This window comes from Stenotrophomonas maltophilia (genome assembly GCF_004920835.1).
Classification (GTDB): Bacteria; Pseudomonadota; Gammaproteobacteria; order Xanthomonadales; family Xanthomonadaceae; genus Stenotrophomonas; species Stenotrophomonas maltophilia_AQ.
Genome location: NZ_QFHO01000018.1, coordinates 1 through 89,783 on the forward strand (window position 1 = coordinate 1; position 89,783 = coordinate 89,783).

Below are 89,783 nucleotides of genomic sequence, written 5' to 3' on the forward strand. Positions count from 1 at the left end.
AGATGGGTATAGGGGACAGTGGGCGCTGTCCTGCGCACACGGCAAGGCCCGGGTTGGGCGTCCTGCCCAACCCGCCCGAGGCATGCCTCGGGCCCATGCGGCTCACGCCCCCGCAACCGGACCCACCCCGCCTTCGACAGTTTTCCTCGATCTGTTGGATCTGACCCCAGAATTTCATTCGATATCTGACAGATGTGTCGACCAAGGTCGACACCTACCAACAGCCGCCGGAATCTATCGAAGGCGGGGCACTGTGGGGTTGCGGGGTGTGAGCGGCATGGATGCCGCGACCAAGCCCCCACGGACGGGTTTACGGCGTCCCCGCAAGCCCACAGTGCCCCGCCATCCCACGGAATGCACGCTGTTGCTGTTGCTTCGGCTGTTGCCGTTGCCTCTGCGGGTGCAGGGCGCAGCCCTGCCGAACACCCTCAAATGTCTGTAGGAGCCAGCCCGTACTGCTCGGCGAAGCGCTTGCTGAAACTGGCGGCAGACCGGTAGCCCGCGCGTGCGGCCACGGTCTTCAGCGGCAGATCCGTCGTGTACAGCAACGTCATTCCATGTGCCAGCCGCGCCTCGGTCAACAACTGCCGCAGGCTGGTGCGCTCGGCTGCCAGCCGACGGCGCAGGGTCGCGCCGCTCAGCGCGAACTGCTCTTCCACATCGCGTGATTGCCAGTCGCGGGCCGGTTCGGCGGCGATGCGGTCGCGGATCTGTTCACCCAGGCTCGGTACCTGCGGCAGCAGCAGGTTGCCATGGCCCTGCCGGCACAGGGTCAGTACCAGCGAGGCCAGGGCCAGCCGTGCGTCGCTGTAACGGCCGTCCTGCAGCGATTGCCGCCACTGTCGCAGCACCGCGCCATGCTCGGTCAATGGCAACCGCCCCATCATCGGGCCGGGGCTGGGCAGCGCTTCGCTCCACAGCGTGCGCGCCGCGGCCAGTACTTCGGCACACAGCGGTACGATGGCACTGAGGTAGCGGCCGGTCCCCGGGTCGGGCGTGTTGACTACATCGATGCGGCAGCGCTGGGTGATCAGCAGGATGTCGCCGGGCACGAAATCCAGCGACTGATGCGCGGTGCGTACCTGCTTGCGGCCTTCCAGCAGGATTGCGAACTGCGGCTGTGGAATTTCCACCGAACTGGCGCCGTGTTCGCGGCGCGCAGTGATGCAGGCATAGCCTTCGGCGCGCTCGCAGCCGGCCAGGCTGGCCATCTCTGCCAGCAGGGCGACGGCCGGTGGCAGCATCGTGGTCATGACACGTGGGCTCCCAGCAGTCTGCCGACACCGGCAGCGGCGGCCATCGCCAGCGCGCCCCAGAACATTACCCGGATCGCACCGCGTGCAGGCGAAGCACCGCCGGCCCGGGCGGCCATTGCGCCGGTCAGGCACAGGCCGAGCAGGGTGCTGGCCGTGGTCATCATCGCTACCTTGTCGGCCGGTGCCAGCAGCGCGGTCAGCACCGGCAGCGCGGCGCCGCAGGTGAAGGCACCGGCCGAGGCCATCGCCGCCTGCAGCGGGCGTGCGCGCAGTTCTTCGGTGATGCCCAGCTCGTCGCGTGCGTGGGCGCCCAGCGCATCGTGGGCGGTGAGCTGTTCGGCCACCTGCCGCGCCAGTGCCGGCTCCAGGCCGCGGTGGCGGTAGATCGCGGCCAGCTCTTCCAGTTCGCTGTGCGGATCTTCGTGCAGTTCGCGCTTTTCCATCGCCAGGTCGGCGTCTTCGGTGTCGGCCTGGGTCTGTACCGACACATACTCGCCGGCGGCCATCGACATCGCGCCGGCCACGGTGCCAGCCACGCCGGTGGCCAGGATGGTCGCGGCGGAGGCGCCGCTGGCGGCCACGCCGACCACCAGGCCGGCGACCGAGACGATGCCATCGTTGGCGCCCAGTACGGCGGCCCGCAGCCAGCCGACGCGATCGGCACGGTGCAGCTCGGGATGTCGTGAATGGCGGCTCATGGCCCTGAGTGTACGAGGGTCAAGAGGGTGTCGGTAGGATGCTGAAACCCGTCACCGTCGCATGACGCGACGAAGTGCCACGCTATAGTGCGCCCTTGCGATGCAAGGCCCTCAGCCCCACATCCCCTGCCACTGTCCAGCGAGTCCTCCCCTTGTCGAGCCCCAGCCACGTCGCCGATACGCCCATTACCGACCGCTCGCAGCTGGTGGCGGAGATCGCCTCCGGCGAGAAGCCCCGCGCGCAGTGGCGCATCGGTACCGAGCACGAGAAGTTCGGGTTCTGCCTGGATGACCTGCGTCCGCCGACCTTCGAAGGCGAGCGCGGCATCGAAGCGCTGCTCAATGGCCTGGTGCGGTTCGGCTGGGCACCCGTGCAGGAGAACGGCAACACCATCGCCCTGCTGCGCGATGGCGCCTCGGTGACGCTGGAACCGGCCGGCCAGCTGGAATTGTCCGGTGCGGCGCTGGAAACCATCCATCAGACCTGCGTGGAAACCGGCACCCACCTCAATGAAGTGGCGCAGGTGGCCGGTGAACTGCAGCTGGGTTTCCTCGGCATGGGCTTCCAGCCGAAGTGGACGCGCGATGAAATGCCGTGGATGCCCAAGGGCCGCTACAAGATCATGCGCTCGTACATGCCCAAGGTCGGTTCGCTCGGCCTGGACATGATGACCCGCACCTGCACCGTGCAGGTGAACCTGGATTACGCCAGCGAAGCGGACATGGTGAAGAAGTTCCGCGTGTCGTTGGCGCTGCAGCCGATCGCCACCGCACTGTTCGCCGACTCACCGTTCACCGAAGGCAAGCCGAACGGCTACCTCAGCTACCGCTCGCACATCTGGACCGATACCGATGCCGATCGTACCGGCATGCTCGACTTCGTGTTCGAGGACGGCTTCGGTTACGAGCGCTATGTCGACTACCTGCTCGATGTGCCGATGTATTTCTCCTACCGCGATGGCATCTACCACGATGCCAGCGGGCAGAGCTTCCGCGACTTCATGCAGGGCAAGCTGCCGGTGCTGCCAGGCCAGCTGCCGACGCTGCGCGACTGGTCGGACCACACCACGACCGCGTTCCCGGAAGTGCGCCTGAAGAAGTACCTGGAAATGCGCGGCGCCGATGGTGGCCCGTGGAGCCGCCTGTGTGCGCTGCCGGCATTCTGGGTGGGCCTGCTGTACGACGACACGGCGCTGGATGCGGCGTGGGATCTGGTGCGTGACTTCAGCCTGGCCGAGCGCCATGCGCTGCGTGATGGCGTGCCCAAGCACGCGATGGGCCTGCCCTTCCGCGGTGGCACCGTGCGCGACCTCGCCCGCGAGGCGTTGAAGATTTCGGTGGACGGGCTCAAGCGCCGTGCGGCGCGCAATGCCGATGGCCAGGATGAAAGCAAGTTCCTGGACGTGCTGCAGGAAATCGTCGAGTCCGGCCTGACCCCGGCCGAGCGCAAGCTGGCGCTGTTCCATGGCCGTTGGCACGGCGACGTCGATCCGGTGTTCCGCGAGTTCGCGTATTGATCGCCTTGCGGGGTTGCCGGCCAGCGGCCGGCACTACCAAAAGAAAAACCCCGGCATTGCCGGGGTTTTTCTTTTTCACACCTGCCTTGGATCAGGCGGCGTTCTTCATCGTCGCCATGTCGATCACGAAGCGATAGCGCACATCGTTCTTCGCCATGCGCTCCCAGGCTTCATTGACGTTCTTGATGTCGATCATCTCGACATCGCTGACGATGCCGTGCTCGGCACAGAAGTCCATCATTTCCTGGGTCTCGGCCATGCCGCCGATCGCAGAACCGGTCAGGTGCTTGCGGCCGAAGATCACGCTGCCACCGGTCAGCGGCGGGTCCAGTTCGGTCAGCACGCCGACCAGGCACATGGTGGCCTCGCGCTTGAGCAGGCCCATGTACGGATTGGTGTCATGGCCGACCGGAATGGTGTTGAGCAGGAAGTCGAAGCTGCCCGCGTGCGCCTTCATCTGCGCGGCATCGCGCGAGACCAGCACTTCATCGGCGCCCAGGCGCTTGGCGTCGGCACCCTTTTCCGGCGTGGTGGTGATCATCACCACGTGCGCGCCGAGCGCCTTGGCGAACTTCACGCCCATGTGGCCGAGGCCACCGAGGCCGATCACGCCGACCTTCTGGCCCGGGCCGACCTTCCAGTGGCGCAGCGGCGACCAGGTGGTGATGCCGGCGCACAGCAGCGGCGCGGCCGCCTTCAGGTCCAGCGTTTCGGACACCTTCACCACGAAGCGCTGTTCGACCACCACGTGGTCGGAATAGCCGCCGTAGGTGGGCGCGCCGCTTTCGCGTTCACGGCCGTTGTAGGTCCAGGTCGCGCCTTCGGCGCAGTACTGCTCCAGATCGTGCTCGCAGGCATCGCAGTGGCGGCAGGAATCGACCATGCAGCCCACGCCGGCATGGTCGCCGACCTTGAAGCGGGTGACGTTGCTGCCGACCTCGGTCACGCGGCCGATGATCTCGTGGCCCGGCACCATCGGGTAGATCGAGCCACCCCAGTCGTCGCGGGCCTGGTGCAGGTCGGAGTGGCAGATGCCGCTGTAGAGGATCTCGATACGCACATCGTCCGGGCCGACCGCGCGGCGTTCGAACTCGTACGGGATCAGTGGGTCGGTATGTGAATGGGCGGCGTAACCACGGGCGAGGGACATGGGGAATCCTTGGCAGGGTTTGTCGAAAGGCGTTTTACAATACGCCCCGTACCCAGCGGCAAGAAGCACGGATATCGGCATGATTCATCAAGTGAAACTGCACAATCATGGCCACTGACAATCTCTCCCACCTGGCTGCGTTCGCCGCAGTCGCCCGCCACCGCAGCTTCCGCCGTGCCGGCGCCGAGCTGGCGCTGTCGACCTCGGCGGTGAGCTATGCAATCCGCGCGCTGGAAGAACGGTTGGGGGTGGGCCTGTTCCATCGCACCACCCGCAGCGTGGCCCTGACCGAGGCCGGGCAGCGGCTGCTGGAGCGCCTGCAGCCGGCCTTGGGGCAGGTGCACGATGCGTTGGAGGAGATGAATCAGTTCCGTGCTGTCCCGGCTGGCCTGCTGCGCATCAACGCCACCCGCGCGGCGGTGTCGACCCAGCTGGGGCCGCGGTTGGCGCGCTTCCTGCGCGCCCATCCCGACGTGCGGGTGGAGCTGACCGAGAACGACGGCCTGGTCGACATCGTGGCCGAGGGCTACGACGCGGGCGTGCGCCTGCACGAGTTCGTGCCCGAGGACATGGTGGCAGTGCCTATGGGGCCACCGCTGCGCGGGCTGATTGTCGGCTCGCCGGACTATCTGCGGCGTCACCCGGCGCCACAGCATCCGCGCGATCTCGCTGCACACGAATGCATCCGCTTCCGCTTCGCCAGCGGGCATCTGTACAAGTGGCAGTTCGAGCGCGGTGGGCAGGCGCTGGAGATCGACGTGCCCGGACGGCTCACGCTGGGCGAGCAGGGCACCGTGGTTGGCGCGGTGCTCGATGGAATCGGCCTGGCTTACGTGCTGGAAGACACCGCGCGGCCCTACATCGAATCGGGCCAGATGGTGGCGGTGCTGGAAGACTGGAGCGAGCCGTTCGCCGGCTTCGCGCTGTACTACCCGAAGCAGCGGCAGATGCCCGGTGCGCTGCGCGCGTTCGTGGATATGTTGCGGGAGTGAATGCTGGTCTGCTCCAGTAGATCCACGCCATGCGTGGATGGTGCCACGCTACGGCGCCTGCAACACCGGCGCCAACAACGCCATGCACTCGCGCAGATGCACCTCTACCGGCGCATCCTCGGCCACCACACCGATCACGCGTTCGCGTAGTGGCTCGGCCACGGCCATCGCCAGGATCAGCCGTGCCATGCACGCGGCATCTCCCTCGCGCAGCAGCCCACGCTGCTGCTGCCGTGCCAGCCAGTCGGCCAGCAGCGCCCGGCAGCGCTCGATGCCGTTGTCCAGGTAGGCCTGCAGCAGCGCTTCCTTGCCGGGAAAGTCCGTCGCCAGCAGACGGAACACCTGCACCGCCTGCGGCGAAAGCGCCTGTGCACACACTGCCTGCAGGATGACCTGCAGCAACGGCACGACCTCTTGGGCATTGCGCGCATCGCGCTGCAGCTGCGGCGCGAAGCCGTCGGTCCACTCGCGCACCGCCAATCCGACCAGTTCCTCGCGGTTGCTGGCGTGGCGGTACACGGTCTTCTTCGCCACCCCGGCATGCGCCGCCACCGCTTCGATGGTGGTGGCCTCGTAACCCTGTGCCAGCAACAGCTCCAGCGTGGCCTGCAGCACGGCGTGGCGGACTTCGGCTTCCGGCCGCGCAGGACGGCCGCGGCGGCGGGTCGGCGTTGAGGGCTCGGGCAGGGTGGTGCTGTTCATTGCGCCCATCTTACCTCATCCGGGTAATTGCGAAACGACGAACGTTTCCGTATTGTCGGGCATCCGAACCCCGTAGGAGACCTTCATGGATACCGCTGTGAACGCACGCGCCTGGCTGGATCACCACGATCTGCTCGACCCGGCACCGATGCATCTGGAAACCGGGATCCAGCGCCGGGAAGATGGCACCTTGCTGGTGGCGGTGCGCACTGACCTGCACGGTTGCAAGGGCCGCATGCTGGACTGGTGGTTTACCTTCTTCGAGACCACCCAGCACATCCGCTGGTGGCATCCAGTCGATCATGTCGAACATCGCGGCTGGGATGAGGCCTGGCAGCGCGGACGCAGCTACCACGGCGCCAGCATCCATGCCGTGGAATCGCTCGCCGACATCCCGCCGGTGGCGGCGCGTTTGAAGTTCCATGACCCGAGCACGCTGCTCGCACCCGAGCACCTGCGGGCGGCGCAGGAAGCAGGAGATGTGTCGGCGGTGATCGCCGCGCGCATCGGTTTTGGTGATCACGTGCGTCTGGATGCGCACGGTGATCCCTGCGACGGGCAGATGTTGCATGTGGCACGCGATACCCCGTTCGGCTGCGTGCTGCGTAGCCGTTTCGTGCTCGGCCTGGACAGCACCGATCCGCAACGCGATGCCAGCGATGCGGTAGGCCTGGGCCTGCTCAAGCACTGCTACACGGAGTTCAGTTTTCTTTCCCGCCTGCTGCCGTCGCTGTACTACGGCGAGCGTGCCAACGGCGAGGCAGTGCCGTTGCCGTGGTGAACCACGCGCTGGTCATTCGAGCAACGCGTCGTAGCCTTCGCCACTGAACTGGATCAGGCAGAAACCGTGGCCGAAAGGATCGGCCAGCACGGCGATGCGACCCCAGCGATGTTCGCGCAGCGGCTGCTCGAGTGTTGCCCCGGCCGCAACCGCACGTGCCAACGCCGCTTCGATGTCATTCACCACCCAGTCCAGGTGCAGCGGCGTCCAATGGCGCTCGTAATCGCGCACGTCGCCGTCCTCGGTGGCGGCGCTGCCGGCCTCGTTCTGCAGCAGGTACAGCGGCGTTGGTCCGCCGAGCAGTTCCACGGCGCCCGGGCCGAGGCGGCGGCCGATCTGCAGGCCGAAGGCTTCGGTGTAGAAGGCCTCAGCCACCGCAAGATCGGGAACGTCGAGATTGACGATGAATGATGCGGTGGGCGTATCCATGGGCGTATCCAGTGAATCCGGGCGGGCAGTGTACGCCCGCTGTGCGATGCGGCGCACCGGCGCTGTGCGGGTGCGGCCGCATCCACGCATGGCGGGGATCTACTGTGCGCGCGGGTAATCGAGATAGCCAGCTTCGCCGCCGCCGTAATAGGTGCCGCGATCGGGTATGGCGAGTGCAACATCGCGTTGCAGGCGCTCGACCAGATCTGGATTGGCGATGAACGGCTGGCCGAACGCGGCCAGGTCGATGGTGCCGGCCTCGACCAGTTGCAGGGCGCGCTCGCGGGTCATGCCACCGGCCAGGATCACGGTGCCACCGTAGGCCTGCTTGAACTGCTGCAGGAACGCTTCGCCCAGCACCGACTGCCCTGCCTGCAGGTTGTCGTTGAGATGCACATAGGCCAGCCCGCGCTTGCCCAGTTCCTCGGCCAGATACAGATAGGTGGCCTCGTTGTCGGGGTAGTACGGCATGTCGAAGGTGAGGTTGTTCGGCGCCAGGCGCACGCCGATGCGGTGGGCGCCGATGCGCTGGGCCATCGCGTCGACGGTCTCCAGGATCAATCGCGTGCGGTTGGGCAGCGAGCCGCCGTAGCGGTCCTCGCGTTCGTTGATGAGTGGGTTGAGGAACTGTTCGAACAGGTAGCCGTTGGCCGCATGCAGCTCGATGCCATCGAAGCCGGCGGCGATGGCGTTGTCGGCGCCCCGTGCGAAGTCGGCAATGATGGCCGGGATCTCTTCAGTGGCCAGTGCACGTGCCGGAGTGGGATCAGCATGGCCTCGGCTGCCATCGTCCAGATACACGAATGAGGTGTTCTTCGGCGCGCTGGCCACCGTGCGCGTACCCGCGCTTACCGGTTGGCCGCCATTGGGCTGCAGCGAGGAATGCGACATGCGGCCCACATGCCAGAGCTGGGCGAAGATCGTGCCTTGGGCGGCATGCACCGCCTCGGTGACCAGCTTCCAGCCGGCCACCTGTTCGGCTGACCAGATGCCCGGCACGTCGATGTAGCCCTGGCCTTGCGGCGAGACCGGCGTGCCTTCGCTGATGATCAGGCCGGCGCTGGCGCGCTGCCGGTAGTACTGCGCGGTGAGCGCGTTGGCGATCGAGCCGGGATTGCGGGCGCGGGTCATCGGCGCCATCGCGATGCGGTTGCGCAGGGCGGCTCCAGCGAGGTCGTAGGGGTGGAAGAGGGCGGCGGTCATGTCGGTCATCTCGGTGCGGGGGAGAGGCGCCACAGGCGCGATGCACACAGGATGGAGTTGACATGCGGGCGCATAAAGCGCTTCGATCTCCCTTGGTGCGGGACTATTTGTCCCCAATGGGGGTGTAAGAGATGCTGCCGCTGGAATCCTTGAATGGCCTGGTGACGTTCGTCACTACCGCACGCTCGGGCAGCTTCACCGAGGCCGCCGATGCATTGGGCATCTCGCGCTCGGCCGTGGGCAAGGCCATCGCCCGGCTGGAAACACGGTTGGGGGTGCGCCTGTTCCACCGCACTACGCGGCGCATCGCACTGACCACCGATGGCGAGGCGTACTACGCGTCGTGTGCGGCGGCGCTGGAAGAGATCTCCGCGGCCGAGGCCTGCCTGGGTTCGGCCGGCCTGCCCAGCGGGCGGCTGCGCATCGACATGCCGTCCTCGTTCGGGCGGCTGGTGGTTCTGCCGGTGCTGCTGCGGTTGTGCCGGCAGTACCCGGACCTGCAGTTGACGTTGACCTTCACCGATCACTTTGTAGATCCGGTCGAAGAGGGCATCGACCTGCTGATCCGGTTTGGTGGGCTGCACCATGCCGAGCATCTGGTCGCGCGCCGGCTGGGTCGCCAGCGCCTGGTCACGTGTGCATCGCCGGCGTACCTGCAGGCACATGGCGTGCCGCGCACGGTGGAGGAACTGGCGCAGCACCGCAGCATCGTCGGCTTCCGCCATGGCCAGCCGGTCTGGTGGCGGATCGGCAGCGAGGAGGACGAGGGAACGTTCATTCCCAGTGCGCCGTATCAACTCAATGACGGCGACGCGGTGATCGAAGCGGCCATCGCCGGGCTCGGTATCTGCCAGATGCCGGTTTCACTGGTGCGTCGCCACCTGGAATCCGGCGCACTGCAATCGGTGCTGGACGAGCACATGCAGCGGCACATCGACATCCATGCGCTGTGGCCACCGACGCGCCACCTGCGGCCCAAGGTGCGCTATGTGGTGGATGAGCTGACCCGGTTGGCGGGTGAGGGATTGTTCGATTGAGCGGGGCCCGGAAACCGGGCCCCGCCTGTGGAACCGCTGCGCCTGGCCTACTTGAAGTTGTAGCGCAGGCTGGCCATGTAGCGACGGCCCAGTGAATCCAGCACATACGGGAACGGCCCGATGTCGTCGCCTACGTTGATCACCGACAACGTCACGCGAGCGGCATCGGTGATGCGGTAGGTGACGTTGGCGTCCCAGGTGGTCCAGCTGTCTCGATAGAAGTACTGACGACTTTCCGGGGTATCGGTCATGGTGTATTGGGCGCGGCTGGTGTAGTTGGAGGCCACGCCGTAGTTCCAGTTGCCGATGCGGTGCTGTGCGGTCCAGCGGAACTGGCGCTTGGGCTCGTTGAAGCTGCCCGCCTGTTCGACGAACGGCACGTCCCGGTTCGCGGCCTGGCCACGGTTCTTCGGCATGTAGCCGTAGAAGTCCAGGTCCAGTACGCCGAAGCGCGACAGGTCCCAACGGTAGCCGACTTCGGCGGTCCAGCCACGGAACATCAGCACCGGGCCGTTGCCATACTCGGTCTTGATGCTGGTAGCCACGCCGGTGTTCGGATCACGCGTCACCAGGCCGCAGAAGCGGTTGGCATTGGGCACGTTGGCGGCATTGAAGTCGGCGTTGTCGAAGCAACCGGTGATGATGTCGTTGGCGCTCAGCGAGGTGATCACGTTGTTGATCTTGATGTCATACCAGTCGGCGGCGACGCGCAGGCCCGGGATCCATTCCGGCGCGAACACGATGCCGGCCGTCCACGACTTCGCCGTTTCGTTCTGCAGGCGGGTGCTGCCGTTGGTCGAGCCCAGCGTATTGGTCGGTTGCTGGCGGAAGGTATTCGGATCGGCGCCCGGGTAAGCGGCGAAGAATGCCTGGCAGTTGCGGCGACGCACCGCCGGATTGGAGCCGCCGCTGATATTGTCCAGCGAGCACACTTCCGGGATGTTGTAGTAGGCCGGCTGCTGGGTGGTGTAGAGCTCGGCGATGGAGGGCGCGCGCAGTGACTGGGTCTTGTTGCCGCGCAGCTGCAGGCCAGCGATCGGTTCGTACTGGATGCCGTAGGTGAACGCATTGAACGCGCCGGCTACGGAGTTGTCGACGCGGCGGAACTTGGCGGTCAGGTCCAGGCGATGCAGGCCCGGGAGGTCCCAGTCGGGATTGAACAGTGGCGCCAGCACTTCGGCGAACACTTCGTTGGTGTGGTACTTGCCCTCGGCCGCCTGGGTCGGCACCGAACGGCCCTGGCCCAGGCGCTGGTACTCGCTGGGGGTGAAGGAGCCTTCTTCGCGGCGGTGTTCGAAGCCGGCCGCCGCGGACAGCTCGCCGCCGGGAAGATCGAACAGGCCGCCGGATACCGATGCATTGATGACGGTCTGGCGGGTCTGCGCCTTGGCTACGGTACGGGTGGAGACATAGTCAAGGGCTTCGCGTGATGCCTGGTTTTCGCCGAACAGGTTCAGCGGGCGGCAGTTCGCATCGGCCGTGGTGCCCGGGCTCGTGGCATCGCAGATGATGCGGCCGCTGGCATCGGTGGTCACGTTGATTGCATTGATGAAGTTCTGCTGGATCAGGCCGGTGCCGAGGTAGTCGAAGTCACCACGGCCGTGGGTGACGCTGGCTTCCCAGTTGAAGTTGCGTTTCCCAACCTCGAACGCACCACTCAGGCCAAGCACCGCACGGGTCAGGCGGGTTTCGGTGCTGGCGTTGTTCATCGACAGGTCGCGCGAAGAACGCGACAGGCGGAACGAGGTGATGCCGTTGTCGGCGAGGATCTTGCGGGTTTCCGCACTGAGGAACGGATTGCTGGCACTGAAGGTCAGCGCGCCGCTGGCGGTACCGCCGCCGTCCAGGCGCGCATTGCCGAAGGACACCGCGTTGTAGACGTTCTGGTCCAGGGTTTCGCGGGCGGTCGCTTCGTATCGCGAAAGCTCGAAGAAGCCGCGCACGTTGTCGGTGAAGTCGAAGCTGCCGGTGGAGAACACCGAGCGTCGTTCGAGGTCGGCGATCAACGGCACCGTCTCGAACAGGTTCAGGCCGTCACCGCCGGAGGCATTGCCGCCCGCGTAGCTGGTGCCGGGGTTGAACTCGACCAGCTTGCCCTCGTTGTTGAACTGCCACAGTTTGTCTTTGTTCGGGCCGAAGCCAAGGATGTCACCCAGGCCGTTGCGCGTGTAGCTGCCGGTGGCCGGCATCACCAGGCCACCGAAGGTCATGCTGGCAATGCGCCGGTTGCGGATCCAGACCTGGTCGGGGATGCCATCGCGCGGCCCGGTGTTGAACGGAATGCTGCCGTCGATGCGGCCATCATTGGTCGGACGGCGCAGGGGCTGGGAAGTGGCATTGGCCACCGTGGGATTGGCCTGCAGGCTGTAGCCCTGGCGGTAGAAATCACGTTGCAGCGCGTTCACACCGTCGGCGTTGTCCAGCTCGGCGGCCACCACGATGTGGCCGCGCCCATCAGCGAAGTCGGTACCGAAGATGGCCGACCAGGAGTAGCGCTCGTTGTCGTTCTTGCTGGTTCTACCGTAGCCCAGCTCGACTTCGGCGCCATCGAACTTGTCGCGCAGGATGATGTTGTTGACGCCGGAGATCGCATCCGAGCCATAGGTGGGGGCGCCGCCCACGCTCAGGCTTTCAATGCGTTGCACCATGACGCTGGGGATGGCGTTCATGTCGACCTGGATGCCAGAGCCGCCGCCAGCACCAAAGATGGTGGGCGGGGTGGAGGTCACGAAGCGGCGCCCGTTGACCAGGGTCAGCAGGCGATTACTGCCCAGGCCGAATTTGCTGGCGAAGTTGACGCCGGCACCGAAGCCGGCCTGGTCGCCCCGCGAACTGACGCCCGCGCTGACGCCGGGAATCCGGGTTACCGCATCGATGAGGTTGGTATCGCCATAGTTCTCGATCGATTCGCGGCTGACTACCGCGGCCGGTTCCAGCGTGTCGAAGCCTGCGCGGTAGATGCGAGAACCGGTGACCGTGATCCGGTCCAGTTGTACGGGGGTCTTGGTGCTGCTGGCGGGCTCGGCCTTCTCTTCCTGCGTGGCGGCCTGCTGTGCCATGGCCGGTGCGGCGGCCACCAGCACCAATGCCGAACCCAGCGCGACAGACAAGCGACTGCGGGCGAACAACGGTCGGTACATGATTTCTCCCTGGTCACGCCAATGTGACTCAGGGATAAACGCAGAGGCGAACACGGCACCCTACGTCATGAAAAAGTAACAATTGAATCTATTTATTATTCATTCATATTTACGGACCGGTCTATCCCTGGAGCATGCTCCGCCAGCACGATATGGCCTCATTCGTTCGCGCGTGTATACTATCCCCCAGTATAGTTCCGAGCGAGTTCGCCATGCCGCACTCCCCCGAAGAGAAGAAGAAGGTCCTGGCCCGCGTGCGCCGCATCCGCGGCCAGTGCGATGCGCTGGACCGCGCACTGGAAGCCGGCGCCGATTGCGGGCCGGTGCTGCAGCAGATCGCCGCCATCCGTGGTGCGGTCAACGGCCTGATGTCCGAGGTGATGGAGGCCCATCTGCGCGAGGAGTTCGGCCAACCTGCGGCCTCCGATGAACAGCGCGCCGAACGCGTGCGCGACATGAGCGCATTGATCCGTTCGTACCTGAAGTAAGCGATGGCGCATCACCGCGCCGTGCATCCCGTTTTCCCTATGTCTGGAGAGTCCACCATGAAGTCCCGTGCCGCCGTCGCCTTTGGTCCCGGCCAGCCGCTGCAGATCGTCGAGATCGACGTCGCCCCTCCGAAGGCAGGCGAAGTGCTGGTCAGGATCACCCACACCGGTGTCTGCCACACCGATGCGTTCACCCTGTCCGGCGATGATCCGGAAGGCCTGTTCCCGGTGGTGCTGGGCCATGAGGGCGCTGGCATCGTGGTGGAAGTGGGCGAGGGCGTGACCAGCGTCAAGCCCGGCGACCACGTGATTCCGCTGTATACCGCCGAGTGCGGCGAGTGCCTGTTCTGCAAGAGCGGCAAGACCAACCTGTGCGTGTCGGTGCGTGCCACCCAGGGCAAGGGCGTGATGCCCGATGGCACCAGCCGCTTCAGCTACAACGGCGAGCCGCTGTACCACTACATGGGCTGCTCGACCTTCAGCGAGTACACCGTGGTGGCCGAAGTTTCGCTGGCCAGGATCAATCCGGAAGCGAACCCGGAACACGTGTGCCTGCTCGGTTGCGGCGTCACCACCGGCATCGGCGCGGTGCACAACACCGCCAAGGTGCAGGAAGGCGACAGCGTGGCGGTGTTCGGCCTCGGTGGCATCGGCCTTGCAGTGATCCAGGGCGCGCGCCAGGCCAAGGCCGGCCGCATCATCGCGGTGGACACCAACCCGTCCAAGTTCGAGCTGGCCCGCGAATTCGGTGCCACCGACTGCATCAACCCGAAAGACTTCGACAAGCCGATCCAGCAGGTCATCGTTGAAATGACCACCTGGGGCGTGGACCACAGCTTCGAGTGCATCGGCAACGTCAACGTGATGCGCGCGGCGCTGGAATGCGCGCATCGTGGCTGGGGCCAGAGCGTGGTGATCGGTGTGGCCGGTTCGGGCCAGGAGATCTCCACCCGTCCGTTCCAGCTGGTGACCGGCCGCAAGTGGATGGGTACTGCTTTCGGTGGTGTGAAGGGCCGCAGCCAGCTGCCGGGCATGGTGGAAGACGCGATGAAGGGAGATATCGAACTGGCCCCGTTCGTCACCCATACCATGGACCTGGACAAGATCAACGAAGCCTTCGACCTGATGCATGAAGGCAAGTCGATCCGTTCGGTGGTCCACTACTGAGCCGCGTCATGGGCTGGCTGGATGCCCTGCACCGGCCGCGTGCGGAAGACCCGCGCGCGGCCCTGGTGGCCCCGATCGAGCAGGCGTTGCGTGCGCTGGGCTGGGTAGTGGGGGAGGTGTGGCCACCGCGTGTGGTGACCTCGGCCTTCGGCAGCGACGATGGCATGCCGTTCGAGCAGTGGCTTGCGCAGGTATTCCTGCCACGCCTTTACGAGGCGCGCGCGGCCGGGCAGTGGCCGCCGCGCAGCGATGTGGCCGCGGCTGCCTATCGCAATCTTGATGGCCAGCCTGGCGTCGAATCGTTGCTGCGCCTGCTGGCGCAGCTGGATGAACTGATCAACAAAGGCATCCACGCCGCGCGTGGATAAGCCGACCCAGGTCGGCATCTACCAGAAGCACGCGTGCGCTCACGCGCCGCGCAGGAGAGCACCATGGAACGCATTGAACACCGCGCCTGTTTCGGCGGCTGGCAGGACGTCTACCGCCATCATTCGGCCACGCTGGGCTGCGACATGCAGTTCGCCGTGTACCTGCCGCCGCAGGCGGAGACTCGCAAGCTGCCGGTGCTGTACTGGCTGAGCGGGCTGACCTGCACCGAGCAGAATTTCATCACCAAGGCCGGTGCGCAGCGCTATGCGGCCGAGCACGGCGTGATCATCGTCGCGCCTGATACCAGCCCGCGCGGCGATGACGTGGCCGACGCCGAAGGCTATGACATCGGCAAGGGGGCGGGGTTCTACCTCAACGCCAGCCGTGCGCCGTGGGCGAAGCACTACCGCATGCACGACTACGTGGCACAGGAGCTTCCGGCGCTGATCGAAGCCAACTTCGCGGTGACCGATGCACGTGCGATCAGTGGCCATTCGATGGGCGGCCACGGTGCGCTGGTGATCGCGCTGCGCAACCCGGGGCGCTACCGCAGCGTGTCGGCGTTCTCGCCGATCGTCGCGCCCAGCCACGTGCCGTGGGGGCAGAAGGCGTTCCATGCCTACCTGGGGGACAACCCGGCCGACTGGGCGCAGTGGGATGCCTGCGAGCTGATCGCAGTGGCCAGCGAGCGCCTGCCGCTGCTGGTCGACCAGGGTGAGGCGGACGAATTCCTTCAGACCCAGCTGCAACCGCAGCGCCTGCAGCAGGCCTGTGATGCCGCCGGCCATCCGCTGACCCTGCGCCTGCAGCCGGGCTACGACCACAGCTACTACTTCATCGCCAGTTTCATCGGCGAGCACATCGCCCACCACGCCCGCGCCCTGCACGGCTGACGGCTTTCCGGTAGTGCCGGCCGCTGGCCGGCAACCTGCAGCCCTGTGATTCCCTGGGACTGCCGGCCAGCGGCCGGCACTACCATGGCGGTGCACGTGGAGTGTCGTCTTGCCGCAGTGGATCACGCCGCTGTGGCGCGGGCAGGACTATCGTGCGTCCATACGGCCTTGCGGATCGGGGGATGCATGCCGGTAGTGCTGGCGCTGCTGTATGTGCTGTGCCATGGCCTGGTGGTGGCCCTGTGGCCGGAAGGGGCGGGTGCCGGCTCGTTCGTGTTCCTGACCGGCGCGCCCCTGTTGGCGGCTGCCGCCTGCCTGTGGCGGGCCCGTCGCGACCGCGCAGCACTGGGCTGGCGTGCAACCGCACTGGCGCTGCTGCTGTGGGCCGGTGGCATGGCCATCAACATGTTCGACGCACTGGGTGCTGGCCGTGCCGACATCACCCCGCAGGCCAGCCTGTTCCTGTACGTGCTGTATGGCGTGCCGATGGTGTTCATCCTGGCCCGTGCACGACGCGAGCGGCTGAGCATCAGCCTGATCGATGCAGCGATGGCGGCACTGCTGGGCGTACTGTTCTTCGTACATACGCAGTCGTTCGCCGACCGGGTCGAGATCGATCCTTTGGCGCTGGTCAGCATGCAGCGCATGTTCGATATCCAGAACCTGTGCATCGCCGGCTTCGCGGTGGTGCGCTGGCTGGCCGGCGACGTGCCCGAGCGGCGCAGCTTCTTCCGCGCGCTGGCGTTGTATGCGCTGGCCTACCTGCTGGTGGCCTATTACATCAACCATTACACCTCGGAAGATTCCTTCGGTGCCTACAACGACCTGCTGATCGACCTGCCGTTCCTGCTGCTGGCGTTGCTGGCGCTGAGCCGGGCACCGCTGCCGGGCGCCGTGCCTCACCCGCGGCTGGCGCGCACGGTGCAGGCGGCTGGCCCGATGATCCTGCCGCTGCTGCTGCTGGTGGTCGGCACGCTGGTGGTCGATCACGCGCGGCCGTTGGCAGTCAGCGGGTTCGTGGTGGCGACGCTGGGCTTCGGCCTGCGCAGCATCCTGCTGCAGACCGACTTGATGGAGCGGCAGGCGGGCCTGGACCAGCTGGCGCGGCAGGATGGCCTCACCGGCGTGGCCAACCGCCGCGAGTTCGATGCACTGCTGCTGGCCGAGTGGAACCGTGCGCGGCGTAGTGGCAGCGAGCTGGGCCTGCTGCTGGTGGACATCGATCACTTCAAGGCGTTCAACGACCAGCACGGCCATCCCGCCGGGGATCGCTGCCTGCAGGCCGTGGCCGCGGTGTTGAAGGCCATTGCCGGTCGCGGCGGCGACAGTGTTGCCCGTTATGGCGGTGAAGAGTTCGCGGTGATCGTGCCGGCAAGCCCGCTGTCCGGTGTGCTGGCACTGGCCGAACGCCTGCGCGAGGCGGTGGAAGTGCTTCCGTTGCCGGAGGGACGGGTCAGCATCAGCGTTGGTGTGGGCTACCTGCATCCGCCGGCGCTGGCCAGCGCTGATCAGCTGCTGGCCGATGCTGACGCCGGCCTGTATGCCGCCAAGCGTGCCGGCCGCAACCGGGTGGTCCTGCATGCGCATGTGCTTGATGACGAAGGCAGCGCACATGGCACGATCGACTGCTGAATGCCGTGGATCCGCATCCCTGCGCTGGGTCAGCGTTGCCGCTGCCAGCCGGCCGGGTCGAGCAGCCTCAGCCCGACCGGTGACAACGAGCGTTGCCGCAACGGCAGGTTTGCCGTCTGCACGGCCAGCGCACAGCGCGCCAGTTGCTGGCGCAACGGTGCCAGCGTGTCATCTTCGCGCGGGCGTGCATGCCGCCACTGGGCGATGCGCAGCAGGCAGACCAGCAGGTCCAGTTCGCTGGCCGCGATGAACGGTGAGCCGGCGGGCAACAGGTCGATCGGGGCGGTGGGCGTGGCCAGCAGCGGCAGCAGGCCGACGAACGCGTCGCAGCCTTCGGGATCAATACCGAGGCTGCTCAGCTGGGCGAGTCCATCGGCCTGTTGATCAGGATCGTGCAGCTGGCGTATCGCCGCCAGCAGTGCCTGTTCGCCACGGCCGAACTGGCGGCCGAAGGCGCGGTAGTTGACGCGGGTGGGAAACAACGGGGAACGGGAGGCCATGGTTGCTAGGGCTGTGGGTCGCGGGTTTCCACCAGCACGGGACAGGGCGCGTGGTCGATGGTCCATTGCCCGATCGAGGGTTCGAACAGGCGTTCCAGGCGGGACAGATGGCGGTGGCCGATCACGATCAGGTCGCATTTCAGGCGCCGGGCCTGGTCGCTGATCACTTCGCCGGGGTCACCTGAAGGAATCTGGGCGATGGCATCGACGCCGCGTTCGCGCAGCTCGGCCAGTGCCTCGGCAAGTATCGCTTCGGCCCTCGAGCGCTGGCGCGCGGCTTCGGGGTACTCGACGCGGTCGGCGTCGCTGGCGTCGGCGGCCAGCGCGTACTCGGGGTCGAGCACGCACAGCAGGTGCAGGCGGCTGCGGGGGCCGGCAATGGCGGCGGCCAGGTCCAGCACGCGTGCGTGCTGGGGGCCACCGTCGAGGGCGACCAGCAGGGTAGTGAACATGGATGTCTCCTTTGCAGGCCAGGGATGGTCGCCGATGTCACCGCGCGCACCCATGCCGTGCGCGGCAGTCAATGAATGCATCAAACGCACTTCATGCCAGTGGCGATTGTCGTAGAGTCATCTGGTTTACTGGAGACTGTCATGCCCCTGCCGGACCTGAACCTGTTGTTGGCACTGGACGTGCTGATCGACGAATGCAGCGTGGCCGCCGCCGCGCGGCGGATGAACCTGAGCGCGCCGGCGATGAGCCGTACCCTGGGCCGGATCCGGACCGCGCTTGGCGACCCGGTATTGGTGCGCGCCGGCCGTGGGCTGGCTCCCACCCCGCGGGCACTGGAACTGCGCGAGCAGGTCCGTGATGTCATCGAGCAGGCGCACCGCGTGTTCAATGCCGGCCGTGAAGTGGACATGGCAACCCTGGAGCGGACCTTCAGCGTGCGCGCCAACGACGTGTTCATCGGCAGCTATGGAGGGCGGCTGCGCGAGGTGTTCCGCCAGCAGGCACCTGGCTGCATGCTGCGCTTCGTACCCGAGGGCGATACCGATGACGATGCGATGGTGCAGGGGCGGATCGACCTGTACATCAGCACCGCCGGCAAGCACAGCCCGGAAACCAAGGTGCAGCACCTGTTCACCACCTCGCTGCTGGGTGCGGCGCGCGCCGACCATCCCTTGTTCGATGGTGATATCAGTGCCGAACGTTTCGCCGCCTGCGACCACATCGCGGTGTCCCGGCGCGGCTTGGCGCACGGACCGATCGACGAGGAACTGGCAGCGCTGGGCCTGCAGCGGCGGGTGGCGGTGGTGATTCCCACCTTCCATGGCGCGATCTTCGCCGCTGCCGATTCGGATCTTGTGCTGCCGCAGATGCCGAGCGTGATGCTCGATCGCATCGCCCATATGGGCCTGCCGCTGCGCATGTTCCCGTTGCCAGTACCGGTGCGCACCGTGGCGCTGGTGCAGGCCTGGCACCCGCGGATGGACAACGATCCCGCCCACCAGTGGCTGCGGCGGGCGATCAAGAGCATGTGCGATTCGGTCGAGGCGGCTCGCCACTGATCGGCGGAAGGCGTGCGCCGGACGCACGCCTGGGATGCCGGTCACGCCATTTTTCGCAAGGTAACGGCTCCCTAGACTGCGCTCCCCGGAGTTTCACTGAGCGCATTCCAATGACCCCCAACATGCCGTGTACTGCACGGATCGGTGCCCGGCGATGAGTACGCCGGCCGCTGCTGTTCCGGCCACCGCAGCGCCCCGTCCCGCCGCCGCCCCCGGACTCGACCGCCGCGTCCTGGTCGGCTTGTGTGGCGTGCTGCTGGCGGTGCTGGTGTCGGGCTTCAACGAGAACATCACCAAGGTCGCCCTGGCCGACATCCGCGGTGCGATGGGTTTCAGCGTCGATGACGGCAGCTGGATTGTTGCCCTGTACAGCGCGATGTCGGTCAGCGCGATGGCCTTCGCTCCGTGGTGCGCCGCCACCTTCTCGCTGCGCCGTTTCGCGCTGGCGATGATCGGTGGCTTCATGGTGCTGGGTGTGCTGTGCCCGCTTGCCCCGAACCTGCAGACTTTCCTGCTGCTGCGCGCGCTGCAGGGTCTGTGCGGTGGCGCGCTGCCGCCGCTGCTGATGAGCGTGGCGCTGCGCTTCCTGCCGCCGGGCATCAAGTTGTATGGCCTGGCCGGCTATGCGCTGACGGCGACGTTCGGCCCCAGCATGGGCACGCCGCTGGCCGCGTTCTGGGTCGAGCAGGTGGGCTGGCACTGGGCGTTCTGGCAGATCGTGCCGTACTGCCTGGCCGCCATGGCGATGGTCAGCTGGGGCCTGCCACAGGACCCGCTGCGGCTGGAGCGCTTCGCCCAGTTCGACGGCGTGGGCCTGGCGCTGGGCCTGCCGGCGCTGGTGCTGCTGGTGCTGGGCCTGGTGCAGGGCCCGCGCCTGAACTGGTTCGACTCGCCGATGATCACCCTGATGATCGGTGGCGGTGCCGGCTTGATGGTGCTGTTCATGATCAATGAATGGTTCCATCCGCTGCCATTCTTCAAGCTGCAGCTGCTGGCCAACCGCAACCTCAGCTACTCGCTGGTGACGCTGGGTGGCGTGCTGTTCGTGCTGCTGGCGGTAATCTCGATCCCGTCCGGCTTCCTGGCCAGCGTGCAGGGCTACCGGCCGTTGCAGACCGCGCCGATGCTGCTGTGGGTGGCGTTGCCACAGGCGATCGCGCTGCCGCTGGTGGCGGCGTTGTTGAACGTTCGCGCGGTGGATTGCCGCTGGGTGCAGGCCACGGGCCTGGCGATGCTGGCGCTGGCGTGCTGGTTGGGCTCGCATCTGGATGTGGCCTGGATCCGCGACAACTTCCTGTGGGTGCAGCTGCTGCAGGTATTTGCCCAGCCGATGGCGGTACTGCCGCTGCTGATGCTGGCGACCAACGGCCTGCCACCGCAGGACGGCCCGTTTGCCTCGGCGTGGTTCAACACGGTCAAGGGCTTCGCTGCAGTGCTCGCCAGCGGCGTGCTTGATGCCGTCGCCCAGGGCCGCCGTCATTTCCATTCCACCGTGCTGGTCGACCGCCTTGGCGAGCAACCGTGGCTGGCCGAGGGCCCGCAGCTGGGCGCGCGCCTGCATGCACAGGTACAGGCGCTGACCTCGGCCGACCTGTACTGGGTGGTCGCGCTGGTCGCGCTGGCCTTCATTCCCCTCATTGCCTGGATGCCCACCCGCATCCATCCGCCACGTGCCGTGGCCTGAACCTTTCGCAGGAACCCCCTCATGACGATCAATAGAACCACTCTCCACACCGGCCTGGGCCTGGGCGTGCTGGCCCTGGCCATCGGCGCCTGGCTGCTGCTGCGCGATGGCAGCCACCAGGCCACCAACAACGCGTACGTGGTGGCTGATTACACGTTGGTCGCGCCGAAGATTCCTGGCTTTGTCAGTGCCGTGGAGGTGGAGGACAACCAGTCGGTGAAGGCCGGCGACGTGCTTGCCCGCATTGACGACCGCGACTACCAGGTAGCACTGCAGGCGGCCCGTGCCGACCTGGCCAATGCCCGTGCACAGCTTGCCAATGCGCAGGCCGCGCTGGCCCAGCAGGACTCGCTGATCGAACAGGCCAGGGCCAGCGTCGATGTCAGCCGTTCCGAATTGACCTTGGCCAGTGCCGACCAGCAGCGTTACCGCGAACTGGCCCGTGACGGCGCCGGTACCGTACAGAACGCACAGCAGGCGCAATCGAAGCAGGCCGTGGCCAGTGCGCATCTGCAGCAGGGCCAGGCCGCGCTGTCGACCGCACGCCAGCGCACCGACATCCTCAGCGCGGGCGTGCAGGCCGCGCAGGCTGCGGTGCAACGCGCAGAAGCGGCGCAGGCGCGCGCCGAACTGGATCTGTCGCACACCGTGCTGCGTGCACCGATCGATGGCGTGGTCGGTCGTCGCGCAGTGCGCGTGGGTGCCTACCTGACCCCGGGTACGCCGGTGGCTGCGGTGGTGCCGCTGAAGCGCGCCTTCGTGGTCGCCAACTTCCAGGAAACGCAGATGACCCGCATGCAGGCCGGCCAGCAGGTCGAACTGAAGGTGGACGTGTTCCCGGGCAAGCCGCTGCGCGGGCACATCGACAGCATCGCACCGGCGACCGGCGTCACCTTCGCCGCGGTAGCGCCGGAAAACGCCACCGGCAACTTCACCAAGGTGGTGCAGCGTATTCCGGTGAAGATCGTGCTGGAGCCGGGTCAGCCGCTGCTGGAGCAGCTGCGTGCCGGCATGTCGGTGGAAGCCAGCGTTGACCTGGGGAGCGGCACGCGTGCGCAGAGTGCGCAGCGCGAACAGGGCCACAAAGGCGAGGAGGGTGCATGAGCGCGGTCACCGTGTTCCGCACCTTCGTTGCGGCCAGCGTGTGCACGGTCCTGGCTGCCTGCACGATGGGGCCGGACTTCGTGCGCCCGCAGGCGGAACTGCCCAGCGACTGGCAGGGTGAGGCCGTCGCCGGCAACGCCATCGACCAGGACGCGGCCTGGTGGGCCGGCTTCGATGATCCACTGCTGGGCCAGCTGGCCAGCCAGGTGCTGGCGGCCAACCTGGACCTGCAGCTGGCGGCCAACCGCGTGCAGCAGAGCCGCGCCGCACGCGGCATCACTGCCGCTGATCGCCTGCCCAGCGTCAGCGCGAGCGCCAGTGGCGTGCGCGCACGCAACAGCGAAGTGGGCCTGAATGATCCATCCGGTAATGGCGGCCGTGATGACTATGGGCTGTTCCAGACCGGTATCGGCCTGAGCTGGGAACTGGACCTGTGGGGGCGCGTGCGCCGACAGGTGGAAGCGGCCGATGCACGCGTGCAGATGGCGGAGGAGGATGCACACGCGGTGCGCATTGCGCTGCTGGCGGAAACCGCGCGTGACTACCTGCAGCTGCGTGCGACACGGCAGCTGCTGGCGATCACCGAGGACAACCTCAGCATCGCCCTCGACATGAAGCGCCTGACCGAGGCACGCCAGCAGCAGGGCGTTGCCAGCACGCTGCAGGTGTCCAGCGCGTCCGCGCAGGTGGCATCGCTGCAGGCACGCATCGCGCCGCTGCGGCATCGTGAATCGCAGTTGCGCAATGCGCTGGCGTTCCTGCTGGCCCAGCCGCCGCAGGCGCTGGACGCGCAGCTGCAGGATGCACGCCGTGACTGGCCAGCGTTGCCGACCGTAGCGGTGGGGCTGCCCAGTGAACTGGCCGAGCGTCGCCCGGACATCCGTCGTGCCGAAGCGGCACTGCATGCGGCAACGGCCGGCATCGGCGTGGCCAAGGCCAGTTTCCTGCCGCGCATCACCTTGAATGGCGACGCTGGCTTCCAGGCCAAACAGCTGGATGATCTGGACGGCTGGAACGCGCACCGCTTCAGCATCGGGCCGTCGATCAGCGTGCCGATCTTCCAGGGCGGCCGGTTGAAGGCCAACTTGGCGCTGAGCAAGCTGCAGCAGCAACAGTCGTCGCTGCAGTTCCGCCGCACCGTGCTGCAGGCCTGGCATGAAGTGGACGACGCCATTGATGGCTACAGTGCCGAGCAGCAGCGCACGGTGCAGCTGCACGTGGCGGTGGATGAGAGCGAGACCGCACTGGGTACGGCGCGCCGGCAGTACCAGGCCGGTGTGGTCGACATGCTGGATGTGCTGACCACCCAGCGCATTGCGCTGGACAACCAGGCCGCGCTGGCCAAAAGCCAGGCCACCGCCGCGATCGCGCGGGTGGAGCTGTACCGCGCGCTGGGCGGTGGCTGGTAGGGAAATGGAAACGCCGGGCCATGCCCGGCGGTTCGTCGGTAGTTGCCAACCTTGGTTGGCAGCTTTTTTCAGAAGCGCCAACCAAGGTTGGCATCTACCAGAGCATGGCCTCAACGCACGTCGCGCAGCTCCCAGTGGCTGCCGGCGAGCAGGCGCAGGCGCTGCTTGAACACGTCACTGTCGATGCGGGTGGTGGCGACCAGGTTGATGCGCAGGTCCTTCTGCTCGCCGGTCACGGTGGCCTCCGGATCGGTCACGCCCCACTGCGGTTCCACCGCATCCGGGTCGGGCTGCTTGGCTTTCCAGCGCTCGAACAGCGTGCCGCTGCGCAGGGCATCCTGCAGTTCTTCGGCGAAGCCGGCCGCACCCTGCGAATGGAAGGACAGGTCGGGGTCGTTACCGCGGGCCTTGGACGGGTCGGGCAGGCTGATGTGGTACTGCGCAGGCATGGAGTTCTCCTTGAAGTGTGGAAAGGCTGGCACAGTCGCGGTGGAATCGATGTGCAGATACCAGCCTGCGTTGGCCCTCATTCAAACCGATGCGGCCCATCGGCGAAGCCCACGGTGACCGCGCCCTTGCCGACGTTGACCATGCCGGTCAGGCTCATCACCGATTCGTACACGGTCACGCCATGGGTGGCGCAGATTTCCTTCAGCTGCGCGTAGCCGGGCAGGGTGCGCAGCTCGTCCAGCTCACCGCCGTAGCTGACGCACACCGTGGGTGTCATCAGCCCGGCGCGCACGCGCTGGCCGACCACCGCGAACAGCTTCTGCACGGCGTTGTCGAAGCCCTTGATCTTGGCCACCGGCCCGGTCTCGCCGCGGTAGCCATGCAGCACCGGCTTGATGTCCAGCGCGCTGCCCAGTGCGGCGCTGAGCAGGCCGACACTACGGTCGCCCTTGTGCCGCGCACGCGCGCGCATGTAGTACAGGTCACGGGTGACCATGTAGCCGTGTACGTTGCCAGCCAGTTCCTCCAGCCGCTCGCGGATCTGCTGCACGCTGGCGTTGCTGTCGCGCAGGCGCACCGCTTCCACCGCCGTCACCGCCTGGGCGGCGAACAGGTTCTGGGTGTCGAGCACACGCAGCGCGAACGGCGAGTTGTAGCCGGCCGCCTGACGCACCGGCTTGTAGTCGTTGAGGATGGCGAAACTGGCCTGCAGCGCGTTGTCGTGGATCGGGCTACGGGTCTTGGTGATGGTCATGCAGAACACGTGGTCGTAATCGATCACCAGCTGCTGCAGGAACAGGTCGCGGATCTGGTTGACGCTGAAGGGAATGGTCTCCGCTTCAGCACCGTGCTCGGCCACATGCGCATGCAGGAAGCTCAGCGTAGCCTGCTCATCGCGGTGATCGGCCAGCACCGCTTCGCCGATCCGTACGGTGATCGGCAGCAGCACGATGTTGTGTTCGGCAATGAAGGCCTGCGGCAGGTCGCAGGCCGAGTCGACGACGATTCCGATGCGCATCCGCGGCTCCCCCTCCAGGGCGGTTGTAGGTTCGGAAACGTGAAATCTATCTCAAATCCCAGCCAGGCGCGCGAGGGAAACGCGCCACGCCCTGTTCAGCGACTGCGCTGCACCGCCACCGGCAGGCTGGCCAGGCGCTGCCATTCGGGCTGCTGCAGCAGGCCAGGATCGGCCAGAACCGCGGCCATCAGCGGGTGGGCGTCGTTGCCCCAGAACAGTTCCCCGTCGATGGCCAGGGTCGGCACACCGAACACGCCGGCGCTGATCGCGGCCTCGGTATTGCGCCGCAACTGCTCCTTGACCGCCGGTTCGGCGATGGCCGTGGCGACATCATCGATGCCCAGCCGGGTGCCGGGCTCGCGCAGCGCCTCGGCGCTGTCGGCGGCATTGCCGTCGCGCCAGATCCAGTCGAACAGCACGTCCACCGCCTGCGCGCTGGCGCCGGCGGCCAGGCACAGGCGCAGGGCGGACAACGGGTTGAACGGATGACCCGGCGGGAAGCGCAGCGGCGTGCCCTCGGCCTGCGCGGTCCACAGCAGCTGGCGGTAGATGAAGCGCCGCTTGGCCGGAATCTCCGCAGGTCCGAGGTTGCCCAGGTGGTGCAGCACCGCACCGAAGGCGATCGGCACGGTCTGGATCTGCGCGAACTGCGGCAGCTGCTTCAGCTTCTGCCAATGCAGGTAGGAATAGGGCGAGATGAAATCGAAATACCAGCGCAGTGTGGCCATCGGTGTGTCCTCGTGTGCGGTCAGGGCTGCGCGTTGCGCTGCAGGTAGCGGTCGCGCAGTTCGGTCTGCCGTGAGCGCATCGGCATTGCACGACCACCCAGCCAGACCTGCTCTGCATAGTGCGCCACGTCCAGTGGGTCGCCTTCCCACAGCACCAGGTCGGCACGCTTGCCGGGTTCGATGCTGCCAATCTGGTCGGCCACGCCGAACGCCTGCGCCGGTACCCGGGTCAGGCCGGCCAGGCCATCGGCCCAGGGCAGGCCATTGGCCACCGCATTGCCGGCCAGCTGGCGCATCTTGCGTGCGTTGTGGCTGGCGTCGCCGCGCTGCACGAAGGAGACCGCTACGCCGGCACGCTGCAGGCGCGCAGCGTTTTCCAGGGTGGCACCGATCTGGTCGAAGCTGGCGGGCAGATTGGACAGTACGTCGACGAACACCGGCACGTGCGCAGCGGCCAGTTCCGGGGCCACCTGCCAGGCTTCGCTGGCGCCGGAGATGGCGATCTTCACTTTCTCGCGGGCGGCCCAGCGCAGCAGCTGGCGGATGTCGGCGGCACGGTCCACTTCCACCACGATGCGGCCCTGGCCGGCCAGGTAACGGCTGAGCGTGCGGCGCCCGGCGGGGGTCAGCAATGCATGCGGCGAGTCCGCAGCCACTTGGCCACGCGCCTCGTCGATCATCTGCTGCAGCAGCATCCACTGTGCGGCGCGCGAATGACCGGTCAGTTCTGAGGCCGCTGCGCCGATGCGCAGGAACAGCGCGCGCGGACCGATCGGGTCGATGCTGCCATCCAGCCGCATCACGCCGCCCTGGCCCGCCACGAAGCCACCGCCGGTGGCTGCCCCCAACGCAGTGAAGCCGATGCCTTCCAGCCGCGTGACCGGAATCAGCACTGAGGCCGGGTTGTAGGCGAGGGTGACGTCGAATTCCGGCCGCAGCGGTTGCTCGCCGATCTTCAGCGAACTGTCCACCGTGCTCGATTCACCGGAAACTTCTTCGATGCCGGTCTCGGTGATGCCGCCGAACAGTGCAGGCGTCAGTGGGCGGCCATTGGCCTCGACCACGGTGGCGCCGGCCGGTGCCGACAGGCCGTTGCCCACCGCGCGGATGACGCCACCCTGCACCAGCACATCGGCATTCTGCAGGCTGCCGCGCGCGCTGGCGGTATGCACCGTCGCGTTGCGCACCAACAGGTCCTGCGCCGAGGCTGCGGTTGTCATCAACAACAGCGCAACCAAGGTAGCGCCGGGCCATGCCCGGCGGCGCTTGTTCAACACGCCCATCAGCGCACCTCCTGGCCAAGCTGGAAATCGGAACGCGGCGTTGCTCGCGGCGCGTTGCGGTCGTACAGGCGTCGGCCATCGACGAAGACCTGCTCGGCCAGTGCGTACGAACTGAAGGGATTTCCATTCCACACCACCACGTCGGCCATCTTGCCGGCCTCCAGGCTGCCGGTCTGGCCTTCGATGCCCAGCGCCTTGGCGGCGTTGGCGGTCATCCAGGTGATGGCACGTTCGGGCGTGATCTCCGGCATGCGTGCGCGTCGCGCGGAGGCCATCACCTTGGCGGCTTCCTGGTTCAGGCGCTGGATGCCCTCGGGTGAATCGGAGTGGACGATGGCGCAGCTGTTTTTCGGGCGGTCGACCAGCGCGATGTTCTCCGGGATACCGTCGAAGGCTTCCATCTTGAAGCCCCACCAGTCGGCCCACAGCGCACCGCAGACGCCGTCGGCAGCCAGCCGGTCGGCCAGCTTGTAGGCCTCCACGCCGTGGTGGAACGCAGCGACCTTGAAACCGAACTCCTTGGCCAGGTCGAGCATGGTGGCCATCTCGTCGGCGCGGTAGCAGTGGATGTGCACGCGGATGTCGCCTTCGATGGCGCCGGCCAGCGTGTCCAGCTTGAGATCGCGCTTGCCGCCGGCATCACCGGCACTGTCGCCCTTGTCACTGCCGAACCAGCCCTTGCGCTTGGCCGGCTTGGGTTTGTTCTTGGCGATGTAGTCGGCCGCATCGATGAAGGCCGCGCGGTAGCCGGCCACGTTGCCCATCCGCGTGGCCGGGGTCACGCCCTTGCCTTCGCCGTAGACCCGTTTCGGGTTCTCGCCGCAGGCCATCTTCAACCCCCACGGCGCACCGGGGAATTTCATGGCCTGGTAGGTGATGGCCGGGACGTTCTTCAGGGTCACGCCACGGCCACCCACCAGGTTCGCCGAACCCGGCAGCACCTGCATGCTGGTCACGCCACCGGCCAGGGCCGTGGCGAAGCCGGGGTCCTGCGGCCACACCGAGTGTTCGGCCCAGACGTTGGCGGTGACCGGTGCGGTCATCTCGTTGCCGTCGCTGTGCGCGCCAACCCCCGGGCTGGGGTACACGCCCAGATGCGAGTGCACGTCGATCAGGCCCGGGGTCACCCACTTGCCCTGCGCGTCGATGCGGGTGATGCCGGGGTCGGCCTGCAGCTGGCGGCCGACCGCGACGATGCGGCCATCGCGCAGCAGTACGTCGGCGTTGTCCAGGCGCTGGCCGGTGCCGGTCAGCACGGTGGCGTTCTGGATCAGCACTGGCGCATCGGGATGGGCCTGGTAGGTGCTGGGGTAGGGATCGGCGACGAAGCGCGAGGCGCCCACTGCCGGTGCCGTGCTCAATGAAAGCAGCGCCAATGCCACCCCGACGCGCAACAACGTCGATGCCATGTAGTTCCCCTCGCGGCGTAGTCCAAGCCGCCGACGCTAGCCGGGCGGCGGCGTGTTTGCCAAGTGACCTTCTTCACATGGTGGCATGCGGCTGCTCGACGGCATCGCCCGGCTGGCCGAAAATAGCCGGTCCCCCGCCGTACCGGACCGTCCATGAAGAGCAAGCAGGAAATCGTCGACAACTGGCTGCCGCGCTATACCGGCGTACCGCTGGACCAGTTCGGCCAGCACATCCTGCTGACCAACTTCGGCGGCTACCTGCATACGTTCTCGGAGCTGACCGGTGCGCCGGTCATCGGCCTGGACCGGCCGATGGCCAGTGCCACCATCGATGGCATCACCATGATCAACTTCGGCATGGGCAGCCCCAACGCCGCGATCATCATGGACCTGCTGTCGGCGGTGATGCCCAAGGCAGTGTTGTTCCTGGGCAAGTGCGGCGGCCTCAAGCGCAAGAACCAGCTGGGCGACCTGGTGCTGCCGATCGCGGCGATCCGCGGCGAGGGCACTTCGGGCGACTACCTGCCGCCGGAAGTACCGGCGCTGCCGGCCTTCGCGCTGCAGCGTGCGGTTTCGACCATGATCCGCGACCTCGGCCACGATTACTGGACCGGCACCGTCTACACCACCAACCGCCGGGTCTGGGAGCACGACGAGGCCTTCAAGGAGCGGCTGCGGGCAATGCGCTGCATGGCCATCGACATGGAAACGGCCACCGTGTTCGCCGCCGGCTTCGCCAACCACATCCCCAGCGGCGCGCTGCTGCTGGTTTCGGACCAGCCGATGATCCCGGACGGGGTCAAGACCGAGGCCTCCGATGCCAAGGTCAGCTCCCAGTTCGTGGAAAACCATATCCAGATCGGCATCGAGGCGCTTAAGCTTATCCGGCGCAACGGCAAGTCGGTCCGCCACCTGCGCTTCGACGAATGATGATGAAGGCCGGGCGCGGGGCGTCCGGGCCTGGGAGTAGGTAATGGACGTTGCCGCGCAAGTGGTGGAATTCTGGAAGGAGGCGGGCCCTGCGAAGTGGTTCGCCCGCGACGACGCGTTCGACGCGCAGTTCCGCCAGTTGTTTCTGGATGAGCATTTCGCAGCGGCGTCGCGCGCGCGCGAACATTGGCTGGGCAGTGCCGAAGGGGCGCTGGCCCTGATGCTGCTGCTGGACCAGTTTCCGCGCAACTGCTTCCGTGGTACCGCGCATTCCTATGCGACCGACGGCCTGGCGCGGCACTACGCCACGCGTGCCATCGAGGAAGGCCTGGATCTGCAGCTGGTGCCCAAGCTGCGCGCCTTCATCTACCTGCCGTTCGAACATTCCGAGGATCCGCTGGACCAGGACCGCTCGGTGGCGATGTTCGACGTGCTGGGTGACAAGGAATACCTGCAGTACGCCGAACTGCACCGCGACATCATCCGCCGCTTCGGCCGCTTCCCGCACCGCAACGCGGTGGTTGGCCGCATTCCGACGCCGGAAGAACTGGACTACCTCGCCGAAGGCGGGTTTGCCGGATAAGAAAAAGGGGACGGAGGGGATCAAGTCGTTTGAGGCACAAACGACTTGATCCCCTCCGTCCCCTTTTTCAGTGCCGATCAGTACTTCGGCACGCCGTTGTCCACGTCTTCCGACCAAGCGTTGATGCCGCCGGTGACGTTGAACACCTTGGTGAAGCCCAGCGCGCGGAACTGCTCGGCCGCCTGTGCGCTGCGGCCGCCGTGGTGGCACATGAAGGCCAGGGCGGTGTCCTTGGGCAGAGCTTCCAGTTCGGCGCGGCCGTTGCCGTCGAAGCTCTTGAACGGCACGCCGACCGCTGCGATGGCGCGCTCATCGGCCGGGCGCACGTCCACCAGGGTGATGTTGCCGGCACGCACCAGGTCGTCGGCATCACGCACGCTGATTTCCTGCACCGGCTTGGGCGCGTTCGGGTTGTCGATCGCCAGGCCCTTGCCGCGGATGTCGTCCACCCAGTCGATGGTGATGCCGTTGGCGCGACGGGCGCTGGCCAGGTCGAACTGCACGCGCAGGCCGTTGGATTCGGCGGCGATCGCGCCTTCGTCGTGCGGGGCCAGCTGGAAGTTCGGCTGGAAGCCGGCGTCGATGCTCAGCTGCAGGGCGGCGCCCGGGGCGTCGGCCAGCGCGCCCTTGAGCATTTCCACGGCGGCCGGGGTGACGGTGATGTTCGGCGGGGTGCGGTCCGGCGCGGCCAGGCCGAGCACGCTGCTCAGCTCGCCGCTGGCGGCCATCTGCAGCACGATGTCGCTGCCGCCGACCAGTTCGCCGTCGATGTACAGCTGCGGGATGGTCGGCCAGTCGCCATAGGCCTTGATGCCTTCACGGATTTCCTGGTCGGCCAGCACGTTGACATGGGCGAACTCGATGCCCAGGTCCTGCAGGGCGCCCACGGCCTTGGCCGAGAAACCACACTGCGGCATCGACGGCTGGCCCTTCATGAACAGCACGACGCGGTTGTCGTTGAGAATGGTTTCGATGCGCGAACGCAGGGCGGGATCGAGGGACATGGACGTCTGGGTTCCGGGAATTCGAATCGTCAATTCTAACCCCCATGGCATCATGGGGGATGAGCAGCGAAGGAACATTGCATCGCATCCCGGCCCGCCCCTGGCGCTGGCTGCCCTGGCTGGTGGCGTCGCAGATGGTCGTGATCCTGGCCTGGGTGCTGGCCGGCTGGCAGTGGGGACTGCCGCTGCTGGTGGCCAGCCATGCGTTGTTCATGGTGCCGGTGTTCCTGCCCAACAGCTGTTTCTATGCGCCCGTGCTGGCCCGGTTACCGAAGGCCGGAAACACGGTGTGGCTGACCATCGATGACGGCCCCAGCCAGGAAACTGGTGCCGTGCTCGACCTGCTGGACCGCCACCAGGCGCGTGCGACCTTCTTTCTGGTGGGCGCGCGCGCGCTGGCGCAGCCGGAACTGGTGCAGGAGATCCTGCGCCGCGGGCATGACCTGGGAAACCACAGCCTCAGCCACCCGCAGGCCCGCTTCTGGCGGCTTGGCCCGGCCGCGATGCATGCCGAGATCGAGGGCTGCCAGCACGCATTGCAGGCGCTGAGTGGCCAGCCGGTGCGCTGGTACCGCTCGGTGGTGGGCATGACCAACCCGTTCGTGGCGCCGGTGCTGCAGCGGTTGGGACTGGTCCGGGTGGGCTGGAGCGCGCGCGGCTACGACGGGGTCGACTGCACGCCGGACGGCGTGCTGGCACGGCTGCTGCCTGACCTGCGCCCGGGTGCCATCGTGTTGCTGCATGAAGGTGCGGCGCACGGCCACAACCTGGAGATCATCGAGCGCGTGCTGCAGGCGCTCGATGAGCGTGGGTTGAAGGCCGAACTGCCGCCCGGATAACCGGTAGCGCCGGGCCACGCCCGGCGAGCGCAGCGGCATGGATGGAATCCGCCGGGCATGGCGCGGCGCTAGCGGATGCGGTGCGCCACCAGCAGCCAGCTGTTGAAGGGGGTACGCCCGTGCAGCGGCCGGGGGGCCGTCACCTGCAATCCGGCTTCGGTCAGCGTCGCCTGCAGCACCTTTGGATCGGGGTAGTGGCACGGTCGCGTGCCCATCCAGCCAACCAGCCAGGCCAACCGGTCGGCCACCCGGGTGGTGCGGTCGCGGCCATCGCCGGTGGCCAGCGGCGTCCGCAGCAGCAGGCGGCAACCGGGGGCCACCCGCGCACTGGCCGCGCGCAGCAGCGCCTGTTGCGGACCCGCGTCCAGGTACTGCAGCACATCCAGCAGCAATACGTGCCCGGCCCGTGCCGGCAGCGGCGCCTGCAGATCCAGACAATCGAAGTGCACATCGTGCAGATCGACGGCAGCGCGCCGGGCGCGCGTGATCTTGGCGGCATCCACGTCTACGCCCAGGTAGCGTTGGGTACCGCCACGCTGGCGCAGCACGTGGGCCAACAGGCCCAGTCCGCAGCCCAGGTCCAGTAGCGGCTGCCCGTCGTCAGGCAGGTGCTGCAACACGCCGTCGTACAGGGGGTCGCTGCCGAGTTTGCTGCGGGCGTAGTAGTAGTCGCGGCGGTTGCCCCAGGCCTGCGCTGGACGGAATGCCTCGGCGATCAAGCGAGACTGCGCGCTCGTCAGAGGAGTGCAGGGCAGCGGCGTGCCAGTCCGTGGCATGCCGTCCATCGCTTCAGTCCGTGCCGCCAAGCAGGTGCGCGGCCACCGGCAGTGCCCGCTCGCTCCACAGCGCATACATCCGCGCCGAGGGGTGCAGGCCGTCCTCGGCGATCATCGCCGGATCGGTGCCGCGGTCGCGGCTGATGTCGGTGATATCGACGAAGGCCACGCCCAGCCGGGTGCTGATCACCTCAGCGGCCGCATTGAACTCGTCGGTCTCGATCTCGACCGCGGCCAGGTCACGGCCACTGCCAGCACCGAACGGGGTGGTGCCCCAATCCGGGAAGGACAGCACCAGCACACGTTCGGCGCGGCCGGCAGCAAAGCCGATTGCCCGCTGCAGCAGCGCCTGGAACTGCAGGCGGTACTCGTCCAGCGGTCGGCCGCGGTACTGGTTGTTGACGCCGATCAGCAGGCTGACGAAATCGAACGGGCCCTGCGGCGCGGCTGCGTCGATGCCGGCGTCGAGCTCATCGGTGGTCCAGCCGGTGGTGGCGATGGTCTGTGGCTCGGCCAGGTCCACGCCCTGCGCGCGCAGGGCGGCGGCCAGCTGGTGCGGCCAGCGGCCTTCGACCGCCACCGCTTCACCGATCGTGTACGAATCGCCCAGCGCAAGGTAGGACAGCGCCACGGCTCAGGCCACCGAGCGGCGTGGCTTCAGCGGCACGACCTTGGTCGCGTCCTCGGCACGGCGGGCCAGCACGCGGTCGATGCGGGCGAACACATCGCGCATCACCGAGGCTTCCGGCAGCAGGGTCACGCGGAAATGATGGCGGTAGGGCACGTTGAAGCTGGAGCCCGGCACCACCAGCACGCCTTCGTTGTTCATCAGGTCCAGCGCGAAATCATGGTCGTCGAAGCCCTTGGCTGCGGCACCGACCACGGCCGGGAACGCGTACAGCGCACCGGCCGGCGCGACCAGCGACAGGTGCTCGCTGGCTTCGCAGGCCTCGATCACCGCGCGGCGGGTTTCATACAGGCGGCCACCCGGGGTGCACAGTCCGGAGATGGTATCCGGGCCATTCACCGCAGCATCGATGGCGTACTGGCCCGGCACGTTGGCGCACAGGCGCAGCGCGCCCAGCAGGTCCAGTGCGGCGCGGAAGTCACCCAGGCGCGCATCGTCGCCGCTGAGGTGGGCCCAGCCCACGCGCCAGCCGCAGGCGCGGTGCACCTTGCTAAGGCCACTGAAGGTCAGGCACGGGTGGTCGCCGGCCAGCGGCGCGACCGGCTGGAACACCGCGTCGTCGTACAGGATCTGGTCGTAGATCTCGTCGACCAGCAGCAGCAGGTTGTGGCGGCGCGCGATCTCGACCACGCGTTCCAGCAGCTCGCGCGGGTAGCTGGCGCCGCTGGGATTGTTCGGGTTGATCAGCACGATGGCGCGGGTGCGCGAGGACACCAGCGTCTCGATTTCGCTCGGGTCCGGCTGGAAGCCGTTCTCCGGCGCACAGCGGTAATACACCGGGCGGCCGTCATTGAGGATGGTCGAGGCCGACCACAGCGGATAGTCCGGCGAGGGCACCAGCACTTCGTCGCCCGGGTTGAGCAACGCCCGCAGCGACAGGTCGATCAGCTCGCTGACGCCGTTACCGACGAAGACGCGATCCGGGTGTGCATCGGGCGCACCGCGACGGGCGTAGGCCGCGGCAATGGCTTCACGCGCTTCCGGCAGGCCCTGCTGGTGGGTATAGGGATCGGTGCGGCCCATGTCATCGGCGATCGCGCGCTGCAGGTGTTCCGGTGCACGGAAGCCGAACGCACCGGGGTTGCCGATGTTGAGCTTGATCAGCTTGCGGCCCTGCGCCTCCAGCTCCCGCGCTCGCCGTGCCAGTTCTCCGCGGATTTCGTAGCGCACTTCGGAGAGGCGCTCGCGGATGACCAGGGGCTTGGGCGAGGGGGTGGACATGGGCGGTGGGCCGTCGAATGGCATGGGGCTTCCATGGTAGCGGAATTGCTGCAGCGCATGGCAAGGCCCCAGGGCTTGCCGTTGTTGGGCTGGCGGGGCACTGGCGCAGGTAGAATGGCGGCGATGACCCAGACACTCGATTTCACCGCCCTGCAGACCATCGGCTGGCCCTGGCCAGGCCCGGCGCAGCAGGCCGACTGGCAGGCTGTGATGGCCGCCCACCCGCAGGCCCGCCCGGCGCGGGTGATCGAACAGCATCGAACGCACTATGTCGTGGCCGATGGCCCGGATGCGGCGATCAAGGCCGAATCGCTGCCGGAATGGCAGCGCCCGCGCTTCCCCAGCCACGAACGGCCGGCGGTGGGCGACTGGGTGTTGCTGGATGGCATCCGCATCGTTGCCCTGCTGCCGCGGCGTACCGCGATCAAGCGTGGCGCGGCCGGCGAGCATTACCACCAGCAAGTGATCGCGGCCAACATCGATACGGTGTTCATCGTCTGTGGCCTGGATGCCGACTTCAATCCGCGCCGCATCGAGCGCTACCTGCTGCTGGTCGGCGGTGGCGGTGCCGAGCCGGTGGTGGTGCTGACCAAGGCCGACCAGACCGAATACAGCGAGGATGCGCTGGCGGTGCTGGAAGAGCTGGAGATGCAGGGCATCGCCCTGCATGCGATCAACGGCCTGGATGCCGACAGCGTGGCGGTGCTGGAACCGTGGCTGGGCCCGGGCCGCACCGTGGTGCTGGTGGGATCATCCGGTGCCGGCAAGTCGACGCTGACCAACACCCTGCTGGGCGAGCAGCGGATGAAGACCAATGCGGTGCGCGCCAATGACTCGCGTGGCCGCCATACCACCACCCATCGCGCGCTGATGCCGCTGCCGATGGGCGCCTGTCTGATCGACACCCCCGGCATGCGCGAACTGAAGCCAACCGGTGAAGAGACGCTGGCCGAAGGCGGTTTCGCCGATATCGAAGCGTTGGCGGCGCAGTGCCGCTTCAACGACTGCATGCATCAGCAGGAACCGGGTTGTGCGGTGCGTGCGGCGATCGACGCGGGCGAGATTGAAGAAAGCCGGCTGCTGAACTACTTCAAGCTGAAGGAAGAAGTGGCCGCCGCCGCGGCCAAGCTGGCCGTTCGCCAGGCCGAGACCGCGCAGGAGCGGGGTGGCAGGAAGGGCAAGGGGCAGCAGTTCCGCCCGGCCGGCAAGCCGCGTAGGCGTTGATCGGTACTGCGGGGTCGGATCCCATCGCGCGGCAATGGGCTCTGACCCCTGCAATGAAACCCGCCTCTGCCTGCTTCGGGTGGATGCCAACTGCCCGCTCCTGGTAGGTGCCAACGTTGGTTGGCACGAATCTGTCCGAAGCCCGCCTTCGGCGGATGCCAACCAAGGTTGGCACCTACCAAAGCAAGGGCAGGGCGCTATAGTCCGCGCATGGAACCGACCGCGACGCTGGACCGTGACGTGGCCCACCATGCAGCGCTCGATGCGCGCCTGGTCGAGGCCGTGGGAGGCATCCGCCTGCTGGGCCTGACCAGCTGGCCGGCAACGCTGCAGGCACCGTTCCTGGACAGCGTGGCGCGTGGCCAGCCGGTGCTGCCGAAGGTGGATTACCCTCGGCTCAACTTCAGCGAAGAGCGCCGCGCGCTGGCCGCGATTGCCGCCGACTGCGATGACAGCCATCCGCTGGGTCACTACGTGCGGCAGTCGGCGCAGAGCTGGGACCTGGCCGCACAGCTTCTGGAAGGGTTGGGCACGGCTGCGGTCGATACCTGCTCGGTGCAGCTGTTCGGCGCCCCCGAGCAGCCGCTGCCGGGCAATGGCCCAAGCACGCGCGAAGCGGCGCGTCACTTCATCCAGATTGCTGCCGAACTCGATCACGAACTGCTGGCGCCGGAAGAGCAGGTGCCGGTTTCGGCCATTGCCCTGCAGCTGCAGCTGCAGAACGATCTGGACGCGTTCTTCGAGTCGCGCATCATCCAGGTGCAGCTCGATCCGGAGCTGGTGTCCAAGGCCGCCGCCGGCCCGACCCGCATCCGCCTGCGCACCAGTGCGCGCTTCAGCGCCTACGACCGCGCGCAGTTGTTCCACCACGAAGCGCTGGTGCATTCGCTGACCGCCTTGAACGGCCGTGAGCAGCCTGTGCTGCCGAGCCTGGCACTGTCCTCGCCACGGGTGACCGCCACCCAGGAAGGGCTGGCGACGTTCGCTGAACAGATCACCGGCAGCATCGACATCGAGCGCCTCAAGCGCATCAGCCTGCGTACCGAGGCAATCGCGATGGCGCGCGAAGGTGCGGACTTCATCGAGGTGTTCCGCTACTTCTGCGATGCCGGGCAGAACCCGGAAGAGAGCTTCGCCTCGGCGCAGCGGGTGTTCCGCGGTGTGCCGCCGAGTGGCGGCCTGGCCTTCACCAAGGACACGGTGTACCTGCGCGGGCTGGTGTCGGTGCATACCTTCTTCCGCCACATGCTGGCCGAGGATCGCCTGCAGGTCTGCCGATGGCTGTTCGCCGGCAAGATGAGCCTGACCGATGCGATTGCGTTCGCGCCGTTGTTCGAGTCCGGTGTATTGAAGCCGCCGCGTTGGCTGCCGCACTGGGTGAGTCGCGCCAACGGCCTGGCCGGCATGCTGGCGTTCTCGCTGTTCGCCAACCGGATACGGATGGACCAGCTGGCGCCGGAATGAAATGCGTTGGCGACTTGTGGCGTCTTGATTGATATCGGAGAGAGCGGGGGGCTTGCGCTGGCCAGGACACGCCGCAAGTACGTCCCTGTAGGCTCGGCCACGGCATCCATGCCGTGGACGGTCCTGGCCAGCGCAAGCCCCCCGCTCCAGACGATTTCCCGCGAGACGGCCAGCAATCCACCAGAGGGATTGCGTTTGAAAAGCTTGAAAAGCAAAGAGCCGGGCATTGCCCGGCTCTTTGCTTTTGCATTTGCTTTCAATTGTCTCCGCGCCGGCGCGGGGAACTGTCCAGCGTGGGTAGGCAGGCCCATGCAGGACCGTGAGGCGCATGGATGCGCCGATCGAGCCCCCATGGATGGGTTTACGGCGTGTCCTGCATGGGCCTGCCTACCCACGCCATGCAGGAACAATCAACGCGCCGCAGCGCCTGCTTCTGACTTAGAACTCCGCCGCCACCGTCATGAACAGCTGCCGCGGTGCGCTCGCATGAATCGCATAACGCGTGCCCTTGGGATCGGTCGGTGCGAACGAGCTCAGCTGGCCGGCATAGCGCTTGTTGGTCAGGTTGGTCGCGTTCAACGACACCCGCACGTTGCGCAGGCCCATGCCCGGGCCGAAGTCGTAGCCCGCACCGGCGTCGAAGGTGGTCACGCCCGGCACCGACTGGTCGTTGGTGTAGGTGTAGTAACGCTTGCCTGTGTACTTGGCACGCAGGCTGGCAAAGAAGCCATCGCGGTTCCAGCTGATTTCACTGGAGGCCATGCGCTGTGGCGTATCCACGGTGATCTTGCCGGCCACCGGCACCACCGCGCCGCCGGACAGGTAGTCGTCCTCGTAGGTGGTCTTGTTCCAGGACAGCGCGTTGTACCACTGCAGGCCGTCGATCGGCTTGAGTATGAAGGTCAGCTCCGCGCCGTGGCTCTTTACCGAACCGACGTTGATGAAACGGGTCACGCACTCCGGGCGCGTGCCGACTTCGATGCTTGAGCACGGGTTCAGCGACAGCAGGCGGTTGTCGAACTTCACGTTGTAGGCCGCGATCGACGCCTGGTACTTCTCACCGAAAGTACGGAAACCGGCTTCCAGGCTCTTCGACTTCTCCGGCTCCAGGCCGGCGCTGGCCGCGAACGATTCCGGCGACACCTGCAGCGGGCCGCCGCTGCCACCGCCGACGAAGGCAGCGATGTTCTCGGCATACGAGGCGAACAGCTCGTTGTTGGCGTTGAGCTTGAAGCCCAGGCCCAGCTGCGGCAGCACCGATTCCTTGGCAGTCAGCGTGCCCGAGGCGATGCTGGTTTCCACCCCCGGGTTGGCGGTGGCGCGCATGCGGGTGTTCGGGCTCTTGATGCCGACGTCCACGGTCAGGCGCTGGTCGAGGAAGCGCATGCGGTCCTGCACGTAGAACTGGCGCGTGCGGATGTCGAAGTCCTGGTTGAACAGCAGGCGGTCCGGGTTTTTCAGGTACAGGTCGTCCAGGAACGGACCGCTGATGTAGTAGAAGTTGCGCGAGACGTTATGGTCGTTCTGCTCGTACCACAGGCCGGCTTCCAGCTCGTGGATGCCCACCGTCCACGACAGCGCGGCAGTCAGGCCGTCGCGGTTGATCGTGTAGTTGGTGCTGCGGATCGAGATCGGCAGCATCTTGTCGGTTCCCGGGTAGGACGGCTGGCCCGGTGCCCACCAGTGGCCCTGGCCACGGTTGTCATGGTGGTAGGCCAGCAGCTTGAGGCGGCCCTGCTCACCGAGGCGCAGGTCGGCATCGACCGAATAGAGGTTGTCGTCGCGCAGTGCGCGGCTCTGGTAGTACGCATCGTCGATGCTGTTGACGCCACCACTGAACTTGCACTTGCTGCGGTCCAGCGTGCCCGGTGCGCAGTATGCGGCGGCGACGGCGCGCTCCCAGTCCGGCGCGTAGATGTTCCAGTCATAGCCCAAGCCGCGCGCCAGCATGTCCTTGGACAGGTAGGCGTAGTTGGCCTGGCTGGCGCGCGAGGTCGCGACGAACGCACCGAAACGATGGTCGCCCACGTTCCACACCGCCTTGGCATTGAACTGGCGGGTGGTCTGGTTCTGGTACGGCGCGGCCCACATGTCCTGGTCCTGGTGTACGCCGGAGACGTAGGCCGAGAAGCCGTTGATGTCGCCGGTGTCCACGCGCAGGTAGCCGCGGCGCTGGCTGTTGTCGCCAACGGTGACGCTGGCGCGGCCACCGAATTCGGTCGACGGGTCCATCGAGAAGTACTGGATGGTGCCACCCAGGTTGCTGGTCGAGGCCACGCCCAGCGAACCGATGCCCTGCGACAGCTCTGCGCCGGCCAGGTTCTCGGCGATGATCGCGCGGGCAATGCTCAGGCCGTTGTAGTTGCCGTAGCTGTTGTCACCCAGCGGGATGCCGTCCAGCGTGTAGCCGAGGCGACTCTTGTCGAAGCCGCGCAGGCTGATGGTCTGCGACTCCTCGTTGGCACCGAAGGCATCGTTGGACTGCACCGACACGCCTGGCAGGCGGTCGAGGATCTTCTGGCCGCTGGTGCCCGGCGGCAGCACCTGCTTGTCCACCGTGGTGATGCGCTGCACCTGGCGGGTCTCGCCCTGGCCGATCACGGAGACAGTATCCAGCGTCTGCGCGCTCAGCGCGGCATCGGTGCTGGCGCCGGTATCGGCGGCGGTGGCGGCATGGGCGCTGGCGGCGGAGAGCGCGATCGCCACGGCGATCGTCAGGTGTCGGGTCTGCATGGTGGTCCGTTGCATTGGGGGTGGTCACCGGCACGGATGCGCGGTGCATGGCCACTATGCGAACGGAACATGAAACCTTCTTTACGGAAAACCAACGAACGGTGCAGGGTGGTGTGCAACCTGCAACATTCCTGTCACGGCGGCGGTGCATCTGCCGGTTTGAGGATCACCTGCGCGACGCACGCGTGATGCAATCCGGGAAAAAGGTAGCTCACCCATCGATCCGGGGATGGGTAGCTCAACGTCAATGCCTGTTCCGGGGCGTGGCCTGAAGGAGGAAGCACGCGCGCTGGCGCGACCTGGCGCTGGACGATCTGCTGACGCGTCACGCATGCGCCCCCGACATCCAGGCGCACGGAGTGCACGTGCTGGCGATCGGCCTGCAGCAGGACCATGCCGCCGGTGATCTGGAGCGGTGGGGACAGGGCCACCGGTGGCAGCGTGATGCCCGGCAATGCATAAGGTGTTTCGATGATGGCCACTGTCGCTGGCAGCATGGCGCGAAGGTCTTCCAGACGCGCCGCGCGGGGCAACGGTTTGCCCCAGCTGCGGGTCAGTTCGAGCAGACGATCTGCCTGCACGTCGTCAGCCATCGGCAGCTGGTCGGGTGCGGCCGCCGCACACAGTGCAGGCAGCAGGATCGCAAGGTTTCCCCACCACAGACGCTGCATGGGTGAACTTCCGGTTCACGGATGCTGCCGGTATAGCACGCACCGGGTACAGGCAAGAAAAAAGGGGCCGGATGCCCCCCCCCCGCAAGCGAAGGTTCTCCGGCCCCGCGCACTCCGTGGGGGAGGCGGTCCACGTACTGCGTGGACGAGGGCTTACCCCATGTACAGGCCACCGTTGACCGGATAATCGGCGCCGGTCACGTACGAGGCTTCATCCGAGGCCAGCCACGCACACAGGCCGGCCACTTCTTCCGGACGGCCCAGGCGGCGCACTGGCACCGAGGCGGCCAGCCGGTCCAGCACATCTGGCGGGAAACTGCTGATGGCCTGGCTGGCGATGTAACCCGGCGACAAGGTGTTGACGGTGACCCCGCGCGAGGCCACTTCCGCGGCCAGCGCACGGCTGAAGCCATGCATCGCGGCCTTGGCGGTGGCGTAGTTCACCTGGCCGATCTGGCCCTTGTGGGCGCTGACCGAACCGATGTTGATGATGCGGCCCCAGCCCCGCGTGGCCATGCCGTCGACCACCTGCTTGGTCAGGTTGAACAGCGAGTTGAGGTTGGAGGCGATCACCGCATTCCAGTCCTCCACCGTCATCTGCCGGAACAGCAGGTCGCGGCTGCCACCGGAGTTGTTGACCAGCACGTCCACTTCACCGACTTCGGCGCGCACCTTGGCGAACGCGGCGCTGGTCGAGGCCCAGTCGGTAGCGTTGCCTTCGGAGGCGATGAAGTCGAAGCCCTGTTCGCGCTGCTCGCGCAGCCAGTTGGCCTTGCGCGGCGAGTTCGGCGCGCAACCGGCAACCACGGTGTGGCCGCTGCGGGCCAGGCTCTGGCAGATGGCAGTACCGACACTGCCCATGCCGCTGGTGACGTAAGCGATTCGAAGCGTCATTGCAGAAGGCTCCTTGGTAAGAGGTCAGGCGGCGAGCGGGTACAGGCCGAACAGCAGGCTGCCGACCATCAGCAGCATCGAGATGGCGATGGCCCACTTCAGGGTGAACTTCTGGTGGTCGGCGAATTCGACTTTGGCCAGGCCTACCAGCAGGTAGGTGGACGGCACCAGCGGGCTGAGCAGGTGCACCGGCTGGCCGGCCAGCGAGGCGCGCGCCATTTCCACCGGGGTGATGCCGTAGTTGCCGGCGGCCTCGGACAGGATCGGCAGCACGCCGAAGTAGAACGCGTCGTTGGACATGAAGAACGTGAACGGCATCGATGCCACGGCGGTGATCACCGCCAGGTACGGGCCCCACGATTCCGGAATGACGGCCAGGAAGCTGTGCGACATCGCTTCGACCATGCCGGTGTTGTTGAGGATGCCGGTGAAGATGCCTGCGGCGAAGATCAGCGACACCACCGACAGCACGTTGCCGGCATGGTTGACTACGCGGCGGCGCTGCTCGGCCAGGTTCGGGTAGTTGATCACCAGGGCGATGGCGAAACCGACCATGAACAGGACCGGCATCGGCAGGATGCCGATGATCAGCGCGGTCATCAGCGCTACGGTCAGGGCCAGGTTCACCCACAGCAGCTTCGGACGCTTGATGTCCTCGGCGTCTTCCACAGTCGGCAGCGCATTGCTGTCGTCGGACACGCTGTTGTCCATCCAGCTGCCACCCTTGGGCAGGGTCACCACACCCAGCCGGCGGCGTTCCTTCAGGCCCAGGTACCAGGCCAGCAGCAGCACGCCGGCGCAGGCGATCACCATCGACGGGATCAGCGGCACGAACACATCGGCCGGGTCCACGTGCAGTGCAGTGGCCGCGCGTGCGGTCGGGCCGCCCCACGGCGTCAGGTTCATCACCCCGCCGGCAAGGATGGTCACGCAGGTCATGTTCAGCGCGTTCATGCCCAGCCGCTGGTACAGCGGCAGCATTGCCGAGACGGTGATCATGTAGGTGGTGGAGCCATCACCATCGAGCGAGATCAGCATCGCCAGCACGGCGGTGCCAAGCACGATCTTCATCGGATCGCCCTTGACGAAGCGCAGGATGATCCGCACCAGCGGATCGAACAGGCCCGCATCGATCATCACGCCGAAGTAGAGGATGGCGAACATCAGCATCACGCCGGTCGGCGCGATCTTCTTGATGCCCTCCAGCATCATCTCGTCGAGGCCGGCGCCGAAGCCACCGATCAGCGCGAACAGGATGGGGATGGTGATCAGGGCGACGAGCGGCGACAGGCGTTTGCTCATGATCAAGTACATGAACGTAATGACCATGCCAAAGCCGAGGATGCTCAGCATCATCTGCGGACTCCTTGCGAAAACAGGACGTGGGGGAGTGGAAGGGGCCCGGGCGGCATGCCCGGGATTGCGGGCTTAGAAGTCGTACTGCAGGCGGCCGGTGACCGCGCGCGTGCGGTCCACCGTGACCCCGGCCAGGCGGTCGCGGTTGCGGCTTTCGATGACGTTGAGCATGAAGCGCAGGTTGTCGCGCAGGTACCAGTTGCCACCCAGCGTCCAGGCTTCGGTGCTGCCACGGCGCAGGTCCGGCGCACCGTCCAGGTGCTGCGCGCCCCACATCTGGTCGTAGCGCAATGCCAGTTCGAAGGCACCGGACTTGTGGCGGATATCCTTCACCCGCGCGAAGCGGCCGGTCTTGCGGTCGTAGGCGCGGCTCTCGCCGGTGACAAACCAGCTGAGCATACCGTAGGCGGCCATCACGTCACCGCGCTGGGCACCGTCATCGAAGGTGGCGCCGCTGAATTCGCCCTGCCAGGACAGCGGGCCGCGCACCTGCGCGTATTCCAGCGACCACTTGTTGACGTCGGTATCGCGGCCGGCGGAGAAGTTGACCAGGGTCAGGCGGCTTTCATCGGACAGATGGCCGGCCGGGCGCGGGCGGATGCTCAGGCCTGGAGTGCCGTTGGCGCCGGGGTTGTCGTACGCCTCGCGGGCCAGCGACAGGCCCAGGTGCAGCACGTCGCCCTCGCTGGGCGCGGGGGCCCAGGTGACGCGGCCACCGGCGGCGCGGCCCTTCACCTGCCAGGCGTCGATGCTTTCCAGGCTGTAGATGCTGGCCGCCCAGGTGAAGTCACCCGGATTGGCCTGCCACGACGCACCCAGACGGTACAGCGGGGCCAGCGTGGTGCCGGCGTTGCCGCGCTCCAGGAAGCTGCCATAGTTGGAACCGGTGCGGTCGTCCAGCGAGAAATACTGCTTGAACTGGCCCACGGTGAGGCGGCCGGCATCACCGAAGCTGCGGCTCAGGTAGACGTCTTTGGCCTCGACACGGTCGCCGGAGAAATCGGCTTCCAGCTTGTAGTCGACCACGAAGAACTTGCCGGAAACGTCAACCCAGGCGCGGCGGATCTCGGTGTCGTCCTTGTTCGGCGTACCGCGGTTGTCGTTGTCGAAGGTGGCGAAGTCCAGGTGCAGGCGGCCGCCCAGGCTGGCGGTGACCGGACGGTCGTCTTCGGCGGCAAAGGCCGGCGCCGACAGGGCAGCCATAGCCATCATGGCGGCAGGACGCCGCCAGGCAAACGTGAATTCCACAAACCCTCCCAGGTGCACGCCAGGCGCGCGGCAATCGTGGGCACCGGACGGTGCGCGGCCGCAGTCTGGGTCGGGCAAGCTGTCATCGTCCTGTCAGCGATTTGTGCGGTGCAGCGAGGATCGTTGCCGCTGCGCTCGCCGGGCCATGCCCGGCGGACGCCATCCCGCTCCACGCGGTAGCATTCGTTTCCCCTCCCACTCCCGTGCCCATGCGCCTGCTGCTGGTCGAAGACAATCAGGATCTGGCCGATGCCATCATCCGCCGCATGCGCCGCAGTGGGCACGCCGTGGACTGGCAGGCCGATGGCCTGGCCGCCGCCAGCGTGCTGCGCTACCAGAGTTTTGATCTGGTGGTGCTGGATATCGGCCTGCCGAAACTGGATGGGCTGCGGGTGCTCGCAGGCATGCGCGAGCGTGGTGACAGCACACCGGTGCTGATGCTGACCGCACGCGATGGCATCGAAGATCGCGTGCAGGCGCTGGATGTCGGTGCCGACGATTACCTGGGCAAGCCATTCGATTTCCGCGAGTTCGAAGCGCGCTGCCGCGTGCTGCTGCGCCGCGCGCGTGGCCAGGCCAGTGAGGTGGTGCAGATCGGGGGGTTCCAATTCGACAATGCCGCGCACCGCGTCAGTCTCGACGGCGAACCGATCGAACTGCCCAACCGCGAGTACCGGTTGCTGGAGATTCTGGTCGGCCGCCTCGGCCAGGTGGTCGGCAAGGACGAAATCGGCAATGGCCTGTTCGGCTTCGATGACGAGGCCGGTCCGAATGCGATCGAGCTGTACATCGGTCGCCTGAGAAAAAAACTGGCCGCTGCGCCGTTGCGCATCACTACGGTGCGCGGTGTCGGCTACCTGCTGGAAGCCAGTGATACCCATGCCGACGCCGATGGCTGACGCACGTGCTGCGACTGCGGCGCCGGGTTCGTTGCGGCGCACCCTGCTGCTCTACCTCGGCGTGCTGCTGGCGGTGTTCGCGGTGGCCCTGCTCTTCGCCGCACGCGATTACGGCCAGCGCGCCGCCAACCGATCCTATGATCACCTGCTGGTGTCCTCGGCGCTGTCCATCGCCGATTCGGTGGCCCTGGTCGACGGCCAATGGCAGGTCGACCTGCCTTATGCGGCGCTGGACCTGCTGGCGATGGCGCCGGAGGATCGCGTGTTCTATCGGGTCGCCGACAGCCGCGGCAACCTGATCACCGGCTATGGCGACCTGCCGGAGCCGCCGCGCCGGCCCGGCACGCAACCGCAGTTGTTCGATGCCGCCTACAGCGGCGAGACCGTGCGCTTCGTGGTGGTCGGCCGCAGTTTCGCGGCCGCCTCGGCGCAGGGCGAGGTGCAGGTCCAGGTCGGCCAGACCCGGCGCGCCCGCGAAGCGGTGGCGCAGGACCTGGTCAATCGAGCGTTGCTGGCGATCGGTGTGCTGTCCGGCCTGCTGCTGGCGCTGGTGGCCTTTGGCGTGCACCGCGCGTTCCGGCCGCTGGTGCGGGTGGAACGCGAGCTGTCGCGCCGCGAGCCGTCCGACCTGAAACCGCTGGATGCGCGCGTGCCGCGTGAGATGGACCAGATGGTGGCCGCCTTGAACCGCTTCATGGAGCGCCTGTCCAGCAGCAATGAAACCCTGCGTGCGTTCATGGCCGAGGCCGCGCACCAGATGCGCACGCCCTTGGCCGCGCTGCGTGCGCAGGCGCAGCTGGCGCTGGACGACGACGACCCGGAAGACATGCGCCGCAGCCTGCAGGCGATCGAGCGCAACGCCACCCATATGAGCCGGTTGCTCAACCAGCTGCTCAGCGATGCCAGCGTGATCCATCGTTCGCACCTGCAGCGCTTTGCAACGGTGGACCTGGCCGAGACCGTGCACCAGGCCCTGCATGAAGCGCTGCCGCAGGCCGGCCCGGCGCCGCGCGTGCAACTGGCGATGACCGCCGAGCCGGTGCAGGTGCATGGCGATGCACTGCTGCTGCGCGAGGCGATCAAGAACCTGGTCGACAACGCCCTGAAGTACGGTGGCGATGGCCCCTTGCAGATCGCACTGACCGTGGAAGGTGGGCAGGCGGTGCTGACCATTGCCGACCACGGTACCGGGATTGCCGCAGCAGACGCAGAGCGCGTCTTTGAACGTTTTGCCCGTGGCGAAGGTGCGCCGTCCGGCGGTGCTGGCCTCGGCCTCGCCATCGTCAAGCGCGTGGTCGACAGCCACGGCGGCCGCATCGATCTCAGCAACCGTCCGCAGGGCGGCTTGATCGCTACCATCCGCCTGCCCCGGAGCAGTTCATGATCCGCCTGTTCGCCGCTGCCGTTGCCCTGCTGCTGGCCGTGCCGGTGCTGGCCGCGCCGGGCGACGTGCGCCGCTTCCCTGCGCAGGGAAAGGCGGCTGCGCAGCTGCGCATCCACGGCACCACCGACATCGAAGTGTTCGCGGTGGTCATCGCCGACTACCAGCGCCTGCATCCCGGCACCGAAGTGGTGTACGAGGACATCATCACCCAGGACCTGTACGCGCGTTACCTGCATGACCGCGCCGGACCTGCATCGCCGGACCTGCTGATCTCCAGCGGCATGGATCTGCAGACCAAGCTCGTCAACGACGGCCATGCACTGCCGCACCGTTCGGCGCAGACCGCTGCGCTGCCGGCCTGGGCGCAGTGGCGCAACGAGGCGTTCGGGATCAGCTACGAGCCGGTGGTCATGGTCTACAACACCCGAGCGCTGCCTGCAGCGAAGGTGCCGCACACCCGGCGTCAGCTGCTGGACCGGCTGCGCGCGGAGGGCGCGCCGCTGCGCGGAAAGGTCGGCACCTATGACATCGAGCGCAGCAGTGTCGGTTACCTGCTGGCGACCCAGGACGCGCAGCGTGGCAGCATCGCCGGTGCATTGCTGGGTGCGCTCGGTGACAACGACGTGGTGCGCGAAGAGCGCACCGGCGTGCTGCTGGACCAGCTGGCCAGCGGTCAGCTGTCGCTGGTCTACAACGTGCTCGGCTCCTACGCGCAGGCACGCGTCGATGCCGGCGCGCCGCTGGCCATCGTCGAACCCGAGGACTACACGCTGGTGGTGCTGCGCACCGCAGTGATTCCGCGCACGGGTCCGCACCCGGAAGAAGCGCGGCGCTTCCTCGATTACCTGCTGTCGCCACGCGGCCAGCAGGTGCTGTCGCGCGAGGCGCGGCTGATGCCGATCGTCACCGGCAGTGCACGCGGCGCGAATGCACCCGGCCGCAGCCGCCGCCCGATCCAGCTGGGTCCCGGCCTGCTGGTGTACCTGGACGCGCTCAAGCGGCGCCAGTTCCTCGATGCGTGGCGCAGCAGCGTGGAGCCGGCGGGGCGCTGATGCCCTGATGGCGCCGGGCCATGCCCAGCGGAGGCCGTTGGCTGCCCGTACAATGGCGGCATGAGCGAATACACCATCCTGATCGCCGATGACCACCCGCTGCTGCGTTCGGCGGTGGTGCAGTCATTGCGGCAGAACCTGCCGCTGGTGCAGGTGCGCGAGGTTGCCAGCGCTGAAGCGCTGGCTGAGGCACTCGACGCGCACCCGGATGTGGACCTGGTGCTGCTCGACCTGACCATGCCCGGCGCACACGGTTTTTCCGCGCTGCTGCACGTGCGCGGCTCGCATCCGGACATACCGGTGGTCATCCTCTCGTCCAACGACCACCCGCGTGTGATCCGCCGCGCGCAGCAGTTCGGTGCCGCCGGTTTCATCCCGAAGTCGGCGCCGGCCGAGACCATCGGCGAGGCGGTGCAGGCCGTGCTTGATGGGGGCCTGTGGTTCCCGGCGATGGCCGCCGAGCGTTCGGAGGCCGATGCGCTGCTGGCCAGCCGCCTGGCGCAGCTGACCCCGCAGCAGTTCCGCGTGCTGCTGTGCCTGGCCGATGGCCTGCTCAACAAGCAGATTGCTTACACGCTGGGTCTGGCGGAAAACACGGTGAAGGTGCATGTCACCGCGATCCTGAAGAAGCTCGAATGCCACAGCCGCACGCAGGCCGCAGTGCTGGTGAAGGCGCTGGAGCCTGAGGGCGACGCCGGCACCGGGTTGTAGTTTCCAACCAACGGCGCAGCCCCTCGTGGGTGGTGCCTGGTTGGTCACCGAGAGCCGGATTGCTGAGGGCTGGCCGGGTGGGTGGGTAGTGCGGGGACGCCGTAAACCCATCCATGGGGGCTTGGCCGCGGCATCCATGCCGCGGACACCCCGCACTACCCACCCACCCGGCCGCTGACAGTTCATGGTGTTCTCCCACCCACGGAGAAGAAAAAGAAGATCAAAAGCGGGTCGCGCGCTGCGCTTTCTCGTGTAGAGCGGAGCCGATGCTCGGCTTCGCGGACCCGCCCAAAGCAGCCGAGCGTGGGCTCGGCTCTACAAAAAAAAGCGGCCCACCCACGGCTTTTGCTTTCCACGACCAACCAGACACCATCCACGAGGGGCTGCGCCGTTGGCTGGAATCACCCGCGATGCCGCACCAGCAACTGACTCATCAGCGCCCGCAGCGCCGGCGGCTTCACCGGCTTGGCCATCATTCCCCAGCCACGTTCGGCGGCCATCTCACGCAATCCCGCATCGCGTTCGGCGGTGACCAGCACCACCGGCGGACGGGCCTGCCACAGCTCTGCCAATGTCTCGTACAGCACCGGTCCATGGTGGTCGCCCATGCGTACATCCAGCAGCACCAGCTCCGGCACTGTTCCGGCGGTGGCCAGCTGCAGCGCGGCCTGCGGGCCGTCGGCCAGCACCACCTCGCAGCCCCAGCGCTCCAGCAACGCGCGGCTGGCTGCACACACGTGCGGGTCGTCGTCGATCACCCACACCCGGCACCCGCGCAGGGGATTGTCCGCAGCAGGCTCCTGCACCAGCACCGGAGGTGGTGCAGTGGCTGGAATCGCGCTGGCCTCGCCGAATGGCACGCCCACCGCGAACACGCTGCCCTGGCCCAGCTGCGAGCGCAGCCGGATCGGATGGCCGAGCAGGCGGCCGATACGGTCGACGATCGCCAGGCCGAGGCCGGCACCGCGTTGCTGGCCATCATGCAGGCGGCGGAATTCCTCGAAGATCTCGCCCTGCAACGCGTCCGGAATACCAGGACCCTGGTCGTGCACTTCGATCCACAGCAGCCCTTCGCGGCGTCGGCAGCCCAGCAGCACGCGGCCGCGCTCGCTGTAGCGCAGTGCATTGGACAGGAAATTCTGCAGGATGCGGCGCAGCAGTGCCTCATCGCTGACCACTACGGCATTGGTATCGATCCAGTCGACCACCAGCCCACGCGACTGTGCGGCGATGCCGAATTCGCGTGCGAGCGTCTGCAGCAGCGGCCCGAGCCGGAAGGCCTGTACACGGGTCGGCAGGCTGCCCGATTCCAGCCGGGCGATATCCAGCAGGCTGTTGAGGATCGCATCCTGCGCGGCCAGTGCAGCGTCGATGTGGTCGCTGGTCTGCTGCTGCACCGGGTCACTCAGCTTGCCGCGCAGCACCGAAACGAACATGCGCGCGGCATTGAGCGGTTGCAGCAGGTCGTGCACGGCCGAGGCGACGAAGCGGGTCTTGTAGCGGTTGGCCTGTTCGGCCTCGCGGCGTGCTTCGTCCAGGTCACGGGTGCGCTCGGCAATCCGATGTTCCAGTGCATCGGCCAGCGAGCGCAGTTCGCGCGCGGCATTCTTGTAGCTGGTGATGTCGGCGTAGCTGGTGACGAAGCCGCCGTCAGGCAGCGGATTGCCGCGGATTTCCAGCACCGTGCCGTCATCCTTCTCGCTCTCGCGCATGTGCGGGCGGCCACTGCGCAGGTGGTTCAGGCGGCGCTCGATGGCCTCGTCGACCGGGCCGGGACCGAGCAGGCCACGGCGGGCGTTGAAGCGGAACAGCTCTTCGATCGGCCGGCCCACGCGTACCAGGTCCAGCGGGAAGCGGAACAGTTCCAGATAGCGCGAATTCCAGGCAACCAGGCGCAACTCGCGATCGATCACCACCACGCCCTGCGGCAGGTGTTCGAGGCTGCGGCTGAGTCCGCTGTCGGCGTCGGTGGCCGCCTGCAGCAGGCCATCCTGTGCGGTGCGCAGTTCCTGTGCGTGCTGCTTGAGCAGGGTTTCCAGTTCGCGGCGGCTGCGCAGTCGATGCTTGGCCAGGCGCCGCCGCTGCTGCACGAACAGCACCAGGAAGCCCAGTGCCAGCCACGCTGCGCCACCGGTCAGGGCCGCGGCTCGCCCGGCTGCAGTGGCGGCACTGGCATCGTGCAGCAGGTGCAGGTTCCAGTTCTCGGCTGGCAGCGGCAGGCTCTGCCACAGCATCGGCTGCGGCAGTACAGGATCCAGCAGGCGCACCATGCGGCCACCGTCGGCCAGCACGTCTTCAGTGCGTGCGCGCAGTGGCTGCAGGGCACGGTCGGCGTACTGGCGCGCATCCAGCATCTCGCGGCGCTCATCGGCGCCCAGCGGGCGCAGCAGCCTGTAGCGCCAGCTGTCACGGTTGGCCAGGAACACCACGTCGTGGTCGTCACTGGCCAGCACCACGTCCGGGCTGCTCAGCCATTCCTGTTCCAGTGCGGACAGCTCGACCTTGATCACCACTACGCCCAGTCGCTTGCCGTCTTCCTCGATGGCCTGCGACAGGTAGTAGCCGGGCACGCCGGTGGTCATGCCGATCCCGTAGAAGCGGCCACGGCCCTGGGCCAGTGCCTGGCGGTAGTAGGGGCGGTAGCTGTAGTTCTCGCCGACGTTGGTGGTCGGCTGGTCCCAGTTGCTCGCCGCCACGGCCACGCCATCGTGACCGACCAGAGTCAGGGTGGAAGCGCGGGTGACTTCATTGGCACGTTGCAGCTTGAGGTTCAGCCGCTGCCGTTCGGTGGGCGAGGGTGGCACGCGTAGTGCGTGCAGAAGATCCGGATCGAGCGCCAGCACCTGCGGCAACGTGCCGAATCGGTCGATACGCTGCTGCAGCCCCTGGCCGTAAAGCTGAAGCTGGCGTTGCACCTGGCTGCTCTCGTCGCCGAGGGCGCGTCGCCAGGCGTAGTGGCCGGCGGCGACGGCGCACAGCACGGTGCCGCCGACCATGACCAGCAGGGTGAGCAACAGCATCCGGTGGCGGCTGAGCCAGTACATGGCGGCAGTCTACGCAGGGCCGGCGGGCGTGACGTGCACGCCCGCCGGGGTCTGACGTGGAAGGGGTCAGAAGTGCATCTGCGCGCGCAGTTCGAAGATCTCCGGCGTGCTGTGCACGCCACGACGGCTGGCGTCGACCTTCACGTAGTTGGCCTGGAACTTGAAATGGCTGGTCAGGTACCAGTTCGCGCCCAGGGTCAGGTCGTGCTGGCGGCCGCCGAGGATGCTGCCGTCGTCGAGGTCGAGGCGGCTGTAGCGGGCCACCAGTTCCACCGCGCCGTAGTCGTGGGCCGGCTTGATGTTGGCCACCGCACCGGCGTTGTACGGGCGCGATTCGCCGGTCAGCACCCAGCTGGCCATCGCGTACTGGCCGCTGCCGGTGTAGTCGGGCTTGCCGTCATTGCGGGTGACCGTGGCGCGCAGGGCTTCGGCCTGCAGCGAGAATGGGCCGCGGATCCAGATGCCTTCCAGGCCGGTGCGCCGGATCTGGTCGGCGGTGACCAGCGCGCCGGAATCGACGAAGCGGATATCGGTCAGGCCGGCTTCCGGGCGGGCACGCAGGCGTGCGCTGGCTTCGTGGTGGACGTCGCGGCCATCGCTGTAACCACGCGGATTTTCCTGCGAATAGGCCAGGCCCAGGTGGATTACGTCACCAGGTGCCTTCACCGGGGTCCACACCGCACGCACCGCCTGGGTGGTGCCGGGGTTGTCACCCTGCAGGTCCTTGCCGCCATAGGCGCCGGCCTGCAACAGGTACTGCGGGCGTTCCAGCACCCATTCCACGCCGGTACGACGGCCTGCGTAGAAGGCCTGCACGGGCAGCGCGGTTTCCAGGAAGCTGCCGGCGCGCGAGGAGGTATTCGCATCCAGGCCGACCGGGGTCTTCATGTAGCCGAAGCGGAAGCGGCCGATGTCGCGGCCGAAGAAGGCCTTGCTCTCGAAGCGCACGAATACGTCCAGCCAGGTGTCGGCCTGGAAGTCGTAGTAGACCATCGCGTCGTAGACGCCCTTCTTCTTCAGCGTTGCACCGAATTCCTTGCGGCGCACGGCATCGTCATCCTCAAGGCCGCTGCCCGAGGAGAAATCGTTGTAGTCGTAGGCGATGTTGGCGGTGGCCGCCAGCTCGGTGCCGTCGCCGAAGGCGTACTTGGTCGGCCAGTTGTCGAAATCGGCAGCCGAAGCGAAGGCGGGAAGGGCGGCCAGCGACAAGGCCAGCAAGGTGGGAATCGGGCGCATGTTGTGTGCGGCTCTCTCAGATTGCGTGTGGACAGGACAACAACGGCCGCAAGGGCCGGAACTTTCGCAATGACGCGCCCGGCCGTTCAGCTCGGGCCACCGGCCTCCCCGTGATCGGGCGGTGCGGCGCCAGTGTAGGCACCGCTGCCACCTGAACCGGGGGGCTAGTACCAATAGGTTATCTGCGCCGGCGTGCCCGGCGCGTACAAAGGCGTCCATTGGTCGCACCCCCTGCGCGTGCAGCACAGGGCCTGCGAGCAGTTTCCACGGTAACGGTTCCCGTGCAGTGCTGGGGCCGTACGTGCCTGAAAACGCCCCTTCCGGAGTCCGCCATGCACATCCCGACCGCAGCCCCGGCGCCTGCAAAGCCGTTGCCGATCTATCGCCAGCTGTACTTCCAGGTGATCGTGGCGATCGTCCTGGGCGCCATCCTCGGCCACTACGAACCGCTGGTTGGCGAGAAGATGAAGCCGCTCGGCGATGCCTTCATCAATCTGGTGAAGATGATCATCGCGCCGGTGATCTTCCTGACCATCGTCACCGGCATCGCCAGCATGACCCACCTGCGCACGGTGGGCCGCGTATTCGCCAAGGCGATGGCGTACTTCCTGTTCTTCTCCACGCTGGCGCTGATCGTCGGCATGATCGTGGCGCATGTGGTGCAGCCGGGCGCCGGCATGAACATCAACCCGGCCGAGCTCGACCAGACCGCGGTGCACAGCTACGTCGAGAAGTCGCACGACCTGACCCTGGTCGGCTTCCTGATGGACATCATTCCGAAGACGCTGGTGAGCGCCTTCGTCGATGGCAACATCCTGCAGGTGCTGTTCATCGCGGTGCTGTTTGGCATCGCCCTGGCATCGGTGGGCGAGAAAGGCAAGCCGATCCTGAGCTTCCTGGAGGCGCTGGTCGCCCCGGTGTTCAAGCTGGTGCACATCCTGATGAAGGCCGCGCCGATCGGTGCCTTCGGTGCGATTGCCTTCACCATTGGCAAGTACGGCGTCGGTTCGCTGGTCAACCTGGCCTGGCTGGTCGGCTCGTTCTACCTCACCGCGTTCCTGTTCGTAGCGGTGATCCTGGGCGTGGTCTGCCGCCTGTGCGGGTTCTCGGTGTTCAAGCTGGCGCGCTACCTGAAGGCCGAACTGCTGCTGGTGCTGGGCACGTCCTCGTCGGAGTCGGCGCTGCCGTCGCTGATGGAGAAGATGGAACGCGCCGGCTGCAGCAAGTCGGTGGTCGGCCTGGTGGTTCCCACCGGCTACTCGTTCAACCTGGACGGCACCAACATCTACATGACCCTGGCCGCGCTGTTCATCGCCCAGGCCACCAATACCGAACTGACCCTGGGCCACCAGATCGCCCTGCTGCTGGTCGCCATGCTCAGCTCCAAGGGCGCAGCAGGTGTCACCGGTGCCGGCTTCATCACCCTGGCCGCTACGCTGGCGGTGGTGCCGGAAGTGCCGGTGGCCGGCATGGCACTGATCCTCGGCGTGGACCGCTTCATGAGCGAGTGCCGCTCGCTGACCAACTTCATCGGCAACGCCGTGGCCACCGTGGTGGTCTCGCGCTGGGAAGGCGCGCTGGACCGCAACCGCCTGCGGCTGGCGCTGGACGGCCGCGAGAGCGAGCTGCCGCCGCCGATCGACGCGGTGCCCGAGGCACTGCCGGCCAAGGGCTGATCCAGGTGTGTGGTACTGCGGGGCCGATCACGACAGTGGTACGGCCCCGCAGCGTTTCAAGGCGTCCCATGGCTGTCATGGCCAGCGCCGAAGCTGTCCCTTCAGGCCGTCGCATACGCCCCGGAATTGTGCGGTCGCAGCATGACTGCGACAGGGTAGCGACAGGTCCGAGCGCTCCAACGGGGGTATGATCCCCTGTCCCTTCTGCCCATTCATGTAACCCACATCGATGTCCAACGAAGATTTCAAACAGGCCGCCCTCGATTACCACCGGATGTCCCCGCCGGGCAAGATCAAGGTTTCCGCTACCAAGCCCATGCTGACCCAGCGCGACCTGTCGCTGGCGTATTCGCCGGGCGTGGCATATGCCTGTGAAGCGATCAAGGCCGACCCGCAGCAGGCCAGCGAGCTGACCGCGCGCGGCAACCTGGTGGCGGTGATCTCCAACGGCACCGCGGTGCTGGGCCTGGGCAACATCGGCGCACTGGCCGGCAAGCCGGTGATGGAAGGCAAGGGCGTGCTGTTCCAGAAGTTCGCCGGCATCGATGTGTTCGACATCGAAGTGGATGAAACCGACCCGGACAAGCTGGTCGACATCATCGCCTCGCTGGAACCGACCTTCGGCGGCATCAACCTGGAAGACATCAAGGCACCGGAGTGCTTCATCGTCGAGCGCAAGCTGCGCGAGCGCATGAAGATCCCGGTGTTCCATGACGACCAGCACGGCACGGCGATCATCGTCGGTGCGGCGGTGCTCAACGCCATGGCGATCACCGGCAAGAAGATCGAGGAAGTGAAGCTGGCGACCACGGGCATGGGCGCGGCCGGCATTTCCTGTGTGAACATGCTGGTACAGCTGGGCCTGAAGCCGGAAAACATCCTGGCCTTCGACCGCGAGGGCGTGATCCACACCGGCCGTACCGATCTGGACCCGGAAAAGCAGCGTTATGCGCGCGACACCGACAAGCGCACCCTGGCCGAGATCGTCGCCGGTGCGGACATCTTCCTGGGCCTGTCGGCGCCGGGCATCCTGACCGCCGACATGGTCAAGACGATGGCGCCGGATCCGGTGATCTTCGCGCTGGCCAACCCGACCCCGGAAATCATGCCGGAACTGGCGCGCGCGGCGCGCCCGGACGCGATCATCGGTACCGGCCGTTCGGACTACCCGAACCAGGTCAACAACGTGCTGTGCTTCCCGTACCTGTTCCGTGGTGCGCTGGACGTGGGCGCGACCGCGATCAACGAGGAAATGAAGATCGCCTGCGTGCGCGCGATCGCCGCGCTGGCGCGTCGTGCGGCCACCGACATGGGTTCGGCCTATGGCGGCGAGACCCCGAGCTTCGGCCGCGAATACCTGATTCCGCGCCCGTTCGACCGCCGCCTGCTGGTGGAGCTGTCGGCTGCGGTGGCCCAGGCTGCGATGGATTCGGGCGTGGCCGCCCGTCCGATCGCCGACATGGGCGCCTACCGCGACAAGCTGGCCCAGTTCGTCTACCGCACCAGCCTGATGATGAAGCCGGTCTACGACCGCGCACGCAGTGACAAGCAGCGCGTGGTCTACGCCGAAGGCGAAGAGGAGGTGGTGCTGCAGGCGGTGCAGAACGTGGTCGATGACGGCCTGGCGCATCCGATCCTGATCGGTCGCCCGGAAGTGATCGAGTCGCGCATCGAGCGTCTGGGCCTGCGCTTGAAGATCGGCGAGAACATTGAAGTCACCAACATCAATGACGACCCGCGCTTCAACGAGTACTGGCAGTACTACCACGGCCTGACCGGCCGTCGTGGCGTGACCGTGGCCGCGGCGAAGAACCTGATGCGTTCGCGTCCGACCCTGATCGCGGCGGTGATGGTGGCCCGTGGTGAGGCCGACGCGATGCTGACCGGCATCGTCGGCCGTTTCCACAAGAAGCTGGGTTACGTGCGCAGCGTGCTGCCGCTGGAGCCGAAGGTCACCTCGACCTCGGCGATGACTGGCGTGATCAACCAGCAGGGCGTGTTCTTCTTCGTCGATACGCACGTGCAGGAAGACCCGACTGCCGAGCAGCTGTGCGAAGCGACCCTGCAGGCCGCCTACCGCATGAAGCTGTTCGGCGTGGAACCGAAGGTGGCGCTGCTGTCGCACTCCAACTTCGGCAGCCACGACTCGAAGGATGCGCTGAAGATGCGCCAGGTGCGCGAGCTGCTGCTCAAGCGCAACCCGCGTCTGAACGTGGATGGCGAGATGCAGGGCGACACCGCATGGGATGAAGCGCTGCGCCAGAAACTGCTGCCGGGTTCGACCCTGCAGGGCCGTGCCAACCTGTTCGTGTTGCCGAACCTGGAAGCGGCCAACATCGCCTACAACCTGGTGCGCGTGTTCACCGACGGCGTGGCGATCGGCCCGATCCTGATGGGCGTGAACAAGCCGGTGCACATCCTGACCACCAGCGCGACCTCGCGCCGGATCCTGAACATGACCGCGATTGCCGCGGTCGATGCGCAGATCCGCAAGCAGCTCGAAGCGGAAAAGAAGGCGTAAGCCTTCTTTCCGATTCCGGCTGCAGAAGCGCGCCCCCCGGGGCGCGTTTCTGTTTCAGCAAAGCGGAAACGGGTAGTGCCGGCCGCTGGCCGGCAACCCCAATGAAGTCCAGGTACGACGACAGCCGGCCAGCGGCCGGCTCTACCGCCCGCCGGCCTGTGCCACACGCGCTACGCAACCCGGTCATTACCCTGCAACGCCACTACGGTCCAATACGCCCACGTGGCCCGGCCGCGGGAAGGGACCGGACCGGCCTTCCTGCCCTGGGCCCGACCAACTTTCCATTGGCGAGGGTGCCATGCGCAATCGAGTGACGCGTCGTTATTTCCGGCAGCTGTTCGCGCTGTACGCCGGCTTCGTGCAGTCGCGCTGAGGCGTTGGCCGGCCACGATGTAGCGACCACGAGGGTTGTGAGATCGGGTAGCGCCGGGCCATGCCTGGCGAGCGCGCAGCGCGGCGCTCTGCATTCCGCCGGGCATGGCCCGGCGCTATCCGTCAGCGCTTGCCGCGGCGTGTTGGCGGCGGCGGCGCATCCGAGCGCGGCTTGGCGTACTGCGCCCATAGTGCCGGCAACAGCTTGCCGGTCTGCTTCTGCCACAGCGCAGGCGTGTAGCGGCCATCGCGCAGGGCTTTGTCCAGCGCCAGCACCAGGCCCGGATGCTCGGCCTCGGCCCACTTCAGGAAGGCGCCGGTGACCCGGTAGCCGCTGTCGAAGTTTTGCCCCTTTTCGACCTTGCCGGGCAGCGTCCAGCCGGCGGCCGCGTTGTCCATGCCGTAGCGATCACGCGCATAGTCGGCAATGCCTTCCACCAGCCAGCCCGGCACCCGCGCATCACCGTAGCCGGGATAGCCCTGCACGATGTGCATCGCTTCGTGGGTGACCAGGTCAATGTCGTTGGGATGCTGTGCCAGCCAGCCCGGATTGATGGTGATGGTCGCCGCCTGGTCCTTGTCGCCGACGAAGGCGATGCCGGTGTAGGCAGGATCGATCACGATGCGGACCATCGATGGCGCCGCCGGACGGAAGTCCGCGCGCTCACGCAGGTAGGCGAAGTAGAACGTGTCGATCAGGCGCTTGCGCTGCGGCGCGGCCAGGGCGCCACGGGCGTCCTGGTAGTTCAGCGTCACGCCATCGCGGGTCAGCTGCGTATCGAACGCCTGGGTCTGGCCGAAGCTGGAGAAGGACAGGGCAACAAGGGCCAGGGGCAGCAGACGGTAGCGCATAGGGCTCATTGTACGGTGCTGGCTGCCAACAGTTCGATCTCTGCCAGCGGCAGTCGGCCCGGTGCCAGCAGGCGCAGGCGGTACTCGCTGTAGCGGCCAGGCTTGGCGATGCGGAACGGACGGGTCTGGCGGGCGGATTCGAAGTCTTCGCCGCTGCGCTGGTCCAGCACGGCCCAGCTGCCATTGCCGTTGCGTGCCTCCAGCGCCCATTCGCCGCCACGGATGCTGCCGTCGCCACTGGTCAACGTGTACATCGTCGGGGTGCCGTCGGTCAGGCCGGTCAGCGCGATGGTTGCGCCACCGCCCAGGCCCACCGTGGTGGTGGCATCGTCATCAACCAGCGCGGGCAGGGCACGGCCATCGGCCAACGTCGCCTTGGCGCCGCTGCCGAGCAGGTCGTGCAGCAGCTGCGGGCGCTGGCCGCGTGCGGTCAGCGAGCGCGGCACGTCATCCACGCCGCTGCCCCAGCGCGACGGCTGTGGTCCCATCACGAAGTCCAGCGTCGCACCCTTGGCGATCACGTCGTGCGGCACCCAGGTCTTCGTCCACGGCGTGCCGTTGATCTTCAGCGACTGCACATAGACGTTCTCGCGCGAGTTGTTGGCCGCGTTCACGGTCAGCACCGCGCCGCCCTGCAGCTCCACCCGTGCGTGCTGGAATGCAGGCGAGCCGATCACGTACTCCGGCGCGCCCATGCGCAGCGGGTACAGGCCCAGCGAGGCCAGCACATACCATGCCGAAGTCTCGCCGTTGTCCTCGTCTCCCGGATAGCCCTGACCGATCTCGCTGCCGACATACAGCCGCGACAGGATCTCGCGCACATGCTGCTGGGTCTTCCACGGCTGCCCGGCATACAGGTACATCCATGGAATGTGGTGCGCCGGCTGGTTGCTGTGCGCGTACATGCCCATGCGCACGTCGCGCGCTTCGGTCATCTCGTGGATGGTGCCACCGTAGGAGCCGGCCAGTGCCGGATCGGCGGTTTCCGGGGTGGCGAAGAACGCATCGAGCTTGGCGGCCAGCCTGTCGCGGCCACCGTACAGCGCCGCCAGGCCTTCGCCATCGTGCGCGGCGGTGAAGGCGAACGTCCAGCCATTGGATTCGGTGTAATCGTGGCCCCACACCCGCGGGTCGTAGTGCTTGGGGTCCACCCGCCAGCGGCCATCGGCCCTGCGGCCCTGGAAGAAGCCCACGGCCGGGTCGAACATCGTCGCGTAGCTGGCGGCGCGATGACGGAAGTAGTCGGCCTCGGTGCCGTAGCGCTCGCGTGCGACGGGCGTGGTCGCGCGCTTGGCCAGCGTCTCGGCCATGTTGGCGATGCCGAAATCGTTGAGGGCACCTTCCATCGTCCACGACATGCCTTCGTGCACGTCGGCGCTGGCGTAGCCACGGAAGGTCGAGCGCTCCATGCCCTTGCGCCCGACATGACGGTCCGGCGGTACCACCGTCGCGTTCTTCAGCGCGGCGGCGTAGGCCTCGGCCGGGTCAAAGCCACCGATGCCCTTCAGCCATGCATCGGCGAAGGCCACATCGGAGCTGGTGCCGACCATCAGGTCGGCGTAGCCCGGCGACGACCAGCGTGCGATCCAGCCGCCGGCACGGTACTGCTCGATGAAACCCTGCACCAGCTGCCCGGCATCCTCCGGAGTAAACAGCGCATAGGCCGGCCAGGTGGTGCGGAAGGTGTCCCAGAAGCCGTTGTTGACGAACACCTTGCCATCGCGCACGGCGGCAAAGCTGCGGGTCGCGCTGCCGTCGGTATTGTCGTCGCTGGCGCTGGCCTGGTTGGCGTAGCGCCAGTCCGGCGCCGCCGCGCTGCCCACGTTCTCGTGGCCGGAGTTGGGGTACAGGTAGAGCCGGTACAGGCTGGAATACAGCGTGGTCTTCTGGTCGTCGCTGGCATCGCCGATATCGAAGCGGGCCAGGCGTGCGTCCCATGCGTCCTGGGCGCGCCCGGCCACGCTTTCCAGCGTGTCGGTTGTGGCGATTTCCAGCGCGAGGTTGTGCCGCGCCTGTTCCACCGACATCAACGAGGTGGCGATGCGCATGGTCACCCGACGCTCGCTACCGGTGTCGAACGTGATGTAGCCCGTGGGGCGGCCGGTATCGAGACGGCCGCTGCTGCGCCAGGGCTTGTCGAAGCTCGCTACCACGTACATGCGGCTGGCGCCGTTGGACAGGCCGCTGCGTGTATCGGTGTAGCCGGACAGCGTCTGCGTCGCAGCGTCCAGGGTCAGGCCGCCACGTGCATCGACATTGTCGAACAGCAGGTTGGCATTGCCGTCTGCGGGGAAGTCGAAGCGGAACAATGCGGCATGGTCGGTCGGTGCGATCGAGGCCGCGATGCCATTGTCGAAGCGCACGTCGTAGCGGTACGGGCGTGCACTTTCATGAGCGCGGTCGAACGACAGTGCGCGCTTGCGGCGGTCTGCCTCCGGCACACCACGGCTGGCCGAGGGCATCACCTGGAAGGTCTGGCGGTCGCCCATCCACGGGCTGGGCTGGTGGCTCAACGCAAGCGCCTGCAGCTGCGGCCGGTTCTGCGCGTCGTTCTGCTCGTTCCAGCGGTACAGCCAGTTAAGCGCACCGGCATCGGTCACCGGGGTCCAGAAGTTGAACCCGTGCGGCACAGCGGTGGCCGGGAAATTGTTGCCGCGCGAGAATGTGCCGTTGGCCTGGGTGCCACGGGTGGTCAGTACCCAGTCGGAGACGCGCTGCGGTTGCTGGCGTGGCTGCGCGTCGAGGCGCACATCGTCGATCCAGCCGGAGACCGGTGCACCGTCGGCACTGGCTACTTCCAGTTCGATCGCCACCACGCGGCGGCCCTTCAGCGTGGCCACGTCGCCCAGCCGCACCGCCTTGCGCGCCCACTGCTGCGGATACAGCGTCTTCGAATCGCCCTGCGCGCGCGCACCGATGGCCACGCCATGCTGGTCACGCGCGGCGCTGGCGGAAACGCGGCTGCCGTCGTCCAGCAGCAGGTCCAGCGACACATAGGTCGAGGCCACGGTGTCCTTGCCGACGATCTCCGGCAGTACCAGCCACGACAGGGTGGTATCGGCCTCGATGGTCATGTCCGCCTTGAACAGCTCGCGCCGCGCGCTACCGCCTTCGCTGCTGTAGCGCAGTGCATGCAGGCCGCTGTAGCCGGCGTTGCGCTTGGCGGTGTAGGGCGCGGCGGGGCCGTTGCCGATCGTCACCTGCGGCGCACCTGCTGCCTGCACTGGCGCCGGTTCGCCGGGTTCGAAGGAGGTCTGCAGCCCCTGTGCCAGTGCCGGCATCGCAGTGGTCGCACAGGCCAGGGCCAGGGCGAGCGGAAGCAGGGCGCGGCGCGGATCGGACAGGGTCATGCAAGGGTCTCCCGGAGGGGCAGGCGGCAGGCAGAACCCGCATCGGCGGACACCACGGACAGCATCGCTCCGTCCGCCAGGCTGGCAGTGGTAGAGGCGATGCCGGTCCGGTGGGGGCGGGCCATGCGATCGGGTCGGATTGGGCAGGTCGGGTTACGACCTGGCCCGATCCTGCAACAGCCATCGCGGCCTGACAAGTGCCATTTAGTTCGATCCAAATGCGGAAAATATCGCTGTCGGACGATTTCCAGTGCCAACCAGGCGGATCGATCGGCGAAATCCCTGGGGCGGCGCCCTTCGATGCCCAGCGCAAAGACGCATGGAATGACCGCGGCGTGCGCAAAGACCTGTTGCGGCGCAATGTCGGGGCAGCCCGGATGCTAGAATCGCAGGCCTCGCAACCCGTTCATCGACATCCGCCATGAGCCATACCGCCACCGCGCCCGCCAACGCCGAAAAGCGCTACACCGTGCACCGCAGCGATCTTCCGCTGAGCTGCCCGACGCCGGAAATGGCGCTGTGGAACTCGCATCCGCGCGTGTACCTGCCGATTGAAGACGAGCCCAACGGCGAAGCGAAGTGCGCGTACTGCGGCTCCGTGTTCGTGCTGGCCGACTAAGCAGGCCTTCGATCGATGCGCCGATTGACCGTGGTGCAGTTGCTGCCGGCGCTGCACTCCGGCGGTGTCGAGCGCTCGACCCTTGAAATTGCAGCGGCGCTGGTGGCTGCCGGCCATCGCGCGCTGGTGGTGTCCGCTGGCGGTCGCCTGGTACAGCCGTTGCTCGATAGTGGTGCCGAGCACCTCACCCTCGATATCGGCCGCAAGTCGCTGCTGACCCTGCGTCACCTGCCGACCCTGCGTCGCCTGTTCACCGAGGTCGGGGCGGATATCGTGCATGCCCGTTCGCGGCTGCCGGCCTGGCTGGGTCTGTACGCGATCCGTGCGATGCCCGCCGCACAGCGCCCACATTGGGTGACTACCGTGCACGGCCTGAATTCGCCCAGTCGCTACAGCGCGGTGATGACCAGCGGAGAACGCGTGATCTGCGTGTCCAACACCGTGCGCGACTATGTGCAGCGGCACTATCCGACGGTTCCCGAAGCGAGGCTGAAGGTGATTCCGCGCGGCGTCGATGTCGGCCAGTTCCCGCGCGTGGCGCGTGCCGATCGCCGTCCGCGGCTGGCGCTGGCCGCGGATTACCCGTGGCTGGCGCAGGTTGAAGGGCCGCTGCTGCTGCTGCCAGGGCGGGGTACCCGCTTGAAGGGCCACGCCCACGCGCTGCAGCTGCTGGCTGACGTGCGCGCCACCGGTGTGCCGGCACAGCTGTGGATGCTGGGCACTGATGAACCCGGTCGCGAAGCCTACGTTGCTGATCTGCGCATGCAGGCGGTGGCGCTGGGGATCGCCGATGCGGTGCAGATCAGCACGCCGACCGCGCGCATCGCCCAGGCCTATGCCGCCAGCGACCTGGTGCTGCAGCTGTCGGACAAGCCCGAAGCGTTCGGCCGCACCGTGGTCGAGGCGTTGTCGGTCGGTCGCCCGGTACTGGGCTGGGACCATGGCGGCGTCGGCGAACTACTGCGTCAGCTGCAGCCCAGCGGCGCGGTGCCGCTTGGTGATGCGCGCGCACTGGGTGAACGCGCGCTGGCCCTGCTGGCGCAGCCGCCGTCCTTGCCGACCCGCATCCCGTTTACCCTGCAGGCCATGCAGCGCGATACCCTCCGCCTCTATGCCGACCTCGCCGGCTGATCCTGCCGTCATCGTGCGCGACGACCGCGCCGGGCGCTGGGCGCCCTGGTGGGTGCTGGCGTACGTGGCGATGTGGCCGTTGCCGGGCATCGCCGAAACCGTGCTCGGACTTGGCGCGTTGTATGCTGCCGCGCGCATGGTCATGCGTCGGCTGCAGCGCCGCCCGCACCTGTTGAGCACGGCGGCGTGGGCGCTGACCTCGATCCTGTTCCTCGGCTATTGGCTGCCGCAGGCGTTCTCCGCGTTCGATGCCATCGATCCGGCGGCGTCGTGGACCAAGGCCGCCGCCGGCCTGCGCTATCTGCCCTTCATGTGGCTGGTGGCAATTGCTGTGGCCACGCCGGAACGGCGGCGGCTGACCTTCGGCGGGCTGGCGCTGATCACCGCTGCCTGGACGCTGGATGCGCTGGTGCAGGCCGCCGCCGGTACCAGCCCGTGGTTCTGGTCGCTGGAACACCTGAAGCTGGCCGTGAGCGGCCATGCACTGTGCCCGGCCGACGAGGCCGCGCTGGCCGACCGCCTCAGTGGCGCACTGGGTCCGTGCAACCTGAAGTTCGGGCAGGTGCTGGCCAGCCTGTCGCCGTTCCTGCTGCTGCCAGTAGCGCGCCGCTTCGGCAACCTGGGCTGGGTGCTGGCAGCGGTGGCACTGGGCTGCGTGCTGCTGCTGGCCGGCTCGCGCGCGTCATGGATCACTTTCGCGCTGGTGCTGGCCTACAGCGGCGTGCGCCAGTTCGGTTGGAAGCGGTTGGCGGTGCTGGCCCTGGTCGCTGTTCTCGGAGCAGGAGCGCTGGCCGCCAGCGTGCCGCAGCTGCGCGATCGCATGGCACGCACAGCGATGGCCTGGGACGATGGCGGACAAGGCGTTGATGAAGCGCTGTCGGGTCGCGCCCGGATATGGGAAGCCGCTGCATGCATGATCGAGGCGCATCCGGTCAATGGCGTTGGCGCACGTGGCTTCCGCGATGCCTATCCGGACTGCGTGGCTGAGGAGGGCCCTGCGGTGTGGGGCAATGCTCCGGCCTTGCATGCACACCAGATCGTGCTGGAAATCCTTGCTGAAACCGGCGTGCTCGGCCTGCTACTGTGGTTGGCCGCGGTCGCCCAGGCCTGGCGTGCGTGGCGTTTCGCGCCCGCCGCCGCCCGCGAGCGAGCGCGCCCGGCAATGCTGGCGCTGGCGGTCACGGTGTTTCCGCTCAACACCCACCTCGCGTTCTATTCCGCGTTCTGGGGTGGCCTGACGGTGCTGCTGGCCGCATTGTTCGCCGGCAGCCTGCTGGCACGCGAATCGGATGAATCTCCGCCGAGCCAGTAGTTGCCAACCTTGGTTGGCTCCTCGGGACCGGACTCGGTTCATCGGTGTCAACCAAGGTTGGCGACTACCATGAGCACGCCGGGCATTCCACCGCATCCGGTTATTTGTAGAAATCGCTCCGCCCACCGGGCTGGCGCTTGAAACGGCGGTGGATCCACAGGTACTGGTCGGGCGCCTCGCGCACCATCGCTTCGATGGCCTGGTTGACCCGCGTGGTATCGGCTTCCACGTCTTCGCTGGGGAAATTCTCCAGCGGCGCGCCGATCTTCAGGAAATACTTCCCGCCTTCGCGGCGGTGGAAATACGGGATCACCGCACAGCCGGTCATCCGTGCCAGCTGGTGGGTGGCAGTGATGGTCGACGCGGTGTGGCCGAAGAACGGCACGAACACGGTGTCCTTGCCGCGCATGTCCTGGTCCGGCGCGTACCAGAGGAAGCCGCCCTTCTTCAGGTGGCGCACCGTGGCACGGATGTCTTCGTTGGCGTACATCGCCTTGGCGTAGCGCAGGCGGCCGAACTTCACCGCCCACTCGTACACCGGGTTCTTGTGCTTGCGGTACATGCCCGACAGGTCAACGTAGTCGCACAGCAGGCGGCCACACATCTCCAGGGTCATGAAGTGGCCGGAGACCAGCAGTACGCCGCGACCCTCGGCCTGCATCTGCCGCAGATGTTCCAGACCCTCGATCTGCACCTGCGGGCGGATGCGGTCGATGCTGCCCCACCAGGCGCGGATGCACTCGAACACGCCCACGCCCAGTGCATCGAAGCTGTCGCGGACCAGGCGCTGGCGCCAGGCTTCGTCCCTCTCGGGGAAGCACAGCTGCAGGTTGACCTCGGCGGCGCGGCGACGGCTGCCAAGCAGGCGCCAGCTGATCCAGCCGACGCCACGGCCCAGCGCACGCTGCAGCATCCACGGCAGGCGGGCGATGGCGAAAGCGCCGAACATGACGGCGAACATCGGCCAGTTGCGGGGATCGCGCAGCGACGGGCGGACGGCGGTGGAGGCATCGGACATTCCCCATTCTACCAACCCGGCCGCGTGTCTTTCCCGGGGGGCTCCCGTATCCTTGCCGCATGCGTAAAGACCCTGTCGAATGGATCCTGCGCGGCCTGTATTCAGCCGTGCTCTACATCCTGCTGCCGATCACGGTGTACCACCTGGTCTGGCGGGGTTTCCGGGTCCGTGAATACTTCCGGCGCTGGGACGAACGCTACGCGTCCTACCCGCAGCCCAGCGGACAGCCGCGGGTCTGGCTGCACGCGGTGTCGGTGGGTGAGGTCAACGCCGCCGCCCCGTTGGTGAACGCCCTGCGCCAGCAGCGCCCGGACATCCGCTGGGTCATCACCACCATCACTCCGACAGGCTCGGAGCGCGTGCGCGCGCTGTGGGGCGATGCGCTGGACCATGTCTACCTGCCGTACGACGTGCCGGGCAGCGTCAACCGCTTTCTTGGCCATTTCCAGCCCAGCCTGGCGCTGATCCTGGAAACCGAACTGTGGCCGAACATGCTGTTCGGCTGCCGCGACCGCCGCATCCCGGTCTATATCCTCAATGCCCGCCTGTCGGCGCGTTCGTTGCGAGGCTACCGTTTGCTGGCCGCACTGATCCGCCGCGCGCTGCGCACCGTCACCTGCGTTGCCGCACAGTCGCAGGATGATGCCGAGCGCTTCGTGCAGCTGGGCGCCGTGCCGGAACAGGTGCAGGCGCTGGGCAATCTGAAGTTCGATATCGCTACGCCGGAGGTACAGGGCTTTGTCGAACAGTTCCATGCACGCGTGCCGGCCGGGCGCCCGGTGTGGATCGCGGCCAGTACCCACGACGGCGAAGAACAAGCGGTGGTCGATCTGCATCGACGCCTGCGCCAGCAGCACCCCGGCCTGCTGCTGTTGTGGGCGCCGCGTCACCCCGAGCGTTTCCCCAAAGTGGAAGCCCTGGCCCGCGAACAGGGCTGGAACGTGGCGACCCGTCGCGCGAAGCAGTGGCCCGAGGCCGATACCGATGTGTTCGTCATCGATACCCTGGGCGAGCTGATGCCGTTCTACGCCTGCGCACAGGTTGCGTTCGTCGGTGGGAGCCTGCAGCCGATCGGCGGCCACAACCTGTTGGAACCGGCAGCGATGGGTACGGCGACGGTGACCGGTCCGCACCTGCATAACTTCGCCGAGATCTCGCGACGCATGCGTGAGGCCGGTGCATTGCTGATCGGCGAGGATGTGCAGGCGGTTGGCGATCTGCTGCAGCATCTGCTCGACAGCGTGCAGGCGCGCGAAGAGATGGCGCGTGCCGGGTGCACGTTGGTCAGCAATGGTCGCGGCGCGTTGCAGCGCACGCTGGAGCTGGTTGCGCCGCACCTGCCGCCGCCTCGCCGATAGGCAAGGGGCAGTTTCTCTGCCCGCAGCCGGGCTGTCGTGAACGCCTGCATCAATTCTGCTTAGCGGTTGGATTCCTGTCGCCGCCGGACCGGTTGTGTAGAAGACAGCGTGCGTGCGATCACATCGCGGCATAGACCGCACGGAATCTGATACCGCCCCTTGGCGCGGGCTGCCAGCCTGCGGTCGCCCGCATCTGGGCGGATATCAAGAGGACTTGCGATGGATGGCGGCAGCAGCAGGGATGGCGTCGGCGGACTGCATCCCGGGAAGGAACATCTGGCGGTGGTTGCGTTGACGCTGCTGCTGGGAGGAAACGTGGTGGCGCGGGTCGGCCAGTACACCGCTGCCCAGGCCGGTCCAGCGATCGTGCTCAGTCTGCTTCTGGCCGCATTGGCTGCCGGACTTGTGCTGTGTTGCCTGCAGGTAGTGCGCCAGCAACGGCCAGGCGCGGATGGCCTGCACGGGCTGCTGGTTGCAAGTTGGGGCAGGGGCCTCGCCGGCCTGCTGGGCGCCGTATTGCTGCTGGAGCTGGTGGCGACGGCCGCAGGCGTCGCGCAGTCCGCCGCCCTGCATCTACATGCGGTGCTGGCCAGCCGAGGCATCAGCACGGACAGCTGGCTGCCGGGCCCGTTGCTGGCGGCTGCCGGTGCGCTGTCGTTGGGAATGTTCGCGGTGTTGCCGCCGCGGCGTGCAGCACTGCTGGTCTGCGCGCTGCTGACGGTGAAGATCGGTATTGGTGTGCTGCTGCTGGCGCTGGCGGCGCGGCATGTGCACTACGCTTATTGGATTCCCTGGTTGCCAGAGGCAACCGCGCCCTATCACTTCGGGCTGGGTGGCGTGCTTGCCGCGAGCGTGTCGTTGCTGGGCGTGTTTGCCAGCGTCGGGCTGGCGCTGGGCTTTCCCGGCCTGCGCCTTCGAACGGTATCGCAGCAGTCCAGGGTGCTGGCGGTGATGGTGCTGCTGGCCATGCTGCTGTTGATGCTGCTGGCCGCGCTGCAGGCTGGGCTGGTCGCGTTCCCGGCACTGGACAGCACGCGTCCGTTGTCGGTGGCACTGCAAGGCCATCCGGAACTGCAGTGGCTGCTGCCGCTGCTGCCTTTCGCCGGCATGGCCGGATTGGCGGCGCTGCTACTGGTGCTGGTGTTGCTGGCCGCACATCTGGCAATGGGGATGTGGTCAGTGGCATGGGAAGAGGAACGCGGGCCCAGGAAAACGCTGGCGACCGTGGTCGTCGTTCTGCTCTCGGCCTTGCTGGCGCTATGGGTGCCGATCGGGTGGCTGCCGGTGCTGCCTGGCCCGGTGGCCTTGCTGGTGACGGCAGCGCTGTGCCTGGGAGCGCTGCGCACGCGGCACCGCATCGAGGTGTCGCGCGGCTCGCGATGGTCGGCGACGATGCCGGTGCTTGCGCCCTTGGCGGCGGCACTATGCCTGTTGTCGGCGGTGCTGCAACTGCGCGCATGGCCCGGCTGATGCCGGTAGTTCCGCGTCATGCGTGGATGCGTGTGCATGCGGCGTCCACAAAAAAGCCACCCTCGCGGGTGGCTTCTTCGTTGCCGGCAGGGCGACGACTCAGTTCGTGGTCGTTGCCGGGTTGCCCGCGTCCTGGGTCAGCAGGCGGTTGACGTCCTGCAGCTCGGCCACGTCCAGCGCGCCCAGCGACTGGCTCAGCAGCAAGCGGTTCTGCAGGAAGGTGTAACGGGCCTGTGCATAGTCCAGCTGCGCCGAGAACAGGATGCGCTGGTTCTGGATCACGTCCAGCACGGTACGGGTACCGACTTCCAGGCCGACCTGCGACGCGTCGTACGCGCTCTGCGCCGAAACCACCGCCAGGCGGCGGGCTTCCACTTCGCTGATGCCCTGCACCAGGGTCTGGTAGGCATTGCGGGTGTTGCGGTCCAGGGCACGCTTCTGCTGCTCGTAGCCGTCCTGGGCGATGTCACGCTGGGCCAACGCCTGACGCACGCCGGACTGGGTGGCACCGCCGGAGAAGATCGGCACGCTCAGGGTCAGCCCGATGCTGTTGGTACGAGCGTCCGGCGACAGCGAACCGGCGCCGGTGCTGTCACCCCAGGTCGCGCTCTTGCCCCAGCTGCCGCCCAGCGACAGGGTGGGGTAGTGACCACCACGGGCGGCCTGCACGCCGGCTTCGGCGGCACTTACCTTGAGTTCCTGCGCCTTCAGCGCCGGATTCTGGGTGCTGGCCTGGTGCACCAGCTCGTCGATGTTGCCGCGGTTGGCCGGCACTTCCGGGCGGAAGTCCGCCGGCAGGCCCCGCAGGTTGACCACCGGCTGGCCGGTCAGTTCGGTCAGCGCCTGATAGTTATCGGCCAGGGTGTTCTGCGCAACGATGGTGTTGGCGCGCGCCTGGTCGTACTGGGCGCGTGCTTCGTGCACGTCGGTGATCGGCGCCAGGCCCACTTCCAGGCGCTTGTCGGCGAAGTCGAACTGCTTCTTCGCGGCCGCTTCATTGGTCTGTGCGGCGTTCAGAGATTCGATCGCCACCAGCACGTTGAAGTAGGCCGCCGAGGTGCGCACGATCAGGCTGTCGTTGGCCGAATCGAGGGTGAAGTCCGCTGCCTTGCTCAGTTCGCGCTGCGAACGCAGGTTGTTGATCTGGGTCCAGTTGAACAGCGTCTGGCTGCCGTTGATCGTGTAGTTGCGGCGCTTGCTGGTGACCGTGCCGGAGTTGGCGTCATGGTCGGCTTCGCTGCGCGAGCGGTTCAGTGTGGCCGTGCCGTCGATCTGCGGCAGCAGGGCAGCACGCGCCTGCACGGCGCCTTCCTTGTCGTACAGCCGGGTGGATTCGGCGGCGGACAGCTGCGGGTCACCATTGCGCGCCATTTCATAGACCTGCAGCAGGTCGGCGGCATGGGCGGACAACGGCAGCAGGGCAGTGGCCAGCGCAACAGCGAGGGATCGGCGGATCATTGCGGCTTCCTTGGACTCAGAGGTGGAACTGGGGTGCCGGGGCGGCACCGCGCAGGTAATCGATATCGGTCTCGAACAGGGACTCGCTACTGCCGTCGGCCTTGACCAGCAGGGCCTCCATCGCCGGCGAACGGCCATGGATCACGAACAGGCGACCACCCGGACGCAGCCACGATGCGAACTGTGACGGCACCACGTCGACGGCACCAGTGACACAGATCACGTCAAAGCGGCGTTCGGTCTGCCAGGCCAGGGCGTCGGCCACTTCCACGCGGACGTTGGTGCCCAGGCCGGAAGCATCCAGGCGCGCGCGTGCGGCGGCGGCCAGCTCCGGGTCGATCTCCAGGCTCAGCACGTCGCGCGCCAGCGCGCCAATGCAGGCCGACAGGAAACCGCTGCCGGTGCCGATTTCCAGCACTTCGTCACCCGGCTGCAGGTCCAGTGCCTGCAGGGTACGGCCCTCGATGACCGGCTTCATCATCTTCTGGCCATGGCCGATCGGCAGTTCAACATCGGCGTAGGCCAGCGCCCGGTGCGCGTCGGCGACGAAGGCCTCGCGCGGCAGGCGGGCCAGGACGTCGAGCACCTTGATGTCCAGCACGTCCCAGGGACGGATCTGCTGTTCCACCATCAGTTCGCGGGCGTGGGCGTAATCAATCGTCATGAGGTTCAAATCCAGCGCAGTGGGCCGGCCATTTTACCGGTGCCGGAGGCCGGCGGCGCGCCCAGAGCATCAGCTGCCGGGTAGCCGGGGTCGCAGTGCCGGAAGTCATCGCGACCTCCGGTTCGTTCAGTTTTGGTTATCCGGCCGTCCCGGCCCCTCTTGGCGCGTAGGCGCGCAGGAAGAAGTCGATACTGGCGGTCACGTGGGTGAGAGGGTCGCATTCCACCGGTGACAGTGGCATGCCGCACATCATATGCATGTGCACTTCGCCCTTGACCAGGGTCAGGAACTGCTGGCCGGCCAGGTAATAGTCGGGGATCTCCAGTTCGCCTCGCGCACCGCGCGCGCGCAGGAAGTCGGCCAGGGCCTCGCAGGTGCGCTCCGGACCGGCCTGCCAGAACAGCTCGCGCAAGCGCTCATCGGTTTCCGGCGCCATCATCATGCGCTGGATGGAAATCGCAGCATCGGAGGTGATCAGCTCGAAGAAGGCCAGGCCGATACCGATCAGCTGGTCGCGCAGCGGGCCGTCCGCGTCGGCCACGAACAGCGCGTCAGGCAGCATTTCAATGCATTTTGACTGCACTGCCTCGGAGAACAGGGTCTCCTTGTCGCCGAAGTGGCTGTACACGGTCAGCTTCGAGACGCCGGCCTGAGCGGCGATGGTGTCCATGCTCACACCCGTATAGCCCTGTTCGATGAACAGTGCTTTGGCTGCTTCAAGGATCGCCGCGCGCTTGCCGAGGTCCTTGGGACGCCCGGGTCCGGCGGCCTTGGCAGCGGGCTTGGCCGACGGCTTGCGGGAAGTGGGAGAACTCATCACGACAATACTAGACCAAGCGGTTCGATATTTATACTATACCGACTGGTTCACTAATGTCCGTGTCGCAACAGTATGTTGCCGACGCGTTCCCCCGGATCCCCTTTTCAGGTCTTGTACCTCATGAAGAACATGCGTTGGTTGGGTGTTGGCGTGCTGGCGGTGGTGGTGGCAGCCTGTGGCAGGCAGGCCGCCGAACCGGTGGCGGCCATTCCGGTGCTGGTGGTGCATCCCACCACGCAGGACGGACAGGCGCCGGCGGCCTACCCCGGCGAGGTACGCGCCCGCCAGGAGAGCCCGCTGTCGTTCCGGGTCGGCGGCAACCTGATCAAGCGTCATGTTGACGCCGGGCAGCGCGTGAAGAAGGGCCAGCTGCTGGCCGAGCTGGACGTGGCCGACTACGCCTCGCAGGCAGCCGCCTCGCAGGCGCAGCTGGCGGCGGCGGAAGCCGACCTGGTGCGCGCCCGCGATGACCAGAAGCGCTACGCCAAGCTGGCCGAGGACCAACTTGTCAGCCGCTCGGCGCTGGACCAGCAGACCGCCGCGTTCAAGGCCGCGCAGGGCCAGGCCAATGCCGCCCGCGCCAACCTGGCGGTGGCCCGCAACCAGGCCGAGTACGCGCAGCTGCGCGCGCCGGCCGACGGCGTGATCGCCAGCCGCCAGGCCGAAGCCGGGCAGGTGGTCAGTGCCGGGCAGACGGTGTTCACCCTGGCCGCAGATGGTGGCCGCGAAGTGCTGATCGCGCTGCCGGAAAGCAACATCCGTGATTACAAGGTCGGGCAGCCGGTGCAGGTGGAACTGTGGAACCGCCCGGGCCAGCTGCTGCCGGGCACCCTGCGCGAGATCGCGCCGGCCGCCGACGCGCAGGCGCGCACCTATGCCACGCGGGTCAGCCTGGCGCCGGAAGCCTTGAGCGAAGTCGAACTGGGCCAGAGCGCGCGGGTGTTCGCCGCGGCTGGCCGCAATGGCACCCTGCAGCTGCCGCTCGGCTCGGTGCTGCGCGGCAGTGATGGCAAGGCCAGCGTGTGGGTGGTCAATCCGTCCAATGGTGCGCTGAAGGCCACCCCGGTGACGGTCGGTGCCTATGGTGCGCAGGCGGTGCCGGTGCTGTCCGGCGTGGCCGCGGGTGACTGGGTGGTGGCTGCCGGCGGCCATCTGCTGCGCGAAGGCCAGGTGGTGACGCCGGTCGACCGCCAGAATCGTCCGGTGCTGGCACCGGCGGCCACGCCGGCCGCTGCGCCGGCCGCAGGCAAGGGGCACTGATCCGTGCGCCGCTTCAATCTCTCCGAATGGGCGTTGGGCAATCGCCCGCTGGTGCTGTTTGCGATGCTGGCTTTCGCCGTCATCGGCGCCTGGTCCTACAAGCACTTGGGTCAGTCTGAAGATCCACCCTTCACCTTCAAGGCGATGGTGGTGCGCACAATGTGGCCTGGCGCCACCGCCGAGCAGGTCTCGCGGCAGGTAACCGAGCCGATCGAGAAGGCGCTGATGAACACCGGCGAGTACGAGTTCATCCGCTCGTACTCCCGCCCGGGCGAATCGCAGGTGATCTTCATGGCCCGCGACAGCCTGCGTTCCAAGCAGATTCCCGATCTCTGGTACCAGGTGCGCAAGCGCGTGGGTGACATCAAGGCGACGCTGCCGCGCGAGATCGTCGGGCCGTTCTACAACGATGAGTTCGGCGATACCTTCGGCAACATCTATGCGCTGACCGGCGAAGGCTTCGACTACGCGGTGATGCGCGACTATGCCGACCGCATCCAGCTGGAACTGCAGCGCGTGCCCGACGTCGGCAAGATCGACCTGGTCGGCCTGCAGGACGAGAAGGTCTGGATCGAACTGTCCAACACCAAGCTGGCCACGCTGGGCGTGTCGCTGCAGCAGGTGCAGCAGGCGTTGGCCGACCAGAACGCGGTGACCGCCACCAGCTTCTTCGAGACCCCGACCGATCGCGTGCAGCTGCGCGTGACCGGCCAGTTCGATTCGATCGAAGACATCCGTAAGTTCCCGATCCAGGCCGGCGAGCGGACCTTGCACCTGGGCGACATCGCCGAGGTGAAGCGTGGCTTTGCCGATCCGGCCTCGCCGAAGATGCGCTTCATGGGCCAGGATGCGATCGGCCTGGCGGTGGCGATGAAGGATGGCGGCGACATCCTGAAACTTGGTGCCACCCTGGATGCCGAGTTCGAGCGGCTGCAGAAGACCCTGCCGGCCGGCATGCAGCTGCGCAAGGTGTCCGACCAGCCGCACGCGGTGGAAGAGTCGGTGGGTGAGTTCGTGCAGGTGCTGACCGAAGCGGTGGTGATCGTGCTGCTGGTCAGCTTCTTCTCGCTGGGCCTGCGCACCGGCCTGGTGGTGGGCGTGACCATTCCGCTGGTGCTGGCGATGACCTTCTTCGTCATGCACTACTTCGACATCGGACTGCACAAGATCTCGCTGGGCGCGCTGGTGCTGGCGCTGGGCCTGCTGGTGGACGATGCGATCATCGCGGTGGAGATGATGGCCACCAAGATGGAGCAGGGCTACGATCGCCTGCGTGCGGCCAGTTTTGCCTGGGAATCGACCGCGTTCCCGATGCTGACCGGCACGCTGATCACCGCGGCCGGCTTCCTGCCCATTGCAACGGCGGCCTCAAGCACTGGCGAGTACACCCGTTCGCTGTTCCAGGTGGTGACCATCGCCCTGGTGGTGTCCTGGATCGCAGCGGTGCTGTTCATCCCGTACCTGGGCGACAAGATGCTGCCGGACCTGTTCAATCCGCAGCTGCCCAAGCCGGACAGCCTGGCCGGTCGCTGGCGTGCCAAGCGCCTGCAGTGGGCCGACCGCCATCCGGCGCTCGCGCGCTGGATCGCTCCGAAGGAGCATGCGCACGACCATGACCCGTACCAGCGGCCGTTCTATACCCGCTTCCGGGCTTTCCTGGATACCTGCCTGCGCCATCGCTGGTGGGTGATCGGTGCGACCATCGCGCTGTTCATCGGCTCGCTGATGCTGTTCCGCTTCGTGCCGCAGCAGTTCTTCCCCGATTCCACCCGGCCCGAACTGATGGTGGACATCGAACTGGCCGAAGGCGCATCGCTGGCCGCCACCCAGGCGCAGGCCAGCAAGCTGGAAAAGCTGCTGAAGCAGCGCGAGGGCATCAGCAACTACGTGGCCTACGTCGGCACCGGTTCGCCGCGCTTCTACCTGCCGCTGGACCAGCAGCTGCCGGCGACCAACTTCGCCCAGTTCGTGGTGCTCACCGAAGACGCCAAGGCCCGCGAAGCGACCCGCGACTGGATGCTGAAGGACGTGATCAAGCAGTTCCCGGACGTGCAGATGCGCGTGACCCGGCTTGAGAACGGCCCGCCGGTCGGCTACCCGGTGCAGATGCGTGTATCCGGCGAGCACATCGCACAGGTGCAGGCGATCGCGCGCCAGGTCGAGGCCAAGGTACGGGAGAACCCGCACGTGATGAACGTCAATCTGGACTGGAGCGAGCCGAGCAAAGTGGTGCGGTTGGTGATCGACCAGGACCGAGCACGTGCACTGGGCGTCAGCAGCGCGCAGGTCAGCCAGTTCCTCAGCAGTTCGCTGTCGGGCATGAGCGTCAGCACCTACCGCGAAGGCAACCGCCAGATCGAGATGCTGCTGCGTGGCCCGGACAACGAGCGCGCGCAGCTGGACCTGATCGGCAGCCTGGCGATGCCCACCAGCAGCGGCACGGCGGTGACGCTGTCGCAGGTCGCGCGCCTGGAATACGCCTTCGAGGACGGCATCATCTGGCATCGCAACCGCCTGCCGACGGTGACCGTGCGTGCCGACATCAGCGACGGCATGCAGGCGCTGGACGTGGTGCAGCAGATCGTGCCAACGCTGGACGGCATCCGTGCCGAACTGCCTAGTGGCTACCTGCTGGAAACCGGTGGCTCGGTGGAAGATTCGGCACGTGGGCAGAATTCGATCAAGGCCGGCATGCCGTTGTTCCTGATCGTGGTGGCCACGCTGCTGATGCTGCAGCTGCGCAGCTTCTCGCGCGCGGCGATGGTGCTGGTGACCGCGCCGCTGGGCATCATTGGTGCCACGTTGTTCCTGCTGCTGTTCCGCGCCCCGTTCGGCTTCGTGGCGCTGCTGGGCACGATCGCGCTGGCCGGCATGATCATGCGCAACTCGGTGATCCTGATCGACCAGATCCAGCAGGATATCGACGCCGGGCATGACCGCTGGCATTCGATCATCGATGCGACGGTGCGCCGTTTCCGCCCGATCGTGCTGACTGCATTGGCGGCCGTGCTGGCAATGATTCCGCTCTCGCGCAGTGCGTTCTATGGCTCGATGGCGATTTCGATCATGGGTGGATTGATTGTCGGCACGGTCCTGACGCTGGTGTTCCTGCCGGCGCTGTATGCAGCGTGGTTCCGGGTCAAGCCGGACGAATCCGGGGCGTGACGCCCCGGGTTCTGCGGCCGGGGTCGGATCCCTTTCCCGCTGGGAAAGGGATCCGACCCCATCCACGATGTGCACATCCACGCATGGCGTGGATCTATCGCCGTGGGCCTGGTAGGTGCCAACCTTGGTTGGCACTGCGGCATGTATCCACGCATTGCGTGATCTACTGCAGCTGCAGGCTGTTCCGCAGCAGTGGCAGCAGCCATTCGATGAACACCTGCATGCGTTGCGCACGATGCTGCCGATGCGGCTGCAGCAGGGTCACCGGCAACGATTGCGCCACGTACTGCGGCATCACCTCCACCAGCGCGCCGGAGTGCAGTTCCGCCTGCACGTCGTAACGCGGAATCTGCAGCAGCCCCAGCCCCGCCACGCAACAGGCAATCGACGCCTCGGCGCTGTTCACCCGCACCCAGCCGGGCATCGGCTGCGTACGCAGCTGGCTGCCGTCCTGCCACTCCCACGGTTCCACCCGTGCCGTTGTTGGTGAGGCATAGTTCACTGCGCGGTGCTGCGGCAGATCCGCGGGATGCTGCGGCACTCCGTGCTCACGCAGGTAACTGGGTGCGGCAACGTTGACGAAGTCGAGCTGGCCCAGCGTGCGTGCCACCAGGCTGGAGTCACCCAGGTGGCCAACCCGCAGTACGGCATCGCAACCGTCCTCGATCAGGTTCACCGCGCGATCGGTCATGCCCAGGTCCAGTTCCACCTGCGGGTAGCGCGCAAAGAAATCCGGCAGAGCAGGGGCGAGGATGCGACGGCCGATGCGGCTGGGCACGTCGATCTTCAGCAGGCCCGCCGGCTGCGCATCGTCCTGTCGGAACAGCGATTCGGCGTCTTCAACCTCGGCGATCAGGCGCAGGCAGCGGGCATGGAACACGTCGCCGTCGTGGGTGGTGGACACCCGTCGGGTTGAGCGCTGCAGCAGGCGGGTGCCGAGCCGCTGCTCCAGTTCGGCGATGGCCGCCGATACCGTGGAGCGGGGCAGGCCGAGCTGGTCGGCGGCACGGGTGAAGCTGGCGCACTCCACCACCCGGGTGAAGATGCGGAAGCGATCGATCCGGTCCATTGTTCGCTGGCTCTGGAAAGTTAAGTCAATGTAGCGGGCTTTATCCGGATTTTCTGCACGATATCGTCATCAGGGCAGGTTGCCATCCCGGGCAACCCCTCCCCGAGACCAAGCCATGACTGACCATTCCCTCAAGGGCAAGACCGTGCTGATCGCTGGCGGTGCCAAGAACCTGGGCGGGCTGCTGGCCCGCGACTTTGCCAGCCAGGGTGCCAAGGCCATCGTCATCCACTACAACAGCGCCGCCACCCAGGCTGATGCGGAAGCAACCGTGGCCGCTGTACAGGCCGTCGGCAGCAAGGCCGTGGCCCTGCAGGGCGACCTGACCTCGGCGGCGGCGATGGAACGCTTGTTCGCCGATGCCGTGGCTGCAGTCGGCCGGCCGGACATCGCCATCAACACCGTTGGCAAGGTGCTGAAGAAGCCGATGCTGGAGATCAGCGAAGCCGAGTACGACGAGATGAGCGCGGTCAATGCGAAGACCGCGTTCTTCTTCCTCAAGGAAGCCGGTCGAAACGTCAATGACGGCGGTCGCATCTGCACCCTGGTCACCTCTTTGCTGGGAGCGTTCACGCCGTTCTATTCCAGTTATGCCGGCACCAAGGCGCCGGTGGAGCATTTCACCCGTGCGGCCTCGAAGGAATTCGGTGAGCGCGGTATCTCGGTGACCGCGATCGGCCCCGGTCCGATGGACACGCCGTTCTTCTATCCTGCCGAGAGCGCCGATGCGCAGGCGTACCACAAGACGGCGGCGGCGCTGTCGGCATTCACCCGCACCGGCCTGACCGACATCGCCGACATCGTGCCGTGGATCCGCTTCCTGGTCACCGACGGCTGGTGGATGACTGGCCAGACCATCCTGGTCAATGGCGGTTACACCACCAAGTAGAGACGAATCACCCGCGATTGCGGCGGACCTGAGGCGTCGCGCCATGCTCGACTGCTGTTGCATGAGCCGAGCATGGCTCGGCTCTACAGGTACCGCCGGATGGATCAGGCGAGCTTCGCCAGCACCGCATCCGTGGCGGCGGCGGTACTCACCGCCGTTCCCTTCGCGGCCAGGTCGGCAGTGAACACGCCGTCATCCAGCACCGCATGTACCGCGGCTTCCACCGCAGCGGCTTCTGCTTCCAGGCCCAGCGAATGGCGCAGCAGCATCGCCGCACTGAAGATCGTTGCGTAGGGATTGGCGATGCCCTTACCGGCGATATCCGGCGCCGAACCGTGGATGGGTTCGTAGATGCCGACCGCGCCCGGCTCGCCCAGCGATGCCGACGGCAGCAGGCCCAGCGAGCCGGCCAGCATCGAGGCCTCGTCGGTGAGGATGTCGCCGAACATGTTCTCGGTGACGATCACGTCATACTCGCGCGGCTTGGCCAGCAGGTGCATCGCCATCGAATCGACCAGCTGGTGCTCCAGTTCAACGTCGGGGAATTCCTCGCGGCCGATGCGCGCGGCCACGTCACGCCACAGGCGCGAGGTTTCCAGCACATTGGCCTTGTCCACCGAGGTGACCTTGCCGCGACGCTGCTGCGCCAGGCGGAAGGCACTGCGCAGCACGCGCTCGATTTCCACCACGGTGTAGCGGCACAGATCGCTGGCGCTGTCGGCGTCGCGGGTCTTGTCGCCGAAGTAGATGCCGCCGGTCAGTTCGCGCACGACCACGAAGTCCACCCCCTGCAACAGCTCGGCCTTGATCGGCGAGGCGTGCAGCGCGGCTTCATGGGTTCGCACCGGGCGCAGGTTGGCGTACAGGCCCAGCGCCTTGCGGATCGCCAACAGGCCCTGTTCCGGGCGCACCTTGGCGTTCGGGTCGGACCACTTGGGGCCACCGACCGCACCCAGCAGTACCGCGTTGGCAGCCTGGCAGGCAGCCAGGGTGGAGGCGGGCAGCGGTTCACCATGGCGATCGATGGCAATGCCACCGATATCGTGTTCGCTGAAGGCAAAGGTGTGGTTGAAACGTTCGGCGACGGCCTTCAGGACGGCGACTGCCGCGGCGGCCACTTCCGGGCCGATGCCATCACCGGGCAGGACAACAATCTCAGCGTGCATGCTCACTCTCGTAACGTTCGATTTCAGGGACACGGCCCAACAGATACCCCAACTGGTCGACACCTTCCAGCAGGCAGGTCTGCGAGAAACCATCCAGCGGGAAGGAATAGACGCGACCATCGGGCGTGCGCAGTTCGCGGCTGGCCACGTCGATGGTCAGTTCATCGTCCGGGCGCTGCATCAGCGCCTGCACATCGGCCTCGTCCAGCACGATCGGCAGCAGGCCGTTCTTCAGCGAGTTGCCACGGAAGATGTCGGCGATCTCGCTGCTGACAATGGCACGCAGGCCGAGGTCGGTCAGCGCCCACGGTGCATGCTCGCGCGAGGAACCGCAGCCGAAGTTGCGGCCCGCCAGCAGGATGCTGCGGCCGGCATTGTGCGGTTGGTTGAAGGCGAAGTCCGCCACGGGCGAGCCATCGGCCTGCCAGCGCCAGTCGTTGAACGCATTGCGGCCCAGGCCAGCACGTTCGGTGGTGGACAGGAACCGCGCCGGAATGATCTGGTCGGTGTCGATGTTGGTCTGGCGCAGCACCACGCTGGCCGAGCTCAGGGTGCGGAAGCCGCTCATCAGGCCACCTCCTGGGCGAACAGTTCACGGGCATCGGCAACGTGGCCCTGCACCGCGGCCCAGGCAGCACTCATCGGCGAGGCCAACAGGGTGCGCGAGCCCGGGCCTTGGCGGCCCTCGAAATTGCGGTTGCTGGTGCTGACCGCCAGTTGGCCGGGGGCGACCAGGTCGCCATTCATGGCGATGCACATAGAACAGCCCGGTTCGCGCCATTCGGCACCGGCCGCGCGCACGATCTCATGGATGCCTTCGGCCTCGGCCTGGCGCTTGACGATCTCAGAACCAGGCACCACCAGCATGCGCACGCGCTCGGCGACGCGACGGCCGCGCAGCACCTGTGCCACTTCGCGCATGTCGCTCAGCCGGCCATTGGTGCAGGAGCCCACGAACACCACGTCCACCGGCGTGCCGGCCAGCGTCTGTCCCGCCTGGAAGTGCATGTAATCCAGGCCCTTCTGCGCGGCGGCATCGTTGGCCGCCGGGATCGGCGCATCCACCGCGATGGCGGTGCCGGGATGGGTGCCCCAGGTCAGCGTCGGGCGGATATCGGCGGCGTCGATATGCACCTCGCTGTCGAAGCGCGCGCCTTCGTCGCTGCGCAGTTGCGTCCAGCGTGCGACGGCCGCCTCGAAGTCGGAACCCTTGGGGCCGCGCGGGGTGGCGGCGACGAAATCGAACGTCACCTGGTCCGGCGCGACCATGCCGGCGCGCGCGCCCGCCTCGATCGACATGTTGCACAGGGTCATGCGCTGTTCCATGTCCATCGCTTCGATGGTGCTGCCACGGAACTCGATCACGTGGCCGGTGCCGCCGTTGACGCCGATCACGCCGATGATGTGCAGGACCACGTCCTTGGCGCCGACGCCGGGCGCCAGCGGGCCATCTACGGTGATCGCAAAGGTCTTCGCCTTGCGCTGCAGCAGGCACTGCGTGGCCAGCACGTGGCCGACTTCACTGGTGCCGATGCCGAAGGCCAGCGAACCGAATGCACCGTGGGTGGAGGTATGGCTGTCACCACAGACGATGGTCATGCCCGGCTGGGTGAAACCCTGCTCAGGGGCGATCACATGAACGATGCCGCGATTGTCCGAGGCCATGTCGAACAGTTCGATGCCGTGCTCGGCGCAGTTGCGCGCCAGCGTGGCGACCTGGGCTTCGGAGGCGGCGCTGGCATAGGGCAGCGTGCCGTCGGCACCGGCAGGCAGGGTCGGCGTGGAGTGGTCCATCGTCGCCTTGGTGCGATCCGGTCGCCGCGGAGCCAGGCCGCGCTCGCGCAGCTCGGTGAATGCCTGCGGCGAGGTCACCTCGTGGATCAGGTGCAGGTCGATGTACAGCACGGCGGGCGCGCTGTCGGATTCGGGGACAACCACGTGGGCGTCCCACAGTTTGTCGTACAGGGTGCGGGGTGCGGAAGTCATGCGTGTGCCTGGCAGAAGTACGAAGTTGCGAACATCGGAAAAGATAACGAATGGATCACGTCAGCGGCGACGGGCAAGTACCCGCAACCGCACATAGTCGGCCAGCGGCTGGCCGGCGGCATCGCGCGGCAGCTCGGCCAGCAGGGCGGCAGCGGCCTCGCGCACGGTGGCGCGTGCCTCCGCCGGCAGATCGTCCAGCAGTGGCGCAGCGAACACCCGCAGCCAGCCGGCCACGCCGGTCGGCAGTGCGGTCGGGCGCGGCGTGCACTCGATCAGTTGAACCTGGAAGCCATGCTGGCGCAGGCGGTCGGCATAGGCGTCGGCAGTAGGGAAGTACCACTGGAATGCGCTGGCGCCGTGGCCATGGGCCACGCGTGCGGCCTGCACCGCGGCAATGATCGTGGCCACGTTGCCATGGCCGCCGAACTCGGCAACGAAGCGGCCGCCTGGGCGCAGTGCGCGGCGCACACCTTCCATCACCCGGTCGGGGTTGCTCATCCAATGCAGTGCCGCGTTGCTGAACACCGCATCGAACTCACTGTCGAACGACAGCGCGTGGCCGTCCATCACCTGCGCATCGACGCCGCGTGCACGTGCGGCGATCACCAGCTCCGGCGAAGCATCCACACCGTGGATGCGCGCACCGCTGAGCGCCAACTCAGTGCTGAGCACGCCGTCGCCACAGCCCAGGTCGAGGATGCGTTCACCGGCGCGCGGGTCGAGCAGGCGCGATACCGCGCCGCCGAGCAGCGGCACGAAGCCGGCGTCGATTGCATAATCCTGGGCATTCCAGTGCTGCCCTGCGGGCAGTGCCGTGGTGTCGAAGGCGCTCATGTCGGGTTCCTCAGGCGGTGGCGGGGGCGGCAACGTCGGTGCTGCTGGGGGCGCTGGCCTGGCGCTGGCGCAGCAGGCGGTTGGCCACGTCCAGCCAGGCCAGCGCGGAGGCTTCGATGATGTCCTTGCTGGTGCCGGTGCCGTCGTACTCCACGCCTTCGTGGCGTACGCTCAGGTTGGCTTCGCCGCGCGCATCGGCGCCGATGCCGACGCTGTGCACGTGGTAGCTGTCCAGCATCAGCTGCACGCCAGTGGCCGCCGACAGCGCGCCGAACAGCGCATCGACCGGGCCGTCGCCCTGCGCGGTCTCGGCCACGCGGTTACCGTCCGGGTCGGACAGTTCGACCAGCGCATTGGCGCGGCTGCCGACGTCGCTGATGGTCATCGACGCCAGGCGATAGCCTTGCGTGGTGGAACCGCCCTGCATCAGCGTCTGCAGGTCGGCATCGGTGACCACGCGCTGTTGCTCGCACAGGCCCTTGAACTGCTCGAACACCAGCTTCAGTTCGTCTTCGTCCAGCCAGAAGCCCAGCGCACGCAGGCGCGCTTCGACGGCGGCGCGGCCACTGTGGCGGCCCAGCACCATCTGCGAATCCTCCCAGCCCACGTCTTCCGGACGCATGATTTCGTAGGTGCCGCGGTGGCGCAGCATGCCGTGCTGGTGGATGCCCGATTCGTGGGCGAACGCGTTGGCGCCGACGATGGCCTTGTTGCGCTGTACCGGCATGCCGACCAGGCGCTGCAGCAGCTGCGAGGTGCCGACGATGCGCGGGGTGTTGATCGAACTGTCCTGCTCGTAGAAGGCCTGGCGCACCTTCAGCACCATCGCGATCTCTTCCAGCGAGCAGTTGCCGGCGCGCTCACCGATGCCGTTGACGGTGCATTCGACCTGGCGCGCGCCGCCTTCGACGGCGGCCAGCGAGTTGGCCACGGCCAGGCCCAGGTCGTTGTGGCAGTGGGCGCTGAAGATCACGTTGGCTGCGTTCGGCACATCGGCGACGCCAGCGATGACCTGCTGGAACATCGTGCGGATCTCTTCCGGCGTGGTGAAGCCGACGGTGTCGGGCAGGTTGATGGTGGTGGCGCCGGCAGCGATCGCCACGCGCGAGACCTCGATCAGGTAGTCCAGTTCGGTGCGGGTGGCGTCCTCGGCGGAGAACTCCACGTCGTCGATATACGAACGTGCCAGCGATACGTGCTTGCGTACCGACTCCAGTACCTGCTCGCGGGTCATCCGCAGCTTGTGCTCGCGGTGCAGCGGGCTGGTCGACAGGAACACGTGCAGGCGCGGGTTGGCAGCGGCCTCCAGGGCACGTGCGGAGGTCTCGATGTCGGCCTGCAGGCAGCGCGACAGCACCGCCAGGCTCAGGCTCGGGCGGCGCAGTTCGCGGCCGATCAGCGCCATTGCTTCGCGGTCGGACTGCGAGCTGGCCGGGAAGCCGGTCTCGATGATGTCCACGCCCAGTTCGTCCAGCGCACGCGCCATCACCAGCTTCTGCGGCGGGCTCATGCTGCAGCCGGGGGACTGCTCGCCGTCACGCAGGGTGGTGTCGAAGATGCGGATGCGCGGGGTGGTAATTCGTTCGATGGTGGTCACAGGGAAATCTCCTCGACAGCGGGCGTGACGGCTTGCAGGGGGGAAGGGGAAGAGGTGGGGGGAACGATGGCGCTGGCCTTGCTGGGCGAGCGCGGGGATTCACTGCGCCGTCGCCGCGGTTTGCGCGGTGGGCGTGGGCGGATGTCGGTGAGCAGGCCGGCCAGTACGCCGGCATCGATGTTGCCGCCGGAGACCACCGCGCATTTGCGGCGGCCGGCGACGCGGCGGCCGGCGGCCAATGCCAGCGCACCGGCGCCCTCGGCGATGATGTGTTCTTCCAGCGCCAGGCGGACCAGGGTTTCGCGCAGCTCAGCCTCGCGCACGATCACTACGTCGTCCAGCAGCGAGGTGCACAGGCGGCGGGTCAGGAAGCCGGGGATCTTCACCCGCACGCCATCGGCCAGCGAGGCAACGGGGGCGATCTCGCGCACGTCACCGCGGATCGCGCGTGCCATCGAATCGACACCTTCCACCTGCGCACCGACGACGCGTACGCCCTGCGACTTCAGCGCCAACGCAACGCCGGAGGCCAGCCCGCCGCCGCCGATCGGCACGATCACCACGTCCGGCGCGTGCGCGGCCAGCTCGATGCCGACCGTGCCCTGGCCGGCGATCACGTCGGCATCGTCGAAGGCGGACAGGAAGCGGTAGCCGTGGCGCTGCGCCAGTTCAACCGCGAACGCGTAGGCCTCGTCATAGCTGTTGCCATGCTGGCGCACGGTCGCGCCCCAGTGGGCGACGCCGGCGATCTTGGTGGCCGGCGCGCCGTGCGGCATCACGGTGATGGCCGGTACGTCCAGGCGGTAGGCGGCCCAGGCCACGCCCTGGGCATGGTTGCCGGCCGAGGCGCAGATCACCGGACGGGTGTCGCCGCGCTCGCGCCCGGCCAGCAGCGCGTTGAGCGCACCGCGCACCTTGTAGGAGCCGGTGCGCTGCAGGTTTTCAAGCTTCAGCCAGGTGCCGAAGCGCTCGGCATGGTGCAGCGGCGTGGGCGGCAGGAAGCGGCGCAGGCGTGCCTGCGCTGCCAGTACGTCGGCGACGCTTACGTCGCCGACATCGCTTTCCTTGCTGGTGTCAGCGCCCGGCATGGACCACCAGCGAGGGGCAGGCGACCACCGCGTGCGGGGACGGGCGGCGAAGAAGACGCCTCCGTACCGGCACCGTGTTGGAAACGGTACGGGTGTTCATGCGGATACTCCTTCCAGTGCGGTCATCTGCACCGACACGCAGTCGTAGATCTTTTCCATCTGCCGGCACAGCGTTTCCGCCGGGCGCTGGCCATCCACCACCAGCTGCAGGTGCCAGCGACCATCATCGGCGGCCACCGGCGCACCGCTGATCGCGCACGGTGCGAAGCCGCGACGCTCGGCCATGCCGATCACGCGCAGCAGCGCTCCTTCGGCCGGGTGCAGCACCAGGTCAAGCCGGTATTGCATTGGGGATCTCCTGGCGGGCATGGGCGGGGTTGCTTTCCAGCATCGTGCTGTTGGCGGTGTTCGGCGGCACCAGCGGCCACACGTTGGCGCGTGCATCGATGGCCACGTGCAGCAGCGCCGGGCCCGGTTCGGCCAGCAGCGCGGCCAGCCCACCTTCGACGTCATCGCGTGCATCGATGCGGGTGGCGGCGATACCGAACACCTTGGCCAGCGCCACGAAGTCCGGGTTGTCGGACAGGTCGATCTCGCTGTAGCGCTCGGCGAAGAACAGTTCCTGCCACTGTCGCACCATGCCCAGCGAACTGTTGTCCAACAGCACGATCTTCACCGGCAGGCGGCAGCGGGCAATGGTCGCCAGCTCCTGCACGTTCATCATGAAGCTGCCGTCACCGGACACCAGCACCACGGCGCGATCGGGGCAGGCGAACTGCGCACCCATCGCCGCTGGCAGGCCGAAGCCCATGGTTCCCAGCGCGCCACTGGTCAGGTGGTTGCGTGGGTGATTGAAGCGGCAATGCTGGGCGACCCACATCTGGTGCTGTCCAACGTCACAGGCGATCACCGCATCGGCCGGCGCCAGTTCGCTCAACCGCTTCAGCAGCGCCGGTGCGTAGATGTGCTGGCCGGGTGCGTCGTAGCGTGCGGTGAAGCGTTCGCGATGCTGCGCGCAGCGCTTGCGCCACGCGTCCTGGTGGGCCTTGGGGGAGGGAAAGGCCGCACGCAGGGCACGGATGGCGTGGCCGACATTGCCGGGCACGGCGACATCGGCGCTGCGCAGCTTGGAGATCTCGTAGGCGTCGGCGTCGATGTGGACGACGCGGGCGAACGGTGCGAACTCAGCCAGCTTGCCGGTGGCACGATCATCGAAGCGCGCACCCAGCACCAGCAGCAGGTCACTTTCCTGCACCGCCATGTTGGCCGCGCGGGTGCCGTGCATGCCCAGCATGCCCAGCGAGTGCGGGTGATTGGCCGGCAGCGCGCCCAGTCCACGCAGGGTCATCACGGTGGGGATGGCGCTGGCCTCGACGAAGTCACGCAGATCCTGCACCGCATCGCCCAGTGCGATGCCACCACCGGCGTAGACCACTGGTTTTTCGGCCGCCGCCAGTGCGGCAATGGCCTCGGCGATGGCCGCGTCGGCGGGGGCCGGCGGCGGTTCCACATGGGCCGGCATATGCGCCGGCAGGTGGCTGGCATCGGCCAGCTGCACGTCCTTGGGCAGATCGATCAGCACCGGGCCGGGACGGCCTTCGCGGGCGATGCGGAAGGCATCGGCGACCACGCGCGGCAGGTCGTCGACGCTGCGCACCAGCCAGCTGTGCTTGACGATCGGCATGGTCAGGCCGAACACGTCCAGTTCCTGGAACGCATCGGTGCCCAGCAGCGGCGTGGCGACCTGGCCGGTGATGCAGACCATCGGCACCGAATCGAGCATCGCATCGGCGATGCCGGTGACCAGGTTGGAGGCGCCCGGGCCGGAAGTGGCCACGCAGACGCCGACCTGGTTGCTGGCGCGTGCGAAGCCGTTGGCAGCCAGCGCCGCGCCCTGCTCATGACGTACCAGGATGTGCTTCAGCGAAGAATCCACCAGCGCGTCGTAGAACGGCATGATGGTGCCGCCGGGATAACCGAACAGCGTGCGGACGCCTTCGGCCTCCAGCGCCTGGGTCAGCCAGCGCGCGCCGTTGGCTGGCGCGCTGCGGTGTGTGGAAGAGTTCATGGGGGAACCTTGCAAAGCGGGTGGGGGAGGCCGCGTGGTTACGCGGCCTGTCCTTGCAACCAGACCATCTTGGCGCGCAGTTCCTTGCCTACCTTCTCAATCGGGTGCTCCAGGTCGGCCTGCTTGAACTTGTTGTAGTTCGGCAGGCCCGCTTCGTACTCGGCTACCCAGTTCTTGGTGAAGGTGCCGTCCTGGATGTCCTTCAGTACTTCCTTCATGCGCGCCTTGGTACCGGCGTCGATCACCCGCGGGCCACTGACGTAGTCGCCGTACTGCGCGGTCTCGGAGATGAACTCCAGCATCCGCGAGATGCCGCCTTCGTAGAACAGGTCGACGATCAGCTTCAGTTCGTGCAGCACTTCGTAGTAGGCGATTTCCGGCTGGTAACCGGCTTCCACCAGCGTCTCGAAGCCGGCCTGCACCAGTGCCGATGCACCGCCGCACAGCACCGCCTGCTCACCGAACAGATCAGTTTCGGTCTCTTCCTTGAAGGTGGTCTGGATCAGGTTGGCGCGGGCGCCGCCCAGGCCGGCGGCATAGGCCAGGGCGTACTCGGCGGCCTTGCCGCTCTTGTCCTGGTAGACCGCCCAGATGCAGGGCACGCCGCGACCGATTTCGTACTCGCGGCGCACCAGCGCGCCGGGGCCCTTGGGTGCGACCAGCACCACGTCCAGATCCTCGCGCGGCTTGATCATGTCGAAGTGCACATTCAGTCCGTGCGCGAACAGCAGCACCGCGCCCTGCTTCATGTTCGGTGCCAGCACGTCCTCGTACAGCTTCTTCTGCACCATGTCCGGGGTCAGCACCGCGACCAGGTCGGCATCCTTCACCGCATCGGCCGGTGCCTTCACGGTAAAGCCATCGGCCTGTGCCTTGACCTCGGTGGGGCCGCCCGGACGCAGGCCTACCACCACATCGAAGCCGGATTCACGCAGGTTCAGCGCGTGCGCGCGGCCCTGGCTGCCGTAGCCGATGACAGCGATCTTGGTCTGGGGCAGGTCGTTGGTGCTCATGGGGGAGGTTCCTTGCGGTGGGAAGAAAAAAGAACGGCCGGTCGTCGTAGTGACGTACCGGCCGGTCAGGGGAAAGCGGTGGGGGAGGCACCATGCATCGCACAGGCACAGCCACCACGAGGTGTCGCGGTGGTGCTGGTCCTGGTTTTGAAGGTGGCGTTGTTCATGGTGGTTGCGTCTGAAACCAGGTCCTGAAATGAAAAAACCCGCACCTGGACGGGTGCGGGTTTTTGAAGAGTTCCGGTGTGTTTGTTGCTTACACGCTGGCTCGTCCCGCACCTGTTGGTTGGGTAATAAGTACGAGCACAAGAATCGAACGCAGCGAGGCGGCGCCGGTGTCGGCGGCTTCGATGTGGGTTCGCGGTGGCGTGTTGTGATGCAACATGTGATCGAGAGAAACACAGCCGTTTCGGCGATGTCAACCCTTGCGATGGAATTTCCATCGGTTGCCGCTGCATCCAGTTCAATCGCTTGCAGCACAAGGATGGTTGCCGATGAAAGTGTTTCGGTGAACCCAAATTCACTCCTTTCAGCGGGTTTTTTGCGCGGATTCCGGCGGATTTTCACCTTGGTGGGTGCGGACCTTGGTCCGCACCGGATACACAGAAGTCGGGAACAGTGCGGACCCAGGCCAGCACCCACCCCAGAATCAACGTCCATGACCTCTGCCCGATACCACGTGAAGGCCGCAGCGGCGAAGATCGGGGAACCACCCTTCCATCGGAACCCGACCGTGTCCCGACGCCTTGCCCGTTCCCTGCTCGCCGCCGCCGTGCTGGCTGCCGTACCCGCGCTGTCCTTTGCCGCTGACCGCATTACCGGTCATACCTTCGCCACCCGATCGGAGGTGATCGCCCCGCACGCGATGGCGGCCACTTCGCAGCCGCTGGCCACCCAGATCGCGCTGGACGTGATGAAAGGGGGCGGCTCGGCGGTGGATGCCGCGATCGCCGCCAACGCCGCCCTTGGCCTGATGGAGCCGACCGGCAACGGCATCGGCGGCGACCTGTTCGCCATCGTCTGGGACCCGAAGACGCAGAAGCTGTACGGCTACAACGGCTCGGGCCGCTCGCCGAAGTCGCTCACCCTGGCCGAGTTCCAGCGCCGTGGCCTGAAGGACATCCCGGCCACCGGTCCACTGCCGGTGTCGGTACCGGGCGCTGTCGACGGCTGGTTCGCACTGCACGACCGCTTCGGCCGCAAGCCGATGGCCGACAACCTGGCACCGGCCATCCGCTACGCCCGCGACGGTCACCCGGTGGCTGAAGTGATCGCCTACTACTGGGACCGCTCGGTGCCCAAGCTGTCGCAGTACCCGGGCTTCAAGGAACAGTTCACGATCAACGGCCACGCCCCGCGCAAGGGCGAGATGTGGAAGAACCCGAACCTTGCCGACACCCTGCAGAAGATCGCCGACGGCGGCCGTGATGCCTTCTACAAGGGCGACATCGCCCACACCATTGGTGACTACTTCAAGGCCAATGGCGGCTACCTGAGCTACCAGGACATGGCCGACCATCATGGCGAGTGGGTCGAGCCGGCCAGCAGCAACTACCGTGGCTACGACGTGTGGGAACTGCCGCCGAACAGCCAGGGCATCGCCGCGTTGCAGATCCTCAATGTGCTGGAAGGCTACGACTTCTCGAAGATCCCGTTTGGTTCACCGGAGCATGTGCACCTGTTCGTTGAAGCGAAGAAGCTGGCCTTCGCCGACCGCGCGCGTTTCTACGCCGACATGGCGTTCCAGCCGGCACCGGTGCAGAAGCTGATTTCCAAGGAGTACGCCGCGCAGCGCCGCGCGCTGATCTCGATGGACAAGGCGTTGAAGGAAGTGCAGCCGGGCACGCCGAAGCAGCTGGAGCAGGGCGACACCATCTACATGACCGTGGCCGACGCCGACGGCATGATGGTGTCGTTGATCCAGTCCAATTATCGCGGCATGGGCAGCGGCATGGCGCCGCCGGGGCTGGGCTTCATCCTGCAGGACCGTGGCGAGATGTTCGTGCTGCAGAAGAATCATCCCAACGGCTACGCGCCGGGCAAGCGCCCGTTCCAGACCATCATTCCGGCCTTCATCACCAAGGGCGGCAAGCCGTACGCGAGCTTCGGCGTGATGGGGGGCGCGATGCAGCCGCAAGGCCACGCACAGATCGTGATGAACCTGGTGGACTTCGGGATGAACCTGCAGGAAGCCGGCGATGCGCCGCGCATCCAGCATGAAGGCTCGACCGAACCGACCGGACAGGCCACGGCAATGAGCGATGGTGGCGAAGTGAATCTTGAAACCGGCTTCCCGTACGAGACGGTGCGTGCGTTGATGCGCAAGGGGCATCGCATCGTGTTCGCCGATGGTCCGTATGGCGGGTACCAGGCGATCATGCGCGATCCCGAGACCGGGGTGTATTACGGTGCGTCGGAGAGTCGAAAGGATGGGCAGGCGGCGGGGTATTGAGGTTTCCCGGCCACCGGGCTGAGCCCCCTCTGCGGTGTCGGTTCAGAAGCTGGATTGCGTGATTGGGC

At 67.0% G+C, this 89,783-nt stretch carries 74 protein-coding genes; 33 read left to right on the plus strand and 41 right to left on the minus strand.

What is annotated here, in order from left to right; all coding sequences use genetic code 11:
- Positions 1-428: 428 nt before the first annotated feature.
- Together DI041_RS13485 and DI041_RS13490 are read right to left on the minus strand one after the other, a co-directional pair.
- The gene (locus tag DI041_RS13485) at positions 429-1,253 is read right to left on the minus strand and encodes a helix-turn-helix transcriptional regulator (protein ID WP_046982986.1); all 825 of its coding nucleotides are present in this window, start codon (positions 1,251-1,253) and stop codon (positions 429-431) included.
- Positions 1,250-1,954: a VIT1/CCC1 transporter family protein gene (locus DI041_RS13490; RefSeq protein WP_136639623.1), complete on the minus strand. Its 705-nt coding sequence runs from the start codon at positions 1,952-1,954 to the stop codon at positions 1,250-1,252. The genes DI041_RS13485 and DI041_RS13490 overlap by 4 nt, the downstream gene beginning before the upstream one ends.
- A gap of 152 nt (positions 1,955-2,106) precedes the next feature.
- On the opposite strand from DI041_RS13490, the gene DI041_RS13495 reads away from it, so the two are divergent.
- Positions 2,107-3,471 carry a glutamate--cysteine ligase gene (locus tag DI041_RS13495; RefSeq protein WP_136639622.1) on the plus strand — a complete coding sequence of 455 codons (1,365 nt, stop codon included), beginning with the start codon at positions 2,107-2,109 and terminating at the stop codon, positions 3,469-3,471.
- A 91-nt stretch (positions 3,472-3,562) separates the two neighbouring features.
- On the opposite strand, the gene DI041_RS13500 is transcribed toward DI041_RS13495, so the two are convergent.
- Entirely contained in the window at positions 3,563-4,621 is a 1,059-nt protein-coding gene (locus DI041_RS13500; protein WP_032129891.1) for an NAD(P)-dependent alcohol dehydrogenase, read from the minus strand.
- A gap of 107 nt (positions 4,622-4,728) precedes the next feature.
- Here DI041_RS13500 and DI041_RS13505 point away from each other — a divergent pair, with 107 nt between their 5' ends.
- A complete protein-coding gene (locus DI041_RS13505; protein ID WP_046982989.1) occupies positions 4,729-5,613 on the plus strand; it encodes a LysR family transcriptional regulator in 885 nt (294 codons plus the stop codon).
- 48 nt (positions 5,614-5,661) lie between these two features.
- Here the strand turns inward: DI041_RS13505 and DI041_RS13510 are convergent, their stop codons facing one another.
- A complete protein-coding gene (locus tag DI041_RS13510; protein ID WP_136639621.1) occupies positions 5,662-6,324 on the minus strand; it encodes a TetR/AcrR family transcriptional regulator in 663 nt (220 codons plus the stop codon).
- A 76-nt stretch (positions 6,325-6,400) separates the two neighbouring features.
- Between DI041_RS13510 and DI041_RS13515 the strand changes: the two genes are divergently transcribed.
- A complete protein-coding gene (locus tag DI041_RS13515; RefSeq protein ID WP_136639620.1) occupies positions 6,401-7,096 on the plus strand; it encodes a DAPG hydrolase family protein in 696 nt (231 codons plus the stop codon).
- Between the two features lie 12 nt (positions 7,097-7,108).
- Here the strand turns inward: DI041_RS13515 and DI041_RS13520 are convergent, their stop codons facing one another.
- Positions 7,109-7,525: a VOC family protein gene (locus DI041_RS13520; protein WP_136639619.1), complete on the minus strand. Its 417-nt coding sequence runs from the start codon at positions 7,523-7,525 to the stop codon at positions 7,109-7,111.
- 99 nt (positions 7,526-7,624) lie between these two features.
- Positions 7,625-8,728: an alkene reductase gene (locus tag DI041_RS13525; RefSeq protein WP_046983013.1), complete on the minus strand. Its 1,104-nt coding sequence runs from the start codon at positions 8,726-8,728 to the stop codon at positions 7,625-7,627.
- A gap of 131 nt (positions 8,729-8,859) precedes the next feature.
- Between DI041_RS13525 and DI041_RS13530 the strand changes: the two genes are divergently transcribed.
- On the plus strand, positions 8,860-9,765 hold the full coding sequence (locus DI041_RS13530; protein WP_046982993.1) for a LysR family transcriptional regulator: 906 nt from the start codon (positions 8,860-8,862) through the stop codon (positions 9,763-9,765).
- A gap of 47 nt (positions 9,766-9,812) precedes the next feature.
- On the opposite strand, the gene DI041_RS13535 is transcribed toward DI041_RS13530, so the two are convergent.
- Complete coding sequence (locus tag DI041_RS13535; protein WP_136639618.1) at positions 9,813-12,905, minus strand: TonB-dependent receptor domain-containing protein; 3,093 nt, start codon at positions 12,903-12,905, stop codon at positions 9,813-9,815.
- A gap of 212 nt (positions 12,906-13,117) precedes the next feature.
- Here DI041_RS13535 and frmR point away from each other — a divergent pair, with 212 nt between their 5' ends.
- From frmR to DI041_RS13560, 5 genes are all read left to right on the plus strand, one after another.
- Positions 13,118-13,393 (plus strand): formaldehyde-responsive transcriptional repressor FrmR, encoded by a 276-nt coding sequence (gene frmR / locus DI041_RS13540; RefSeq protein WP_005411009.1) that lies wholly within the window; start codon positions 13,118-13,120, stop codon positions 13,391-13,393.
- Between the two features lie 57 nt (positions 13,394-13,450).
- On the plus strand, positions 13,451-14,560 hold the full coding sequence (locus DI041_RS13545; RefSeq protein ID WP_046982995.1) for an S-(hydroxymethyl)glutathione dehydrogenase/class III alcohol dehydrogenase: 1,110 nt from the start codon (positions 13,451-13,453) through the stop codon (positions 14,558-14,560).
- 8 nt (positions 14,561-14,568) lie between these two features.
- Entirely contained in the window at positions 14,569-14,928 is a 360-nt protein-coding gene (locus DI041_RS13550) for a YqcC family protein (protein ID WP_046982996.1), read from the plus strand.
- 63 nt (positions 14,929-14,991) lie between these two features.
- Positions 14,992-15,822 carry an S-formylglutathione hydrolase gene (gene fghA / locus DI041_RS13555; RefSeq protein WP_136639617.1) on the plus strand — a complete coding sequence of 277 codons (831 nt, stop codon included), beginning with the start codon at positions 14,992-14,994 and terminating at the stop codon, positions 15,820-15,822.
- Between the two features lie 186 nt (positions 15,823-16,008).
- Positions 16,009-17,454 (plus strand): GGDEF domain-containing protein, encoded by a 1,446-nt coding sequence (locus tag DI041_RS13560; protein WP_136639616.1) that lies wholly within the window; start codon positions 16,009-16,011, stop codon positions 17,452-17,454.
- A gap of 29 nt (positions 17,455-17,483) precedes the next feature.
- On the opposite strand, the gene DI041_RS13565 is transcribed toward DI041_RS13560, so the two are convergent.
- A complete protein-coding gene (locus tag DI041_RS13565; protein WP_046982999.1) occupies positions 17,484-17,954 on the minus strand; it encodes a hypothetical protein in 471 nt (156 codons plus the stop codon).
- Positions 17,955-17,959: 5 nt separating this feature from the next.
- Positions 17,960-18,406, minus strand: a complete 447-nt coding sequence (locus DI041_RS13570) for a universal stress protein (RefSeq protein WP_046983014.1) — start codon at positions 18,404-18,406, stop codon at positions 17,960-17,962.
- Positions 18,407-18,547: 141 nt separating this feature from the next.
- Between DI041_RS13570 and DI041_RS13575 the strand changes: the two genes are divergently transcribed.
- The 4 genes from DI041_RS13575 to DI041_RS13590 all read left to right on the plus strand — a co-directional run bounded on the left by DI041_RS13575 (position 18,548) and on the right by DI041_RS13590 (position 23,662).
- On the plus strand, positions 18,548-19,465 hold the full coding sequence (locus tag DI041_RS13575) for a LysR family transcriptional regulator (RefSeq protein WP_012512076.1): 918 nt from the start codon (positions 18,548-18,550) through the stop codon (positions 19,463-19,465).
- Between the two features lie 154 nt (positions 19,466-19,619).
- A complete protein-coding gene (locus DI041_RS13580; RefSeq protein ID WP_046983000.1) occupies positions 19,620-21,149 on the plus strand; it encodes an MFS transporter in 1,530 nt (509 codons plus the stop codon).
- A 21-nt stretch (positions 21,150-21,170) separates the two neighbouring features.
- Positions 21,171-22,253, plus strand: a complete 1,083-nt coding sequence (locus DI041_RS13585; RefSeq protein WP_136639615.1) for an HlyD family secretion protein — start codon at positions 21,171-21,173, stop codon at positions 22,251-22,253.
- Entirely contained in the window at positions 22,250-23,662 is a 1,413-nt protein-coding gene (locus DI041_RS13590) for an efflux transporter outer membrane subunit (protein ID WP_136639614.1), read from the plus strand. Before DI041_RS13585 ends, DI041_RS13590 begins: the two co-directional genes overlap by 4 nt.
- A 110-nt stretch (positions 23,663-23,772) precedes the next feature.
- Here the strand turns inward: DI041_RS13590 and DI041_RS13595 are convergent, their stop codons facing one another.
- From DI041_RS13595 to DI041_RS13615, 5 genes are all read right to left on the minus strand, one after another.
- A complete protein-coding gene (locus DI041_RS13595) occupies positions 23,773-24,111 on the minus strand; it encodes a hypothetical protein (protein WP_005410998.1) in 339 nt (112 codons plus the stop codon).
- A gap of 77 nt (positions 24,112-24,188) precedes the next feature.
- The gene (locus tag DI041_RS13600; RefSeq protein WP_046983004.1) at positions 24,189-25,130 is read right to left on the minus strand and encodes a DegV family protein; all 942 of its coding nucleotides are present in this window, start codon (positions 25,128-25,130) and stop codon (positions 24,189-24,191) included.
- Positions 25,131-25,225: 95 nt separating this feature from the next.
- Complete coding sequence (locus DI041_RS13605; protein ID WP_046983005.1) at positions 25,226-25,858, minus strand: 2-hydroxychromene-2-carboxylate isomerase; 633 nt, start codon at positions 25,856-25,858, stop codon at positions 25,226-25,228.
- Positions 25,859-25,878: 20 nt separating this feature from the next.
- Positions 25,879-27,141, minus strand: coding sequence for an amidohydrolase family protein (locus tag DI041_RS13610; protein ID WP_136639613.1), 1,263 nt, complete (start codon positions 27,139-27,141; stop codon positions 25,879-25,881).
- Complete coding sequence (locus tag DI041_RS13615) at positions 27,141-28,550, minus strand: amidohydrolase (protein WP_136639612.1); 1,410 nt, start codon at positions 28,548-28,550, stop codon at positions 27,141-27,143. Before DI041_RS13615 ends, DI041_RS13610 begins: the two co-directional genes overlap by 1 nt.
- A 153-nt stretch (positions 28,551-28,703) precedes the next feature.
- Between DI041_RS13615 and DI041_RS13620 the strand changes: the two genes are divergently transcribed.
- Together DI041_RS13620 and DI041_RS13625 are read left to right on the plus strand one after the other, a co-directional pair.
- Positions 28,704-29,480 carry an AMP nucleosidase gene (locus DI041_RS13620; protein ID WP_005414446.1) on the plus strand — a complete coding sequence of 259 codons (777 nt, stop codon included), beginning with the start codon at positions 28,704-28,706 and terminating at the stop codon, positions 29,478-29,480.
- Between the two features lie 43 nt (positions 29,481-29,523).
- Positions 29,524-30,063 carry a DUF924 family protein gene (locus DI041_RS13625; RefSeq protein ID WP_046983008.1) on the plus strand — a complete coding sequence of 180 codons (540 nt, stop codon included), beginning with the start codon at positions 29,524-29,526 and terminating at the stop codon, positions 30,061-30,063.
- A 77-nt stretch (positions 30,064-30,140) separates the two neighbouring features.
- Here the strand turns inward: DI041_RS13625 and grxD are convergent, their stop codons facing one another.
- Positions 30,141-31,067 carry a Grx4 family monothiol glutaredoxin gene (gene grxD / locus DI041_RS13630; protein ID WP_046983009.1) on the minus strand — a complete coding sequence of 309 codons (927 nt, stop codon included), beginning with the start codon at positions 31,065-31,067 and terminating at the stop codon, positions 30,141-30,143.
- A gap of 59 nt (positions 31,068-31,126) precedes the next feature.
- On the opposite strand from grxD, the gene DI041_RS13635 reads away from it, so the two are divergent.
- Entirely contained in the window at positions 31,127-31,906 is a 780-nt protein-coding gene (locus DI041_RS13635; RefSeq protein WP_046983010.1) for a polysaccharide deacetylase family protein, read from the plus strand.
- A 68-nt stretch (positions 31,907-31,974) separates the two neighbouring features.
- Here the strand turns inward: DI041_RS13635 and DI041_RS13640 are convergent, their stop codons facing one another.
- From DI041_RS13640 to DI041_RS13650, 3 genes are read right to left on the minus strand one after another with little or no spacing between them, the layout of a single operon-like run.
- Positions 31,975-32,691: a class I SAM-dependent methyltransferase gene (locus DI041_RS13640; RefSeq protein ID WP_136639611.1), complete on the minus strand. Its 717-nt coding sequence runs from the start codon at positions 32,689-32,691 to the stop codon at positions 31,975-31,977.
- Positions 32,692-32,695: 4 nt separating this feature from the next.
- The gene (locus DI041_RS13645) at positions 32,696-33,313 is read right to left on the minus strand and encodes an SGNH/GDSL hydrolase family protein (protein ID WP_046983012.1); all 618 of its coding nucleotides are present in this window, start codon (positions 33,311-33,313) and stop codon (positions 32,696-32,698) included.
- A 3-nt stretch (positions 33,314-33,316) separates the two neighbouring features.
- Positions 33,317-34,591 (minus strand): pyridoxal phosphate-dependent aminotransferase, encoded by a 1,275-nt coding sequence (locus tag DI041_RS13650; protein WP_046983015.1) that lies wholly within the window; start codon positions 34,589-34,591, stop codon positions 33,317-33,319.
- 114 nt (positions 34,592-34,705) lie between these two features.
- Here DI041_RS13650 and rsgA point away from each other — a divergent pair, with 114 nt between their 5' ends.
- Positions 34,706-35,815 carry a ribosome small subunit-dependent GTPase A gene (gene rsgA, locus DI041_RS13655; RefSeq protein ID WP_136639610.1) on the plus strand — a complete coding sequence of 370 codons (1,110 nt, stop codon included), beginning with the start codon at positions 34,706-34,708 and terminating at the stop codon, positions 35,813-35,815.
- 210 nt (positions 35,816-36,025) lie between these two features.
- Positions 36,026-37,279, plus strand: coding sequence for a flavohemoglobin expression-modulating QEGLA motif protein (locus DI041_RS13660; protein ID WP_136639609.1), 1,254 nt, complete (start codon positions 36,026-36,028; stop codon positions 37,277-37,279).
- A gap of 438 nt (positions 37,280-37,717) precedes the next feature.
- Here DI041_RS13660 and DI041_RS13665 read toward each other — a convergent pair whose 3' ends face one another.
- The 5 genes from DI041_RS13665 to DI041_RS13685 all read right to left on the minus strand — a co-directional run bounded on the left by DI041_RS13665 (position 37,718) and on the right by DI041_RS13685 (position 44,145).
- Complete coding sequence (locus DI041_RS13665) at positions 37,718-40,012, minus strand: TonB-dependent receptor (RefSeq protein WP_136639608.1); 2,295 nt, start codon at positions 40,010-40,012, stop codon at positions 37,718-37,720.
- Between the two features lie 134 nt (positions 40,013-40,146).
- Positions 40,147-40,683: a hypothetical protein gene (locus DI041_RS13670; protein WP_046987159.1), complete on the minus strand. Its 537-nt coding sequence runs from the start codon at positions 40,681-40,683 to the stop codon at positions 40,147-40,149.
- A gap of 153 nt (positions 40,684-40,836) precedes the next feature.
- A complete protein-coding gene (gene phbB / locus DI041_RS13675) occupies positions 40,837-41,577 on the minus strand; it encodes an acetoacetyl-CoA reductase (protein ID WP_012481221.1) in 741 nt (246 codons plus the stop codon).
- A 24-nt stretch (positions 41,578-41,601) separates the two neighbouring features.
- Positions 41,602-42,930, minus strand: coding sequence for a CitMHS family transporter (locus DI041_RS13680; RefSeq protein WP_046987164.1), 1,329 nt, complete (start codon positions 42,928-42,930; stop codon positions 41,602-41,604).
- Positions 42,931-43,005: 75 nt separating this feature from the next.
- Positions 43,006-44,145 (minus strand): OprO/OprP family phosphate-selective porin, encoded by a 1,140-nt coding sequence (locus DI041_RS13685; protein ID WP_136639607.1) that lies wholly within the window; start codon positions 44,143-44,145, stop codon positions 43,006-43,008.
- Positions 44,146-44,390: 245 nt separating this feature from the next.
- Here DI041_RS13685 and DI041_RS13690 point away from each other — a divergent pair, with 245 nt between their 5' ends.
- Genes DI041_RS13690 through DI041_RS13705 form a run of 4 tightly spaced genes read left to right on the plus strand, consistent with a single transcriptional unit; the run spans position 44,391 to position 48,227 of the window.
- Positions 44,391-45,080, plus strand: coding sequence for a response regulator transcription factor (locus DI041_RS13690; RefSeq protein ID WP_046987160.1), 690 nt, complete (start codon positions 44,391-44,393; stop codon positions 45,078-45,080).
- Entirely contained in the window at positions 45,073-46,464 is a 1,392-nt protein-coding gene (locus DI041_RS13695; RefSeq protein WP_046987161.1) for a sensor histidine kinase, read from the plus strand. Before DI041_RS13690 ends, DI041_RS13695 begins: the two co-directional genes overlap by 8 nt.
- Complete coding sequence (locus DI041_RS13700; protein WP_046987162.1) at positions 46,461-47,516, plus strand: ABC transporter substrate-binding protein; 1,056 nt, start codon at positions 46,461-46,463, stop codon at positions 47,514-47,516. The genes DI041_RS13695 and DI041_RS13700 overlap by 4 nt, the downstream gene beginning before the upstream one ends.
- A 60-nt stretch (positions 47,517-47,576) precedes the next feature.
- Positions 47,577-48,227 carry a response regulator gene (locus tag DI041_RS13705; RefSeq protein WP_046987163.1) on the plus strand — a complete coding sequence of 217 codons (651 nt, stop codon included), beginning with the start codon at positions 47,577-47,579 and terminating at the stop codon, positions 48,225-48,227.
- 401 nt (positions 48,228-48,628) lie between these two features.
- On the opposite strand, the gene DI041_RS13710 is transcribed toward DI041_RS13705, so the two are convergent.
- Together DI041_RS13710 and DI041_RS13715 are read right to left on the minus strand one after the other, a co-directional pair.
- Positions 48,629-51,271, minus strand: coding sequence for a hybrid sensor histidine kinase/response regulator (locus DI041_RS13710; protein ID WP_046985250.1), 2,643 nt, complete (start codon positions 51,269-51,271; stop codon positions 48,629-48,631).
- A gap of 66 nt (positions 51,272-51,337) precedes the next feature.
- Positions 51,338-52,507 (minus strand): OprO/OprP family phosphate-selective porin, encoded by a 1,170-nt coding sequence (locus tag DI041_RS13715; protein ID WP_065724721.1) that lies wholly within the window; start codon positions 52,505-52,507, stop codon positions 51,338-51,340.
- A gap of 332 nt (positions 52,508-52,839) precedes the next feature.
- On the opposite strand from DI041_RS13715, the gene DI041_RS13720 reads away from it, so the two are divergent.
- Complete coding sequence (locus tag DI041_RS13720) at positions 52,840-54,183, plus strand: dicarboxylate/amino acid:cation symporter (RefSeq protein WP_136638947.1); 1,344 nt, start codon at positions 52,840-52,842, stop codon at positions 54,181-54,183.
- Between the two features lie 229 nt (positions 54,184-54,412).
- A complete protein-coding gene (locus tag DI041_RS13725; RefSeq protein WP_136638946.1) occupies positions 54,413-56,704 on the plus strand; it encodes an NADP-dependent malic enzyme in 2,292 nt (763 codons plus the stop codon).
- 495 nt (positions 56,705-57,199) lie between these two features.
- On the opposite strand, the gene DI041_RS13730 is transcribed toward DI041_RS13725, so the two are convergent.
- Positions 57,200-57,937, minus strand: coding sequence for a basic secretory protein-like protein (locus DI041_RS13730; RefSeq protein ID WP_136638945.1), 738 nt, complete (start codon positions 57,935-57,937; stop codon positions 57,200-57,202).
- Positions 57,934-61,278: a GH92 family glycosyl hydrolase gene (locus tag DI041_RS13735; RefSeq protein ID WP_136638944.1), complete on the minus strand. Its 3,345-nt coding sequence runs from the start codon at positions 61,276-61,278 to the stop codon at positions 57,934-57,936. Before DI041_RS13735 ends, DI041_RS13730 begins: the two co-directional genes overlap by 4 nt.
- A 421-nt stretch (positions 61,279-61,699) precedes the next feature.
- Here DI041_RS13735 and DI041_RS13740 point away from each other — a divergent pair, with 421 nt between their 5' ends.
- The 3 genes from DI041_RS13740 to DI041_RS13750 are packed head-to-tail and all read left to right on the plus strand — an operon-like array spanning position 61,700 to position 64,340.
- On the plus strand, positions 61,700-61,897 hold the full coding sequence (locus tag DI041_RS13740; protein WP_012512052.1) for a zinc-finger domain-containing protein: 198 nt from the start codon (positions 61,700-61,702) through the stop codon (positions 61,895-61,897).
- A 15-nt stretch (positions 61,898-61,912) separates the two neighbouring features.
- Entirely contained in the window at positions 61,913-63,028 is a 1,116-nt protein-coding gene (locus DI041_RS13745) for a glycosyltransferase (RefSeq protein ID WP_136638943.1), read from the plus strand.
- Positions 63,009-64,340 carry an O-antigen ligase family protein gene (locus DI041_RS13750; RefSeq protein ID WP_046985257.1) on the plus strand — a complete coding sequence of 444 codons (1,332 nt, stop codon included), beginning with the start codon at positions 63,009-63,011 and terminating at the stop codon, positions 64,338-64,340. The genes DI041_RS13745 and DI041_RS13750 overlap by 20 nt, the downstream gene beginning before the upstream one ends.
- A 100-nt stretch (positions 64,341-64,440) precedes the next feature.
- Here DI041_RS13750 and DI041_RS13755 read toward each other — a convergent pair whose 3' ends face one another.
- The gene (locus DI041_RS13755; protein WP_136638942.1) at positions 64,441-65,358 is read right to left on the minus strand and encodes an LpxL/LpxP family Kdo(2)-lipid IV(A) lauroyl/palmitoleoyl acyltransferase; all 918 of its coding nucleotides are present in this window, start codon (positions 65,356-65,358) and stop codon (positions 64,441-64,443) included.
- Positions 65,359-65,417: 59 nt separating this feature from the next.
- Between DI041_RS13755 and waaA the strand changes: the two genes are divergently transcribed.
- Together waaA and DI041_RS13765 are read left to right on the plus strand one after the other, a co-directional pair.
- On the plus strand, positions 65,418-66,716 hold the full coding sequence (gene waaA / locus DI041_RS13760) for a lipid IV(A) 3-deoxy-D-manno-octulosonic acid transferase (RefSeq protein WP_046985259.1): 1,299 nt from the start codon (positions 65,418-65,420) through the stop codon (positions 66,714-66,716).
- Between the two features lie 219 nt (positions 66,717-66,935).
- Complete coding sequence (locus tag DI041_RS13765) at positions 66,936-68,186, plus strand: hypothetical protein (RefSeq protein WP_046985260.1); 1,251 nt, start codon at positions 66,936-66,938, stop codon at positions 68,184-68,186.
- 99 nt (positions 68,187-68,285) lie between these two features.
- Here the strand turns inward: DI041_RS13765 and DI041_RS13770 are convergent, their stop codons facing one another.
- The 3 genes from DI041_RS13770 to DI041_RS13780 all read right to left on the minus strand — a co-directional run bounded on the left by DI041_RS13770 (position 68,286) and on the right by DI041_RS13780 (position 71,125).
- Positions 68,286-69,644, minus strand: a complete 1,359-nt coding sequence (locus DI041_RS13770; RefSeq protein ID WP_046985261.1) for a TolC family outer membrane protein — start codon at positions 69,642-69,644, stop codon at positions 68,286-68,288.
- Between the two features lie 16 nt (positions 69,645-69,660).
- The gene (locus DI041_RS13775; RefSeq protein ID WP_006390984.1) at positions 69,661-70,308 is read right to left on the minus strand and encodes a protein-L-isoaspartate O-methyltransferase family protein; all 648 of its coding nucleotides are present in this window, start codon (positions 70,306-70,308) and stop codon (positions 69,661-69,663) included.
- A gap of 136 nt (positions 70,309-70,444) precedes the next feature.
- Positions 70,445-71,125 (minus strand): TetR/AcrR family transcriptional regulator, encoded by a 681-nt coding sequence (locus DI041_RS13780; protein ID WP_046985263.1) that lies wholly within the window; start codon positions 71,123-71,125, stop codon positions 70,445-70,447.
- 123 nt (positions 71,126-71,248) lie between these two features.
- Here DI041_RS13780 and DI041_RS13785 point away from each other — a divergent pair, with 123 nt between their 5' ends.
- Both DI041_RS13785 and DI041_RS13790 read left to right on the plus strand, forming a co-directional pair.
- Entirely contained in the window at positions 71,249-72,388 is a 1,140-nt protein-coding gene (locus DI041_RS13785; protein WP_012512046.1) for an efflux RND transporter periplasmic adaptor subunit, read from the plus strand.
- A 3-nt stretch (positions 72,389-72,391) separates the two neighbouring features.
- The gene (locus DI041_RS13790) at positions 72,392-75,553 is read left to right on the plus strand and encodes an efflux RND transporter permease subunit (protein ID WP_046985265.1); all 3,162 of its coding nucleotides are present in this window, start codon (positions 72,392-72,394) and stop codon (positions 75,551-75,553) included.
- 163 nt (positions 75,554-75,716) lie between these two features.
- Here DI041_RS13790 and DI041_RS13795 read toward each other — a convergent pair whose 3' ends face one another.
- The gene (locus DI041_RS13795; protein WP_136638941.1) at positions 75,717-76,622 is read right to left on the minus strand and encodes a LysR family transcriptional regulator; all 906 of its coding nucleotides are present in this window, start codon (positions 76,620-76,622) and stop codon (positions 75,717-75,719) included.
- A 115-nt stretch (positions 76,623-76,737) separates the two neighbouring features.
- Here DI041_RS13795 and DI041_RS13800 point away from each other — a divergent pair, with 115 nt between their 5' ends.
- A complete protein-coding gene (locus tag DI041_RS13800) occupies positions 76,738-77,511 on the plus strand; it encodes an SDR family oxidoreductase (RefSeq protein WP_046985267.1) in 774 nt (257 codons plus the stop codon).
- A gap of 104 nt (positions 77,512-77,615) precedes the next feature.
- Here DI041_RS13800 and leuB read toward each other — a convergent pair whose 3' ends face one another.
- The 9 genes from leuB to ilvC all read right to left on the minus strand — a co-directional run bounded on the left by leuB (position 77,616) and on the right by ilvC (position 87,263).
- Positions 77,616-78,677: a 3-isopropylmalate dehydrogenase gene (gene leuB, locus DI041_RS13805; RefSeq protein WP_046985268.1), complete on the minus strand. Its 1,062-nt coding sequence runs from the start codon at positions 78,675-78,677 to the stop codon at positions 77,616-77,618.
- A complete protein-coding gene (gene leuD, locus DI041_RS13810) occupies positions 78,667-79,245 on the minus strand; it encodes a 3-isopropylmalate dehydratase small subunit (RefSeq protein ID WP_136638940.1) in 579 nt (192 codons plus the stop codon). Before leuD ends, leuB begins: the two co-directional genes overlap by 11 nt.
- Positions 79,245-80,663, minus strand: a complete 1,419-nt coding sequence (leuC, locus tag DI041_RS13815; protein WP_136638939.1) for a 3-isopropylmalate dehydratase large subunit — start codon at positions 80,661-80,663, stop codon at positions 79,245-79,247. The genes leuD and leuC overlap by 1 nt, the downstream gene beginning before the upstream one ends.
- 60 nt (positions 80,664-80,723) lie before the next feature.
- Positions 80,724-81,497, minus strand: a complete 774-nt coding sequence (locus tag DI041_RS13820; protein WP_136638938.1) for a class I SAM-dependent methyltransferase — start codon at positions 81,495-81,497, stop codon at positions 80,724-80,726.
- Between the two features lie 10 nt (positions 81,498-81,507).
- Positions 81,508-83,094 carry a 2-isopropylmalate synthase gene (locus tag DI041_RS13825; RefSeq protein ID WP_136638937.1) on the minus strand — a complete coding sequence of 529 codons (1,587 nt, stop codon included), beginning with the start codon at positions 83,092-83,094 and terminating at the stop codon, positions 81,508-81,510.
- A complete protein-coding gene (locus DI041_RS13830; RefSeq protein WP_136640140.1) occupies positions 83,091-84,182 on the minus strand; it encodes a threonine dehydratase in 1,092 nt (363 codons plus the stop codon). The genes DI041_RS13825 and DI041_RS13830 overlap by 4 nt, the downstream gene beginning before the upstream one ends.
- A gap of 96 nt (positions 84,183-84,278) precedes the next feature.
- Entirely contained in the window at positions 84,279-84,530 is a 252-nt protein-coding gene (locus DI041_RS13835; RefSeq protein WP_012512039.1) for an ACT domain-containing protein, read from the minus strand.
- Positions 84,514-86,250 carry an acetolactate synthase 2 catalytic subunit gene (gene ilvG / locus DI041_RS13840; protein ID WP_136640076.1) on the minus strand — a complete coding sequence of 579 codons (1,737 nt, stop codon included), beginning with the start codon at positions 86,248-86,250 and terminating at the stop codon, positions 84,514-84,516. Before ilvG ends, DI041_RS13835 begins: the two co-directional genes overlap by 17 nt.
- A 38-nt stretch (positions 86,251-86,288) precedes the next feature.
- Entirely contained in the window at positions 86,289-87,263 is a 975-nt protein-coding gene (gene ilvC, locus DI041_RS13845; RefSeq protein ID WP_136640075.1) for a ketol-acid reductoisomerase, read from the minus strand.
- A gap of 733 nt (positions 87,264-87,996) precedes the next feature.
- Here ilvC and ggt point away from each other — a divergent pair.
- Positions 87,997-89,715, plus strand: a complete 1,719-nt coding sequence (ggt, locus tag DI041_RS13850) for a gamma-glutamyltransferase (RefSeq protein ID WP_136640074.1) — start codon at positions 87,997-87,999, stop codon at positions 89,713-89,715.
- The last annotated feature ends 68 nt before the right edge of the window (positions 89,716-89,783 follow it).

What these genes read in the sequence shown, in the direction of transcription:
- leuC (WP_136638939.1), bottom strand. Translation starts at nt 80,663, where the DNA reads ATGACTTCCGCACCCCGCACCCTGTACGACAAACTGTGGGACGCCCAC.
- DI041_RS13560 (WP_136639616.1), top strand. Translation starts at nt 16,009, where the DNA reads ATGCCGGTAGTGCTGGCGCTGCTGTATGTGCTGTGCCATGGCCTGGTG.
- DI041_RS13500 (WP_032129891.1), bottom strand. Translation starts at nt 4,621, where the DNA reads ATGTCCCTCGCCCGTGGTTACGCCGCCCATTCACATACCGACCCACTG.
- DI041_RS13730 (WP_136638945.1), bottom strand. Translation starts at nt 57,937, where the DNA reads ATGAGCCCTATGCGCTACCGTCTGCTGCCCCTGGCCCTTGTTGCCCTG.
- DI041_RS13575 (WP_012512076.1), top strand. Translation starts at nt 18,548, where the DNA reads ATGCCCCTGCCGGACCTGAACCTGTTGTTGGCACTGGACGTGCTGATC.
- DI041_RS13525 (WP_046983013.1), bottom strand. Translation starts at nt 8,728, where the DNA reads ATGACCGCCGCCCTCTTCCACCCCTACGACCTCGCTGGAGCCGCCCTG.
- DI041_RS13715 (WP_065724721.1), bottom strand. Translation starts at nt 52,507, where the DNA reads ATGCGCCCGATTCCCACCTTGCTGGCCTTGTCGCTGGCCGCCCTTCCC.
- DI041_RS13550 (WP_046982996.1), top strand. Translation starts at nt 14,569, where the DNA reads ATGGGCTGGCTGGATGCCCTGCACCGGCCGCGTGCGGAAGACCCGCGC.
- DI041_RS13605 (WP_046983005.1), bottom strand. Translation starts at nt 25,858, where the DNA reads ATGGCCACACTGCGCTGGTATTTCGATTTCATCTCGCCCTATTCCTAC.
- DI041_RS13640 (WP_136639611.1), bottom strand. Translation starts at nt 32,691, where the DNA reads ATGGACGGCATGCCACGGACTGGCACGCCGCTGCCCTGCACTCCTCTG.
- DI041_RS13690 (WP_046987160.1), top strand. Translation starts at nt 44,391, where the DNA reads ATGCGCCTGCTGCTGGTCGAAGACAATCAGGATCTGGCCGATGCCATC.
- DI041_RS13785 (WP_012512046.1), top strand. Translation starts at nt 71,249, where the DNA reads ATGAAGAACATGCGTTGGTTGGGTGTTGGCGTGCTGGCGGTGGTGGTG.
- DI041_RS13795 (WP_136638941.1), bottom strand. Translation starts at nt 76,622, where the DNA reads ATGGACCGGATCGATCGCTTCCGCATCTTCACCCGGGTGGTGGAGTGC.
- DI041_RS13670 (WP_046987159.1), bottom strand. Translation starts at nt 40,683, where the DNA reads ATGCAGCGTCTGTGGTGGGGAAACCTTGCGATCCTGCTGCCTGCACTG.
- DI041_RS13720 (WP_136638947.1), top strand. Translation starts at nt 52,840, where the DNA reads ATGCACATCCCGACCGCAGCCCCGGCGCCTGCAAAGCCGTTGCCGATC.
- DI041_RS13545 (WP_046982995.1), top strand. Translation starts at nt 13,451, where the DNA reads ATGAAGTCCCGTGCCGCCGTCGCCTTTGGTCCCGGCCAGCCGCTGCAG.
- DI041_RS13725 (WP_136638946.1), top strand. Translation starts at nt 54,413, where the DNA reads ATGTCCAACGAAGATTTCAAACAGGCCGCCCTCGATTACCACCGGATG.
- DI041_RS13660 (WP_136639609.1), top strand. Translation starts at nt 36,026, where the DNA reads ATGGAACCGACCGCGACGCTGGACCGTGACGTGGCCCACCATGCAGCG.
- DI041_RS13580 (WP_046983000.1), top strand. Translation starts at nt 19,620, where the DNA reads ATGAGTACGCCGGCCGCTGCTGTTCCGGCCACCGCAGCGCCCCGTCCC.
- frmR (WP_005411009.1), top strand. Translation starts at nt 13,118, where the DNA reads ATGCCGCACTCCCCCGAAGAGAAGAAGAAGGTCCTGGCCCGCGTGCGC.
- DI041_RS13625 (WP_046983008.1), top strand. Translation starts at nt 29,524, where the DNA reads ATGGACGTTGCCGCGCAAGTGGTGGAATTCTGGAAGGAGGCGGGCCCT.
- DI041_RS13570 (WP_046983014.1), bottom strand. Translation starts at nt 18,406, where the DNA reads ATGTTCACTACCCTGCTGGTCGCCCTCGACGGTGGCCCCCAGCACGCA.
- DI041_RS13710 (WP_046985250.1), bottom strand. Translation starts at nt 51,271, where the DNA reads ATGTACTGGCTCAGCCGCCACCGGATGCTGTTGCTCACCCTGCTGGTC.
- DI041_RS13745 (WP_136638943.1), top strand. Translation starts at nt 61,913, where the DNA reads ATGCGCCGATTGACCGTGGTGCAGTTGCTGCCGGCGCTGCACTCCGGC.
- DI041_RS13750 (WP_046985257.1), top strand. Translation starts at nt 63,009, where the DNA reads ATGCCGACCTCGCCGGCTGATCCTGCCGTCATCGTGCGCGACGACCGC.
- DI041_RS13685 (WP_136639607.1), bottom strand. Translation starts at nt 44,145, where the DNA reads ATGATGGCTATGGCTGCCCTGTCGGCGCCGGCCTTTGCCGCCGAAGAC.
- DI041_RS13595 (WP_005410998.1), bottom strand. Translation starts at nt 24,111, where the DNA reads ATGCCTGCGCAGTACCACATCAGCCTGCCCGACCCGTCCAAGGCCCGC.
- DI041_RS13770 (WP_046985261.1), bottom strand. Translation starts at nt 69,644, where the DNA reads ATGATCCGCCGATCCCTCGCTGTTGCGCTGGCCACTGCCCTGCTGCCG.
- DI041_RS13515 (WP_136639620.1), top strand. Translation starts at nt 6,401, where the DNA reads ATGGATACCGCTGTGAACGCACGCGCCTGGCTGGATCACCACGATCTG.
- phbB (WP_012481221.1), bottom strand. Translation starts at nt 41,577, where the DNA reads ATGACGCTTCGAATCGCTTACGTCACCAGCGGCATGGGCAGTGTCGGT.
- DI041_RS13765 (WP_046985260.1), top strand. Translation starts at nt 66,936, where the DNA reads ATGGATGGCGGCAGCAGCAGGGATGGCGTCGGCGGACTGCATCCCGGG.
- fghA (WP_136639617.1), top strand. Translation starts at nt 14,992, where the DNA reads ATGGAACGCATTGAACACCGCGCCTGTTTCGGCGGCTGGCAGGACGTC.
- leuB (WP_046985268.1), bottom strand. Translation starts at nt 78,677, where the DNA reads ATGCACGCTGAGATTGTTGTCCTGCCCGGTGATGGCATCGGCCCGGAA.
- DI041_RS13755 (WP_136638942.1), bottom strand. Translation starts at nt 65,358, where the DNA reads ATGTCCGATGCCTCCACCGCCGTCCGCCCGTCGCTGCGCGATCCCCGC.
- DI041_RS13600 (WP_046983004.1), bottom strand. Translation starts at nt 25,130, where the DNA reads ATGCGCATCGGAATCGTCGTCGACTCGGCCTGCGACCTGCCGCAGGCC.
- DI041_RS13800 (WP_046985267.1), top strand. Translation starts at nt 76,738, where the DNA reads ATGACTGACCATTCCCTCAAGGGCAAGACCGTGCTGATCGCTGGCGGT.
- ilvG (WP_136640076.1), bottom strand. Translation starts at nt 86,250, where the DNA reads ATGAACTCTTCCACACACCGCAGCGCGCCAGCCAACGGCGCGCGCTGG.
- DI041_RS13565 (WP_046982999.1), bottom strand. Translation starts at nt 17,954, where the DNA reads ATGGCCTCCCGTTCCCCGTTGTTTCCCACCCGCGTCAACTACCGCGCC.
- leuD (WP_136638940.1), bottom strand. Translation starts at nt 79,245, where the DNA reads ATGAGCGGCTTCCGCACCCTGAGCTCGGCCAGCGTGGTGCTGCGCCAG.
- DI041_RS13510 (WP_136639621.1), bottom strand. Translation starts at nt 6,324, where the DNA reads ATGGGCGCAATGAACAGCACCACCCTGCCCGAGCCCTCAACGCCGACC.
- DI041_RS13740 (WP_012512052.1), top strand. Translation starts at nt 61,700, where the DNA reads ATGAGCCATACCGCCACCGCGCCCGCCAACGCCGAAAAGCGCTACACC.
- DI041_RS13490 (WP_136639623.1), bottom strand. Translation starts at nt 1,954, where the DNA reads ATGAGCCGCCATTCACGACATCCCGAGCTGCACCGTGCCGATCGCGTC.
- DI041_RS13535 (WP_136639618.1), bottom strand. Translation starts at nt 12,905, where the DNA reads ATGTACCGACCGTTGTTCGCCCGCAGTCGCTTGTCTGTCGCGCTGGGT.
- DI041_RS13505 (WP_046982989.1), top strand. Translation starts at nt 4,729, where the DNA reads ATGGCCACTGACAATCTCTCCCACCTGGCTGCGTTCGCCGCAGTCGCC.
- DI041_RS13735 (WP_136638944.1), bottom strand. Translation starts at nt 61,278, where the DNA reads ATGACCCTGTCCGATCCGCGCCGCGCCCTGCTTCCGCTCGCCCTGGCC.
- DI041_RS13615 (WP_136639612.1), bottom strand. Translation starts at nt 28,550, where the DNA reads ATGGCATCGACGTTGTTGCGCGTCGGGGTGGCATTGGCGCTGCTTTCA.
- DI041_RS13680 (WP_046987164.1), bottom strand. Translation starts at nt 42,930, where the DNA reads ATGCTGAGCATCCTCGGCTTTGGCATGGTCATTACGTTCATGTACTTG.
- DI041_RS13520 (WP_136639619.1), bottom strand. Translation starts at nt 7,525, where the DNA reads ATGGATACGCCCACCGCATCATTCATCGTCAATCTCGACGTTCCCGAT.
- waaA (WP_046985259.1), top strand. Translation starts at nt 65,418, where the DNA reads ATGCGTAAAGACCCTGTCGAATGGATCCTGCGCGGCCTGTATTCAGCC.
- DI041_RS13610 (WP_136639613.1), bottom strand. Translation starts at nt 27,141, where the DNA reads ATGGGCGTGTTGAACAAGCGCCGCCGGGCATGGCCCGGCGCTACCTTG.
- grxD (WP_046983009.1), bottom strand. Translation starts at nt 31,067, where the DNA reads ATGTCCCTCGATCCCGCCCTGCGTTCGCGCATCGAAACCATTCTCAAC.
- DI041_RS13485 (WP_046982986.1), bottom strand. Translation starts at nt 1,253, where the DNA reads ATGACCACGATGCTGCCACCGGCCGTCGCCCTGCTGGCAGAGATGGCC.
- DI041_RS13830 (WP_136640140.1), bottom strand. Translation starts at nt 84,182, where the DNA reads ATGCCGGGCGCTGACACCAGCAAGGAAAGCGATGTCGGCGACGTAAGC.
- rsgA (WP_136639610.1), top strand. Translation starts at nt 34,706, where the DNA reads ATGGCGGCGATGACCCAGACACTCGATTTCACCGCCCTGCAGACCATC.
- DI041_RS13780 (WP_046985263.1), bottom strand. Translation starts at nt 71,125, where the DNA reads ATGAGTTCTCCCACTTCCCGCAAGCCGTCGGCCAAGCCCGCTGCCAAG.
- DI041_RS13695 (WP_046987161.1), top strand. Translation starts at nt 45,073, where the DNA reads ATGGCTGACGCACGTGCTGCGACTGCGGCGCCGGGTTCGTTGCGGCGC.
- DI041_RS13620 (WP_005414446.1), top strand. Translation starts at nt 28,704, where the DNA reads ATGAAGAGCAAGCAGGAAATCGTCGACAACTGGCTGCCGCGCTATACC.
- DI041_RS13585 (WP_136639615.1), top strand. Translation starts at nt 21,171, where the DNA reads ATGACGATCAATAGAACCACTCTCCACACCGGCCTGGGCCTGGGCGTG.
- ilvC (WP_136640075.1), bottom strand. Translation starts at nt 87,263, where the DNA reads ATGAGCACCAACGACCTGCCCCAGACCAAGATCGCTGTCATCGGCTAC.
- DI041_RS13705 (WP_046987163.1), top strand. Translation starts at nt 47,577, where the DNA reads ATGAGCGAATACACCATCCTGATCGCCGATGACCACCCGCTGCTGCGT.
- DI041_RS13590 (WP_136639614.1), top strand. Translation starts at nt 22,250, where the DNA reads ATGAGCGCGGTCACCGTGTTCCGCACCTTCGTTGCGGCCAGCGTGTGC.
- DI041_RS13820 (WP_136638938.1), bottom strand. Translation starts at nt 81,497, where the DNA reads ATGAGCGCCTTCGACACCACGGCACTGCCCGCAGGGCAGCACTGGAAT.
- DI041_RS13835 (WP_012512039.1), bottom strand. Translation starts at nt 84,530, where the DNA reads ATGCAATACCGGCTTGACCTGGTGCTGCACCCGGCCGAAGGAGCGCTG.
- DI041_RS13775 (WP_006390984.1), bottom strand. Translation starts at nt 70,308, where the DNA reads ATGACGATTGATTACGCCCACGCCCGCGAACTGATGGTGGAACAGCAG.
- DI041_RS13635 (WP_046983010.1), top strand. Translation starts at nt 31,127, where the DNA reads ATGAGCAGCGAAGGAACATTGCATCGCATCCCGGCCCGCCCCTGGCGC.
- DI041_RS13700 (WP_046987162.1), top strand. Translation starts at nt 46,461, where the DNA reads ATGATCCGCCTGTTCGCCGCTGCCGTTGCCCTGCTGCTGGCCGTGCCG.
- DI041_RS13530 (WP_046982993.1), top strand. Translation starts at nt 8,860, where the DNA reads ATGCTGCCGCTGGAATCCTTGAATGGCCTGGTGACGTTCGTCACTACC.
- DI041_RS13650 (WP_046983015.1), bottom strand. Translation starts at nt 34,591, where the DNA reads ATGTCCACCCCCTCGCCCAAGCCCCTGGTCATCCGCGAGCGCCTCTCC.
- DI041_RS13665 (WP_136639608.1), bottom strand. Translation starts at nt 40,012, where the DNA reads ATGCAGACCCGACACCTGACGATCGCCGTGGCGATCGCGCTCTCCGCC.